Raw genomic sequence first — 115343 nt, forward strand, 5'->3', positions numbered from 1 at the left:
GAAATTCCAAGGTTCGGGGGAACAACGGTTGTTCACCCGCCCTCGATGAAGAAGGAGATCACATGAAGCTCACCAAGAAGATCGTGGCCCTGGTGGCCGGCGTCGCCATGATGGCGGGTCTGGCGGCCTGCGGCGGCGGAAGCCGTACCGGACAGGCAGCCGGCGGCGACTCGAAGATCGAGAAGGGCGCCACCATCGGCATCTCGATGCCGACCAAGTCCGAGGAACGCTGGAACAAGGACGGCAACAACCTCAAGGCCAAGCTGGAGAAGGCCGGATACAAGGTCATCCTCTCCTTCGCCGATGACAAGCCGGCCCAGCAGAACGCCGACATCGAGAACATGGTCAACAACGACGCGAAGATCGTCGTCGTCGCCTCCAAGGACGGCACCGCCGTCGGCCCCGCGGTCGAGAAGGCCCGCGACGCCGGCGCCAAGGTCATCGCCTACGACCGCCTCATCATGAACACCGACGCCGTCGACTACTACGCCACCTTCCAGCTGGAGCAGGTCGGCGTGCTCGAGGCCACCTGGCTGATCGACAAGCTCGGCCTCGAGAAGGGCGCCACCGGCCCGTTCAACATCGAGCTGTTCACCGGATCCCCGGACGACAACAACGCCAAGTACTTCTTCAAGGGCGCCTGGGACCTCCTCCAGCCGTACTTCGAGAAGGGCGTCCTCGTCTCCCCGTCCCAGCACGGCCAGGGCGGCGTGACCAAGGACTTCACCGTCGAGGACTGGCAGAAGATCTCCGTCATGAGCTGGAAGACCGAGCAGGCGCAGAAGGACATGGAGTCCATCCTCGACTCCACCTACGCGCACGGTGAGAAGCTCGACGCGGTCCTCACCCCGTACGACGGCATCGCCCAGGGCGTCATCAACGCCATCGAGTCCAAGCGTCCGGACATGAAGCCCGGCACCGACACCTGGCCCTACATCACCGGCCAGGACGCCATGGAGATCGCCGTGGCCAACATCGCCAAGGACAAGCAGGGCGAGACCGTCTTCAAGGACGTCAACAAGCTCGCCGACGCCGTCTACGACATGATCGTCGAGATCGCGGAGAACAAGGAGGTCTCGGGCATCAACGGCAAGTTCAACAACAACAACATCGACGTGCCGTCCAAGCTCCTCGACCCGCAGAACATCACCAAGGACAACCTCGACGACCTCGTCAAGGCCAACTACATCACTCAGGATCGTTTCGACGAGCTGACCAAGTAGCGTCCCGAAAAGATTCCCACGAATCCCAACGACATGCGGCGCATGGGCCGACTATGCGCCGCATGTCCATGAAACCAGCACTGTGAACGAGGAGTGATGACATGTCAGACAATGACACCATTTTGACGATGGAGAACATCACGAAGACGTTCGGACCGGTCAAGGCGCTCACCAACGTGAACCTCGAAGTGGGGCGTGGCGAGATCCACGCCATCTGCGGCGAGAACGGCGCGGGCAAATCGACCCTGATGAACGTGCTTTCGGGTGTCTACCCCTACGGCAGCTATTCCGGCAGGATCACCTTTGACGGCAAGGAATGCAAGTACCACACGATCAACGACTCCGAGGCCGACGGCATCGTGATCATCCACCAGGAGCTCGCCCTGAGCCCGTTCCTGTCGATCGCCGAGAACATCTTCATCGGCAACGAACGTGCCAAGGGCGGCGTGATCGACTGGGACGAGACCCGCGCCGAGGCCAAGAAGCTGCTCGACCGCGTCGGCCTTCCCGAGGACCCGGACACCAAGGTCATGGACATCGGCGTCGGCAAGCAGCAGCTCGTCGAGATCGCCAAGGCCCTGTCCAAGGACGTGAAGCTGCTCATCCTCGACGAGCCCACCGCGGCCCTGAACGACGAGGACTCCGCCCACCTGCTCGACCTGGTGCGCCAGCTGCGCGACAAGCAGGGCGTGACGAGCATCATCATCACGCATAAGCTCAACGAGGTCGCCGCCATCGCGGACACCGTCACCATCATCCGAGACGGCTCCACCGTGGGCGTCATGTACGTCACGCCGGAGACGCCCCTCGATCAGGAGGAGCTCATCCGCAAGATGGTCGGCCGCCCGCTGCACAACCTGTACCCGGACCACCCCTCCAACAAGCCCGGCGCCGAGTTCCTGCGCGTCGAGAACTGGACCGTCCACCATCCGCTCGACTCCGAGCGCGTCATCGTCGACCACGCGAACATCAACGTGCATGCCGGCGAGATCGTCGGACTCGCGGGCCTGATGGGCGCGGGCCGCACCGAGATGGCGATGTCGATCTTCGGGCACTCCTACGGCTCCAACATCTCCGGCAAGGTGTTCGTCAAGGGCAAGGAGGTCCATCTGCCCAACGTGCAGTCCGCCATCGACGCAGGTCTCGCCTACGCCACCGAGGACCGCAAGGGCAACGGCCTGAACCTGCTGCAGAACATCCGCGAGAACGCCTCGCTGGCGAGCCTGACGAAGATGAGCAAGTACGGCGTGATGGACGACAACATCGAGCGCAAGGAAGTCGAGCAGTACCGCAAGGACTTCAACATCAAGTGCCACGACATCGACGTGAACGTCTCCACCCTCTCCGGCGGCAACCAGCAGAAGGTGCTGCTCGCCAAGTGGGTCATCTCGCAGCCGGACATCCTCATCCTCGATGAGCCGACCCGAGGCATCGACGTCGGCGCGAAGTACGAGATCTACGAGATCATCGACAAGCTGGCGGACGCCGGCAAGGCCGTCATCGTGATCTCCTCCGAGCTGCCCGAGCTCATTGGCATCTGCGACCGCATCTACACGGTCTCCTACGGTGTCGTCACCGACAATGTTGAGAAGAATGGATTCACCCAGGAATACCTGATGAAGGGTATGACCAAGGAAAGGGAGGTGGCAGCCTGATGAGCGCCGCAACCGCAACACCTGCTAAGAAAGAAGAGAAGGTCGGCCTGCTGGCCACCGTCGCCAACAACGCCCGCCAGTACGGCATCGTCGGCGCGCTGCTGGTCATCGTCGTCGCGTTCCAGATCCTGACCGGAGGCGTCCTGCTCAAGCCGAATTCCTTCGTGTCGCTGATCCAGCAGAACGCGTACGTGATCATCCTAGCCATCGGTATGGTGATGGTCATCATCGCCACGCACATCGACCTTTCCGTCGGCTCGCTGGTCGCCTTCATCGGCGGCGTGTGCGCTCTGCTCATGGAACGTCAGGGCGTCAACTGGATGGTCGCCATCCTCGTGGCACTGATCGTCGGCCTCATCGTCGGCGTCTGGCAGGGCTTCTGGGTCGCCGTCGTCGGCATCCCGGGCTTCATCACCACGCTGGCCGGCATGCTGATCTTCCGTGGTCTCGCCACCGTCATCGTCGGCGAGTCCGTCCCGATCACCTCCCTCGAGTTCCGCGGCATCGCCCGTAACTACCTGCCGAACGTCCTCGGCTGGTGGGGTCCGTTCGACGGCCTGACGATCGTCCTCGGCATCCTGTGCATCGCCGCCTTCGCCTGGAGCCAGCTGCGCAAGCGCGCCCGCGTCGCCAAGGTCGGCCTCGTGCCCGAGCCGATGAGCCTGACGATCCTCAAGATCGTGATCGCCACCATCGTCATCATCTTCGTGACCTACCTGCTCGCCTCCTCCGGCAACGCCGATCAGGGCGGCACCCCGATCATGCTGGTCATCGTCGGCGTGCTCGTGTTCATCTACAACTTCATCCTGACCAAGACCGTGTTCGGACGCCACGTGTACGCCGTCGGCGGCAACCGCAAGGCCGCCATCCTCTCCGGCATCAACACCCGCCGCGTGGACTTCCTCCTGTTCGTCCACATGGGCTTCCTGTCCGCCGTCGCCGCGGTGTGCATGCTCTCCCGCCTCGCCTCCGCGACCGCCCAGGCCGGTATGGAGTTCGAGATGGACGCCATCGCCGCCTGCTTCATCGGTGGAACGGCCGTCACCGGTGGTATCGGCACCATCCCGGGCGCCGTGGTCGGCGCCTTCGTGATGGGCGTCATCAACCAGGGCCTGTCCATCATGGGCGTCGACACCGCGGTCGTCAAGACCATCAAGGGCCTCGTGCTCCTGCTGGCCGTCGCCGTGGACATCATGTCCAAGAAGAAGAAGAGCTGAACCGCCTGACTTCATCCCTCTTCCTCCTCCTAGAATGGGGTCCGCGCTTACAGGGGCTTTCGGTCCCGGGGCGCGGACCCCATTCGCCGTACCACGAAGGGAACCACACATCATGAAACTCAACAAGCAATCGACCGCGCGCCTCTACGCGCTCACCTGCGTGGCCTGCGTGGTCTGGCTCGTCCAGTCGCTCATGGAGGCCAACGCAGACGGCTCCCTGACCAACTGGGCCACCATCGTCTTCTCGCTGTGTCTGCTCGTCGTCATCGGATGGACCGGATACAACGCCATCAGCGGATGGAATGCCAAAGAGGATGACGAGGACGACGGTGCGAATGACGATGGCAAGAACGGCGGCGACGGCCGCCGGAGGTGACACAACGCCGGAGTGCCGCGTTTTTTACGTGTACATTAGCTAAGTATGAACGCAAGTGACGCCTTCCAGCCATCCGCGATGGACCTGATCCGAGCGGGATTGCAGAACCTCGACGAAGCCCGCGGCATGTTCGACCGTCTCAGAGCCGATGGCGTGCCGTCCGACCGTCTGCGATTCGTCCTGAAGGCGCTCGCCGAGGCGTGCGACCCCGACGGCGCGCTCGCCAATCTCGTCAGCATCACCAACGCCGTGCAGAGTCAGGGGCGCGACTTCGACCGCATGGTGCCCGACGCCGCGGCCTTCGAACGGCTCATCACCGTGCTCGGCGTCTCCGATGAGCTCGGCAAGCTCATGCGCTTCCGTCCCGAACTGGTCGAGGCGGCCTCCACCGACGCCTGCAACAGCCACCTGTACACCCGCGAGCAGCGCCGCGCCCACGTTCTGAAGGCCGTCGGCGCCGACCCGGACGATCTGACCGCACCCGTCGCCACCAAGGAGCTCGCCGACGCCGCCACCGCACTGCGCGGCACCTACCGCCGCCAGCTCGCCGCCATCATGGCGCAGGACGCCACCGCCGCCGACCCGTGCGCGATCCAGCCCACGATCAGCCGCAGCCTGTCCGATCTGGCCGACGCGGCGCTCGAAGGCGCGCTCGCGATTGCCCGCCATGAGGTCAAGGGCAGCGAGCACGTGCGCTTCGTCATCATCGGCATGGGCAAGCTCGGCGCACAGGAGCTCAACTACGTCTCCGACGTGGACCTCATCTACGCCGTCGAGCCGGCCGACAAGGAGATCGGGCGGCAGGAGCTGCTGCGCACCGGCACGAAGATGGCCACCACGATGCAGCGCGTCTGCCAGTCCATCATCATGGGCGTCGCCGAACCCACCCTGTGGCAGATCGACGGGGGGCTCCGCCCCGAAGGCAAGGACGGTCCGCTCGTGCGCACCATCGAATCGCACGAGGGCTACTACCAGCAGTGGGCCGAGAACTGGGAGTTCCAGGCGCTGCTCAAGGCACGTCCCGTCGCCGGCGATCCCGAACTGGGCCGCCGATACATGGATATGACCCGCCCGTTCGTGTGGACCGCCTCCAAGCGCGACAACTTCGTCTACGACTGCCAGCAGATGCGCAAACGTGTCGAGGATCTGATCCCCGCCCCGCTCAAGGACCGCGAGATCAAGCTCGGGCGCGGCGGCCTGCGCGACGTCGAATTCACCGTGCAGATGCTCCAGCTCGTCCACGGACGCTCCGATGAGACCCTGCGCACCCGTTCCACACTCGAATCGCTGGCGAGGCTCGCCGAAGGAGGCTACGTCTCGCGCAAACAGGCCGCGAAGCTCTCCGCCGACTACCGCTTCGAACGCGTGCTCGAACACCGCCAGCAGATGTGGGGGCTCAAGCGCACCCACCTGTTCCCCGACCTCGGCGCCACGGCGAACCTCGGTGGACTCGAACGCAAGCGCGACGTCGACGTCGACGAGCTGAACCAGAACCAGGAGCTGCGCCGCGTGGCCCGCGCCTTCCGCATGCACCCCGAGGAACTCGTCGAACGCTACGACGAAACCCGACGCGAGGTACGCCACCTGCATCTCGACATCTACTACCGCCCGATGCTGCCCGTCTCCGCGCAGCTCGAGGACGACCAGATCGACCTGAGCAAGACCGCCGCGCAGGAGCGGTTCAGCTCCATCGGCTTCGGCGACCCGGACGCCGCCATGCGCCACGTCGCGGCCCTCACCGCCGGCATCGGACGAGCCGCCAAGATCAACCGCATCATCCTTCCCGCCGTACTCGAATGGCTCGGACAAGGGCAGAACCCGGACATGGGTCTGCTCAACTGGCGCAAGCTCGAGGAGCACTTCGGCACCGAAAGCGAGTACCTCGGCTTCCTGCGCGACTCCAACTCCGCGGCGCAGCGCCTGTGCCACGTGCTGTCCAACTCGCGCTTCCTCGGCGACGCACTCAACAAATCGGTCGAATCGGTCACCTGGCTGGGCGACGACGATCGACTCAAGGCCCGCACGCGCGAGAGCCTCGACGTGCAATGCCGCTCCTCGCTGGAACGCAACGCCGAGAACATCAACGACTTCGCCACCTCGATGCGCGCGATGCGCCGCCACGAGATCGAACGCATCGGACTGGCGTGGATGAGCGGCGTGATGGATGACGCCGCAAGCCTCAAGGGCATGACCGACGTGTACGACGCGATCATCGAGGCGTCGCTCGAATGGGCGGTCCGCCGTCGCGTGCGAGAAGGGGCGCTGACGTCGGCGCCGGCCGCGCTCGCCGTCATCGGCATGGGACGTTACGGCGGACGAGAGGTCAACTTCAGCTCCGACGCCGACGCGATCCTCATCTACCGTCCGATTCCGATCGGTTCCGGCGACGTCGACGAGGGTGCGGCGAACCTGTTCGCGCGCAAGGTGATCGAGGACCTGCGCGCCATCCTGCAGGGGCCCACCACGCTGGAGCCGCAGATCGAACTCGATCTGGATCTGCGTCCCGAAGGCAAGAACGGCCCGCTTGTGCGCTCCTACGCCTCCTGCGAGGAGTACTACCGTTCGTGGGCGAGCACGTGGGAGCACCAGGCGCTGCTGCGCGCCAGGTACGCGGCCGGCGACGTCGATCTCGCGCGCGACTTCCTGACCAACATCGCCGACCCGCTGCGCTACCCGCACGTGGACCTGACCGACACGGAGATCGGCGACATCCGCAAGCTCAAGGCCCGCATGGAGGCCGAACGACTGCCACGCGGCGTGCGCCGCGACCGCCACCTGAAGCTCGGCAAGGGCGGCCTGTCCGATGTCGAATGGACCGTGCAGCTCATGCAGCTCGAACACGCCGGCGACATCGCGGACCTGCGTGTCAACGGCACGCTGCCGGCGCTCGACGTGCTCGAGGCGCGCAAGATCATCTCCAAGGCAGACGCGTTCACCCTGCGTCGCGCGTGGACGATGTGCACCGCGGCGCGCAACGGCAACTACCTGTGGAGTGGACGTGCGCGTCAGGCGGACATCCTGCCCGACGACATGTACTCGCTCGGCGGTATCGCCGTGTATCTGGGCTATGACGCGAATCGCGGACAGCATTTCGAGAACGATCTGCTCGCCGTGATGCGCAAGGCCCGTGAGGTGACCGAACGGCTGTTCTACGGCCGCTGACCTTTCCTCGGTGCCCTTATCGGGGAGCCGATGGGTTTTTCCGTCGTGGGAAGGAGAACAAGTGGTGTCCAGCAAACTGGTGTTCATCGACATCGATGGCACGCTGGCCGATGAACGACACATCGTGCCCGATTCGGCGGTTCAGGCATGCCGTGAGGCGCAGAGGAACGGTCATAGGCTGTTCATCTGCACCGGACGTTCCATCCCGAAGATCGAGAAGAGCATCCTCGACCTCGGATTCGACGGCGTGGTGTCGGTCGCAGGCGCGCAGGCGAACATGGGAGACGAGATACTGTTCCAGCATTTCGTCTCCCCGGAGGCGATCGACGCGGCCGACAGGTATTTCCGCGAGCATCACATCGAGGCCTACCAGTGGCAGGGCCCCGATGGCATGTACATCTCGGAAGGCTATCGCCGTCATCTCGAGGAGAAGGGATCGGCATGGAACCGCGGCGAGTTCGCTCGATTCTGGCATCGCCTCGACCGGATCGAGATTCCTGAGGGCTCCACGCTCGGCCATGTGATCCATGTGTGCAAGGGATCGTACTTCATCCTCGGCGATCATCCCGAGGTGAGTTTCGAGGAGACGAAGCGGGACCTCTCTCCTTGGTTCGAAACCGTTCACGGCTCGTACGACAGGATCTCGGCGAACAACGGCGAACTGCTCATCAACGGCGTAGACAAGGGCACCGCCGTACGTGACGTGGCCGCCCGACTCGGCTACGACATTGCCGATACGATCGCCATCGGCGACAGCGACAACGACACCGCGATGCTCAAGGCCGCCGGCACGTCCGTGGCGATGGGCAACGCAATCCACGGCATCAAGGACTTCTGCGACCTCGTCACCACCGACATCCACGACGACGGCCTGGCCAACGCGTTCCGCACGCTGGGGCTGATCGGTGACGGGGGTGCCCGGAGCGATGATGCCGAAATCGATGGAAAGGACGGTCGATGATGCCTGTTGCTGTTGCCCACTGCGGATCCGTATCCGCGCTGACGCTGGGGTTGCCCACGTCGATGGCGATGCCCGAAGCGAAGGGTGCGCTGCCCAAGGCGATGTTCCTCAAACTGCCGATCTCCGCCAAACTGAAGCAGCGGCTGAACACGGAGGTCGAGTCGATCACGATGCTCGCGCTGATGCGCCCGGCCAACACCGGGTTTGAGGCGGTCGCCGGCAGGATCCCGGAGGTGCTCGTCATCGGACTGAAGCTCACCGGCAAGACCGATGTGGTACCGGCCGAAATCGTCGAGCTCATCTCGTCGATCCGCAGCAAGTCAGGCATCGTGTTCGTGTGCGTGCGGGACGTGCCGTTCGAGGGCACGACACGCGAGGAGTGCGCGTTCGCCGTACGCCGTGCCGTGCCGGTCAAGCCCGGACGTCCGGCCGTCGCGAAGGTGTATGCGGGGCAATGGATGTCTGCGGGCGAGGCGCAGCTGGAGGTCGGGACCGGGGCCGCTGGCACGGAAGCCGTGCCCCGGACGATGGACGCGCTGTGGCACTCGCTGTGCGCGCAGGCCGTGCTGGGGGACGCGGATGGCGCGGACCTTGACGCGCGCATCGCGCGCCGGGATCTGCTCGGCCGGTTGAAGGCCGACGAGGCCAAGCTCTCACGCGACCACCAGCGCGCGAAGAACCCCGCGCAACGTAACGAGATCTACGCGAAGCTGCACAAAGTGCGCGCGCAGATCGCGCAGATGGAGGAGTGAGCCGAGATGGTCCGGGTCCGGGGTCTCCGGGTGGGCCGGCCTTGCCGGGTCCTGCGTCCTCGGCCTGTCTCGGCGGTTTTGGAGGACCGGGGCTTTGGGGCGCTTCACTTCACGTACGTGAGGAATGTGCGGATGTCGCGAATCTCTTCGTCACAGATCGCGTGTCCCATTCCCACATACTCGCGGTAGGTGAGGTGTCCGGCGGACTGGAGGACGCGACGGGCGTTGCGCTGATCGTCGAGTGGAATCGTGTGGTCCTCGGAGCCGTAGGTGAGCAGGAACCGGGTGGGGGAGTCGAGCCGGGCGGTTTCCTCGCCCTTGAATGACGGGCTCATGAGGATGGCCGCGTCGAACACGTCCGGATGCTCGAGGACGAGCCGATAGGAGAGATAGCCGCCTTGCGAGAAGCCGACGAGGACCTTGCTACGGTCGGCGAACAGCGGGTTGTCGAGCAGCGGAACCAGCGCCTCGCCGACGGCCGTGCACGCACGGCGGCGCTCCTCGACCCCGCAGCCGTCCGGATACCAGTAGGCGCCGCCCATATACGGTCGGTCGTAGGTGCCTCGGAACGAGAGATAGCTTGGGGTGGCGGTTATGGTTGAGGCCGCGGTGGACGGGTGCGGTCCGGTGACGTCGGGGGAGTCGTCGCCGTTGCCACCATCGTTGCCGAGACTGCCATCGGCGTAGACCGCGTCGATGATGCGGATCATCTCGCGCTCGTCGTTGCCGTACCCGTGGAACATGACGAACAGCCGGTCGTCGAACGGCGATCCTGCCTGTGGAACATTGATCTGACTGGTCATTCGTAGCTGCATCGCTGATCCTCCTCCGCCCATAGACGTCGTTTCCGGTCCGTCTCCAGTGTAGGCAATGTAGACGTCAGGTTTCTCGAGACACATCGATATGTACGTTCGTACACGCCGGTGCTCTAGTTGTTCGAATAACTTCGGATCGTGCGGTATCATATGAACGACAGGATGTTCGACCGGGACGATGAGAGTCGCGGCGATACGGGCTTGGATCTCAAGGAGTGATTATGGCTCAGAACCACCGGAGACTCGCGGAGCAATTGCGCGCCCGCATAGCGACTGGCGAGTTCGCGGACAAGGGCAAGCTGCCCACCGAAGATCAGCTCATCGAAGAGTATGGGGCCACGAGATACGCTGTGCGAAACGCCATTGCGCTGCTCGCCGAAGCCGGGGATGTGTTCCCGGTTCAAGGTAGCGGGGTGTTTGTTCGTGAGGATCGGGGCGATGGAGACTATCTGTCCATCGGCACGACACGAGGCATCTCCGGCGAATATCCGGGCAGGAAAGTGTCCTCTGTCGTCTATGAGCTGTCTCTGCTGCGTGCGGATGAGACTCTGTCCGGGCGCATGCATTGTCAGGAGGGCGATCAGGTGTGGAAGGTTGTGCGTCTCCGTCTTGTCGATGACAAGCCGTTGGCCTATGAGACCGCCTGGTATCTCAAGGAGTTCGTGCCGTTCATCAACGAGCAGATCGCCGAGGGGTCGTTGTTCGGCTACGCTCGACATGATCTGGGGCTGAATTTCGGATATGTCGACAAGGTGATTCGGGCCGGAGAGTTGAGCGCTGTCGAGGCGAAGGCCCTCGGACTCAAAGAGGGGCAGCCTGCGCTGTACCTCGATGACGACTCGTTCCTGACGAACGGACGGCTGTTCAACTCCTCCCATATTGCCTATCACTACCAAAATGCTCGTTTCTTCACGATGACCTCCATGAAATGAGCCGGATCCGTGTGGGGTGTTCCACTTCAATGGGTTCCATGGAATGGTCCGTCGCATATGCGGCACCAATGAAACGGCACAATGTAGGGAGTAGCGAAGATGCGCAGAATCATCCTGCTTGACGTTGACGGAACGCTGGTCGACTACGAGAACAACCCGGTGGTGGTCTCCGGACTGCCGAAGAGACGTTGACGGAACGCTGGTCGACTACGAGAACAACCTGCCCGGCTCGGCGGTCGAGGCTGTCCGCAAGGCGCGGGCGAACGGTCACAAGGTGTACATCTGCACCGGACGCAGCAAGGCCGAGGTGTATCCACCGCTGTGGGAGATCGGCCTCGACGGCATGATCGGCGGCAACGGCAGCTATGTCGAGAGCGGCGGCGAGGTCGTCATGCATCGCACGCTCACCCTCGAGCAGTGCACACGGGCGGTCGATTGGCTCAATTCGCGCGGCCTTGCGTTCTATCTCGAAAGCAACAGTGGGCTCTACGCCAGCGAGGGGTTCGAGGAGGGGGCGCTCGCCGCCGTGCGCGAGTACTCCGCGCGCAAGGGCAGGGAGGGCGCCTGCGCGATGACCGTGCGTGACGGCTATCCGGAGATGATCTACGACGGCGAGCTGTACCGCGACGACGTCAACAAAATCAGCTACGTGCTCGGTTCCTATCAGGACTTCCTTGATACCAGGGAACGGTTCGAAGACCTGCAGAACGGCACATGGGGAGGCAGGGGCGCCACGGCGCTGTGGGGCGACCTCGGCGTCAAGGGCATCACCAAGGCGCACGCCATCGATGTACTGCTGGCGCACCTCGGGGCCGACAGGGCCGGCACCGTAGCGTTCGGCGATGCGACCATCGATGTGCCGATGCTCGAATACTGCGCGTTCGGCGTCGCGATGGGCAACGGCTCGGACGACGTCAAGGCGGCGGCCGATCTCGTCACCGACGACGTCGAGAATGATGGTCTCGCATACGCCTTCGAGCGGCTGGGACTGGTGTGATCGGCAAGGCTTCCTGTTGGCGGATCTGATCGTATGCCGATCTGATCGGGGCGCTGGTGAGGGCGGTTCCGTTTCGGCGGACCGCCCTCACCTCATATCCGAAGTCTGTTGAGGAGGACGGCTCGGTGGCTCGGTGGTGAGTCTTCGACTGTGCCTCCTCATTCTGTTTATTGTTCGAACAAATCAAGTCATCTGATATTGCAGGAACACTGCCGTGGTGGTGACCTGGTGCCTCAAGTTCAAAATCATTCGAATAAATTTTGCCGTTCGGCGTGTCGGATTATATGTAGGTGAGCGCTAACAACATAGTGAATGCAACGCTTCCATGACTTATATCCTCAGGAAACGGCTTATTTGACACCATCTCCAGAAAACGTATACTGGAGACACAAGTTATTCGAATAACAAAGAAAACAACGAATAACTTCGGCTCACAAGGCTGATGGAAAAGGAAAAGGTGCGGGCTATGAAAGCTCGCAAGTCCAAGGAAGGGCCCCCTGATGAAGGAATGGTTCACCAATGCGGCGCAGAAGGCGCTTGATATGTTCGTGAAATTCGCGAGCACCAAGGCCATCACCGCGCTCAAGGACGGCTTCGTCCTGTCCATGCCGGCGACGCTCGTCGGCTCGATCTTCCTGCTGCTCGCCAACCTGCCGATCAGCGGCTACACCGACTTCATGGCGAAGACGTTCGGCGCGGGCTGGAACATCGGTCTCAACCAGATCAACAACGCCACGTTCAACATTTTGGCGATCATCATCGCCGTGGGCATCGGCTACTCCTACGCTCGTAACGAGAAGCTCGACGGCATCTCCTGCGGTATCCTCACGCTCATCTCCTTCCTGATCGTCTCGCCGTCCTCCCTGCAGATCACGGGTGACACGGTCAAGGCGCTGGGGGACAAGACCGCCGAAGTCTCCGGCGTGCTGCCGACTACATGGATGGGCGGCAACGGCATCATCTCCGCCATCATCATGGGTCTGATCGGTTCGTGGGTCTACTGCACCTGCATTCAGAAGAACCTTCGCATCAAGATGCCCGATGCGGTCCCTGAAGGCGTTGCCAACGCATTCTCCGCCATGATCCCGGGCTTCTTCATCATGTGCTACTCCGCCGTGATCTACCAGGTGTGCCAGATGCTCGGTGGTGTGTCTCTGACCGAGCTCATCTTCAAGGTCATCCAGACCCCGATGCAGTCCCTCACCGACAACTGGGCTGGCGCCATCATCATCGTCCTGCTCATGTCCCTGCTGTTCTGGTGCGGCATCCATGGACCGAACGTGGTCTCCGGCATCATCTATCCGGTTCTGACCGCCAATTCCCTGGTCAACCAGGACCTGATGAACAAGGGCATCGAAGTCACCCAGGCCAACGGCGGACACTACCTTGTCCCGCAGCTCATCGACTGCTTCTGCAAGTTCGGAGGCGTCGGTCTGACTCTCGGCTTCATCGTCTCCGGTCTGTTGGTCGCCAAGTCCGCCCAGATCCGCGAGATGTCCAAGTTCGCGCTTGTCCCCGGCCTCTTCAACGTCAACGAGCCAATCATCTTCGGCCTGCCGATCGTCTACAACCCGATCATGCTCATCCCGTTCGTGCTCGGTCCGCTGGTCGCCGTGATCCTCACCTACGGTGCAATGGTCGTCGGCTTCCTGCCTGCCTTCGGCGCCATGCAGGTGCCTTGGACCACTCCGCCGATCGTCTCCGGCTTCCTGCTTGGCGGCTGGCGGGGTGTGGTCATCCAGCTGGTGATCTTCATCGCCTCCGTTGCGATCTGGTTCCCGTTCGTCAAGATGCAGGACAAGATCTACGTTGAGCAGGAGCAGACCAACGCCGAGGCGGAAGCCTGATCTGATCCACGTCCGGTTCCGCTCTGCGCGTCTTGCGGGGCGAGGGCCGGACGCTTCTCACCAATATGTAACCAACAACAACGATTTGCGGTTCGAAGAAGAAAGGGCCGCACAACTGAAAGGAACAATGATCATGACCCACATCGTGCTGTGCTGCAACCAGGGCATGTCCACCTCCATCCTCGTCAAGAAGATGCGCGAGGCCGCTGCGAAGGAGGGCATTGAGGATGTGCAGATCGACGCCTACCCGATCTCCGAGATCGAGGAGAAGGCCCCGGACGCCGCGGTGATCCTGCTTGGACCTCAGGTTCGTTTTGAGCTGGGACGTGTGCAGAAGCTCTTCCCGAACACCCCGGCGGAAGCCATCAACCCGCAGGACTACGGTCTGGCCCGCGGTGGCAACGTGCTGAAGCACGCGCTCGAACTGGCTGGTAAGTGATCCCTCCGCCGGCGTCGTCGATTCCAGTCGGCGCCGGCATCTCCCCATACCGAGCGACTGCGCTCCCTCAAAATACAACAAAGACACTTAATTAAGGACACTTAATTAAGGAACCCGTCACGGCGAAAACGAGCTGTGGCGGTTCCATGAAAGGAAACCAACGATGGCTGACGAACCCATGGACATGGAAGTCCTGTGCATGCAGATGATCGTGGCGGCCGGTTCCGCCAAGTCGGACTACATGGAGGCTCTGCAGGCCGCCAAGTCCGGCGATTACGAGACCGCCGAGGCGAAGATGAAGTCCGGCGATGAGAACTACGCCGTCGGACATGAGCACCATGCCCGCATGGTGCAGCAGGAGGCCGCCGGTGACCCCGTGACCATGACCCTGCTGCTCACCCACGTCGAGGACCAGATGATGAGTACCGAAACCATCAAGACCATGGTCACCGAACTCATCGATCTGTACAAGAAAGTCAACGCCTGATCGGGAATGCTCCCGGCATCATACGGCAGAATCCACAGATAAGGACAAAGACAATGGGTTTCCCCGATAACTTCCTGTGGGGCGGCGCGGTGGCCGCCCACCAGCTCGAAGGCGCATGGAACGAGGACGGACGCGGCCCCAGCATCTGCGATGTGCTCACCGGAGGCGCTGCCGGAGTCGCCCGCAAGATCACGGATGGCGTGATCGACGGCCTCAACTACCCGAATCATCATGGCATCGACTACTACCACACGTTCCGTGAGGACGACGCACTGTTCCAGGAGATGGGCTTCAAGTGCTTCCGCACGTCGATCTCCTGGTCGCGCATCTTCCCGAACGGCGATGACGAGGAGCCGAACGAAGCCGGACTCCAGTTCTACGAGAGACTGTTCTCCGACTACCGCGCCAAGGGCATGGAGCCGGTCGTCACGCTCTCCCACTTCGAGATGCCGCTGCACCTTGCCAAGATGGGAGGTTTCACCAACCGCAAGGTCGTTGATTGCTTCGTGCGTTTCGCGACCACGGTCATGGAGCGTTACAAGGATCTGGTGACGTACTGGCTGACCTTCAACGAGGTCGACAACCAGATGAACATGCACACGCCGATCTTCCCGTACACGAACTCCGGCATCATCCCCAATCCGGACGACGACCCGCACACCGTTGAGCAGAAGGTATGGCAGGCGATCCACAACGAGTTCGTCGCCGCCGCGATCGCCGTGAAGAAGGGACGTGAGATCAATCCCGACTTCCAGATCGGCTGCATGCTCTCCTTCGTGCCGATCTACCCGGAGACCTGCCGCCCCGACGACGTCATGCTCGCCCAGACCGAGATGCGCAACCGCTATCTGTTCGGTGACGTATACGTGCACGGCGAGTATCCGCGCTACCTGTGGAAGCGCTGGGAACGCGAAGGCATCGATATCGCGATGGAACCGGGTGACCTCGACGTCATCAAGGAGGGCGTCGTCGATTTCATCTCGCTGAGCTACTACATGTCCGTGGCCGTCAGCTCGAAGGGTTCCAAGCTGGACGCCATGGAGCATGGTCTTGATGGTCTCGTACCCAACCCGTACATCAAGGCCACCGACTGGGGATGGCAGATCGATCCGGTCGGTCTGCGCTACTCCCTGTGCGAGATGTACGAGCGCTGGAACAAGCCGCTGTTCATCGTCGAGAACGGTGTCGGCATGTATGAGACCCCCGATGCCGACGGCTATATCGCCGATGATTCGCGCATCGAGTATCTCAAGAGCCACATCGCGGAAGTCAAGAAGGCCATCGACCTCGACGGTGTTCCCGTCATGGGGTACACCGTGTGGGGATGCATCGACGTGGTGAGCTTCACCACCGGCGAGATGAAGAAGCGGTACGGCATGATCTATGTCGACGCCGACGACGAGGGCCACGGCACCTTCGAGCGTCGTCGCAAGAAGTCCTTCTACTGGTACAAGAAGGTCATCGAGAGCAACGGCGAGGAGCTGTGAGCCCGATGACCGGCCATGTCGCGCTCCACGGGGCGTGACGACGAACGAAATCCTCCCTTCGCATCATGCGGCGGGAGGATTTCGTCATATATATCGTCGTTCATCGACGCCGACCGGTTCCGCCCGGAGGCCGAGACACCGTGCTCATCCCCGGATTCGGCAGCCGCCGGAACGGTGAACGCGCGGTGACGCGCGGGTGACGCGGAGCCGCGTTGCGAGTCGGCGAAATGGTCTATAGTCGGATAGGTCACGTTAGTGGCCACCTTATCCGCTTCACGCACGAAAGGTGAGCCGTGTCAACTCCACAAGAGCCGGCGGAGACGCCGATGATCGGTAAAAGTGTCATTTCGCTGGATGATCTGTCCATCGCCCAGATCAGGGATCTGCTGCACAAGGCGCAATACATCGATTCCCACCGTAGGGAAGTGGCGCACACCTGCGACGGCAGGGTGCTGGCCACGCTGTTCTACGAGCCCTCGACCCGCACGCGTCTGAGCTTCGAGACCGCGATGCTGCGTCTCGGCGGCAAGGTGATCGGCTTCGCCGGCGCGCAGCTCGCCTCCGTCACCAAGGGCGAGTCCATCGCCGACACCTTGAAGACCGTCTCCAACTACGTCGACGTGGTCGCGATCCGCCACCCGAAGGAGGGCGCCGCTCTGGTCGCCTCCCGCGCCGCGTCCGTGCCGGTCATCAACGCCGGCGACGGCGGCCACATGCACCCCACGCAGACGCTCGCCGACCTCGCCACCCTCCAGTCGCGCTTCGGCCGCGTCACGAACCTGACCGTCGGCCTGTGCGGCGACCTCATGTTCGGCCGCACCGTGCACTCCCTGATCGAGACGCTGTGTCGCTTCGGCAACGTGAACTTCGTGCTCATCAGCCCCGACGAGCTCAAGACGCCGCAGTACGTGCTCGACCGCATCGACGCGACCCCGTCCTGCTCCTACACCGAGGTCAAGGACCTCGTCTCCGTGATCGGCGACCTCGACGTGCTGTACATGACGCGCGTGCAGAAGGAGCGCTTCTTCAACGAGGACGACTACCTGCGTCTGCGCGACACCTACATCCTCGACGAGGACAAGCTCTCCCACGCGAAGAAGAACATGGCCGTGCTGCACCCGTTGCCGCGCGTCAACGAGATCGCCGTCGAGGTCGACGACGACCCGCGCGCCGCATACTTCGAGCAGGTCAAGAACGGCATGCTCATGCGCATGGCGCTCGAAAGCTCCGTGGTGGGCGACGAGCTGCCCGGATACGAACCGCTCGAATCCAAGGAGGTCCAGGCCTGATGGAGGTCACCAGCATCCAAAACGGCATCATCATCGATCATGTGCCGGCCGGCACCGCGCTCAAGGTGCTCGAATACCTGAAGATCGATCCGGCGAAGACCAAGCTCGCCCTGATCATGAACACCGACAGCCACCTGTACGGTTCGAAGGACATCATCAAGATCGAGGACCGCGAAGGCGAGGACAACCCGGCCATCGACCTCGATGTGCTCGGCCTCGTGGCCCGCACCGCGACCGTCGGCATCGTGCGCGGCGGCACCATCGTCGAGAAGAAGACCCCGACGCTGCCCGAGCACGTGGTCAACATCCTCACCTGCCGCAACCCCCGTTGCGTGACCACCACCGAACGCGGCATCGACCAGATGTTCCACCTGACGCACTCCGGTCGTCAGGAGTACCGCTGCGACTACTGCGACGAGGAAGCCAAGCTGTAGCCGATCCGCATAACGAGCACAAGGAGGACGCCATGCTCACGCTGCGCAACATCAAGGTGTGGGACACCGACGAGATCATCGATCTCAAGGTGCCAACGGACGGGACGCTGTTCGAGGACGGCGCGGAAGGCGGGAACGGCGACGTCGAGATCGACGCCACGGGACTCACGCTCGCGCCCGGCTTCGCCGATCCGCACGTCCACTTCCGCGATCCCGGCCAGACCTACAAGGAGTCGATGGTCTCCGGTTGCGCGGCGGCGGCCTCCGGCGGCTACACCGACGTGCTCATCATGCCGAACACCGTGCCCGCCATGGACGGCGAGACGATCGACGACCCGGAGGCCCCCGGCGCGAAAGAGGTGCTCGATTCCGGCTACGACACCGTCATCGACTACCTCCAGCATTACGAGGCCATCCACGGCGTCAGCCTGCCGGTGCGCTATGACCTGTGCGTGTGCGCGTCCAAGGGCCGCGCGGGGCGCGAGGCCACCGAGCTCGAGCATTGGCGCCGCTACATGCCGGGCGTCGACGACGACTCCAAGGACGACGCCCAGCTGGCGCATCCCGTCACCGCGATCAGCGACGACGGTTCGGCCGTCACCCCCGAGATCCTCGACGATGTGCTGAAGCTGGCGCGCGAGAGCGGACTGTGCTTGATCGAGCACTGCGAGCACCACGACACCGGCGCCGTCAACGAGGGACCGGTGTCACGCGAACTCGGCGTGCCCGGAATCCCCGAGGACACCGAGCTCAAGGTCGTCGCGCGAGACATCGCCAAGGCGCGCGAGACCGGCGTGCACGTCCACTTCCAGCACGTGAGCACCGCGATCTCGTTCGACGCGATCCGCGCGGCCAAGGCCGAGGGCCTGCCGATCACCTGCGAAACCGCGCCGCACTATCTCGCGCTGAGCGACGAGGCGCTCCTCAAGTACGGCACGCTCGCCAAGATGAACCCGCCGCTGCGCTCCGAAGCCGATCGCAAGGCCACCATCGCGGCCATCGCCGACGGCACGGTCGACCTGCTCGCCACGGACCACGCCCCGCACACGATGGAGGAGAAGGACCTCGGATTCCTCGAGGCGCCCAACGGCATCATCGGACTGGAATGCGCATACGGCGTGTGCCACGCGAAGCTCGTCGACGGCGGTTTCATCTCGGACAAGCGGCTCATCGAACTGATGAGCGTCGAACCGATGCGACTCATGGGCCACGAACCCACCGACGTCACCGCGCTGCTCGACCTCGAGACCGACGCCTCCCGCGAGCCGGACGCCAAGCGCGTGCTCGACCTGACGCGGCACGGCGAGGCGGACGGCATCGGGCTGGTCGTGCTCGACACGGCCGCCGAATGGACCGTCGACCCCGAGGCGTTCCACTCGAAGGCCCGCAACACCCCGTTCGGCGGATGGCGGGTCACCGGACGACCGATGGCCACGATCATCGGACGGAACCTGGCGTTCAGCCGACTGTAGAAGAACCGCGCACGCGGAAGAAACGTAGAGAAAGGGATCATCATGGACCGTCTGATCGAAGCGATCGAGACGACGCAGAACCCGAGCGTCGTCGGACTCGACCCCACCGAGGCGCTGGTGCCGCCGCAGGTCGTCGCCAGCTTCGCCGAGGAGGTGCGCGACTCCGTCGACACCCCCGAGGAGGTGCCCGCCGCACAGCTCGCCGTCGCCTACTACGAGTTCAACCGTACGATCATCGACGCGATCAGGGGCGTAGTGCCCGTGGTCAAGCCGCAGATCGCCATGTACGAGGCACTCGGCCCGGCCGGCATCGACGTGTACACGATGACCTGCGAATACGCGGCCGCGCAGGGGCTCTACGTGCTCGCCGACGTCAAGCGCGGCGACATCGGCTCGACGGCCTCCGCCTATGCGCACATGCTCTCCGGCATCGAGGGCCACGACCCGTGGCACGTGGACGCCGTGACCGTCAACCCGTACCTCGGCACCGACGGCATCACCCCGTTCGTCGACGCCGCGAAGACCGCCGACAAGGACCTGTTCGTGTTGGTGCGCACGTCCAACCCCTCGTCCAGCGAACTGCAGATGCTCGACCTCGCCGACGGCTCCAAGGTGTACGAGCACGTCGCCGACCTCGTCGAAGGCTGGGGCGCCGACATGATCGGCTCCCACGGCTACTCGCGCGTCGGCGCGGTCGTCGGCGCCACCCACCCCGAGGAGGGCAGGGCGCTGCGCGCGCGCATGCCGCACACCTTCTTCCTCGTGCCCGGCTACGGTGCTCAGGGCGGCACCGCCGCCGACGTGCGCGGCATGTTCGATAAGGACGGCTCCGGTGCCATCGTCAACTCCTCGCGCGGCATCATCGGCGCGTGGAAGAAGAACGGCGGCTACTCCAAGTCGATGTCCGCCGACGACGCGCTCGCATTGGTCTTCGACACCGCACGCGAGGCCGCCGAGGCCATGCGCGACGACCTGCAGGCCGTACTGTAACGCTGCAATCCGCATGTACAAGCCCACAAGCCAAGTTCTACTTCGTAATTTCGTATAAGGAGCATGATGACCTCCACCTTCACCCCCACATACGACGTGGTGGACGAAGCCGTCGCGGCCGGGTACTTCCCGCCGCGTCACCCCGTCGAGATCACCGGCGTCGAGACCCTCGCCGACCGTGTGATCCGACTGACCTTCCGTGACCCGTACATCGCGAAGCACGCCCGGCCGGCGCAGTTCGTGAACCTGTTCACCAACGATCCGCTGATGCCCATGCCACGCCCGTTCGGAGTGAGCGAGGTCAGGGGCGACGAAGTGAGCGTGATCTTCGCGGTCGTCGGCAAGGGCACCGCCGAATTCGCCGAGCTGCGCGCCGGCGACACGCTGCAGGTGCTCGGCCCGCTCGGGCGTCCGTTCAAGACCAAGCAGGCCGCCCACTACGTGCTCGTGGCCGGCGGTCTCGGCGTGCCGCCGCTCATCTACACCGCGCAGTGCCTCGCCGCCGACCCGGCCGTGCGCACCACCGCCGTGTTCGGCTACCGCAACGAGCGGTTCGCCGACCGCTTCGTCGAACCGTACGCGGACGCCACGGTGAGCATCGACGAATCCGAAGGCAACGTCATCACGCTGCTTGACCGGCTTGAGGCGACCGGAGAACTCCATGCCGACGGGCTCGAGACCGTGGTCCTCTCCTGCGGACCGCTGCCGATGATGAAGGCCGTGGCCGCATGGACCGCCAAGCGCGGGCTCGCATGCCAGCTGAGCATGGAACAGCGCATGGGCTGCGGCTACGGCACCTGCGTGCTGTGCACCGTCGACACCGTGGACGGGCGCCTCAAGGTGTGCGCCGACGGACCGGTGTTCACCCGCGAACAGCTCGGATGGGGGGAGTGAACATGACGGAGCGGATCAAGGAACACATCAACCACATCAACCTGTACGAGGCCCACGAGTGGAAGCACCCCACCAAGGTCGCGGGCGTGACGTGGAAGAACCCCGTCGGCACCGCATCCGGCACCTTCCAGTACGCGGCCGTCCGCTGGTTCTACGACGTCAGCCAGCTCGGCGCCGTGTGCACCAAGGGCTGCTCGCCCGTACCGTGGGAAGGCAACCCGTCGCCGCGCACCGCCGAAGGGCCCGCCTCCAACATCAACGCCGTCGGCCTGCAGAACCCCGGCGTCGACCACTATCTCGTCGACGACCTGCCCAAGCTCAAGGAGGCCGGGGCCATGGTCATCGCCAACGTCGCCGGCCACAGCGACGACGACTACGCGGCGGTCGTCGAAAAACTCGCCGACTCCGCCGCCGACATGCTCGAGATCAACGTGAGCTGTCCGAACGTGACCCACGGCGGCATGAGCGTCGGCACCGATCCTGTGGCCCTCGCCAAGCTCATGGACCGTCTGCGTCCGATGACCGACAAGCCGATCATCGTCAAACTCACCCCGAATGTCACCGACATCACCGTGCCGGCGCGCGCCGCCGTCGAACACGGCGCCGACGCGCTGAGCATGATCAACACGCTGCTCGGCATGCGCATCGACATCCGCACCGGCGAACCGATCATCGCGCACGTCACCGGCGGCGTGTCCGGACCGGCCGTGCTGCCCGTCGGGCTCGTGGCCGTCTACCGCACGCGCACCGTGCTGCCCGACATCCCGATCATCGGCATCGGCGGCGTCGACTCCGGCGAGAAGGCGCTCGAATACCTGTACGCCGGCGCGAACGCCGTCGAAGTGGGCGCCGCCGCGCTCTTCGACCCCGTGGCGCCGTTGCGCGTCGCCCGCGAGCTTGACGACCTGCTCGACGATCGCCCCGAACTCGCGGCCAAGCTCGCCGCCGGCGAGACCTGGCGCTGATCTGGCGCTGACCCGCGCTGCACGACTACACGGCACATCCACAGAACCACAGAAGGAGATACAGGACCATCATGGCCGACACCGCATCGCTCGACATTCGCTTCACCCAGTTCCTGCTCGAGGCTCAGGCCCTGAAGTTCGGCGAGTTCACGCTCAAGTCCGGGCGCAAGTCGCCGTACTTCATCAACGCCGGTGCGTTCAACGACGGCACCAAGATCGCCACGCTCGGTGCGTTCTACGCCGAGAAGATCGCCGCCGAGATCGAGGCGGGACGCCTGCCCAAGGACATCGACACCGTGTTCGGTCCCGCGTACAAGGGCATCCCGCTGGCAGTCTCCACCGCGATCGCGCTGGTCAGCGCGCACGGCATGGAGATCGGCTACACGTTCGACCGCAAGGAGAAGAAGGACCACGGCGACGGCGGCATGATGGTCGGCACCCAGCTGAAGGACGGCATGAAGGTCCTGCTCGTCGACGACGTGATGACCGCCGGCACCGCCGTGCGCGAGGTCATCCCCAAGCTCAAGGCCGAGGCGGACGTCGAGGTCGTCGGTCTCGTGCTCTCCGTCGACCGCATGGAGAAGACCCGCGATTCCGACACCTCCGCGGTCAAGGCCGTCGAGGCCGAATTCGGCTTCCCGGTGTTCGCCATCGCCAACGTTCGTGAGATCTTCGAGGCCGGACAGCACATCGCCACCGCCTCCGGCGAGCCGTATGTGACGCCCGAGATCAAGGCCGCCGCCGACGCCTACCTCGCCCAGTACGGCGCCTGACAGACCCCGCGCCAGCGCGGCGGAGATTTGGGCTAGGCGCGTCATCGCGAGACAAATCGCTGAAAGCCGTGATCCTTCTGAGGTATTCGGGAGGGATCACGGCTTTTGTTGTCTCTTGCATGTCCTTGGAGCCATCACATCGATTCCGACGTCGACGATGAATTCTTGATGACATCGCTGTTCGAGACTGTCCGGATCGAACCCGGATCACTACAGTTGATGATATGAGAGACAGGAATGAGGCGCAGGCGCCGATCGAAGGGGTCAAAAACACGCAGGTCAATCCGGTCATCGTCGTGGTGGTGACGGCGGTCGTCGCGATGCTGATGTTCGCCGGCGCGTACGCCGCCGGGCGTTCCGCCACCAAACCGACGGACAGCCCCGAATACCGTGCTCTGGTGTCGGACATCGCCGACGTGAAGAAGCGTACGGCGGCCAACAAGGCCAGGGCGAAGGAGCTCACCGACGAGGTGGAACAGCTGGAGGAGAAGCAGCAGGCCGCGGACAAGCGGCTTGAGGAGACCAAGCAGACGTATCAACGGTATGTGCCCGCAGGCAGCGTCACCGATCGGCCGTTGACCGTCGAATCGCTCGACGTGGCGTTCGACAACTCCGACGGCACGGGGATGCACGTGCATCCCAGGTTCGTTGTGCGCAACACGTCTGGGCACATCATCACCAAGATCGAGATCGTCGGCGACATCGTGCGTCCCGACGGCAGTGTGGTCTCCGGCGATCAGTTCGTCTCCGCCGACGACATCCGCCTTATGCCCGGCAGGACCGCCGTCATCGAGAAGGTCCTCTTTTCGAAGGTCGGCGGCAGGGGAGATCTGTTCAAGCCGAAGCACTACTACTATCAGACCGCCGCGGACAGCCAATCCAAGGATGTGCAGTTCGGCGGCGACGTGACGGCGAAGGTGATCTCATGAACGATCTCATGAACGGCAGGAGGGTGAAGACCGCGATCGTCGCCGCCATCTGCCTGATCGCCGTAATCGCGGCCGGAATCATGGGCTGGAACATGGGAGGCCGCTCCATAGACGTACGCGCCAGCGCGGAATACCAAGCCAAGACGAAGGATCTCAGGCGCACCGAAACGGCGTTGACCGAATCGCAGCAGGACATCGACAACCGCAACACGCAGCTCAACGAGACGGACGACGCCATCGGGAAGGCCGAGCAGGAGATGAAACGGTATCAGGATTTCGCCAAGGAGTTCGGACCATCCGCCGGCGACGCCAACCCGCAGATCACCGTGAAGAGCATCGGTGCGGTGGATGCGGCGTACGGATACTATAAGATCCCGATCACCGTGCACAACAACACCTCGATCACACTCACCTACTACGAGGTGCGGTACCAGCTCACCGACGACGCCGGGAACATCACCAACACTCATTTCGCAAACAGCGTCAACGGTTGCGCCGGCAATGCCGATTGCACTTTCATGGGCTACGGTCGATTCAACCCGGCGGGCATGACGCTCACGCCGATCTCGTGGACCACCGGTTCGGCGGAGAACAGCTATGGGCACTACGGCACCGATGTGGTAACGCGGAAATTCTAGACGGACCGTCGATTGCGCGTCTGCGAGACCGTGCATCCATGGCATTTCCACGAATGTAGATGCGGTGTGGCCCCGCGGTATGACCAATGTGCCGGGATATGCCGTTTCTGAACGGCCCAGCAACGGCTTAGAAACACCTGTGCGCATTTCTTAGGCACTTTTTGCGTTTCTTAGGCAGGTCTCGTTTGAAAGCTGCCGGTTGGGCTTTTCCTGAGCCTTGATTTATCAAGGTTCTTGAGGAGGTGCGGATATATGTTCGGCAGACCATCTGCCTAAGAATTGAGAAAAGTGCCTAAGAAATGAGGGACAGAGTTCCAAGCCGGCTCCAAGCTGGCTCCTAAGCCGCCAAACCGCCCAAAACCAAAGCTTGGCATGTCGGATGCGGTCTATGTCGGGTTCGGTCTATCCAGATATGGCACGTCTGGCCGTTGTCATTGCGAACAGTGCGGCTGCTGAGGTCAGCCTCCGTTTTTGCGTCTGCCGATCTCTTGGGCGATCATGGCCAGGAAGGCGTTTAGATTGTGTGAGTTGGCCATGGTTACTTTTGTCGCAACGAAAGTCGTCTTTCCCAAAGCGGAGAGGCGATTCCGCTTCGCCAGATCCGCTTCCCACCGCTCCATCGTGTAATGGTGCCTGCCGTCGTATTCGATCACGATGTCGTATTCCGGCAGAGCCATATCCACGATGTATGCCTTACCGAACTCGTAGTCCATGATAGGCATATTCACCGTCAGCTTCGGAATCCCATATTTCTCCGCGGACAGCCTCAGCAGTGATTCCTGAGGGGAATCGGTTCCTTCGCGGCTGTAGGAGAGGGCTTGCCGGCACAGTCGTACGCCGGGGAACCGTCCAAGCCCCTGCACATGCTCCGCCAATTCGGCATGGGACATCATTTTCATATCCGGATTACGGCAGGTGAGCCAGTCCATCGCAATGACCAGACTGGTCAGATCGGTGTATGACGCCATCTGGCAGATGGCGTCCGCGGCCGGCATGCAGTTCACCAACTCGTCGAGTATGACCGGCGATGGGTCCTTCGACCACAGGTGAAACCGGACGTCTCGCAGGTGGGAGAGCCTTCCCGCCTGATCGACGCTGACATGCAGCTTGTTCTCGTCGAATCCGGGGCGGAGATCCATTGAAGCGGCCATGCCGTGGAGTTTGAGAGCCGTGATATGGCTGAAGCATAGGGGTTGCGTGGTACGCATGGCGATATTGCGGCATGCGGCGTGGGTCCGCCTTGCCAACGAAGCGGCCTGTTCCAACGTGAAGAAGGTGTTCTGAGGCATATCCATGTGTCCACGGTATTGGCGATTCGCAATGAATCGCAAGATGGCTAGGCACCGTTGTGGATAACACCTCTGAAATGGTGATGAGATTGTGTCGACGACAGACCGGATGAGATGCATCCCCGAGGATGCATAGTGCAAGAACAGTAGGATGAGAAAAAGGTATGACCTTGTTAATTGGGAGGCATCCATGGGCAATATCACCGATGACATCCGCACACGGTTCGCGACATTCGGCGAATCCTCGTTCAACGAAGCCGATTCCCTGGCGCTCTCGCAGCTGGCGTACGCGCGCATGCCCGATAACGTGCCCAGATGGAACGATGATGAGCGAGGAAACGGAACCATTGCCATGGTCCCCGTCCGAGACCTGTTGCGCGCCGAATGCTATGACGCGATGTTCGGCAAGGTGTGGTCGCCCGACATGAACGTCGACCTGCTGCGCGCGATGGCCGAAAGCCCCCGGTGGCGCGACCTGCGTATCGGCGCGTATGTGGACGAGTTCGATCCCGAGACCACGAAGCAGTTCTCCGCATGCGCGTTCGATCTCGGCGACGGCACGCTCTACGTCGCCTTCCGCGGCACCGACAGTTCGATCGTCGGGTGGAAGGAGGACTTCATGATGGCCTTCCGCCGCCCGGTTTCCTCGCAGGAGGCCGCTGCGCGCTTTCTGGCCGACGTCGCCTCGAGGTGGGATGGGCCGATTATGGTCGGAGGTCATTCCAAAGGAGGCAACCTCGCGGTGTACGCCTCCGTATGCGCGAGCGAGGATATCCAACGGCGTATCACGACCGTGTACTCGCATGACGGCCCCGGTTTCGACGAGGCGTTCTTTGCCACCGACGGCTATGCTCGGATCTCCACAAGGATCCACAAGTCGGTACCGGGCTCATCGATCATCGGCATGCTGTTCGAGACGCGTGAGAACGCGGCGGACGGCTATACGGTCGTCGACAGCGACGGGGTGGGCATCATGCAGCATTTCGCGCTCCACTGGCAGGTCAAGGACGGCGCCTTCGTCCGGGCGGACGGTCTCACCGCCGTCGCCCGATACGCCGCACGTACGCTGAACGACTGGATGGCGCGGTACGACGACGAGCATCGACGGCTGTTCATTGAGAACCTGTTCTCCATTCTCGAGGCGGGCGCGGCCTGCGGCGGGTATGAGACCTTCGGCGAACTCACCGCGCACTGGACGCAGTCGTTGCCCGCCATGCTCGTCGCGATGCGCGACGTCGACCCCGCCGACCGGGCCGTCATGATCGAGGTCGTCAAGGGGTTCGCCGCCACCGCGGCCGGCGCCGCAACCACCGTGATCCCCTCGATCGCGCGATAGCTAGTCGATGAGCTTGTAGCCGTGGTCGGAGACGACGGACTTGAGCTTCTCGAGGTAGTTCTCGGCCGCCGAGGAGAGCTTGGCGCGCTCGTTGGTGATCCAGCCGACGAGCATCGTCTCGTCCGAGTCGAGTGGAACCGTGCAGATCTTCTCGTTGTTGAGGTCGCCGTTGTCGATGCCGGTGCACACCGTGTAGCCGTTGAGGCCGATGATGAAGTTGAGGATCGTGGCGCGGTCGGTCACGTTGATCTGCTTGGGGGAGTAGTCCGGCCAGACCGCCTCCTCGGCGAAGTAGAAGGAACCGTCCTCGCCCTGCTCGTACTGGATGAACGGGAAGGGCTTCAGATCCTTCATCGTGACCATCTTCTTCGTGGCGAGCGGGTTGGTGCGCGCCAGGAACACATGCAGCGGGGCGCGGAAGAGCGCATGGAACTCCAGATGCTTCTCGCGCAGCAGCTTGCCGATCACGTCCTTGTTGAAGTCGGACAGGTAGATGATGCCGACATCCGAACGCATGTTGGCGACCGAGTCGATGATGTCGCGCGTGCGGGTCTCGCGGATCGTGAACTCGTACTCGTCGGACTTGATCGAGTTGATCATCTCGACGAACGCCTCGACGGCGAACATGTAGTGCTGCGTGGAGACGGTGCACAGCTGCTTGCGGGGCTTCGCGTTCTTGTAGCGCTCCTCGAGGAGCGCCGCCTGATCGAGCACCTGACGCGCGTAGGTGAGGAACTCGGCGCCGTCCACGGTCAGGGCGATGCCCTGCGAGGATCGGGTGAAGATCTCGATGCCGAGCTCCTTCTCCAGTTCCTTGACGGAGGAACTCAGGGCGGGCTGCGAGACGTAGAGCTCGTGGGAGGCCTCGTTCATCGAACCGCATTCGACGATCTTGACGATGTATTTGAGTTGCAGAAGCGTCATAAACCACAGTTATAGCAGTCAGGATGGTCGAAGAGAGAGGTTATAGCCGATTACTTCCACGACGGCGGACGCCATGTGAGACGGAGTCGGGGCACACCACGGCTGACGGAGGGACTGGCATGACATGCATCGTTTCGATGGAATATATGCCACCGGTTCCACGATTCGGCTGCTAACCTGTTGGCGTCGAAATCCTTCGACCTTCAGACTGTACAAGGAAGGTGAACTGGGTGGGAACCGTCAGAGTACTGATGCGGCACATCGGGGAGTTCAGACGGGACGCCGTCATCACCCCGCTGGTGATGATCGGCGAGGTCGTGTGCGAGATGATCGTGCCGCTGCTCATGGCCACGCTCATCGACGACGGCGTCGAGAAGGGGGATATGGGCGTCATCGTGCGCACCTCCCTGATCATGCTCGTTGTCGTGCTGTGCGGACTCGCGGTCGGATGCCTCGGGTCGGTGTTCGGCTCGAAGGCCGCCGCCGGCTTCGCGAGGAACCTGAGGCAGGACCAGTACGACAACATCCAGACCTTCTCCTTCACCAACATCGACCGCTTCTCCACGCCGAGTCTCGTCACGCGACTGACCACGGACGTGATGAACATCCAGAACGCATTCATGATGATCCTGAGGATGGTGCCGCGCGCGGCCAGCTCGCTGATCGTCGCGATGTGCATGGCGTTCGTCGTCTCCGGGCGCATGGCCCTGATCTACCTTGCGGCCGTGATCTTCCTCGGCATCGTCCTCGGCGTGCTCATGAACGTCGCGGCCCGCTTCTTCCGCCGCGCGTTCCCCGAATACGACGTGCTCAACGAGAACACCGAGGAGAACATCACCGCCATACGCGTGGTCAAGGCGTTCGATCGCGGCGACATGCAGAACGAGCTGTTCCGCACGGTCTCCAAACGCATCTACGACATCTTCCTCAAGGCCGAGCTGACGCTCGCCTCCGTCAACCCGGTCATCCAGTTCACCATCTGGGCTTCGATGCTGCTCATCAGCTGGTTCGGCGCGAACCTCATCGTCGCCGGAGACCTCACCACCGGAGACCTCACATCCCTGCTCATGTACTGCATGAACATCCTCATGAGCCTCGTCATGCTCTCGATGACCATCGTCATGATCACGATGTCGTCGGCCTCGGCCCGCCGCGTGACCGAAGTGCTCACCGAACGGGCCGACATGCCCGTGGCCGAGCATCCCGTCATGGCCGTCAAGGACGGGTCCATCGACTTCAACGACGTCGACTTCAGCTACCCGGAGGTGACGATCTCCGACAACGACCCGACCGCCAAGCGGCGCGCCGCCATGGCCGCGAAACTCACCGGCGCTCGGCGCCGCGAGCGCGTGCTCGACGACATCGACCTGCACATCCCCTCCGGATCGGTCGTCGGCGTGATCGGCGGTACCGGCTCGGCCAAGACCACGCTCGTCAACCTCATCCCGCGCCTGTACGACGTGACCGGCGGCTCGGTCATGGTCGGCGGCGTCGACGTGCGCGACTACGATCTCGACACCCTGCGCGACAACGTAGCCGTCGTCCTGCAGAAGAACGTGCTGTTCTCCGGCACCATCGCCTCGAACCTGAAATGGGGAGACCCGAACGCCACGATCGAGGACATGCGACGGGCATGCCGCATCGCCTGCGCCGACGAGTTCATCGACCGCATGCCCGACGGCTACGACACCGTCGTCGAACAGGGCGGACAGAACCTCTCCGGCGGCCAGCGCCAGCGTCTGTGCATCGCACGCGCCCTGCTCAAACATCCCAAGGTGCTCATTCTCGACGACTCCACCTCCGCGGTCGACACCGCCACCGACGCGCGCATCCGCCGCGCCTTCGCCAACGAAATGCCCAAGGTCACCAAGATCATCATCGCCCAACGCATCTCCAGCGTGCAGGACGCCGACATGATCGTCGTCATGGACGACGGCCGCATCCACGGCGTCGGCACGCACGCCGAACTCGTCGGCAGCGACGAGATCTACGCGAGCATCGTCGAACTGCAGACCAAGGGAGGCGGCGACTTCGACGAGAACGCGATGACGGATGTGATGACGGATACGGCGGCCAAAGTCGCAGCACACGAAACGGAGGTGAAGTGATGCCGGGACCAAGGGGCAATGCGGCGAAGAACGCCGCAGGGGCGAAAGACTACCTGAAGATGGGCCATCCGTGGCGCACGTTCACGCGTCTCATGGGCGACCTGTTCGCCAGATACGGCGTGCAGTACGCCGTCATCATGGCGTGCATCCTCGTCACCGTGCTCGCCAACGTGCGCGGCAACCTGTTCATCCAGCGACTCATCGACGACTACATCACGCCGCTCGTCCATGCGACGCCGGCGGAACGCGACTTCGGCCCGCTGCTCGGCGCCATCCTCGCGCTCGCCGGCCTCTACGCGGTCGGCGTCGTGGCCGCGGCCGTCCAGGCCGTCCTCATGGCGTTCGTCACCCAGGGGTTCATGCGCCGGCTGCGCAACCGCATGTTCGGGCACATGCAGAAGCTGCCGCTCGGATACTTCGACACCAATTCGCGCGGCGACGTGATGAGCCTGTACACCAACGACATCGACACGCTGCGCCAGATGGTCTCCCAGTCCATCCCGCAGATCCTCACCTCGGTGCTCCAGATCGTCATGGTCCTGGTCTCGATGATCTACCTGAGCGTGCCGCTGACCGGTGTGATGCTCGTCATCGCCGCGGTCATGGTGATTCTTACCAAGGTGCTGACCGGCCGCTCCGGCGCGCACTTCTCGCAGCAGCAGCGGTCCGTCGGCAAGCTCAACGGCTTCGTCGAGGAGATGATGACCGGGCAGAAGGTCGTCAAGGTGTTCACGCACGAGGAGGCCGCCAAACACGACTTCCGTGAGGTCAACGACCGACTGTACGACGCCTCCAACAAGGCCAACAAGTTCGCCGGCTATCTGGGCCCCATCAACAACCAGCTCGGCTACATCGGCTACGTGATCTGCGCGCTGGTCGGCGGCGCGCTCGCGATGACCGGCGCCACCGGTCTCACGCTGGGCGCGCTCGTGAGCTTCCTGACGTTCGTCAAGAGCTTCACGATGCCGATCTCGCAGGTCTCGCAGCAGCTCAACGCCATCGTGATGGCGTTGGCGGGCGGCGAACGTGTCTTCGATCTGCTCGACGAGCGCATCGAGGAGGATGACGGCCGGGTCGCGCTCGTCAACGTCACGCACGACGCGGATGGACGATTGGTCGAGTCGCGGGAGCGCACCGACGACTGGGGTTGGAGGGATCCATCCGACGGTCGTATCACGCCGATGCGCGGCGACATCCGTCTCGATCACGTGAACTTCAGCTATGTGAAGGGCAAGGAAGTGCTTCACGACATGACGATGTTCGCCAAGCCCGGTCAGAAGATCGCGCTCGTCGGATCCACCGGCGCCGGCAAGACGACGATCACCAACCTCATCACCCGCTTCTACGACATCGATTCCGGTTCGATCACCTATGACGGCATCGATATCCGCGATATGCGCAAGGGCGATCTGCGCAGGTCGCTGGGCATGGTGCTGCAGGACACGCACCTGTTCTCCGGTTCGATCATGGACAACATCCGCTTCGGGCGTCTCGACGCCACTGACAAGGAGGTGAGGGCCGCGGCGCGCCTTGCCAATGCGGATGCCTTCATCGAGAAGCTGCCCGACGGCTACGACACGCAGCTGACGGCCGACGGCGCCGCCCTGAGTCAGGGCCAACGGCAGCTGCTCGCCATTGCGCGTGCCGCCGTCGCCGATCCGCCGGCGTTGATCCTCGACGAGGCGACCTCGTCGATCGACACCCGTACCGAGTCGCTCGTCCAGCATGGCATGGACCGGCTCATGAAGGGGCGCACCACGTTCGTCATCGCGCATCGTCTGTCGACGATCCGCAACGCGGATTGCATCATGGTCATCGAGGCCGGCCGCATCATCGAACGCGGCACCCATGACGAGCTCATCGCGATGAAGGGGCGGTACTACACGCTCTACACCGGACTCAAGGGCGACGCTGACTGACCGGGACTGACCGGGACTGGCCATACTGGCCAGTCAGTATGGCCGATTGGAAGCGTATTAAGCGTATTAGAGGCGCACGCCCAGCGCGGCGAGCGCCTCGCGGGCTCCGAGCGCGTTCTCGAACAGTCGGCCGTGGATGCCGACCTCGTTCGCGCCGACCACGTTCTTCGCGGTGTCGTCGAAGAACACGCAGCGTTGCGCCTCAAGGCCGAAGCGGGAGAGTGCCAGTTCGTAGATATCGGCGTTCGGCTTGTGCATCTTCTCGATGCCGGAGACGACGGTGCCGTCCAGCAGATCGTTGAGGACCGGGTACTTGTCGAAGGCGATGTGGATCGTCTCGTGCGACCAGTTCGTCAGACCCCATACGCCGTAGCCGTGGGCCTTGAGATCGCGCAGCAGCTGCTCCATGCCGGGCAGCATGCGCGGCAGCGCGTCGCCGTAGTGCTCGATGTAGTACCTGAAGATCCGGGCGATGTCCTCGCCCTGCTCGCGCACCACGTCCGGGTAGATGTCGGCGAAGTCCTCGCCGGCGTCCATGCGGTCCTCGTAGCGGAAGAAGCCGTGCGGGTCGTCGTCGGCGCAGATCGCATCCACCACGTCATCGGGGAAGTGCCCGGTAAGGCAGGCGCGCGTGTTCCAGTCGAACAGGACGCCGCAGAAGTCGAAGATCACGTCGGTGACGGGGGAGTCGGTGTGGGGGGAGGTCATGCAAAGCTCCTTGGACGAGTCGGCGGACATGGGGGCTGTCCGGCCGCCAGCCAGACGTCCCCGCTGATCACATACCTATATATACGCGATGCATCGGCCAACACGAGGGTGGCCTAAGGTAAACGGACACGGGGGACTACGTTGACCAATGGTGTTAGCAAAGCGTTAGCGAATCGCCATGCGTCATTGTTGCGGGCGTATGTAACCCGTAAAAACCGTTTCATCTCCTTCACATTCCCAATAGCATGAAGAGCTGTAATGGCCCGACGGTGATGTCTGACCGCCCCGCACGGCACGCGTGACAACGTGCCGCGCGCCGGGGCGGGAAGGTTCAGCACCGTCGGGTTTGTTCAATGATAAGGAGAAAGACATGCCCTGGTGGGTAGATGTTGCCTATGTCGTGGGCACGATCGTCATCTTCGTCCTCTTCGATCTGTTCGGAAAGTGGGTTGACAAGCTATGATGACGTTCTTCACCGTGCTGGGTGTCGTGCTGGGAATCGTGGGAATCGCCTACATGATCTATTCCCTGTGCCGTCCCGAGAAATTCTGACAAGCCCTTAAGAGAAAACAGTCTAGGGAACAAAGGTTCATCACATGGTATATCTTTTTGCGATCATGGCATTCGCGCTGATTGCCATCATCCTGGCGGCGATCTACAAGCCGCTGGGCGACTACATGTACAACGTGTTCACGTCCGACAAGGACCTCTTCTTCGAGAAGTGGATCTACAAGATCATCGGCGTGGATTCCAAGAAGGGGCAGACCTGGAAGGCGTATCTGCGCGGTCTGCTCGGCTTCTCCCTCATGAGCGTCCTGGTGCTCTACCTGCTCCAGCGCGTGCAGCAGTGGCTGCCGTTCTCGCTGGGCTTCCCGAACGTCGAAGGCCCGCTCGCGTTCAACACCGCGGCCTCGTTCGTCACCAACACCAACTGGCAGTCCTATTCGCCTGATGTGACGCTCGGCTACACCGTCCAGTTCGCCGGCCTCGCCGTGCAGAACTTCGTCTCCGCCGCCGTCGGCATTGCCGTGTCGATCGCCCTTGTCCGCGGCTTCGCCTGGCGCAAGTCCGAGACCATCGGCAACTTCTGGGTCGATCTGACCCGCGGCACGCTGCGCCTGCTCATGCCGATCTCCATCGTCATGGGCATCATCCTCATCGCCCTCGGCGTCGCCCAGAACTTCGCCGGCTTCGTCGACGTGAACACCATCGCCGGCGGCACACAGAAGATCATGCAGGGCCCGGTCGCCTCCCAGGAGGTCATCAAGGAGCTCGGTACGAACGGTGGTGGCTTCTTCAACGCCAACTCCTCGCACCCGTACGAGAACCCGAACATGTGGACCAACCTCATCGAGATCCTCCTCATGCTGTGCATCCCGGTCGCGCTCACCCGCACCTTCGGCCGCATGGTCGGCGACGTGCGCCAGGGCTACGCGATCCTCGGCGCGATGGTCATCCTCTTCGGCGTGAGCTTCCTGTGCGTCGTCACCGCCGAGTCCTTCTCCAACGACGCGATCGTCAACCTGACCGGCGGTTCGATGGAAGGCAAGGAGACCCGCTTCGGCATCGTGTGGTCCGGCCTGTTCGGCACCACCTCGACCTCCACCTCCACCGGCGCCGTCAACTCGATGCATGATTCGTACACGGCACTGGGCGGCATGATGTACATGCTCAACATGATGCTCGGCGAGGTCTCGCCGGGTGGCGTGGGCGCCGGCCTCTACGGCATCCTCGTGATGGCCGTCGTCGCCGTGTTCATCGCAGGCCTCATGGTCGGCCGTACGCCTGAGTACATCGGCAAGAAGATCGGTCCGCGCGAGATGAAGATGGCCTCGCTGTACTTCCTCGTCATGCCGATCACCGTGGTCGTGGGCGTCTCGCTGAGCTTCGCCCTGCCGTTCGCACGTCAGTCCATCTTCGACACGTCGCTGAACAACTCCGGCAACCACGGCTTCTCCGAGGTCGTCTACGCGTTCACCTCCGCCGCGAACAACAACGGTTCCGCGTTCGCCGGCATCACCGCCGACACCCCGTGGCTCGACACCGCGCTGGGTCTGGCCGTGCTGCTCGGCCGCTTCCTGCCGATCGCCCTGGTGATCGCTCTGGCCGGTTCGCTGGCCAAGCAGGACAAGGTGCCGGTCACCGCCGGCACGATGAAGACCGACAACGGCCTGTTCGTCATCCTGCTCGTGTTTGTTATCGTCCTTATTTCCGCGCTGACGTTCTTCCCGACGCTTGCTCTGGGACCGTTGGCAGAAGGTTTGGTGGCGTGATATGACTTCCGCAACTGCGAACGACGTCACGAACGACGCGACTTCCCTCGCGAACGACGTCAAGAATTCCAACAACCAGTCCCTCGGCGTGATGCTCGGCAAGAGCCTGCCGAACGCGTTCCGCAAGTTCGACCCGCGCAACATGTGGCACAACCCCGTCATGTTCATCGTGTGGGTGGGCGCCGCGTTCCTTACACTGCTCGGCATCTGCCAGCTGTTCGACGCCTCGCTGACCAACGGCGAGCCGGTCTACTTCACGTGGATCGTCGCCATCGTCCTGTGGGCCACCGTGCTCTTCGCCAACCTCGCCGAGGCCGTGGCCGAGGGCCGCGGCAAGGCGCAGGCCGATGCACTGCGCAAGACCCGCACCACCACGCCGGCCCGCATCGTGCGCGGCTACGACGAGAAGAACGATCCGGACGTGCAGGGCCCCGAGAAGGGTGAGGGCCCGGCCTACATCGAGGAGATCCCGAGCTCCGATCTGAAGCTCGGCGACGTGGTCGTCGTCTCCGCCGGCGAGCTGATCCCGGGTGATGGCGACATCATCTCCGGCATCGCCTCCGTCGACGAATCCGCCATCACCGGCGAATCCGCCCCCGTCATCCGCGAGTCCGGCGGCGACCGCTCGTCCGTCACCGGCGGCACCCGCGTGCTCTCCGACCGCATCGTCGTGCGCATCACCCAGAAGCCCGGCGAGAGCTTCGTCGACAAGATGATCGCCCTGGTCGAAGGCGCCAACCGCCAGAAGACCCCGAACGAGATCGCCCTCGACGTGCTCCTGAGCTCCCTGACCATCATCTTCCTGGTCGTCGTGCTGTGCATCAACCCGCAGGCCTCCTCCGTCAACGCCTCCGTGAGCCTGACGGTCCTCATCTCCCTGCTGGTCTGCCTCATCCCGACCACCATCGGCGCCCTCCTGTCCGCCATCGGCATCGCCGGCATGGACCGTCTGGTCCAGCGCAACGTGCTCGCCACCTCCGGCCGCGCCATCGAGGCGGCAGGCGACGTGACCACGCTGCTGCTCGACAAGACCGGCACCATCACGTACGGCAACCGTCAGGCCTCCGAGTTCCACGCGCTGCCCGGCATCGACCACGACGAGATCGTCAAGGCCGCCGCCCTGAGCTCGCTCGCCGACTCCACCCCTGAAGGCCAGTCCATCGTGGCTCTCGCCAAGACCGAGGGCTTCGACCTCGACGAGGTCCCGGGCGCCGTCTCCGTGCCGTTCACCGCCGAGACCCGTATGTCCGGCCTCGACCTGCCCAACGGCGACCGCATCCGCAAGGGTGCCACCTCCGCCGTCGAGGCGTGGATCGACAAGGAGGGCGGCAACATGTCCTCCGAGGTACGCGATGCGCTGCACGACCGTGTGGCCGCCATCTCCGGTCAGGGCGGCACGCCGCTCGTCGTCGCCGAGCAGAACGCCGCCGGTGTGGCGCGCGTCCTCGGTGTCGTCCAGCTCAAGGACGTCGTCAAGGCCGGCCTCAAGGAGCGTTTCGCCGATCTGCGCAAGATGGGCATCCGCACCGTCATGGTCACCGGCGACAACCCGCTGACCGCCAAGGCCATCGCCGCCGAGGCCGGTGTCGACGACTTCATCGCCGAGGCCAAGCCCGAGGACAAGCTCGCCTACATCAAGAAGGAGCAGGCCAGCGGCCAGCTCGTCGCCATGACCGGTGACGGCACCAACGACGCCCCGGCCCTCGCCCAGTCCGATGTCGGCGTCGCGATGAACTCCGGCACGTCGGCCGCGAAGGAGGCCGGCAACATGGTCGACCTCGACTCCGACCCGACCAAGCTCATCGACATCGTCGCCATCGGCAAGCAGCTGCTCATCACCCGTGGCGCTCTGACCACCTTCTCCATCGCCAACGATGTCGCGAAGTACTTCGCCATCATCCCGGCCATGTTCATGGAGAAGTTCCCGGGCCTCGGCGTGCTCAACATCATGGGTCTGCACAGCTCGCTGTCCGCGGTGCTCTCCGCGATCATCTTCAACGCGATCATCATCGTGCTGCTGATCCCGCTGGCGCTCAAGGGCGTCAAGTACCGCGCCGAATCCGGTGAGAAGATCCTCGGCCGCAACCTCAAGATCTACGGTCTGGGCGGCATCATCGCACCGTTCATCGGCATTTGGATCATCGACCTGTTCATCCGCCTGATCCCGGGCTTCTGATCGGTCCCGAGACACTAGGCAATTGAAGGAGCGAATGAAATGAATTCCTCGATGTCACTGAACCTGCGCAGCTACTGGGCCGGATTCAAGGCAGTGATCGTCTTCACCGTCATCGTCATCGTCTACACGTTCGTGCTGACCGGCATCGGCCAGCTCGGCATGCCCGACAAGGCCAACGGCTCGATGGTCACCAACTCCCAGGGTGAGGTCGTCGGCTCGTCGCTGATCGGCCAGTCCTTCACCGACGAGAACGGCGACGCACTGCCGCAGTACTTCCAGTCCCGTCCGTCCGCGGCCTCCGACCCGAACAAGGAAGAGGACAACCAGGGCTACTATGCGGCCGCGTCGTCCGGCACCAACAAGGGCCACGCCGACGAGGACCTCATCAAGAACACGACTGAACTGCGCAAGGCCATCGCCAAGCGCGAGGGCGTGAGCGTCAAGGACGTGCCCGCCGACGCGGTGTCCGCCTCGTCCTCGGGTCTTGATCCTGAGATCAGCCCCGAATACGCGGCCATTCAGGTCAAGCGCGTCGCCAAGGAGCGCGGTCTGAGCCAGGAGAAGGTCGAGTCGCTGGTCAAGAAGTACACCACCGGCCGCGGTCTCGGCTTTATCGGCGAGTCCACCGTCAACGTGGTCAAGCTGAACCTCGCACTCGATGAGCTCAAGTAGCCATTACGAGTGATCGACATCCCTCAGGGGTGATGGCGTGAGTGTCCGACGCCGTCACCCCTGAAGGTGTTTTATAACGTATAGTCGAAGGCAACGGGACAAGGGGAAGGCGGGAAACGCATATGGCAGAGGCGCGAGGAACGTTCACGGTGCTGCTCGGCGCCGCGCCGGGCGTCGGCAAGACGTTCGCGATGCTCAAGGAGGGGCATCGTCTCAAGGACGAGGGCAAGGACGTCGTCATCGCACTGCTGGAGACGCACGGCCGCAAGAACACCGCCGAGGCGGCCTACGGACTCGAGATGGTGCCACGCAGGCATGTGCGCTATCGCGGCATGTGGCTCGACGAGATGGACCTGTTCAAGATCATCGAACGTCACCCGCAGGTCGCGCTCGTCGACGAGCTCGCCCACACCAACGTCCCCGGATCCGTCCACGAGAAGCGCTGGCAGGACGTCGAGGACCTGCTCGACGCCGGCATCGACGTCATCACCACGATCAACGTCCAGCACATCGAATCGCTCAACGACGTCGTCCGTGAGATCACCGGCAGCACGCAGAAGGAGACCGTACCCGACAAGGTGCTGCGCTCCGCCTCGCAGGTCAAGCTCGTCGACCTGCCGCCCGAGGGCCTGCGCGAGCGTCTCTCCGCGGGTCTCGTCTACAAGCCGGACCGCGTCGACGCCGCGCTGAGCAACTACTTCCGTGTGGGCAACCTCACCGCGTTGCGCGAGCTCGCGTTGCTGTGGCTCGCCGGCCGCGTCGACGAGACGCTCAATACGTATCGCACTGAGCACCACATCCGCGCCAAGTGGGAGACCCGAGAACGCGTCATCGTCGCCCTGTCCGGCGGTCCCGAGGGCGAGCAGCTGCTGCGCCGTGGCGCGCGAGTCGCCCGTGCATCCGGCGGCGGCGACCTGATCGCCGTGCACGTCACTCCCGAGGACGGTCTCGCCGGATCCAACCCCGCTCTGCTGATCAAGCAGCGCGAGCTCGTCGAGAAGCTCGGCGGCACCTATCATCAGATCGTTGGCGAGGACATCGCCGACGCCCTGCTCGATTACGCGCGCGCCAACAACGCCACGCAGGTGATCGTCGGCGTCTCCCGGCGCGGCTTCCTCGCACGGTGGTTCGGCCGTCCCTCGACCCCCAACGGGATCATCGCGAAATCCGGCGACATCGACGTCCACATCGTCACGCACACATTCGCGAACCGAGGCCTGGCGGGTCTGCGCATGCCCTCGAGGCACCAGTCGCCGATCGCCCTCGGGCGGACGGTCGCAGGTCTCGCGTTCTCCGTACTATCCGTGCCGATCGCCGCATGGGTGCTCGCGAACTTCAGCTCGGTCGACTTCGCGCAGCGTGACGCGCTCATCCTGCAGCTGCTCGTCGTGATCTCGGCGGTCATCGGCGGATTCATCCCCGCGACCGTCTCGGCCGTGCTCAGTGGACTGGTGCTCGACTTCCTCTATACGGAGCCCATAGGCACACTCCATGTGATGCGCGCCTCGGACGTGGTCACCATCATCCTGTACGTCGTGGTAGGCCTCATCGTCTCTGCTGTGGTCGACCGCGCCGACTCCCATACGCGTCAGGCGCAGCGCGCCAGCGCCGAATCGGAGATCCTGGCTTCCGTGGCGGGCTCCGTGCTGCGCAGCGACAATCCGCTCGAGGCCATCGTGCATCGTACGCGTGAGGCGTTCGGCTTCAGCTGCGTGCGCGTCGTTCAGGACGGACACGTCATCATCTCCGACGGCGAGCCGGGCACGCTGTCCGACAAGGACGGCAAGGAGAGCGTGGGCTCCCGCGACTCCATCGCCGTCGAGGAGCCGGAGACCATCGCCCATGACGACCACGGTCCGGCCCTCAAGCTCTACGGCAGGTCGGTGGAGGCCTCCGACCAGCGCATACTCATGGCCATCCTCTCCCAGATCGAGACCGTCATCGAACACAACGATCTCGAACGCAAGGCGCAGGAGATCGGCCCGCTCGCACAGGCCGAGAAGATCCGCACGGGTCTGCTCAACGCCGTCAGCCACGACCTGCGCAGGCCGCTGGCCTCCGCCACGGCCGCCGTCTCCGGCCTGCAGCGCATGGGCGACACGATGGACGAACGCGATCGCGCCGAACTGCTCTCCGTCGCCTCCAATGGTCTGAACCAGCTGACCAAGCTCGTCACCGACCTGCTGGACGTCTCGCGCATCCGCGAGGGTGCGCTGCCGTTGTCGCTCGTCGCCACCGACGTGGGGGAGGAGATCATCCCCCTGTTCGACGAGCTGGGCATCGGTCCGTGGACCGTGGACCTCGACATCGCCCCCGATCTGCCGTTGGTGGTCGCCGATCCGCCGCTGCTGCGGCGCGCACTGTCGAACGTGGTGGTCAACGCGCTGCGCTTCACCCCGAAGAACAAGCGGGTGCGCATCGCCGCCTCCGCGTTCAACGGCGTGGTCGAGATCCGCGTCGCCGATCAGGGGCCGGGCGTACCGGACGACCGCAAGAACGACATCTTCCTGCCGTTCCACCGTCTCGGGGACACGGACAACAGCACGGGCCTCGGCCTCGGCATGGCGCTGTCCAAGGGCTTCGTCGAATCGATGGGCGGCTCCATCACTCCGGAGGACACTCCGGGAGGCGGACTGACCATCGTCATCACCCTGCGCGCCGCCGACCGCGTGCTTCGCGTCGGCCAGCTGATCCCGAAGAACGAGCGTCCGGACCCGTCGGACATCCTCGAGCAGGATACGCTCAAGGTGTCCGGAGCGGTCTCGGACGTGATCCTGCCGCTGCCTGGCAAGGGCAATTCGGACGAGCGCGGGCTCGACCGGTTCATCACCTACGGCATCATGCGAGGCGGGGAGAAGGAACGCGATGACGACAAACGGGCCTCGAGCTCCGAGGCCACAGAAAAGGACGCGAATGACGCGAAGAACGGCGCCCGGCGAGCCGACCGCGGCGAGGAGACCATGAATAACACGACCGATCAGACCGATCACGGGAAAGGGAGCGACGCATGATGAAGATTCTGGTTGCCGATGACGACCCCCAATTCCTCAAGGCGCTGAAGATCACCCTGCATTCGCAGGGATACGACATCGTCACCGCACGTGACGGCGTCGAATGCATCACGGTTGCGGTCAAGGAGCATCCGGACCTGTTCGTCCTCGACCTCGGCATGCCGAGGATGGACGGTATGGGAGTGATCCAGGGCGTGCGCGGATGGACCGAGGCGCCGATCCTCGTCGTCTCCGGCCGCACCGATGCGCGCGAGAAGGTCGCCGCGCTCGATGCGGGCGCCGACGACTACGTGACCAAGCCGGTGTCGATCGACGAGCTGCTGGCCCGTATCCGAGCGCTGCTGCGCCGCGTCGCCCTCGAGGGGGCATCCGAAAGCGCGGCGCCCCTGACCCGTTTCGGTGACGTGACCGTTGACCTCAACGCCAAGGCCGTCTTCCGCGGCGGCTCGGGCAGGCAGACCCGCATCAGGCTCACGCCCACCGAATGGAAGGTGCTGGAGGTGCTGGTGCGCAACGCGGGCAAGCTGGTCACGCGTCAGGATCTGCTCACCGAGATCTGGGGAGCCCAGCACGTCAAGGACACCGGCTATCTGCGCCTGTACATCTCGCAGCTGCGCAAGAAGATCGAGCCGAACCCCGCCCATCCCCGGTATCTGAAGACCGAACCGGGGATGGGCTACCGTCTCGACATCGGCGGCACCGATGGTGTCTCCGATGCTCCCGAGACCTCCGAGGCCACTGAGCAGAGCGCCAAGGCCTAGGCGCCCTTGGCTTAAGGGGCAGGGGGCGGGATCCGGCCGGGGCTAGCCGATGAGATCGGCGATCGAATCGGGAATGGCGTCGATCACGTCCGAGGCGACGATCGGATGGCCGATCGTGTTGAACCGGGCGGTGCGCGTCATGCCGAACAGCTCCGGCGTCTGCCAGCCGTACTGTTCCGACTCGCTGGCCAGCCCCGCTGCCATGCCGTGCAGGTAGGCCGCGGCCGCGGCGGTATCGGCGACGAGCGCGGCGTCATAGGAGAGCGGAGTATCCGAGGCACCATCCAGATCATCATCCATCTGCGCGAGCAACGCGCCGGTGATGCCGGCGAGCACATCGCCGGCGCCGGCCGTCCCCAGCCATGCGGGGGCGCTGCCCGAAACCATCGGATGGCCGTCCTCGCCCACGACGATGGTCGCAGCTCCCTTGAGCAGCACCGTCGCACCGGTGCGCTCATGCGCCTCGACGGCGTATCTGAGCGGCTCGTGCTCCACCTGCTCGCGGCTCACGCCCAGCACTCGCGCCAGTTCGCCGGCATGGGGCGTGATCACCACCTGCGGCGAGACGCGGTCGGGCATGAGATCGAGCGCGCCCGCATCGACGACGATCGGCGGCATCACCCGGCAGTCCGCGGCATCGACGGCGTAGTAGGCGAGCAGCGCCGCGATCGTCTGACGCTGGATGTCCTTCAACTCGGGGTCGCCGTCATTGTCCGGCACGCCGGAGCCCACCACCCACGACTGCACGTGGCCCTTGCCGATCACGGCCTCCGGCAGGGCGTTGAGCACCATGTCCTGCGCGCGTTCCGGGCCGAGATAGCGCACCATGCCGATGTTCGTGCGCGCCGCGGCCCTCGCCGTCAGCACCGCGGCACCCGGATAGCGCGACGATCCGGTGACGAGACCCACCACGCCGCGCGAGTACTTCGCGTCCGTGACCCGCGGCAGACGGATCGCCTCGGCGGCCAGATCGCGCGACATCGCCTCTACCGACGGTTCGACGCCGTCGAGATCGAAACCGAAGTCGACCAGCGTGATACGCCCGCAGGCGAACGTCGCCGGCGGCAGTATCGCGCATGGCTTCATCGCGCCGAACATCACCGTCTCATCGGCCGGAATGTACGCGCCCGACAGCGCCCCATCGTCCACGCCGACGCCGGAGGGGGTGTCCACCGCCAGCACCAGTGGGAAATCGACATCGACGTCACGGTTCGGCAGCGCCGGACGATCCGGCAGCGGGGAGCCGTCCTCATCCTCGGCGGCATCGTCCCGGGACTGCGGGTCGTCCGCCGTCTCGTTCCTCCATGGCTTCATGCCCAGTGAGGCTGCGAGCGCCGCGGGGATGCCGCGAAGATCGCCGGCGACGCCGATGCCGGTCATCGCGTCGATGATCAGATGGGAGCGGCGCGCCAGCCGTATGGCCGCCTGCAGTCGTTCGCCGGCCTCGCCCGCGGTGAATCCGGAGGAGCATCCGGGAATCTCGGCCTCGGGGTCCAGCACCAGCACCTTGCCGCCGGCCTGCACGAATGCGGTGAAACCGGCGTCATGCAGTGCGCGTCCGGTAGCCACCGCGGTCACCTGGGCGCCCTCGTCGGCCAGTGCGGCCGCCGCGAACAGGCCGTCGCCGCCGTTGTCGCCGGAGCCCGCCAGCAGCGTGACCGCCGCGTCCTCGATGTCGACGTCCGCGTCGTCGAGCATGCGCGCGGCCACATGTGCGGCGGCGTTGGCGGCCATGCGCATCAGCGGCACGCCGTCGTCGAGCAGAGGTCGTTCCATGTCGCGCACGTCGGCGGTGGCATACGCGTTGTGCAGCAGGGTGTCGCGGCGTTCCGAATCGTTGCGGGTGTCCATGTGTGGCCTCCTTGACCATTCGATCCTTCGGGTCCAGTCTAGTCCGCATGGGGGCGGCGGGGTTCTCGCGTGTAGGGTGATGTGGGGTGTTGTTCTCGCCTTGCCGTTATAGTGGTTAGTCGGCAAAACGCCGGATGCGGCGGTATGCGCGAGACGGCAATGGGCGCGATGGTGATTCGCGATGGTGATTCCAAGGAAAGCGGCAGGTGGGGTATGGCGATCGATGCACAGGGTCTGGAGATTCAGATCGGCGCGCGCACGTTGTTGCATCCCACCGACTTCCATGTCGCCAAGGGCGACAAGATCGGTCTGGTCGGCCGCAACGGCGCCGGCAAGACGACGCTGACGCGTGTGATCACCGGTGACATGCTGCCGACGTCGGGCAAGGTGCGCGTCTCCGGCAAGCTCGGCTACCTGCCGCAGGACACGCATGCGGCCGATCCGGAGCAGACCGCGCTCGACCGCATGATGAGCGCCCGCGACATCGCGACGATCATCGACCGACTGCGCAAGGCGGAGAAGGAGATGACCGATCCGGATCCGGATGTCATGTCCAAGGCTATGAACCGCTATGACAAGGCCATGCAGGACTTCGAGAAGGCCGGCGGCTACGCGGCCCAGTCGGAGGCGGTCACCATGGCCGCGTCGCTGGGGCTTCCCCAGGGCGTCATGGAGCAGAAGCTTGGTACCCTCTCCGGTGGTCAGCGCCGTCGTATCGAGCTGGCGCGCATCCTCTACTCGGATGCCGATACGCTGATCCTCGACGAGCCCACCAACCACCTGGACGCCGATTCGATCGAATGGCTTCGCGGATACCTCAAAAAGTACGAGGGCGGATTCCTTGTCATCTCCCACTCGACCGAGCTGCTCGACGAGGTCGTCAACAAGGTGTGGCATCTCGACGCGCAGACCGGCAGCATCGACATGTATTCGCTCGGCTGGAAGGCGTATCTGCATCAGCGTGTCGTCGACGAGGAGCGTCGCCGCCGTGAGCGCGAGGTCGCCGAGAAGAAGGCCGAACGCCTCATGAAGCAGGGCATCCGCCTGCACGCCAAGGCCACGAAGGCCGTCGCCGCGCAGAACATGATGCGCCGGGCCGAGAAGCTGCTCGAGAACACCTCCGAGGCGCAGAAGGCCGAGAAGGTCGCCGACATTCGTTTCCCCGAACCCGCCCCCTGCGGCAGGACGCCGATCATGGCCAAGGACATCTCCAAGGCGTACGGGTCGAACATCGTGTTCGCCGGCGTCAATCTCGCCATCGACAAGGGTTCGCGCGTCGTCATCCTCGGCTACAACGGCGCCGGCAAGACCACCACGCTGCGCCTTCTGGCACACATCGAACAGCCGGACACCGGCTCGGTGGAGTACGGCCACGGCTGCAAGATCGGCTATTTCGCGCAGGAGCACGACACGCTCGACCTGAACGCCACGGTGCTGGAGAACCTCACGCACGTGGCCCCCGATCTCAACGACACGCAGGCCCGCTCCATTCTCGGCTCGTTCCTGTTCTCCGGCGACGATGCGTTGAAGCCCGCGCGCGTGCTCTCCGGCGGCGAGAAGACCAGGCTCGCCCTGGCCACGCTCGTCACCTCCCGCGCCAACGTGCTGCTGCTCGACGAGCCGACCAACAACCTCGACCCGGCCTCGCGCGACGAGATCCTCAAGGCGATCGCCAAGTACGAGGGCGCGATCGTGCTGGTCACCCACGATGAGGGCGCCGTCGAGGCGCTGAACCCCGAACGCGTGCTGCTCATGCCCGACGGCGACGAGGATCTGTGGAACGACTCCTACCTCGAACTGGTGGCCGAGGAGTAACGAGTAACGACCGGGCGGCCGCCGGGGGAGCAACGGCCGTCGATTCAGTCGAAGAAGCCGCTCGGACGATTCCCGTTCCGATGCGGGGTGCGATGCGTGTACGCGAACACCTCCGATTCGCTCGGTTCGGGTTGGCGCATCCAGGTGAGATCGCCGGCGACCAGCGGATCCTGCTCGTCGATGCAGGCCCGCATCGCGTCGATGTCGCGCAGCATACCCTCCTGCTCCGCGGCGTCGTCGTAGGTGCGCTGTGCGAGCGAGCATTCGACCTTGTCGAGGTAGGAGCGCTGCCGTTGCAGACGATCATGCCTCGACACGTCCTCGCATAGGGCCGCATACATCCGTTCCCGTCGGAAATCGTGTTTGGCGGCGGCCGAGCGTCTGCGCTCCTCGACCGTTCTGCGCCTGACCTCGCGGCATCTGACCATCTCCCCGGTAAGCGCGTCGAACAGGTTCGGCACACGCGTCTCCACGGGCGTGTTGACGGTGTCCTTGCTGGTCTTGAGCCGATAGTGCGCCATGTCGCTGTCCACGCGGATCGTCATCACGCCTGTGGGTGCGAACCGGGTGGAGCGCTGCGCCTTCCAGATCGGCGCGTCATCGGCCATGCGCCGATCCTCCAGCGTGCGCGTCTTGGCCTCGGTGCCCTGACGTGAACGCTCCGAAAGATGAAACGAGAGCATGTGTCCGTCCTCGGTGCCCACGACGATGTGCGGCCATGACCACCTGGCCTGTTTCGCCTTGGCGAACAGTCGTGCGCATGGTTCCCGGACGGTGAACCCCCGGTCCAGCGCATGTCCGCCGATCGTCTCGATCAACGCCGTCGATCGTCCGATCAGGTCGGCGGACACATACTGATGGTCGACGTCGCGGCCGAACAGTTCGGACCATCGGCGGATATTCTCGGCGCTCGCAGTCATGATGATTCCCTTTCCGTTCGAGGGTCTTGCGACCGGCATGCCCGCCCCCATTGGCGGGACATGCCAACCACCATCCCACGCCGGCGCCGATGACGGCAAATCCTCCTCGCCCGTATGTGCACAATCACGTCGACGATGTGCATAACGTGATGCGCGTCATCATCGCGGGTCGGACAGCATGACGATGCGGTCGCACCATCCGGCCGCCAGCTCCTCGTCATGGGTGACGACCAGCAGCGTGCGCCCGCTGTCCGCCAGACGGCGCAGCAGCCTGCCGACCTGCTCCATATGCAGCCGGTCCAGACCGCTGGTCGGCTCGTCGAGAACGATGAGATCCTTGCCGCACATGAGCGCCGAACCGATTGCCACGCGCTGCTTCTGACCGCCGGACAGGCTCATCGGGTGACGGTCGGCAAACGCCGTCAGATCCAGCTCGTCGAGGATCCCGTCGCATCGAGCCCGGGCGTCCGCGTCATCCTCGTCGAAGCCGAGCATGAGCTCCTCGCGCACCGATGCGGAGAACAGCTGATAGTTGACGTCCTGCATGACCATGAATCCCGCCCGGGTCAGCGCATGCGCGTTGGCCGCGCGCCCGTCGAGCTCGATCTGTCCACTCAATGGGCGCATCAGCCCCGTCAGCGTGCGCACCAGCGTCGTCTTGCCGGCCCCGTTGCGCCCCATCAGCCCGACGATCTGCCCGCGGTACAACGTCAGATCGTCGACGGCGCATCTGAACGGCATGCTCCGGTCCTGAACGCCACGATGATCGCGTCCGTTAGCGCGTCCTGCGCCGGCAAGACCGAAACGCAGCCCCGTGCGGCGACGGTCATGGCCGATGACCAGACCGCGCGTGCGCAGCAGCGGGGCGCCGGACGCGCCGTCGGCGCCCCGACCTGATGCCGCCTCGGATGCGACAAGCCCGCGAACCCGCTGCCGGTACGGTTCCAGATCCAATGCGCGCAACCCCATGCCGGCCACCGTATCGGGGGAGAGCGCCAGAAACTCATCCGCCGCAAACGAGCGGACGATGCGTCCGGACTTGAACACCACATACCGGTCGGCCACGCCGTTGAGCCACGCAAGACGATGCTCGGCGACCAGCACCGCCACGCCATCGGCCTTCATCCTCGCGACCAGAAGCCGCATGTCGTCGATCGCCGACGCGTCAAGATTGCTCGTAGGCTCGTCGAGCACCACCAGACGCGGCTCGAGCATGTTTGCCGCGGCCATCGCGATGCGCTGACGCTGTCCGCCGGACAGGCGCAGCACGTCACGCTCCAGCAGGTCGGTCACGCCGAAGCGCTCGGCCACGTCCGTCACGCGCCGGTTGATCTCGGCCGTCTCCATGCCCATGTTCTCGCATGGAAATGCCAGCTCGTCGGTCGAATTCGCGTTGAAGTACTGCGTCTTCGGATTCTGGAACACGCTGCCCGTCAACGGCGTCAGACGGTCGATCGGCACCTGCGTCGTATCGAGACCGCACGTCAGACACGATCCCGTGAACACGCCATGGAAGAACGAGGGGATCAACCCATTGGCCACACGGGTCAGTGTCGTCTTGCCGCAGCCGCTCCCGCCACACAGCACCACGCACTCGCCCGGGGCAAGACGCAGCGATGCATCATCCAATGCCGGCGACGATACGGTCTGTCGTACATCGGCGGACGCATCCGCCGGCACCTCTGCGGCATCGGCGGCGTCACCGACATCGTAGCGAAACGACACCTCGCGCACGTCGAGCGCCGTTCTCGAAACGACATCGGCCATTTCAGATCACCCCCGCGATATCCAGAGCAAGCGGCAGCGTCGCCGCCGACATCATCATCCAATCGGCCGCGCGCATGCGGATTGCCGTACGCGACGTATGCGCGCCCTCACGTCCAAGCCCCTTCGTCAGCGCCGCCACCGACAGATCCTGCGCCACCGTCGTGGCGTTCATCAGCAACGGCACCACCACGTACTCCAGCGACTGCGCAGGATGGCGGATCCACGCGAACGCGCCCGAGGCGATGCCCCGCAACGCCATCGCCTCGCGGATGCGCCGATAATCCGGCAGGATCGTCGGAAAGAAGCGGATGATCACCACGCACGGGATCACCACCGTCTCCGGCACGCGCATACGACGCATCGCACACACGAACGCGCTCGCCGACGTGGTCGTGAACGCGTACGCGCCCGTCATGAAGCACGGCAGCATCATCGAGACGCCAACAGCCAGCGCCGCGACGACATGCAGCTGCGGGACGCCCATCGCATCCGGGTCGAGCATGCCGAGTGCGGTGAGAGCCGCATACAGCACGGCGAATCGTGCGGCCATGCGCAGACGTCCCGCGGCCGCCAGCGGCGTCAGGAACAGGACGACCATGACGATCTGCGTGGCGAGCCCCACGTGGAAGAACAGCATGAGGTTCGCGAGCAGCAGCAAGTAGAGTTTCGCGCGCGGGTCGAGCCCCATCAGGCGATGCCGGCCTTGACGAAGTGCTTTCTCATCAGACGCTGTCCGAACCATCCGCCGATCAGCGCGCACACGAGGATCGCGACCATCGCCAGCACGAACGTGCCCATGTTGATGTTCGCGAACACGCCGTCGATGTACGCCGCGTCCTTGCCGCGCGCCTCGAGGCTCGCCACGTACGCGTCCCTCATGAACCACAGCGGCAGGATCGGGCCGGTCAGACCGTACGAGAACACGACGTAGGAGACCAGAAGCAGCACCTTGTTGCGGTATGCGCCGGCCCGTGCGATGAGGTCGGCGGCCAGCGGGAAGACGATGCTCGCGACGAACGAGAGCGCGAAATGGCCGGAGACGAACAGGAACAGGCCGATCACCAGACCCATCACCGTGATGCCGCCGAACTTGCGCAGGCGAGCGTCGAGCAGCATGAACACGGGGCCGGAGATCAGGGCCGCGATGGCGGGCAGGAAGATCGAACCGAAGCCTCCGGTGAACAGCGTGCTGACCAGCGTGGCGACGCACACCATCACGAAATACAGTGCGGAGAACACGCCGATCGTGATGAGATCGGCGGTGGCGAGCCTCCTCTTTGCTTGGGTGTCGGGAGCTTCGGCTTCGGAGGACGGGGTCGTGGGGGTGGTGACGGGGGCATTCGGTGCTGTCAAGACTGTTCTTCCGTTTCCTGTGATTCCTGTACTTCGCATCGTCCGCGGCGGTTGCGGCGGACGTGCCATACTCGCCAATGTAACGGGGAAGCGGAGCAAAGGCAATACCCAATTTTCCACGATTTCCCCGACACGCCATCGAACAACTGTTCGAATTGTGTCGGGGAATCGGGTATCCTTGGGGCAGGTTTGACGTATTGGCACACATAGGAACAGGGACGAGGAAGGCGGGGCGCTGTGGCGGCGACGCGGACTGATACTCATGCACGGGAGGACGTCGGGGAAGACGGGAAGGTCGGCGGTCACGCCGTCGGAGGCGTCATGGGCGCGGCGATCGCCGGAGAGGAGTCGTTCCTCTCGCGCGAGATCGCGAAGGCGCCGCTCGTCGAGCGTGACGGTTCGTTGATCGCGGACATCTCGCACATTCCGAACGATCTCAAGATCACGATCCAGGGCGCCCGCGAGCACAATCTGAAGAACGTGGATCTCGCGATCCCTCGCAACCGCATGGTCGTGTTCACCGGCCTGTCCGGCTCGGGCAAGTCGTCGCTCGCGTTCGACACCCTCTTCGCCGAGGGGCAGCGCCGATACGTCGAGTCGCTCTCCGCCTACGCCCGCCAGTTCCTCGGGCAGATGGACAAGCCCGACGTCGACTTCATCGAAGGTCTGAGCCCGGCCGTCTCCATCGACCAGAAGACCACCAACAGGAACCCCCGCTCCACCGTCGGCACCATCACCGAGATCTATGACTACCTAAGGCTCCTGTTCGCGCGCACCGGCGTGCCTCACTGCCCCGAATGCGGCGAGCCCGTCGCCTCGCAGACCCCGCAGCAGATCGTCGACGCGCTGATGGCCTACCCCGAGCGCACGCGCTTCCAGATCCTCGCCCCCGTCGTCAGGGGGCGCAAGGGTGAGTTCGTCGACATGCTCGAGCTGCTGCGCTCCGACGGCTACGCCCGAGCGCTCATCGACGGCGAGATGAGGCAGCTGTCCGACGACATCACGCTCGCCAAGCAGAGGAAGCACACCATCGAGGTGGTCGTCGACCGTCTCGTCGTCAAGGACGGCATGCGTCAGCGCCTCACCGATTCGGTTGAGACCGCGTTGAGGCTCGCCAACGGATCCATCGTCATCGACTTCGTCGACGAGGAGGAGGGGTCGCCGGCGCGCCGACGCCCGTTCTCCGAGCATCGCAGCTGCCCCAACGGGCACACGCTCGAACTCGACGAGATCGAGCCGCGCACCTTCTCCTTCAACGCGCCCTACGGCGCATGCCCGGCCTGCACGGGTCTGGGATTCAAGCTGGAGATCGACCCGGAGCTCGTCATCTCCGACCCTGACAAGTCGCTCGCCGAAGGCGTCATCGAGCCGTGGAGCGGCACCAAGATGGCCTCCCAGTACTACGGGCACGTCCTCGAGGGGCTCGCCAGAGAGATGGGATTCTCGATGCGCACCCCGTGGAAGGACCTTCCCGAGGACGTGCGTCACGACATCCTCTACGGCCACGACTTCAAGGTCGACGTCTCCTACCGCAACCGCTGGGGGCGCCTGCGGGAGTACTCCACCGGCTTCGAAGGGGTCGTGCGCACGCTGATGCGCCGCCATGAGGAGACCGACTCGCAGTCGATGAAGGAGTACTACGAGTCGTACATGCGCGAGGTGCCCTGCCAGGTGTGCAAGGGCAGAAGGCTCAAGCCCGAGGTGCTCGCGGTCACCGTGGACGGCAAGTCCATCTTCGACGTGTGCGACATGCCCGTCGTGCGCGAGCTCGCATGGATCAACGGTCTGCACCTCGAGGGCTCCGCGCTGAAGATCGCCGGCGAGGTGCTCAAGGAGATCAGGGCGCGTCTCGGCTTCCTCAACGACGTCGGCCTCGACTACCTCACCCTCTCACGCGCCGCGGCCACGCTCTCCGGCGGCGAGGCGCAGCGCATCCGCCTCGCCACGCAGATCGGCTCCGGCCTCGTCGGCGTCATGTACGTGCTCGACGAGCCGTCCATCGGCCTGCATCAGCGCGACAACGCCCGGCTCATCGAGACCCTGCACCACCTGCGCGACCTCGGCAATACGCTCATCGTCGTAGAACACGACGAGGACACGATCCGCGGCGCCGACTGGCTCGTCGACATCGGCCCCGGGGCGGGCGAGCACGGCGGCGAGGTCGTCTACTCCGGCCCCGCCTCGCACCTGATCGAGGCGAAACGCTCCATCACCGGCGACTACATCGCCCGCCGCCGAGAGATCGCCGTGCCCGCGCATCGCCGCAAGATCACGCGCACCGCGAAGCTCAGGGTCGTTGGCGCGCGCGAGAACAACCTGAAGAACATCGACGTGGACTTCCCGCTCGGCGTCTTCACCGTCGTCACCGGCGTCTCCGGCTCCGGCAAGTCGTCGCTCGTCAACTCGATCCTCTACCCGGTCCTCGCCGACAGGCTCAACGGCGCACGCATCGTGCCCGGCAAGCATCGCCGCGTCGAGGGACTCGACCAGGTGCGCAAGGTCATCCACGTCGACCAGAACCCGATCGGGCGCACCCCGCGATCCAACCCCGCCACCTACACCGGCGTGTGGGACAAGATCCGCACCCTCTTCGCCAAGACCCCCGAGGCGCAGGTGCGCGGCTACGGGCCGGGGCGCTTCTCGTTCAACGTCAAGGGCGGCCGATGCGAGGCCTGCCACGGTGACGGCACGCTCAAGATCGAGATGAACTTCCTGCCCGACGTGTACGTCGAATGCGAGACCTGCCACGGCAAACGCTACAACCGCGAGACCCTCGAGGTGAAGTACAACGGCAAGACAGTCTCCGACATCCTCGACATGCCCATCGAGGAGGCCGCCGACTTCTTCAAGGCGTACACCGGCATCTCCCGGTACCTGAAGACCCTAGTCGACGTCGGCCTCGGCTACATCCGTCTCGGACAGCCCGCGCCCACGCTCTCCGGAGGCGAATCGCAGCGTGTCAAGCTCGCCACCGAACTCCAGCGCCGCTCCGATGGCAGGACCGTGTACATCCTCGACGAGCCGACCACGGGCCTGCACTTCGAGGACGTCAACAAACTGCTCAAGGTGCTGCAGGGTCTCGTCGACAAGGGCAACACGGTGATCGTCATCGAACACAACCTCGACGTCGTCAAGTCGGCCGACTGGATCATCGATCTGGGGCCCGAAGGCGGCGACGGCGGCGGCACGATCGTCACGCAGGGCACGCCGGAACAGGTGGCGCAGTGCGAGGAGTCGTGGACGGGGAAGTTCCTCAAGGGCATGCTGTGACGAACGACATTGAACGGCATTCGCCGGAGGTGTGGCGCAGGACCGCCGACGCCCTGCTCGGCGAGCATGGGGCGAACGCGGACGACGTCGGTGAGGGCACGGCGCGCGTGAACCGCAACGGGGCTCCGCTGCTGGGGGACTCGCGCGACCTGTTCCGTCCCAGAACCTCGGACATCCCCGCGAAGCCGGGGGTGTACAAGTGGCGCGACGGCGAGGGACGCGTCATCTACGTGGGCAAGGCGAAGAACCTGCGCAACAGGCTGACCAACTACTTCCAGCCGCTCTACCTCCTGCACCCGCGCACGCAGACGATGGTGCTCACCGCCCGCAGTCTCGAATGGACGGTGGTGGGCACCGAACTGGAGTCGCTCACGCTCGAATACACGTGGATCAAGGAGTTCGACCCGCGGTTCAACGTGCAGTTCCGCGACGACAAGACCTACCCGTATCTGGCGATCTCGGCGGGGGAGCCCGTTCCCCGCGTGTGGGTGACGCGCAGTCGCAAACGGCGCGACACCCGGTATTTCGGCCCCTATGCGAAGGTGTGGGATCTGCGGCACGGGCTCGACAGGCTGCTGCGCACCTTCCCGGTGCGCACCTGCACGACGAACGTCTACCACAAGGCCGAGCTGACCGGGCGGCCCTGTCTGCTCGCCTCCATCGGCAAATGCTCGGCGCCCTGCGTCGGGCGCATCGCCCCGGACGAGCATCGGCGCATGTGCGAGCAGCTCATCGGCGTGATGACCGGACGCCTCGGCAGGTCGTACATCACCCAGCTGACGCGTGACATGAAGGCCGCGGCAGCCGACCTCGAATTCGAGAGGGCCGCGCGGCTGCGAGACGAGATCGCCATGCTCTCCACCGTCGTCGAACAGAACGCCGTCGTCTTCGACCAGGACGTGGACGCCGACGTGTTCGGCTTCGCCACCGACGAGCTCGAGGCGTCCGTGCACGCGTTCCACGTACGCGCCGGGTCGATCCGCGGAGAACGCAACTGGAGCGTCGAACGCGTCGAGGACATCGACGACGCCGATCTGATGGCCGACCTCATCGTGCAGGTCTACTCCGAACTGACCGGGGACCAGACACGGGCCGCGGATGGGGACGCGGTCGGCGAGCCCGATGGACTCGTGCGGGAACGACGAGAAGCGGTCGGCTCCACGCAGAGCGTCACGGCGGTGGACGCGCAGGCGCGTGCGAAGGCCACCCGTGAGCGCAACGCGAGACAGGAGGTCACCGGACGCGCCGACCTGCTCGCGCCGATCGCACCCGTGCCGCGCGAGGTGATCGTGCCGGTCGAACCGTCGCGCCGCGAGGAGCTCGAGCACTGGCTGACGACCCTGCGCGGGGGAGCGGTGTCGATCCGCGTCGCCTCGCGCGGCGACAAGCGCCAGCTCATGGACCGTGCGAACGAGAACGCCTCCCAGGCGCTTGAGCGCAGCAAGCTCAGCCGCATCTCCGACATGGGCGCGCGCACGCGGGCCATGAACGACGTGGCCGATGCGCTGGGACTCGACGAGGCGCCGCTGCGCATCGAATGCTACGACATCTCGAACACCGTCGGCGGGGCGTTCCAGGTCGCCTCGATGGTCGTGTTCGAGGACGCCGTCGCGAAGAAGTCGGAATACCGCCGCTTCGCCATCCGCGGCAGGGACGGCCGGGGTGCGCTCGACGATCTGTCCGCCCTCTACGAGACACTCACCCGCCGGTTCCGTCATGGCAACATCGCCGGCGACTCCGGCGAGAGCATCGACGCGGAACGGCGCATGACCGAGGCCGGCATTCCGGTCGGATCGGATCCGGCGCGCAGTGACGGCGACGCGCTCGTCCAGCAGAACACGGACCGGCACCACTTCGCCTACAAGCCGAATCTCGTCGTGGTCGACGGCGGACAGCCGCAGGTCATGGCCGCCGCCAGAGCGCTGCGTGACTGCGGCGTCGACGACGTGGCCGTCTGCGGGCTCGCCAAGCGGCTCGAGGAGGTATGGGTGCCGGACGACGACTATCCGATCATCCTCAAACGCCAGTCCGAAGGCATGTACCTGCTGCAGCGCGTGCGTGACGAATCCCATCGGTTCGCCATCACCTACCATCGCCAGACCCGGCGCAGAGGGGCGCTGTGCAGCGCGCTCGACGACATCCCCGGAATCGGCGAAACCTATCAGAAACGTCTGCTCGCGCACTTCGGGTCCGTGCGCGCGATGCGCACGGCGAGCGTCGAGGAGCTGGAGGCCGTCAAGGGCATCGGGCACGCCAAGGCGCAGGCCATCTATGACGCTCTGGCGAAGGAAAGCGGAAAAGTGAGGGACGCGGGAACGCAAAGCGCGGGGCGGTAGCATCCGTTCCGCATAGTCCGAGTAGGATGGGGTCCAGCGAACTCCAAGGAGGCATGGATGACGATCGACAACCGATGCGCGGTGCTGGGCAAGCCCATCGCGCACTCGCTGTCCCCGGTGCTGCACAATGCGGCGTACCGTGCGCTGGGACTGAAGGACTGGGCCTATGACAGGCACGAGGTGGGCGAGGACGATCTGGACGCCTTCCTCAAGGGTCTCGACCCCACCTGGCGCGGTCTGAGCCTGACGATGCCGCTCAAGAGGACCATCCAGCCCTACGGGGTGCCCAGCAACGTGTGGGCGCGCGAGCTCAAGGTGGCCAACACCGCGATCCTCGACTGGTCTGCGGCGGACCATGACGACCCCGCCTGGCCCAACGGCAGACCGGGCATCAAGCTCTACAACACCGACGTGGTCGGCATCCAGCTCGCCTTCGACCATGCCAACCGCGAGCTCGGCGTCCATCACGCCGACGGCGAATCGGGCCGCGCGCTCATCATCGGCAACGGCAACACGGCTACGTCGGCCGCCGCCGCATGTCTGATGATGAGCGAGATCGGACGCATCACCGTAGCCTCGCGGCACCCCGGCAGGAGCCTCGGGCTCGACTCCGCCTCCCGGATCTTCAACGGCGACGGCCGTCGTCCGTACGACGAGATCGACCTGAACGACGAGGAAGCCATGATTCGGGCGGCGTGCGAGGCGACCTACGTCATCAGCACCATCCCCGGGCGTGCGGCGGACGGACTCGCCGCCGTGCTCGATACATCGTCGGCGTCGTTCGACGGTCTGCTGCTCGACGTGGTCTACGATCCACGGCCCACGAAACTCATGCAGGCATGGCGCGACCGCGGTGGACATGCGATCGGCGGCGAGGAGATGCTGCTCTACCAGGCCGTCATCCAGGTGCTGCTCATGACCGGAATATGGGACGGCGACCCGCCCTCGGACGCCGACAGGCGTCTGCAGGACGTCACCACCGACGACGACCAGTTGGAAATGGCGATGCGACGGGCCCTCGAGGAGGCGTTGTGATGAGAAACCGGCGACTGATGACGATGATCAACCAGGCCGAACCGGGCGAGGAGAACAAGCCCGCGCCCGCCGACGCGTTCGAGGTGCTGCTCATCACCGGCATGTCCGGCGCGGGGCGCTCGCACGCCGCCGACTGCCTGGAGGACATGGGCTGGTACGTGGTTGACAACCTGCCGCCCAAGCTGCTCGTGCCGCTCGTCGACATGATGACCAATGCGCGCGGCGGCGACGGCGTGCACAAGCTCGCCGCCGTCATCGACGTGCGCTCGCGCTCCTACTTCGACGATCTCAACGAGGTGCTGAGTCATCTGGACGATCTCGGCGTCAAGACCCGCATCCTGTTCCTTGACGCGCGTGACGACGTGCTCGTCAAGCGCTACGAGTCGGTGCGCAGGCCGCATCCGCTCCAGCGCGGCAACCGTCTGATCGATGGCATCAACGAGGAGCGCGTGCTGCTGTCCGATCTCAAGGAGCGTGCGGACATGGTGATCGACACCTCCGCGCTCTCCATCCACCAGCTGTCCACCAAGCTCTACGAGGCGATGATCGGCAAGGGGCCGTCCACGGTCTCCGTGCACGTCTTCAGCTTCGGGTTCAAATACGGCACGCCCACCGACGCCGACTTCGTGGCCGACGTGCGCTTCCTGCCCAACCCGTTCTGGGTGCCGAGCCTGAGGGAGCTCACCGGACGGGACAAGCCCGTCGCCGACTACGTGCTCGGCTCCAAAGGGGCCACGGAGTTCCTCGACGCCTACGAGAAGGCGCTGGTGACGGCCATCGAGGGGTACGCGAAGGAGGACAAGCACTTCGTGACCATCGCCGTCGGCTGCACCGGAGGACAGCACCGGTCCGTGGCGATGAGCGAGGAGCTGGCCCGCCGTTTGCGTTCACATGGGCTTGATGTCACCGTTTCGGCGCGCGAGCTGCAACGTAGGCGATGATCGCGGGCTGACCATATCCCGAGACGGCACCGTCGAAAAGGTGAAAAAGGTAAGAATGTTGTCCAAGATGGTCGGTATCACAGAAGTTCGGCGGACGGCAGGAGTATCCATCCTTCAGGGCCGGGCCTGAGACCATTGAGAGGGACGAGACTTAGGAGGTTGGCTCTTGGCTCTTCTGGATGATGTGAAAAGCGAGCTGGCGGCGTTGGAGGATGAGAAGGCGGATGCGCGCAAGGCGCAGGTGACCGCCATGATCCGCTTCGCCGGCGGCTTCACGAACAATGCCCAGAAGCAGATCGTCATGCTCGCCACATTCGATTCGCTGATCGCCGCGCAATGGCTGCAAAGAAACATCGAGGACCTGTACAACCTCGAGGCACGACTCATCACGTCGAGCCGCACCACGCCCAAGGGGACGCACCAGTACCATGTCGTCAAGGTCGAGCGCGGCGCCGTGAACCTTGCGGTGGCCACGGGCCTGATCGACCGCAACAAGGCGGTGCGCGGCCTTCCGGTCAAGATCGTGCAGGGCAAGATCGCCCAGGTCCGTGCCGCATGGCGAGGCGCGTTCATGGCGAAGGGCATCCTGTCCGATCTGGGCAAGAACCCGTACATGGAGATCATCTGCCCGGGCAACGAGGCCGCCATGGCGCTGGCCGGACTCGCTCGCAGGCTCGGCATCACCGCCAAGCCGCGTCAGCTGAGCAAGTCATATCGCGTCACGCTCACCGACCCCGATTCGATCGAGCGCATGCTCAACTCGCTGGGCGCGCTGCGCTCCGCACGCGAGTGGACCGGCAAGCGCACCGACGGGGAGACCCGTTCCAAGGCCAACCGACTGGCCAACTTCGACGATGCCAACATGCGCCGATCCGCCAAGGCCGCGGCCGAGGCGTGCGAGAAGGTGCGCAAGGCGTTTGAACTGTTCGAGGAGGCCGGTGTCGAGGTGCCCGACAATCTTCTGGCCGCCGGTAAGCTGCGTCTGGAGCACGGCGACGCGAGTCTCGAGGAGCTCGGACGCCTCGCCGAGCCGCCGATCTCGAAGGACGCCATCGCCGGTCGCATCCGCAGGCTGCTCCAGCTTGCGGAGAAGACCGCCAAGTCGCGTTCCTGATCGCGAGCGCGCGGGGAACAGCGGAAACGTTTGTCAAAAAACATGTGTCAGGCCTGCCGTCCGCGGCAGGCCTGTTGTATTATGCGAAGTGGCAAGAACTCGCCACTTTCCCGCGCGAGCGGTTCAGAAAGGATACACATGAAGACACTCAAGGATCTTGGAGATCTCAAGGGCAAGCGCGTTCTGGTGCGCGCCGATTTCAACGTCCCGCTGGACGGCACCACGATCACCGACGACGGTCGTATCAAGGCCGCCCTGCCGACGATCAAGACCCTGCGCGAGGAAGGCGCCAAGGTCATCCTGATGGCCCACCTCGGTCGTCCGAAGGGCAAGGTCGTCCCGGAGCTGTCCCTGGCCCCGGTTGCCAAGCGTCTGGGCGAGCTGCTCGGCGTCGAGGTCCCGCTGGCCGCCGACACCTACGGTGAGGACGCCCAGGCCAAGGTCGCCGCGATGAACGACGGCGATGTCGTCCTGCTCGAGAACGTGCGCTTCAACCCGGAGGAGACCAGCAAGGACCCGGAGGTTCGCGCCCCGTACGCCAAGAAGATCGCCGCCCTCGGCGATGTCTTCGTCTCCGACGGCTTCGGTGTCGTGCACCGCGCCCAGGGCTCCAACTACGACGTGGCCGCCGATCTGCCGGCCGCCGCCGGCCTGCTGGTCGAGAAGGAAGTCAAGGCCCTGTCCAAGGCCACCGAGAACCCGGAGCGTCCGTTCACCGTCGTGCTCGGCGGCTCCAAGGTCTCCGACAAGCTCGGCGTCATCGAGAACCTGCTCGACAAGGCCAACCGTCTCGTCATCGGCGGCGGCATGGTCTTCACCTTCCTCAAGGCCAAGGGCTACGAGGTCGGCACCTCCCTGCTCGAGGAGGACCAGCTCGACAAGGTCAAGGGCTACATCGAGACCGCCGAGAAGAACGGCGTCGAGCTCGTGCTGCCGACCGACATCGTCGTGAACCCCGGCTTCCCGGCCGGTGACACCCCGGTCGACCCGGAGGTCGTCCCCGCCGACGCCATCCCGGCCGACAAGATGGGCCTCGACATCGGCCCCGACTCCCAGAAGCTGTTCCACGACAAGATCGTCGACTCCAAGACCGTCGTGTGGAACGGCCCGATGGGCGTGTTCGAGATCGCCGCGTTCGCTGACGGCACCAAGGCCGTGGCCCAGGGTCTGGTCGACGCGACCGCCGCTGGTGCCTTCACCATCGTCGGCGGCGGCGACTCCGCCTCCGCGGTGCGCAACCTCGGCTTCCCGGAGGACGGCTTCTCGCACATCTCCACCGGTGGCGGCGCCTCCCTCGAGTTCCTCGAGGGCAAGGAGCTCCCGGGCCTGAAGGTGCTCGAGTAGTCATCACGGTTTCGTGAGGAAGGGGCGGCGTCAGGCCGCCCCTTTCGCTTGACGGCGCCCCTCGCCGTCCGTCACACTCTCACCGCTCTCCAACCACTCCGCCTGCAAGTGCAGTGCGCTGCATCATCGCAACCCCACGCAACGGAAGGAATCCCATGGCGTCCAAACGCATCCCGCTGGTGGCCGGCAACTGGAAGATGAACTTCGATCATCTCGAGGCCACCTATTTCGTGCAGAAGCTCGCATGGCTGCTGCGAGACGCCCATTTCGACTTCCGATCCGTCGAAGTGGCGCTGTTCCCCTCCTTCACGTCGCTGCGCAGCGTCCAGGTGCTCGTCGAGGCCGACAAGCTCAGGATCCGCTACGGCGCGCAATCCGTGTCCGTCACCAACCAGGGCGCGTTCACCGGCGACATCTCCGCGGACATGATCGCCCACCTCGGTTGCTCGTACGTCATCATCGGCCACTCCGAACGCCGCAAATACCATCCCGAGGACGATGCCAACATCGTCGATCAGGTGCGTGCCGTGCTCGCCGCCGGCATGCAGCCCATCCTGTGTGTCGGCGAAAGCTTCGAGGAGCGTCGTCAGGGCATCGAGCTCGACTTCGCCGTCGGACAGGTCCACGATGTGACCCGAGACCTCAACGAGGACGAGGCGGCCAAGCTCATCATCGCCTATGAGCCGGTCTGGGCGATCGGCACCGGCATGGTCGCCACCCCCGAATCGGCGCAGGACGCCGCCCAGGCCATCCGTGCCGACATGAGGTCGACGTTCGGCGCCGACGTGGCCGACACCGTGCGCATCCTCTACGGCGGCTCCGTCAGCTCGAAGAACGCGGTCGAGCTCATCGGCGAGCCGGACGTGGACGGCTTCCTCATCGGCGGCGCAGCGCTCGACGCGGACGAGCTGGCGCGCATCTGCCGTCTTACCGAGCGGACCGTGCGCTGATCGTCTGATCGTCCACATGTTTTTCAACACGTTGCGCTATGCTTAGGCGCAGCATTAGTAGAACCCGGAGGTATACACACCTTGACCGCTGTCAAAATCGCCCTCGAAATCGTCGTCGTCATCCTGAGCTGCCTGCTCACCCTGCTCATCCTCATGCACAAGGGCAAGGGCGGCGGCCTGTCCGACATGTTCGGCGGTGGCCTGACCCAGAACGCGGGCACCTCCGGCGTCGCCGAGAAGAACCTGAACCGCTGGACCGTCATCATCGCCCTCATCTGGGTGGCGATCATCATCGCCTTGGGTCTGATGACCAAGTTCAACCTCATCTGAGTTCGTCAGGCCCTGGCCTGAACTCCCCGAGTATCGCATAGGGACATACACACGGCGTACAGGGGCATATTCGCAATCGACCCATGACCCAACGGCCATGGGTCGCATTCGTATACGCTCGTATGTGCTTGAAACGGTCGCATCCGCAACAGGAAAAAGGAACAATCCATGGTCACCATGAACCGCAACAAGGTCGTCATCGTCGGCACGGGACAGGTCGGCTCCACCGCCGCGTTCGCCATCGTCACGCACGGCCTGTGCAACGAGCTCGTGCTCATCGACCACAATCCGGACAAGGCGTCGGGGGAGAGCCACGACCTCGACGACGGCAGCGAGTTCTGGGACCGCCACATCCGGGTCCACGCCGGCGACTACTCCGACTGCCGCGACGCCGACATCGTCGTCATCACCGTCGGCCGCAAGCCTCCGGCAAACTCCACGCGTCTGGCCGAACTCGGCTTCACCGTGGGCCTCGTCGGCGACGTCGTCGACCATGTCATGGCATCCGGTTTCGACGGCGTGATCGTCATGGTCTCCAACCCGGTCGACGTCATGGCATGGTATGCGTGGAGGCGCTCCGGACTGCCCCGCACGCAGGTGCTCGGTACCGGCACCGCGCTCGACACCTCCCGTCTCAAGACCATCATCGGCGAGGAGACCGGCCTCGACCCGCGCAACGTCGGCGGCTTCGTCATGGGCGAGCACGGCGACTCACAGTTCACCGCATGGTCCACCGTCGCCCTCGGCGGCAAGCCGTTCGCCCGGTTCCTCGCCGACAACCAGAGCCGCTTCTCCTCCGTCTCCACCGAGGAGATCGAACGAAAGACCCGCATGCGCGGCAACGAGATCGTCGCCGTCAAGCACGGCACCAACTTCGGCATCGCCTCCACCGTTGCCGGCATCGTGCAGACGATCCTGTGGGACGAACGCCGCATCGTACCAGTCTCCACGCTGCTCGACGGCGAATACGGCGAACATGACGTCTTCCTCGGCGTGCCCACCGAGCTGCGCGCCAACGGCGCCAACGAGATCGTCGAACTCGACCTGACCGACGAGGAGCACGCCAAGCTCCACCGCTCCGCCGAGATCGTGCGCTCCTACTGCGAGGGACTGCTGTGAGCGATACGACCACCGCCGCGACCATCGATATGACCGTCACCGCGAGCTTCCGGCCGAAGCTTATCGTTGCCGACCTCGACGGCACGCTTCTGCACGGCGCTCCCACGTTCGAGGAACGATACATCACCAGCCGTTCCGTCGAGGCGGTGGAGCGCCTGCACGACGCCGGATACCGCTTCGCCATCGCCACGGCACGCCCCGTGAGCACCGGCTACGAGTACGCCGAAAAGCTTCCGGTGGACGCCTGCATCTACCTCAACGGCGCGCTGATCGACTTCGATCCCGCGAAATCCGACTACGACATGCTCACCTCTGGCATGATGCCGGCCGACGGGCATCTCATGAAGATCGGCTTCCCCTCGTCGCGCGCCTGCGAGGTGTGCCGCTTCCTGCTGGACGAGATGCCGGGACTGAAGCTCGGCATCGTCATGGACGACGTGCGCTACACGAACTTCGACGTGAGCGTCTACTGGAAGACGCAGACGTGGCGTCCCACCGACTTCACCGATGTGCCCGACGGCGTGGCCGACAAGCTCATCATCTTCCCCGAGCCCGAACAGTGGACGCGCCTGAAGACCCTCGTGCCGCCGGATTTCGATGTGGCGATCTCCGAAGGCTCGATGTGGATGCTCATGAACCCGCTCGCCAACAAGCGCCATGCGCTCGGGACCCTGTGCGAGCGCATGGACGTGCCGCTCGAGTCGAGCGTGAGCTTCGGCGACGACCTCATCGACATCGACATGATGACCGCCTCCGGCATCGGCGTCGCCGTCGCCAACGCCAACCCCGAGGTTCTGAAGATCGCCGACCAGATCTGTCCGCCCAACGACGAGGACGGCGTAGCCCAATGGATCGACGCCCACCTGCTCGGCTAGTGTGCATTGATACATAGGGTGCCTGTAGCCGGCCTGTAGGGACTCAGCGCGAAAAATCGCCGAAATCACATTGAGTCCCACGAATTCATGGATTTGCGGGACTCAAGAGTGGAATCGGCCATGGCCGCACTGAGTCCCGCCAAACAAATCTGAGTTTTCGTTTTCTGTTGTTTTCGTGGGTTGGTCGGCTGTTGGGGTTGTCGACGTGGCGGAAGGCTGTAGGCCATGCGGATGGTGACTTTGATCCGGTTGTCGGACGCCTCGAGCTTCGCGTTCGAGTGGCCCGGCTTGATCGTCTCGAGGATGTCGGGGGCGGCGTCGTCTGATCTTCTTGGCCAGCTCTGCTTGTCTCGGGGGATTCAGCGCGAAAAATGTGGGGAATCGCGTTGAGTCCTTCGGGTTCGCGGGTGTATTGTCTCGGGGCATGGTTGACGTATGTCTCGGGGCATGGTTGACGTATGTCTCGGGGCATGGTTGACGTATGTCTCGGGGCATGGTTTACGCATGTTCTGGGGCATGGTTGACGTTCGGCAGAGGTCGGCGGCGCTGGTATTCCCGGGTGGTGTCGAGCGTCTGGTCGACGAGGATCTCGCCGGTGTCCGGGTCGATGGCGGTGATCACGCCGTGGACCACCTCCAGTTCCACGATCCTGCCCGCGTTCCCCGTGCCGATGTTGACGGTGCGGCGGCGGCCGGCGGCGCTCAGCGAGACGCAGCCGCGCCCGTCGGCCCTGCGGCGAACGGGCGGGACGGTCACATCGACGGCCGTCGGAGGTTCGCGCTTCGCCCGGAGCCGTTCCTCCTCCTCGTCGCGTCTGGCCTGTTCGCGGGCGGCGATCTCGGGGTCGGGGCCGGCCTTGCCCTTGGCCTCGTACGCCTCTCTGGGCGTATGCCGGTCGAGGGCGCGGTGGGGGCGTTCCTCGTTGTACTCGCGGCGGAACTCGTCCACCAGCTGGCGGTTGAGTTCGTCGAGGTCCCGGGCCAGGGGCCTGGCCGCGAGCCATTGCTTGAGGGTGCGGTGCCAGCGTTCGATCTTGCCCTGGGTCTGGGGATGGTAGGGGCTGCCGTTCTTCTGGCGCACGCCCATCAGCGCGAGCGTGCGCTCGAACGGGCCGGGCTCGGCCGAGTGCAGGCGGGTCGTGTACACGGTGCCGTTGTCGGTGAGCGTGGACGCGGGGATCCCGTACCGGGAGCACGTCTGGCGGAACGACTCCTCGATGGTCTTCATGGTGACCGTCGCGTACGCGCGCGAGTACAGGAGGAACCTCGAGTGGTCGTCGAGCCAGGAGACGACGAGCGCGTCCAGGCCGCCGGCGATCGGCCAGTGGGTGAAGTCCGACTGCCACGTCTCGTTGGGCAGGTCGGCCTCGAACCTCGCGTACGAGGATCTGGGCCGTTTCCTCGGCTCGGGACGCACCAGGCCCGCCTCCCTGAGGATCCGGTGGATCGTGGAGTTCGCCGGGGGCCTGACGCCCTCCCGCTCGAGTCTGGCGGCGATGGACTCCGGCCCCGCGTCCAATCCCCCGGCCGTCAGTTCGCGCCGGAGCGCCACGATCCGCTCCCTGGTCTCCTTCCCGGTCCTGTTCGCGATCCGGCGCGCGCGACGGGAACGCGGCAGGAGACCTTTCTCGCCCTCCCGCTCGTGCCTGCGTCTCAGCTCGCTCGCCCACTGCCTGGTGACGCCGTGACGGCGGGCGGCCTCCGTCACCGGCATGCCGGCGAGGATCGCGTTGACGATGGCCTTGTTGCGCAGGAACTCGCTACGCGCCGCGGGACCATCATCACTGGAATGTACTGGTGTCTGCTGTTGTGATTGTGCATCCATACACCAATCAACCGGCACCAACCCGTCAACCATGCCCCAGGACATGCGTCAACCATGCCCCAGGACACCCCGTCAACCATCCCCCGAGACATACGTCAACCATCCGCTCGAACTAGACACTTCGGGTTCGCGGGACTCAACGCGGGTATGGGCGGTTTTGTCGCTGAGTCCCGCGGCTTGAACATCTGCCCCGCGGCCACCTGTAGGACATGGCATAGAACCATTGGAATTCCGTCGTTTTACGGCGGTATTGAGGGTCCGTTTCCGGTCCGGTGTTGGTGTGGTCGGGTGTTACCGGGGGACTCGGCGTGACAATCGCGAGGAATCGTGTTGAGTCCCCCGGATTTGCGGGATTCAGGGTCGGAATCGGCTTTGGTCGCGCTGAGTTCCCCGCGGGTTGTCGAGACGGACCATGGGAGAGCGCGTAAAACGGCGGAACAATCAGGCTGATCGAAATCAAGTATTGGAATGCCGCCGTTTTAGCAAAAAGGCCCTTTCCCTGAGGTTCATGGTAATGGCTCAATGGCAAACAACCACCCACGAAGACAGCAATAGCGCCACAAATCTGTCCTCATGTCGGGGACAAGACCTTGTCCGGAACTCCTGTCTTGTGGTGCAATACAAGAGCATTGTTCAACACTACGAAGGAGTTGATCATGAATACAATGCGTAAGACGGTTATCGGAATTATCGCTGCTGGTGCCATTTCTTCCGCTGCGATAATTCCTGCTGCCATGGCTTCGACTGTGGAACTTGAAGGTGCAAGCAATACGTGCAGGTTCATTGCCACAAAACCGAAAATTGATTATGGCAATGCGAAAAGGCTCACTGCCACGGTTGGTCGTACTGGATGCGTGAATGAAGTTATCTGGTTCCATGGATCTTTGCGACGTGATATGCCTGGCGCCGATGATCAGATTCTCGCACGAACGGATCCCGGACGCGTCAATGAGTATTCGAAGAATTTGTCTTCGTGGGCCACGGAAGGACACACCTATTTTTCATTTGTCTCCAGTTCCACGGGCGGGAGCAGGATCTCAGCAAAAACCACTTGTGATTGATCCATCTGTAGATGAAAATCGTATTCCAATGATGTGAAGGTGCAAGCCTATGCGACGATTCGATTCGGTGAGGTTCGAGGATGTGAGCTACCGTTACGGGCGCCGTCACACCGCCTTGGATCATGTGTCGTTCCGGCTCGGCACCGGGATGACGGTGCTGCTTGGTCCGAACGGAGCAGGAAAATCGACGCTGATCGGCATCCTGTCGACGTTACTGACGCCCGGTTCGGGAACCGTGTCATACGGCCGGATCGTCAATCCCAAGGCGCGTGCGATGGAGACCGTTCGATCGTCGATCGGCTACCTGCCGCAGAATTTCGAAGCCATTGAATGGTCCTCCGTGCGCCGCAATGTGGAGTATGCTGCATGGGCGCACGGAGTGCCCGGACGATCCTGTGCGCAGGCCGCCGAAACGGCCATGCGTGACATGGGGCTCACCTCGCAGGCGGATACCCGGGCGAGGGAACTGTCCGGCGGCATGCGACAACGGCTTGGCCTCGCCTGCGCGATCGCCCACAGACCATCCCTGCTGATTCTGGACGAGCCGACGGTGGGCATAGATCCCATGCAGCGCGTGCAAGTCCGGGAGATGATACGTCGGTATGCCCGGCGCTCGATGGTGATCATGAGTACACACATGGTCGAGGAGCTGCATGGATCCGCATCCCATGTGCTGGTCCTCAACGAGGGCGGACTGGTCTTTGATGGTGATCTGGCGTCGTTCGCGGCAATAGGGAATACCGGTGCGACGATAGATCGGATCGATAGGGAAGAAGGGTTGCGCGAGTCTGAACTGGAGTTCTCCTACATCGCGCTCATGCGCTCAGCGGCACAGAAGCGGGAGTCGCAACGATGAACAACATCGCGAACCATCGTAATCGTGTGCCCTGGTTCCCATTGTCCACAGGGCCACTGGTCATGATGATGCTCGTGACGACGTGTTCGGCTGCCGTCATGTCGGAGTTCCTCACCGCATGGCCGCCGCCGACATGGGTCGGATGGCAGGCGCATTTCCGCGACGGACAGATCGGAGCCGCGGCCGCAGGATCCTTCACGGGGGCTGTGATCGCGAAATCATTCGACGTACGGTCGGTGATCGCCCCACCCTGCGCATCCCGACCGAAAGCGGAAGCCGTCATTCAGCTGATCGGATGGCCATGTCTGGCCAACGCGTTCGCCTATTGTCTCGGCATGGCGCCGTTGACCGTCATCACCGCAATGCACGCGTCCTACGGAACTCCCGACCTGCTGGCCGTTTCGGGGACTCTGGTCAATGTGGCGGCATGGCCCGCGTTCGGTGCCATGGTCGCGATGATGGTCGTTCACCCGCTCAGTGCGTTGTTCGCGCTCGCGGCCAGTGAGATCGCCATCATGACGCCGATTGTTCTGAGCAATACGATTCCGGGCTTCTCGGCTCTGTCGGTCGCCCCGATCTGGCAGTTAGACTTTCCATTTGTAGGGGAACGGGCCAATCCGTGGGTTGCGATATCGCGCCTTACGCTGTTCCTGGTCGTGTTCTGCTGTCTGATCGTCGTAGTCGTCGTACGTGCGTCGGACGGGCACCGTGAGGGAATGTATCTTCGAGCGTATTCATGGATTGTTTTCCCGGCAGCGTTGTCCGTCATCATCGTGGCGTTCCAGCCGAATATCATCGCGATCGACCATCGGCTATCCGCTGTATGTGCGGCGGAAGGTCGCATCACCGTGTGCGTCGCGGAAAGCTACAGGGATACGCTGCCGATCCACCTCGAGACGGCTCATGATGTGTATGATGCGTTCGGTCCTCCCGGTCCGATCACCATCATCGGTATGGGTTTGGCAGGACGGGATCTGAAGTCGATGCCGGGAATCGAACCGCGGATACTGGATGCCGGCGAGGTGATCCAACCCACCAATGCGATCGTCGAAACCAAACATGCGTTCGAGAGGGATCTGCGCGGCAGCCTTATTGATTACGTTTCCGGTGGCCCCGCCTGCGATGAGGACGGCAGCATGTTCTCCAGACTGTCGGCCTTCGCCTTGGGAGAGCATATCGACGACTATCTTCGCTTGGGGAAGCAACGTTATATGCAGTCTCAAACGCAGGAATCGCGACGATCACGAAATACCGGCTCCGACAGAACGGATCCGTTCGATGCCGATGCCGATACCTTTGATCTTGCGGCATGGTATGACGCCCATCGTTCCGATGTGCTGTCATGCGCATTGAATGAGAAGGATTTCTCATGAGCATGTGGATGGAAGGCAGACATGCGATGGCCGTCTATGCGACGGCGGCATTGGGACTGACGACGGTCTGTCCGTGGATGAATATTGTACTGGTATTGGGACCCTCCAAAGGGGCTGGAAACCATCTCATGATCTCGCTCGCAGACATGATGCTTCTGGTATGTACGCACGTCATGACATGGGCGTTCGTCCCCTGCATGACCCATGTGGATGCGCTTGGCAGAAAATCGATCGCGCTGGATTCCACCATGGCGTCTGTCGCGGTGCTGATCTACGCGATCGCTGTCCCGTGGCTGAGGTTCGTGTACTCGCCTACGGTGGATGTCGCATACACGTCGGTGTTCGGTTCGTTGCTGGTTGGTACGGCGACTGCCATGACGATGCTGATGGTCGCATGCATTGGTGGGAGCGGCGCATTGGTGGGGGTGGTCGTGGTCGTACTGCTGATAGGTGGCGAGAGTTGGCAGATGCGCCTCTTCGGGTTCAGCGTGTTGCCCGGGGACATCAATCAGATGACGAAGCTGCGTACTGTGCTGCTGATCATGCTGGTTGCGGCGGTATGCTGGTCATGGTGGTCATCCCACGCCGGTGCGCGGCCGTTGCTGGGAAGGACCGTATGGGAGCGGCGATGATGAGTGTATTCGACGTCATCCGCATCGGCGTCGTCGACAATGACGAGCTTGCCTTAGGCGCGTTGCGGATGGTGATCGCTTCCTCCGACGCGCGGTTCAGGGTTATCTGGACGTGCTCTCTCGGATCGATTGCCGCACGCCGGTGCCTGTCTGTCGCGACGCGCCCGCAGGTGCTGGTCGTCGATATGGCGATGGAGGAGATGAGCGGCGTGGAACTGTGCGCCAAGATCCGACGTCTCAATGCAGGCATCGGTATCGTCGGCGTCACGTCGTACGCGTTGGGGCCGTATAGGCGTGATCTGGCCGCTGCAGGAGCGCAGGCGCTGGTGTCGAAGACAGATTTCCGCGGGCTTGACGAGGCGATATGTTCGGCTGCCGAAGGTCGGGGAGTCGGTTTCCGATCCTCTTTGAATACCGTGGCGTTCCCCGATGTCGGAGATGCGGAACGTGCGATGAACGAGCACGACGGTTCGATTCACGCATCTCGTGAGGATGGATTGTTCTTCTCCGCAAAACTGTCGGCGAGCGAACTGCGTACTCTGCGTCTCTACGCGTCGGGAGCCTCCACGGCCGACATCGCGGCGTTGATGCGGGTCAAGGAGTCGACGGTGCGCACGTTCGAGAAGCGTGGCATCGCCAAGCTTGGTGCGCGGTCGCGTGCGCATGCGATTGCGCTGTGCCTGACCCGACACCTGTGGTAGGTAGTCGTGTGGTGAGCGAGATATGAGCTGGGAATGGTTCGAAGGACATTGGCGACGATACTCGGTCGTGGCGGTCGGTGTCGTCGTCATGATCTCGTGTATATGTGAACTGATGTGGGATGATGCCGTGTACCCGGCGTCCGCGCCGTTCACCGCAGGTGTGTACGTGGCGTGCGTACTGCTGATGGCCGTGCTGCCGACCGTCGGGGCGTGGGCGACGCTGGTGTTGTCGATCGCCGGCATGCTGTCATCGGGGTTCGTGGATACCATCAACAACGGTCTGACCCTGATTGGCGTGCATACCGTCTCGGTGCCGTGGATGCCGTCGGTGATGCCTCTTGCGGCTGCGTTGGCTCTGCTTATGCTGGGATATGAGGGCGGTCTGCACATGTCTTCGGCAGCAATTGTGGTGTTGATCGCCGCGGGATGGGGCTGGCTCCACGGGATTCGGCCATTTTCGGCATCGATTGTGTCCGTCGTGGTGGCGACGACGATGGTGCTGCTGTTGATCGGGGCCGCGATACGCTGGCGTGGACAGCGCGTTCGTGCGATCACGGAGGAGCGTCGTATCGCCCGCGAGATGACGGCGCGTGATGAACGGCATAGAATGGCGGCCCGTCTGCATGATGACGTGACCAACAAACTGGCGTTTCTCATCACGGATCTTGAACGCATGCGCTCCGATCCCCGTGGGATCACGGACGAGCGGCTTGAACTGTCGCAACGGATGGCGCGCGAGGCGTTGGATCGGGTTCACGAGGTGATCGCGATGATGGAGGGAAACGCCGATGACGGGTCGGAGACGATTCCGGCGGCAGCGCATTCCGTTGCCCGGGACGATGCCCGAGACGCCGTTCTGGACGACATGGGCGGGCGCATCGTGGAACACGAGATCGTGGCTCTGCTCGCCGAACTTGACGATCGACTGCGGATGCTGGGCTTCGAGGGCACCTCCTCGGTAGAATGCCGCTTTGCATGCGCCCTGCACTCCGATGCCGCCGACGTTCTCATGGCGTTGATCCGCGAACTCTACGCGAATATGGCCCGTCATGCGAGACCCGATGGCGGATACGACGTGAACATCGTATTCGACGAGCATCGCGTCATCGTCACGGCCTGCGACGTGGCGAACGCGGAGGACACCCGTGGTGCCGGCACCGGGCTGGAACGGCTGCGACGGGAGCTCGCCCCATGGGGTGGGACCATCGACGTTGTAGCGGACAGTGACGGCGATGCGGATGACCGCAGAGGCGGTGAAGATGACGGGTCGATCCCCGGCGAATGGTCCGTCATCGCGGTGATTCCATACGATTCCCGAAAGTTCAATTCACGATGTGAGATGACGCGGGAATCAAATTGAACTTGTCTTGAACCGGGGCTAGCTTTTGAACCAATGTTCAATATAAATTGAACTTTATGGTTTGGAGGAAGCCATGACCACTACGGTGTTCGCCGACCGTCTGCGCAACGCGATGATCGACAGGGGAATGAAGCAGATCGATCTCGTCCACGCCGCCGAACGCAGCGGCGTCAAGATGGGCAAGAGCCACATCAGCCAGTACGTGGCCGGCAAGACCATGCCCCGCGAGGACGTGCTTGACTTCCTTGCCGGCGAGCTCAAGGTGGATGCGAACTGGCTCAAGGGGGATCTGGGCGGTTCGGCCAATGCCGGCGCGGATCTCGGCCCGGGAATCGCGACGTCGTCCTCGGTGGATGACGGGGACGCCATCGATCCCGAATCCACCGCCGACACCGATCCGATCGTCGAACCGTTCCCCGAACCGACCCATGCCGTGCGTCCGATCGATGATGTCTCCACAGCATCCATATCCACTGAGACGGGATCGACCGGATCCTCCGCGTCTTCGGCCGCATCGCCGTCCTCGCCGAGCTCCTCGACTCCGCGCCGCCGCACGTTCGGCAAGTCGCACAAGCTCGACCACGTGCTCTACGACGTGCGCGGCCCGGTCGTCGACGAGGCGGCCCGCATGGAGGCCGACGGCACCCACATCCTCAAGCTCAACATCGGCAACCCCGCGCCGTTCGGCTTCCGCACCCCGGACGAGGTCGTCTACGACATGGCCCACCAGCTGACCGAGACCGAAGGCTACTCGCCGTCCAAGGGCCTGTTCTCCGCGCGCAAGGCCATCATGCAGTACGCGCAGCTCAAGAATCTGCCGAACGTCACCATCGACGACATCTACACCGGCAACGGCGTGAGCGAGCTCATCAACCTGTGCATGTCCGCGCTGCTCGACGACGGCGACGAGGTGCTCATCCCGAGCCCCGACTACCCGCTGTGGACCGCCTGCGTGAACCTCGCCGGCGGCACCGCCGTCCACTACGTGTGCGACGAATCCTCCGAATGGTATCCCGACATCGATGACATGCGCGCGAAGATCACCGACCGCACCGTCGCCATCGTGCTCATCAATCCGAACAACCCGACCGGCGCGCTCTACCCGAAGGAGGTGCTCGAGCAGATCGTCGAACTCGCGCGCGAGCACCATCTCATGATCTTCTCCGACGAGATCTACGACCGTCTGGTCATGGATGGCTTGAAGCACACGTCCATCGCCTCGCTCGCGCCCGACCTGTTCTGCGTCACGTTCTCCGGCCTGTCCAAGTCGCACATGATCGCCGGCTACCGCGTCGGCTGGATGGTGCTCTCCGGCAACAAGCGCATCGCCCGCGACTACATCGAGGGTATCAACATGCTCGCGAACATGCGCATCTGCTCGAACGTGCCCGCACAGTCGATCGTGCAGACCGCGCTCGGCGGCCACCAGAGCGTCAACGACTACATCGTGCCCGGCGGCCGTCTCTACGAGCAGCGCGAGTACATCTACAACGCGATCAACGCGATTCCCGGCCTGACCGCCGTCAAGCCGAAGGCCGCGTTCTACATCTTCCCGAAAATCGACGTGAAGCGGTTCCACATCCACGACGACGAGCAGTTCGCGCTCGACCTGCTGCATGACCAGCGCATCCTCATCACGCGCGGCGGCGGCTTCAACTGGGGCGAGCCGGACCACTTCCGCATCGTCTACCTGCCGCGCATCGAGGTACTGAAGGATGCAACCGCCAAGATCGCCGACTTCTTCAGCTACTACTGGCAGAGCTGATCCCACGCGACCCGCGCAGCTCCGGCAGCATCACTACGAACAGCACCACCGCCAGGATCGCCGTCACGAGATCGGCCAACGCCTGCGCGGCGATCACGCCGTTATAGCCCGCCACACGAGAGCCGATGAACAGCGTCACGGCAAGGATCACGCCCTGACGTCCGATCGACAGCAGGAACGCACCCAATGCCTTGCCGGTCGACTGGAACGTGCACGTCGTGACCATGACGATCGCCACGCACACGAGGCTCAGCAGCTGCACGCGCAGGATGCCCGCACCAAGCGTGATGATCGTCTCGTCGGCGATGAAGAATCGCATGAGCTGACGGTCGAAGAGGCTTAAGACCACCGTCATCACCAGCGCGAACGAGCATAGGAACGCGTATGCGAACCGCATGATGCCGGCGAGCCTGACCATGTTCCGTGCTCCGTAGTTGTAACCGATGAGCGGCTGTGCGCCGAATGCGAAGCCGACGAACACGAGCACCGCGATCATCACGACCTTGAGCGCGATGCCCATCGCCGCCACCGCGTCGGTGCCATAGGGCAGCAGGAACAGGTTCATCATCACGATGCCGACGCTCTGCGTGAGGTTCGTGATGGCCGAGGGAATGCCGATGACGAGGATGTCGCGGATCTCGGCGCCGGTGATGTCGAGGCGGCCGCGCGTCGGCCTCGTATGCGCCGTTGATGCATCCGCTGTCATGGCATCCGCTGTCATGGCCTCCGTCGTCGTGCGCGGCGCATCTCCCTTGCGGAACATAAGCCGCGGATCGATCGACAGGTTCGGGCTGCGCTTCAACAGGAACCACACGAAGTACGCGTCGGTGAGGATGTTCGCGATCACCGTGGCCCCCGCGGAGCCGGCCGCACCCCAGCCGAAGACGTGGATGAACAGGGGATTGAGCACCACGTTGATCGCGGTGCCGGCGATCGAGCCGATCATCGACTGCACCGCATGGCCTTCGGTGCGCAGCATGTTCGTCGGCGTCATCGACACGATGATGAACGGCGAGCCGATGATGATCAGCGTGTAGAACTCGCTTGCCGGCACCCACGTGTCGCTGGTCGCGCCGAGGACGGTCAGCATCTGATCGCGGAAGACGAGGCCCAGCACCACGATGAGGATGCCGGTCATGATCGCCGCGTAGAAGCAGAACACGCTCAGCCGCTTGCCGTCGGCGAAGCGATGCTGGCCGAACAGACGGGAGATGACCGAACTGCCGCCGAGGCCGAAGATGTCGCCCAACGCGATCATCACCGTGAACACCGGGGCGGTCAGCGAGACGCCCGCAACCATGTTCGTGTCACCGGTGTGCGCGATGAAGTAAGTGTCAACCATGTTATACACGAGCGTGACCAGCATGCTCAGCACCACCGGCATCGCCAGACTGAAATACGCCTTCGGAATCGGCGCCCTCTCGAACAGTTCGCTGTCCATGACCACTTGGCTCCTTCCCATGTCCGTTCGTTCTCTTCCGCACGCCCGTCGCGAGTGGCGCGGGCCGTGGGCATTGTATCCGCAACAGTGCGGACAACGACACGCTGGACTACCGTTGACCTCCAGCGCTTGAAGTCCATAGGGTGGGAATCATTCGTCCACGCATGTCAAGGGAAAGGAACCATCGATGTTCGGAACCAGGAAAGGCGGTCTGTTCGCCGACAACAAGCCCACGCTCGGCCAATGCGACCCGGAGTTCATCGACCTGTTCACCCGATTCGCCTACGACGAGGTCATCCACGAGCCGGGTGCCAACCACCCCGATCTCGATGACGCCACCCGCTCGATGGCGATCCTCGCCACGCTCATCGGCTGTCAGGGCGCGGATGCATTCGCCACGATGCTGCCGGTCGCGCTCGACGGGGGAGTGACACCGGTCCAGGTCAAGGAGATCGTCTATCAGGCCGTCGCCTACCTCGGATTCGGCCGTGTCCTGCCGTTCCTCAACATCGTCAATGAAGTGTTGACCGACCGCGGCGTCACCCTGCCGCTCGAAGGACAGTCCACCACGACGCCCGAGACGCGCGCCGAGGCGGGCGAGCGCTCTCAGATCGAGATCTTCGGCGAGGGGATGCGCGGCTTCGCCACGTCCGGACCGGAGGAGACCCGACACATCAACAAATGGCTGGCGGACAACTGCTTCGGCGACTACTACACGCGCGACGGCCTCGACACGAGCCACCGCGAGATGATCACGCTGTGCTTCCTCGCCGCGCAGGGTGGCTGCGAACCGCAGCTCGTCGCCCATGCGAAGGCCAATCTGCGCGTCGGCAACGAGAAGGCGTTCCTCATCGCCGTCGTCTCCCAGACGATGCCCTACATCGGCTATCCGCGCACCCTGAACGCGATCCGCTGCATCAACGAGGCCGCCGCCTCAGCCTCCGCTGATTGATCATTGATTGCTGTCCCGGCTCCCCCTGGATCGGCTCGGACATTACCGGACACTAATGGCGTTGTTTCCGCGCCAGCGAGTCAACGACGCCGCAAACGATGCCCAGCACGGCCGGCAGCACCCATCCGAGCTGGGCATCATGCAACGGCAGCAGCGCCAGCGTCGCATCCAGCCAGGGGAGCGAGCCGCCGAACACCGCGACCAGCGAGGAGACGCATCCGGCGAACGCGACGAGACCGACCAGCAGCACTGTCCAGAAGTACACGCGAGGCAGTCGCGCGCCCAGCACACGATGGGTGAGCGACAGCAGCACCAGCACGATCGAGATCGGGTACAGCGCGGAGAGCACCGGCACGGACACCTTGATGATGAGGCTCAACCCCGCGTTCGACACGACGAAGCTGAACACGGTGAACAGCAGCTGCCATGCGCGGTAGCTCACCGTGCGTCCGCCGACGGTGGGGAATTTCGTGCGGAAGTACGTCGCGCACGTGCAGATAAGTCCGGTGCACACGTTGAGGCAGGCGATGACGAACACGACGCCCAGGAACGCGGTGCCGGCGGTGCCGAACACCGAGGACGTGAGATTGGTGAGCACCGTGGCGCCCGTGTCGGTCGACGGGTCGATCGCGGCGATCGCTCCGGAGACCACGCCCACGTAGCTCAACGCGCCGTAGATGAGGATGAGCAGCACGCCGGTGCCGACGCCCGCGTACGCGGTCTCGACCTGCACCTGCCGTTCGTCGTCGACCCGCTGGGCGCGGATGTTGGCCGAGATCACGATGCCGAAGTACAGCGCGGCCAGCAGATCCATCGTCTGATAGCCGTCGAGGAATCCACGCGCCATCTGCCCGGACGCATAGTCGCCGATCGGCGCCACGTTCCGGTCGATGCCATGCACGAGACAGGCGACGAACAGCACGGCGATGAGCGTCAACAGCAGTGGTCCCATGAACCGTCCCAGCACCTTGGAGAGCTTCTCCGGGTGCTGCGCGAAGATGAACGACAATGCGAAGAACACCAGCGAATAGACGAGCTGTGCGATCCATCGCGAGTCGGATGCGACATACGGCGCGACCATCATCTCGAACGACGTGGTCGCCGTGCGCGGGATCGCGAAGCACGGTCCGATCGTCAGGATGATCGCGATTCCCAGGAGCAGCGCGAATCTGGGGGAGACCCGTCCGGCCAGCGCGTCGAATCCGCCCGCGAACGTGACGGCCAGCACTCCGAGAATCGGCAGGCCGACGGCCGAGACGATGAATCCGATGGCCGCGGGCAGGGCGGCGGATCCCGCCTGCGCACCCACGAACGGCGGGAAGATGAGGTTGCCCGCTCCGAAGAACATCGAGAAGAACGTGAAGGTCATCACCAGCCGTTGGCGTGCGTCCAGACGGCTACTCAGCTGATGTTCGTTCGATTGCATGGTGGGTATCCTCTTCTCGCGTGTTTGTGATTCGTGCGCACTCCACCATACGCATTGAGGCTCCCGACCGTAAAGATCGGGAGCCTCAATGGTTCAGCTATTCAGCCGGTATGTGGACGCGCGATACGCGACTGAGAGGATCTCAGGCGTTGACGCGGTCGATGCCGGACTGGACGTCGGCCAGGACGGAGTCCCAGGACTTGATGAAGGCGGCGACACCGTCGGCCTCCAGCTTGTCGGTGACGTCCTTGAGGTTGATGCCCAGCTCAGCCAGCTTGTTGATGATGGCGTGGGACTCCTCGAAGGTGCCCTCGATGGACGGAGCGCCGTTGCCGTGGTCGGCCAGAGCGTTCAGGGTCTTCTCCGGCATCGTGTTGACGATGTGCGGGGCGACCAGCTCGTCGACGTACTTGCAGTCGGAGTAGGCGGCGTTCTTGGTGCCGGTGGAGGCCCACAGCGGACGCTGGACCTTGGCGCCCTTGGCGGCCAGCTCGGCCCAGCGCGGATCCTCGGCGAACTTCTTCTCGAACAGCTCGTAGGCGAGGCGAGCGTTGGCGACGGCGGCCTTGCCCTCGAGGGCCTTGGCCTCGTCGGAGCCGTTGGCTTCGAGCAGCTTGTCGACCGCGGTGTCCACGCGGGAGACGAAGAAGGAGGCGACGGAGCCGATGTGCTTGAGGTCGTGGCCGTTGGCGTCAGCCTGTGCGATGCCCTCGATGAAGGCGTCGATGACCTGCTCGTAGCGCTCGAGCGAGAAGATCAGGGTGACGTTGACGGAGATGCCCTTGGCCAGGGTGGCGGTGATGGCCGGCAGGCCCTCGAGGGTCGCCGGGATCTTGATCATCGCGTTCGGACGGTTGACCTTCTCCCACAGCTCAACGGCCTGCTTGGCGGTGTTCTCGGTGTCGTGGGCCAGACGCGGGTCGACCTCGATGGAGACACGGCCGTCGACGAAGTCGGTCTTCTCGGCGATCTCGCGGAAGATGTCGGTGGCGTTGCGCACATCGGTGGTGGTGAGCTCACGCACGGCGGTCTCGACGTCGACCTTGCCCAGCTCCTTGAGCTGCGCGTCGTACGGACCGACCTGGCTCAGGGCCTTCTGGAAGATGGACGGGTTGGTGGTGACGCCGACCACGTTCTTGTTGGCGATGAGGTCCTGCAGGGAGCCGGACTCGATGCGGGAGCGGGACAGATCGTCCAGCCAGATGGAAACGCCGTTGTCGGACGTGCGCTGAGTTGCTTCAGTCATTTATTTTCTCCTTGATACCTTATTGGATCAAACTTCGAAATCTATTGTTGGTGGGCGGATCGGTGGCCTTCGGCACGGCCGCTATGGCGTGCCGAAGGCCACCGATCGATGGATCACTTGGCGGCTTCGACTTCCGCGATGGAGGCCTTGGCGGCCTCGACCACGTGCTCGGCGGTGATGCCGAGGTCGATCATGTTCTGCGCGCCGTTGCCCTGCAGGCCGAACTGCTCGATGGAGACGGGCTTGCCGTAGGAGCCGAGGTACTTGTACCACGGCATCGCCACGCCGGCCTCGACGGAGACACGGGCCTTGACGGCGGCCGGAAGCACGGCCTCCTTGTACTCGGCGTCCTGCTCCTCGAACCACTCCATGGACGGCACGGAGACGACGCGGGCCTTGATGCCCTCGTCGGCCAGGGTCTTGGCGGCGGCCACGGCCCACTGGACCTCGGAACCGGAAGCCAGAAGGATGACGTCCGGGGTGCCCTCGGTGTCGACCAGGACGTAGGCGCCCTTGCGGACACCGTCCTTGGCCTTGGCGGCGGTCTCGGCGAGCACCGGCACGCCCTGACGGGTCAGCACCATGGCGCCCGGCAGCGTGTTCTTCTTCTCGAAGAAGTAGCGGTAGGCCTCGGCGGTCTCGAAGGCGTCCGCCGGGCGGATGACCTCGAGCTGCGGGATGGCGCGGAAGGAGGCCAGGTGCTCGATCGGCTGGTGGGTCGGGCCATCCTCGCCGACGGCGACGGAGTCGTGGGACCAGATGTACAGGTTCGGGATCTCCATGAGGGCGGCCAGACGGACGGCGGAGCGCTCGTAGTCGGAGAACATGAAGAAGGTGCCGCCGAACGGACGGGTGTGGGAGCCCAGCAGGATGCCGTTGGTGATGCAGCCCATGGTGAACTCGCGCACGCCGAAGTGCAGCTGGCGACCGAACTCGTTGCAGTTCGGCCACTGAGCGGTGGCGCACTCGGCCGGGGCGAAGGTGGCGGCGCCCTTGAGGTCGGTCTTGTTGGAGCCGCCGAGGTCGGCGGAGCCACCCCACAGTTCCGGCATGACGGCCGCGATGGCGTTGAGAACGGAGCCGGAGGCGCCACGGGTGGCGACGCCCTTGCCGACCTCGAAGGTGGCCTCGAGATCATCGATGGCCTTGTCGAAGCCCTCCGGCAGTTCGCCGGCCTTCAGACGGTCGTACAGGGCGGCCTTGTCCGGGTTGGCCTTGCGCCAGGCGTCGAACTTCTCGTCCCATTCCTTGTGGGCTTCGAGGCCGCGCTCGGCGACCTTGCGGGCGTGGGCGAGGGCCTCCTCGTCGACGTGGAAGGACTCCTCCGGATCGTAGCCGAGGAGCTTCTTGAGGCCGGCGACGGCCTCGGCGCCCAGCTTGGAGCCGTGGGAGGACGGATCGTTGGTCTTGCCCGGGGTCGGCCAGGCGATCAGGGAGTGGACCTTGATGAGCTTCGGCTGGTCCGGAGCGGCGGCCTCGGCCTTGGCGATGACGTCGGCCAGACCCTCGATGTCCTCCTTGTAGGAGCCATCGGGCTGGATGAAGCTGAACTCGTCGGTGTACCAGCCGTAGGCCTGGAAGCGCTTGAGCACGTCCTCGGCCAGCACCAGGTTGGTGTCGCCCTCGATCTGGATGCGGTTGGCATCGAAGATCACGGTCAGGTTGCCGAGCTTCTGGTTGGCGGCCAGCGAGGCGGCCTCGCCGGAGATGCCCTCCTCGATGTCGCCCTCACCGCAGATTGCCCAGATCTTGTGGTAGAAGGGGGACTCTTCCTTCGGGGTGTTCGGGTCGAGCAGGCCGCGCTGGAAGCGCTCGCCGTAGGCGAAGCCGATGGCGGAGGCGAAGCCCTGGCCCAGCGGGCCGGTGGTCATCTCGATGCCCGGGGTCAGGCCGTACTCCGGGTGGCCCGGGGTGCGGGTGTCGGCACCGCCGCGGAAGTGCTTGAGGTCGTCCAGGGTCACGCCGTAGCCGGAGAAGTACAGCTGAACGTACTGAGTGAGGGATGCGTGACCGCCCGAAAGGATGAAGCGATCGCGGCCTTCCCAGTTGGGATCGTTCGGATCATGCTTGATGAAGTGCTGGTACAGAGTGTAGGCGACGGGCGCCAGGGAGATGGGGGAACCGGGGTGGCCGGAACCGGCCTTCTCAACCGCGTCGGCCGACAGGACCTTCGCCATCTTGATGGCGCGTTCGTCCAGTTCGGTCTCCTTGAATTCGGTCATGGATTACTTTCCTTCCAATTGGTCGGGCCGCGTATCCGGCTTGTGCCGAGCGCAAGACGCCCTCACATTGCGATGCCTATGTTACCGTCATTTCACGACGTAGTGGTGTGATTTTGGCGTGTTTTGGTAGCTTCTGTTCCGTTAGCGTTCACAGAATGTGCCACTTCGCTGCCGACGAACGCGTTAGCACTCGACATATGGGAGTGCTAATACAATGAATATGTGCAAATAGGCCATTTTCGGCGGCGTGTCGACGCCGAAGGCCGCATTGCATGAAGCGAGATGAATTGTTGATGAACGTTTGTCCGGCGGGCGCGGACCGCTGCCCATCGGGCCGTATCTGAAGGAGGTGCGCATGCCTCAATCGAGGCGCATGCTGGTCCTGCGCGCCGTCGTCGAGGACTACATCCGTTCGCAGGAGCCGGTCGGATCGGGGGCGCTGACCAAACAGCACGATCTCGGGGTGAGCTCGGCCACCGTGCGCAACGACATGGCCGCGCTCGAGGACGAGGGCTATCTGATCCAGCCACACACCTCGGCCGGCCGCGTCCCCACGGAGAAGGGATACCGATACTTCGTGGACCGACTCGCCACCGTCGTGCCCCTGTCGAAGGCGCAGCGGCGGGGCATCGACAGCTTCCTGTCCGGATCGGCAAGCCTGCAGGACACCCTGCAGCGGGCCGCACGACTGCTCTCCCAGATCACCGGGCAGGTGGCCGTCGTCGCATCGCCGTCGCTCGCCCGCGCCACGCTGCGCCACGTCGAGCTGGTGCCCGTGGCCATGAGCACGCTCCTCGCCGTAGTCATCACCGACACCGGACGCGTCGCCCAGCACACGCTTGCCGTCACGACCATGCCCCCGACCGGCGCCCTCAACGACCTCACCGACGCGATCAACGCCGGATGCTCCGGTGCGTCGCTGCTCGCCGCCGCCCAGATGGTGCGCGCTCTCGCTAGGGACGCGCGCTTCCGCGACCTCGCCCCGCTGGCCGAGGAACTGGCCGAAGCGTTCACTTCGATGTCCGACGATGAACGCGCCAGCGAACTGTACATGTCCGGCGCATCCAGACTCGCGCACCAGCGCACGATGGCCGATCTCGCACCGCTCTTCGACGCATTGGAGGAACAGGTCGTCCTCATGAAGCTCATGAGCGCGCTGAGCGAGCAGAGCGCGCGCGCCGACGGAGCCGACGGCGTCGGCGTCGCCATCGGATCCGAGACCCACACCCCGGGACTGCTGCACGCCGCGGTCGTCTCCGGCGGATACGGCCACGCCGAATCGGAGTCGTCCGCACTCGAGCCGGTACGCAACGAATCCGGCGAACCGGTCGCGTTCGTCGGCTCGATCGGTCCAACCCACATGGACTACGCCGCCACCATCGCCGCCGTGCGTGCGGTGGCCCGATACCTCACCGCCTTCCTCGGCGGTGACGAGCCCGCCGACGGATCCACAGACAACCCATCCCGATCCGCACCATCCGCATCATCCGGACGGTCGGACAGAGCAGACGGCGAACCGGCCGCCTGACCGAGCCTTGTGACACAATAACCCGCTAGCAACCAACCAGAATAAAGGACCAAACGAACCGTGGCAGATTACTACGAGGTGCTGGGAGTCGAACGCACCGCGAGCGAAGAGGAAATCAAGAAGGCCTATCGCAAGATGAGCCGCAAATACCATCCAGACATCGCCGGACCCGAGTTCGAGGACAAGTTCAAGGAGGTCAACAACGCCTACGAAGTGCTGCGCGACCCCGACAAGCGGCGCATGTACGATTCCGGCGTCGACCCGAACGATCCCAACGCCGCGGCATCCGGCTTCGGACAGGCCGGCTTCGGAGACATGGGCGACGTGTTCAGCACGTTCTTCGGCGGCGCGTTCGCAGGCGGCGCACAGGGGCCGACGCCGCGCACCCAACCCGGACGCGACGCGCTCGCCAGCATGTCCATCGATCTGAAGACCGCGGTGTTCGGCGGCACCGAACAGGTGCGCATCACCACGTTCGGTCTGTGCCCCGACTGTTCCGGCACCGGATCGGCCGACGGCTCCAAGCCCACGACGTGCCCCGACTGCCACGGCAGCGGCTTCAGGCAGAAGGTCGTGCGCACGATGCTTGGCCAGATGATGACCTCCGCGCCGTGCGAGCGCTGCGAAGGCCACGGGGACATCATCTCCAAGCCGTGCCCCTCGTGCATGGGCCACGGTCGTGTGCGCGTCACGCGCAACGTAGGCGTCAAGGTGCCCGCCGGCATCCGCGACGAATCCCGCATCCGTCTGGCCAATCAGGGCGAGGTCGGCGAGGGCGGCGGCGCGGCCGGCGACCTCTACGTCGACATCCGCATCAAGGCGAACAAGGAGTTCACCCGCGACGGCGACGACCTGCACTGCTGGGTGCGCGTGCCGATGAGCTGGGCCGTGCTCGGCCATGATCTCGAGATCGAGACCTTCGACGGGCCACAGACCGTCTCCGTGCCCGCCGGATGCCAGCCCGAGGACACCGTCACCCTGAAGGGGCTGGGCGTGGCCCGCATGCGCGAGCAGGGCGAGCGTGGCGATCTCGTCGCCCATATCGCCGTGGAGATCCCCACCAAGCTTTCCGACGAGGAACGCGACCTGATCGAACGCTTCGCCTCCTCACACGACAACGGTGCCACCCATGTGGCGCAGAGCTCGCGTCCCGCCACAGGCGGCGCCTCCGGCAAGAAGGGCTTCTTCTCGAAATTGAAGGACGCACTGAGCTGAAGCGATTCGGATGATTCCGGACGATAACGAGTGAGGGCCGCATCCCCGCGCGCATTGCGCAACGGGATGCGGCCCTCACTATAGGCTCATCGGGAGCTGGTTCACGCCGGTCATGTCCGGCGTGAACGTCGTCATCCGGCAACGGACGGATCGATCGCCGGCAGCACGCCGGTCAGCAGCAGAATCGCCACCACGACGGCCAGACCGATGCGGTAGATCGCGAACGCCCTGTAGGAGAACGTCGAGACGAACTTCAGGAAGCCGATGATCACGATGTAGCCGACGAAGAACGCCACGATCGTCGCGGCGATCGTCGGACCCCAGCCCGGCCAGGCCGCGCCACCGATCGCCGCGCACGCGTCGGCGGCCTTGGTTGCGGCGCACTCGTTCACGTCCTTGATCGCGGAGACGGACTCGAGGATGCCCGCGCCGAACACGGCCGGAATGGCCATCAGGAAGCTCACACGCACGGCCGCCTCGCGGGTGTAGCCCATCGCACGGCCGAAGGTGATGGTGCCGCCGGAGCGGGAGACGCCGGGGATCAGGGCGAGCATCTGGCCCACGCCGAAGATGATGGCGTCCTTGACGGTCATCTGGCTCATCGACTTGACCTGCTTGGCGCGCGAATCGAAGATCCACAGCAGCACGCCGAACACGGCGAGCACGGTCACCGTGATCCACAGGTTGCGCAGCGTGGTCTCGATGACGTCCTTGAACAGCAGGCCCGCGATCAGGATCGGCATGGTGCCGATGATGATGAACCAGCCCATCTGCGTATCCGGGTTCTTGGCGCCCAGACGCGATTTGAGATCCGTGCCCTCCTTGCCGAACAGCGAACCGAACCATGCGCCGAGAATGCGGATGATGTCACGGCGGTAGTACAGAATCACGGCCAGCTCGGTGCCGATCTGGATGATGGCGGTGAATGCGGCGCCCGGATCGGAGCCGATCATCAGATCTCCGATGATGCGGATGTGCGCGCTGGAGGAGACCGGCAGATATTCGGTCAACGCCTGGACGAGACCGAGGAAAATCGCCTGAAAGAAATTCATATCCCTTTACTTACCTTCTATGATCTTCGGGCAAATCGTCAATTGCGTTGTCCACTGTACTCATTGGGGGCTAAGACCACGCTCACGACGGGGGTATATGTGGATATCTTGCACAAAGCACACATTGGAGCCGACTATCGTGGAATGCGGAACGCGGCATGGTCGTCGTCACGCACTGCGCGGCCATGGAGAAGCGTAACAGCAGCATTGAAAGGAGCCGTCATGGACACGTATCGCAAAAGCAGGGCCTTCAGTCCGAAGGGATTCTTCGAATGCGAGGGCAGGGGACTGCAGTGGCTCGGCGAGGCGATGGAGCAGGGCGGCCCCCGGGTCGTCAAGGTGATCGGCTGGGGTGACGACCATCTCGACATCGAACGCGTGCATTCGGCGATGCCGACCGTCAAGGCCGCGCACGACTTCGGCGCGGCGCTGGCTCGGATGCATGACGCCGGCGCACCACACTTCGGTTCGGCTCCGGCCGGATACGAAGGCACCTGCTATTTCGGACCGCTGCAGGACCCGGTGCCGATGGACACCGGCACGTGGGACGACCCCGCCACCTACTTCGCCGAGGGGCGGCTTCTGCCGATGGTCGAGCTCGGCATGCGCCGTGGCGAACTCGACAGGCATGACATGGAACTGACCGAACGCGTCATCGATGCGCTGCCCGATCTGCTGGGGCGCGCCGCGAACGACAAGCCGGCGCGTGTGCACGGCGACCTGTGGAGCGGCAACGTGATGTGGGCCGCGGATCGTGGATACAGCGAGGCGGTGCTCATCGACCCGGCGGCACACGGCGGGCACCGCGAGGAGGATCTCGCCATGCTGGGTCTGTTCGGCATGACCTATCTGCGTGACATCCTCGACGGCTACCAGTCCGTGCATCCGCTCAAGGCCGGATGGGAGGAGCGCATGACGCTGTGGCGTCTGTATCCGATCGCCGGGCACTGCGTGTTCTTCGGCGGAGGATACGTGAGCGAATATCGCTCGATGTGCCGTTCGCTGCTCGGATGATCAGAACCTCTGATCAGAGGTTCTGATCAGAGGTTCTTGAGGAAGTCCTCGGCTTCCTTGACCAGTTGTTCGGCCTGGGCGGGGTTGGCGGCGGCGGTCCGGCGGGCCTCCTCGGCGGCGTCCCAGTCCCGCTCGAGGTGATGCACGTACTCGGCGAGCTGGTCGCTGCAGTGCAGCAGCATCGACGCCTTGGCCTCCCAGACGCGGGTCTCGGCCTCCAGATCGCCGGGATCGAACGTAAGGCCCAACTCGTCGCCCAGGCGATCGAGCAGCGCCAGCGTGGCCTTCGGGCAATCGTCGTTGCCGGTGTACTGGGGGATGGACGCCCACAGGGACGTGGTGTCGAACGACTGCTCGCGGGCCATGTCGTCGAGCACCGTGGGGATGCCGACCGGACCCGTATAGCCCTCCGAGGGGTTCTCGACCTCGAGATCGTGGGAGACGTCCACCGGCACCGGACGCGTATGCGGGCAGTTGGCGAACATCGAGCCGAGCGTCACGATATGGTCTACGTCGAGCTCGTCGGCGATATGCAGGCTCTGACGGCAGTATTCGCGCCACCGGTAGTTGGGCTCGGGCGCGATCTGCGCGAAGATGCGGCGCGTGGGGGAGAGGGTGATCTCGTAGAACGTGGTCTGCGGCCATATGATGCGCGGTGAGCCGAGTGCCCGGCAGAGCATCGGGCGCGACACCTGATAGTCGTAGTAGCCGTCGCAGCTGATGTGCCTGATCTCGCGGGCGTCGTACCGGTCCACCAGATGACGGACCGCGTTCGTGGCGGCCTGGCATGCGTCATTCCAACCTTCGAATGCCGCGATCAGCACATTCGGATGTTCGTCTCGTTCTTCGCTCATATCTCCTACAGTAACCGGCGAATATGTCGGAAAGGGTGGTTTCATGCGGTTTTCGCCGTGGGCGTTCCCGCATGCTCCCGACCTGTTCTCCTGCCGATCAGGAGCGCGACACGCCGTGCTTGCAAAACAGAAGGATGTCGTTATAGTAGTTACTCGTGCTTCGGCGGGAACAACCGCTGGAAATCACGCGGACATAGCTTAGTTGGTAAAGCGCAACCTTGCCAAGGTTGAGACCGCGGGTTCGAGTCCCGTTGTCCGCTCTAAGGTCCGAAGAGTTGACGAACCTTACGGTGGGTTAGCCAAGCGGTTAGGCAGCGGCCTGCAAAGCCGTATAGACGAGTTCGACTCTCGTACCCACCTCTCGGACGGCTGATGCGCATCAGCCGAATGACATGCAGGCCCGGGCGGTTGGCGCAGTGGTAGCGCACTTCCCTGACACGGAAGGGGTCACAAGTTCGAATCTTGTATCGCCCACGAAATCGGAGCAATCCGGTGGATATAACTGAATACCGAATTTTTTCGGGCGATTGGCGCAGCGGCTAGCGCACTTCGTTCACACCGAAGGGGTCGTAGGTTCGATTCCTACATCGCCCACTGGAATCCCGCTTCTCACGGCGGGAATCCTATGCGGACATAGCTTAGTTGGTAAAGCGCAACCTTGCCAAGGTTGAGACCGCGGGTTCGAGTCCCGTTGTCCGCTCCATCATTACCCCGCTTTGAGCGGGTTTTTCTGTTTGCGCAGAGTTCTGTTTGTGAAGATTTTCGCAGGTTTCATCCACATTCTCCGTTCGACTGGATTCCTCCCGGTCTTCGTGTGCATCGTGGACGGGACCATCCATCGATGGGGACCATCCATCACGTGGCAAAGGAGCCCGATTATGAACACCATGAACCCACTGCGTCGTATATACGACGCATGCAAGGCATATATGACGCAAGCAGGTCGCGATCGTCGCGATCGTCGAGGTCGATCGGATGAGAGGAACGACGAACGTCGACGCCGCGGAGAACGTCGGTATCACGGATCCGGTCCGAATCACGGTCCCGGTGAAGGAGGCAATGGAGGAGGCATGGGCCCCAGACGACGTCTCATGGCGGCGATGCTGACGGCAACGGGGATGATGACGCTGATGATGACGACGATCCCGGCCGGCGAGATCGCACTGGCGAATGCGGCATCATCCGGCATGTCATCCGGCAACGGCGATGACAACGGCGATGACGTCGGCGGCTCCATGGGTGCGTGCCGCGTTGGTATGGCCTGGCCGTTGGAAGCGCCCGTAGCCGTCGCCCCGTTCGACGCTCCCGACAGCCCATGGCTCGCCGGACATCGCGGCATCGATCTTGAGGCTCAGGAGGGGGATCGGCTGATCGCCCCGGCGCGGGGCGTCATCGCGTTCGCCGGCCAGGTCGCCGGCAAGCAGGTGGTCAGCATCCGCACCGACGACGGCCTCATCCTCACCTTCGAACCGGCGTCCACCGATCTGCCGGTCGGCACGGCGGTGACCCGCGGTGAGCCGTTCGGTCAGGTGGCGGTGGCGTCGGACCATTGCCATGACGGCTGTCTGCACTGGGGTGTTCGTCGAGGCAGACGCGACTATCTCGATCCGCAGCCGTTGACGGGCAGGCGACGCATCGGTCTCAAACCGGCCGTCCTTCCGTCGGGCTGGCTACAATCGGGGACGAAGCATTAGGTACAACTCGTAGGGGAGCATATGATCAAGGAATACCTGCGGCCGTTGGAACAGCCGATCGACACCGACGGCAATCTGTTCTCGATCCTCGATGACCGTGCCGCGCGTACGCCGGACAAGTCGCTCGTCGAATACAAGGATCCGAAGACCGGTGAATGGAAGTCGTTCACCGCCGTCGAATTCCGCGACAAGGTCATCGCCCTGGCCAAGGGACTGATCGCGCGCGGCGTCATGCCCGGCGACTGCGTGTCCGTGATCTCCAAGACCCGTTGGGAGTGGACCGCGCTCGACATGGCCATCATGTCCATCGGCGCGCTCACCGTGCCGGTGTACGAGACCAACTCGTCCGTGCAGGTGAGCACGATCTTCAACGATTCCAATGTGAAGATGGCCTTCGCCGAGAACGACATGCAGCGCGACAAGATCGAATCCGTGCGCGATCGTTGCCCGGATCTGGGCGACGTGTACGTCATCGATTTCGGTGCGCTCGACACCATCGAGGAGTACGGCAGGACCGTCACCGACGCGGAGTTCCGCGAACGCGAGCAGGCGGTGCGCGGCACCGATCTGGCGACCATCGTGTACACGTCAGGATCCACCGGAACGCCGAAGGGCATCGAGCTGAGCCATGGCAACTTCCTGTTCATCACCTACTCCGGCGTGCGTTCGATGCCGGACATCGCGATGCCGGAATACGCGCGTCTGTGGCTGTTCCTGCCGCTTGCGCACGTCTTCGCCCGGTACATGCAGTTCTTCTGCTTCGCCGGCAACGTCACGCTGGGCCTGTCCGGCAACCTGAAGACGATCCTGGCCGACTTCGCCGCATTCAAGCCGACGTTCATCCTCGCCGTGCCGCGCATCTTCGAGAAGATCTACAACGCCGCCTCGCAGAAGGCAGGCGCGGGTCTCAAGGGCCGCGTCTTCGCGGGCGCCACCGGCGTCGCGCGCGAGTGGAGCGTCGCCCAGCAGTCCGGGGACCCGATCCCGTTCTGGCTGGGCGTCAGGCATGCGGCGTACTCCAAGCTCGTCTACAAGTCGATCATGCAGGTGTTCGGCGGCCACGTCGAATACGCGGTGTGCGGCGGCGCCCCGCTCGACAAGTCGATCGCGCACTTCTTCAACGGCATCGGCCTGCCGCTGCTCGAGGGCTATGGCATGACCGAGACCTGCGCGCCGGCCTCCGTCAATCCGACCTCCGGCTATAGGATCGGCACGATCGGCCTGCCGATGCAGGGCACCGCGGTCGGCATCGCCGAGGACGGCGAACTGTGCATCAAGAGTCCCGCCGTGTGCGTCGGCTACCATAACCATCCGGAGATCACCGCACAGCAGATCGTCGACGGATGGCTGCACACCGGTGACCTGGGCTCGCTCGACGATGACGGCTTCGTCACCGTGACCGGCCGCAAGAAGGACCTCATCATCACGGCCGGCGGCAAGAACGTCAGCCCCGGTGAGCTCGAGGCGTCGGTGATGACCTCGCCGGTCGTCAACCAATGCGTGGTCGTCGGCGACCGCAAGCCGTTCATCGCCGCGATCATCGCACTCGATCTGGCCGAGACGAACGCATGGCTGGAATCGCAGGGAGCCGCACCGTGCAGGGATCTGGCCGAGGCCTCGAGGAACCCGATCGTGCACGCGGAGGTCGAACGTGCCGTCAACCAGGCGGACGAGCTGGTCTCCCGCGCGGAATCGATCCGCAAGTTCGAGATCGTGCCCGACGACTTCACCGAGGACAACGGTCTGGTCACCGCGTCGATGAAGGCCCGCCGTGAGGCGATCACCGAACGCTACCGCGACCTCATCGACAACGTGATCTACGCCGGCAAGCGCTGAATCGCAACAATAAAGCCCCCTCGTCACGAGGGGGCTTTGCCGTATGGAAGACCGTCAGCCGTCACTGACGCGGGGCGGTCTTCTTCGTGTACATCTGCGTGGCGAGCAGCGTGGCGTAGCGCTTGATCACCTTCGGACGGATGACCTTCAGAGACGCGGTCATCAGCCCGTTCTCCTGCGTGAACTCCTCGGGCAGGATGATGAACTTGCGCACGGACTCGGCGCGGGAGACTCCCTCGTTGGCCTGATCGACCCACTTCTGCACTTCGGCGCGCACGGCCGCGTTGTTGGCCGCGTCCTCCATCGACATGTTGCGGTCCAGTCCCTTGGCCTCGAGCCACGGGCGCAGCGTCTCCTCGTCAAGCGTGATCAGCGCGGAGATGAACGGACGCTTGTCGCCCAGCACCAGCGCCTGCGAGACGATCTCGCAACGCTGGATGACCTCCTCGATCGGACCGGGCGCCACGTTCTTGCCGCCGGCGGTGATGATGAGATCCTTCTTGCGTCCGGTGATGTACAGGAAGCCGTCGTTGTCGAGTCGGCCCAGATCGCCGGTCATATGCCAGCCGTCCGGCGTGAACGCGTTCTCGGTGGCCTCGTCGTTCTTGTGGTAGCGATGGAACACCACCGGGCCGGCCACCTGAATCTCGCCGTCCTCGGCGATGCGAAGCCTGAAGCTCGGGAACGGAATGCCGACCGAACCCTCGTGGAACGGCACGCCCAGCGGGTTGAACGCGCACGGGGCGGTCGTCTCGGTCAGACCGTAGCCCTCGTACACCGGCACGTTCGCGCCGCGGAAGAAGGCGAGCAGCTCGGGGTCGAGCGGCGCGCCGCCGGTGACGATCCAGCGCATGCGTCCGCCGAGCACCTCGCGCAGCGACTTGTAGACGATCGGGTCGAAGGAGGAGCGGCGCATCGCGGTGAGCGCACCGGCCTTGCCGTTCTCGCTGACCTCCTTCATGTACTTCTGCGCGGAGGTCACGGCGGCGGCGAACAGCATGCCCTTGGCACCGTGTCCGGCCTTCTGCGAGGCCGCGTTGTACACCTTCTCCAGCACGCGCGGCACGACGATCATCACGGTGGGCCTGGCGACCTGAAGATCGGTGAGCAGCGTCTTGATGCCGGTGGCGATGTAGATGCGCAGGTCGCTGGCCACGCAGATGTAGTTGATCGCACGGGCGAACGTGTGCGCCTGCGGCAGGAAGAGCAGGATGGATCCGTGCTTGTCGTTCTTGAGCAGGTCGGGCATGTAGTCGCGCAGATTGAACGCATCGGTGCAGTAGTTCTCGTGGGTCATTTCGACGCCCTTCGGGGCGGAGGTGGATCCGGAGGTGTAGATGATCGAGCACAGGTCGGTCTTGCGCAGGGAGTCGATGCGCTCGTCGAGCTCCTCGTCGCTCACCGAATCGCCGTATGCGGCGATCTCGTCGAGGCCGCCGGTCTCGATGCATACGATCTGCTCGAGCGAGGGGCACTCCTCGATCGCCCCGTCCGCCTTGTCGCGCATCGCCGTGTCCTGGACGATGAGCAGACGGGCGTCGGAGTTGTTGACGATGTTGCGGATCTGCTCGGCCGAATCGGTGTCGTAGATGGAGGCGAGCACGCCGCCGCACGCCATGATCGCCGCGTCGGCCAGATCCCACTCGTAGGAGGTGCGGCACATGAACGCGACCGCATCGCCCTTCTTCAATCCGTAGTGCAGCAGGCCCTTGGCCACCTTGCGCACTTCGACGAGGAACTCGTTGGCGGTCTTCGAGACCCACTCGCCGTTTTCCTTGTACGTGTACAGCGGCTCGTCGCCCATGCGGCGCGCACGGTCCTCGTAGATGCTGTAGATCGTCGTGTGATCGTCGAGCGGCGGATTGCCGGCGGTCTCGGAGGTGAGCAGACCGGTCTTCTCGTCGATGAAGGTGGTGGTCGGGTATCCCGGGCCCCACTCGTCGGTGTGCGGCAGGGTGATGTTCTCCTCGCGGGAGATGCCCTCCTGGGCCTCGTCCTCGGAGACGTAGTCGGGCTCCATACCCGAATCGTCACCCACCGGGTGCACGAAATCGGTGCCGAGACGCAACGCCTTCCGCGTGATGTTCGTGGTCTGCTGTTTCAACGTGGAGAAAACCGACACGTGACGCTCCTTGCCAATGCTGCTATGTCCTGTCTCAACCAAGCCAGTGTAGCCGTCACGTCGCGACACGTCACCTTACGGTAGCGTAGGGAAAACGCCGGTGGGAAGCCCGTTTGACGGATGATATCCGGGCGCGGCGCGCTTTTTCGATTACACTGGTCGGCGTATGGCCAGTTATGGTGCTGGCCTGAAGCCAATGTCAGAAAGGGCTCTCATGGCTGGAAGCAAGGAAGCCACGGTGGCTTTCGGTGTGCTCAGCGAGACGTCGGATGTCGAATCCCGCGTCGCGCTGACCCCGGATATCGTCACCAGACTAGGGCGGAGCGGGGTCTCCTGCCTGATCGAAGGCGGCGCGGGCGCCGCCGCGCACTATACGGATGATGACTACACGAAGGCGGGCGCGACCGTCGCGACGCGGGACGAGGTGATCGCCGGGGCCGATGTGCTTGGATTCGTCGACAGGCCCGACGCCGATACGCTCGCCAAACTTCGTGAGGGACAGTGGGTGATCGGCATGCTCGGCTCGTTCACCGACGCCGAATACGTCGCCGCGCTCGAGGGCGCGGGCCTCGTCGGCGTCGCCATGGAGAGGCTGCCCCGCCAGCTCTCAAGCGCGCAGTCGATGGACGAGATGACCTCCCAGAACTCGGTGATGGGCTACAAGGCCGCGATCCTCGCCGCCGACGCCTACGGCTCGTTCCTGCCGATGATGACCACCGCCGCGGGAACGATCCGCCCGGCCAAGGCGCTCGTGCTCGGCGCCGGCATCGCCGGTCTGCAGGCCATCGGCACGTTGCGCCGTCTCGGCGCGGTCGTCACCGCCTACGACGTGCGCCCCGCCTCCAAGGGCGAGGTCGAGTCGCTGGGCGCGAAGTTCCTCGATCTGGGACTCGACTTCTCCAAGGGTCAGGGCGAGGGCGGATACGCGCGCGCCCTGACCCCCGAGGAGCAGGCGCAGCAGCAGGCCGCCGTCGATGAGAAGGCCGCCGGCTTCGACATCGTCATCACCACTGCGAAGGTTCCGGGCAGGAAGCCCCCGGTGCTGCTCACCAAGGCCGGCGTCGACGGGCTCAAGCGTGGCGCCGTCATCGTCGACTGCGCGGCATCCGATCTCGGCGGCAATGTCGAGGGATCCGCGGTCGGCACGCACGTGACCGACGGGGGAGTCACCATCATCGGAGCCCCCTATCTGGCTTCGGGAGTGGCGACCACCGCCTCCAACCTGCTCTCTCGTAACGTGGCCGACGTGCTCGCCCACTTCGTGCGCGACGGCAGGCTTGCGCAGGACCTTAATGAGGAGCTGGATTCCGCGCTGATCGTGGCGGGACGCGTCGAGGCGCCGACGCCCTCGGCGTCCGGAGCGTCCGCGGCGGAAGAGAAGAAGTAAAGGAAGGGGATAAGGATGCCTACGCTCGTCGTTTCCATCACACTGTTCGTACTCGCCCTGCTCATCGGCATCGAGGTGATCGGCAAGGTGCCCGCCACCCTGCATACGCCGCTCATGTCCGGAGCGAACTCCATCCACGGCATCGTCATCGTCGGCGTAGTGATCGTCGCCGCCGAGGCCAACTCGCCGCTCGCCTACGCGTTCATCTTCCTCGCCGCTGTACTCGGCACGATGAACGTCGTCGGCGGCTACGTGGTCACCGATCGCATGCTCGAGATGTTCAAGTCCAACAAGAAGAAGGGGGAGGAGAAGTAAATGGCCTCCGCAACCGTGGGAACCATCGACATCGTCGCATGGTTCGTCTATCTGTTCTCCGCCGTCATGTTCGTGGTGGGTCTGCACTTCATGAACTCGCCCAAGACCGCGCGCAAGGGCAACCAGATCTCCGCGTTCGGCATGGTCGTCGCCGTGCTCATGGCGTTCATCGTGCTGTTCGCCAAGGGCTTTATCAACACGATCGCCGTCGTCGTGCTCGTCGTCGGCATCGCCATCGGCGCGATCGCCGGCGTCGTGTCCGCCAAGAAGGTCAAGATGACCGACATGCCGCAGCTCGTCTCCGTGTTCAACACGGTCGGCGGCGGCGCGGCCGCCCTCGTGGCCCTGAACGACATCCTCACCAAGGAGGGGCTGCCGGACATCGTGGTGCTCATCACCGCGGGCCTGGGCATCCTCATCGGCTCCGTGACGTTCACCGGCTCGCTCATCGCCGCCGGCAAGCTGCAGGGCATCAGGTGGGTCAAGAAGCTCGCCCTGCCCGGCAAGGGCGTATGGAACGTGCTGTTCGCCGTGCTGTCCATCGCCGCTCTCGTCATGCTGTGCGTCCAGCCCGAGCAGCGACTCCTGTGGTCGATTCTGACCACCGTGTTCGCCCTCGCCTACGGTCTGGTGTTCGTCATCCCGATCGGCGGCGCCGACATGCCCGTCGTCATCTCCGTGCTCAACGCCTGCACCGGTACGGCCGTGGCCATGTCCGGCCTCGCCATCGACAACGTGGCTCTGATCGTCGCCGGTGCGCTCGTCGGCTCGGCCGGCGTGACCCTGTCCATCCTCATGGCCCAGGCCATGAACCGTCCGCTGATCTCCGTCCTCGCCGGCGGCTTCGGCGGTGGCTCGGGTGCCGCGGCCGCGGGCGAGGGCCCCGAGGGCACGATGAAGGAGACCTCGCCGGACGACCTCGCCGTCCAGCTCGTCTACGCCGAGAAGGTCATCTTCGTGCCGGGCTTCGGCCTCGCCCAGGCGCAGGCCCAGCGCGAGCTCGCCGACCTCGGCGAGCTGCTCAAGGCCCACGGCGTCGAGGTCTCCTACGCGATCCACCCGGTGGCCGGCCGTATGCCGGGCCACATGAACGTGCTGCTCGCTGAGGCCAACGTGCCCTACGAGGAGCTGGTGGACCTCGAGGAGATCAACCCGCAGTTCCCGCAGGCCAATGTGGCCCTGGTCGTCGGCGCGAACGATGTGACCAACCCGGCCGCACGCCGCCCCGGCACCCCGGTCTCCGGTATGCCGATCCTCGACGTGGACAAGGCGCAGAACGTGGTCGTCATGAAGCGCGGCCGCGGCATGGGCTACGCCGGCATCCAGAACGAGCTCTACTTCGAGGACAACACGCAGATGCTGTTCGGCGACGCGAAGAAGAGCCTGCAGGCCGTCATCGCCGCCGTCAAGGAACTGCTGGCGTAGGGGAGGCTGGGCGGATAATCGGCAACTTGACAATCGACTCGTGAGCAAAGGAGACTGGGTGGTCGGTCGGCAGGGAAATACGGGTCTCGTGGTGCGGGACGCGCAGGGACGATTCGTATGGGGCAATGGCGTGATATCGCTGGCGTTCGTGGCAACCTCGGATGCGCCGGTGCGGCTGGTCGGCGCGTCGGGGCGCGGCATGCCGGCGCTCGCCGAAGAGACCACCGTGGATCAGCGTGATCCGCGGTCGATCGTGGAGGTGCGTGCTGCCGATACGGGTTCGAACGACAACCGGCTTGCGCTGATCGCCACGGTCGCCGGGTCGAAGCTGCGGTTCGTCGAGGCGCGGACGGAAGTGACCGATGACGGCGGTGCCGAACCGTACCGGCTGGAGATCATGCAGTATGCGCCGTACGACCAGCTGATGCCGGGCGGCCGGCCGACTGGAGCCGACAATCCCGCGGTGGACGATCAGTCCGAGGCGGGTGTAGGTGCCCGCACGGGCTCCGCCGTCGTTTCCTCGACGGTTCTCGACGACGGTCTGGTCGTCACCTCTGTGTTCGAGGCATATCCGGGGCTGTCCGCGGTACGTACGTACACGGTGGTGCACTCGGCGAAGCCGTTCCCCGTCGAGGCGGTCTCGTCGCTGAATCTCACGCTGCCGATGGATCCTGCCGGAGCCACGGTCGACGCATCCCGTCTGTACTGGGGTGACAGCGCATGGGCCGTGGAGAACGACTGGCACTGCGCGCCGTTGCGCGACACCGCGGTGCGTGACCGCAACCAGATCATCAACCCGGGCGAGTCCAGTTCACGGTTCGCGCTGAGTTCGGCCTCGACCTGGTCCACCGGCGTACACCAGCCGGTGGGCATCGTCGAGGCGCTGTCCGCGAAGGACGATGATCCGGCCTTCTGTGTGATGTGGCAGATCGAACATAACGGCGCATGGGAATGGGAGGTCGGCGAGAACGATCCCGGTCTGCACATCACCGCATTCGGCCCCGAATATCGGGATCATCATTGGTGCACCATGCTGGGGGAGAACAACGACTTCACCAGCGTGCCGGTCTCGTTCGCACTTGCCGCGGGGGATTGGCAGCGGGCCGTCGCCGAAATGACGCTGCAGCGTCGCGCCCTGCGCCGCGCGAAGGCGGCCGAGCTGGGACGCGAAACGGAGTTCGAGCATACGCAGGGACTGGTGATCTACAACGACTACATGAACACGCTGTTCGGCGACCCGCGTCTCGACAAGGAGCTGCCGCTGATCGAAGGAGCCGCCAAGGCCGGTGCGGACGTGTTCTGCATCGACGCCGGCTGGTACGACAGCACCGACGGTGGCTGGTGGGACATGGTCGGCGAATGGGAGCCGTCCGCGAACCGTTTCGGCACTGCCGGTCTGGAGGGGATCGCGCGCACCATCCGCGAGCACGGCATGGGTCTGGGCCTGTGGCTCGAGCCGGAGGTGATCGGCGTCAAATCGCCGTTGGCACAATCGCTTCCGGATGAGGCGTTCTTCACCCGTCACGGTGTGCGTGTGTGCGATTCCGGTCGGTATCTGCTCGATTTCCGTTCCGCGGCTGCCCGAGAGCACGTCACGCGCACCGTTGATCGGCTGATCGACGAATTCGGTGCGGTGTTCTTCAAATTCGACTACAACACGGTGCCGGGCACCGGTACCGATCGCGATGCCGAATCGGTCGGCGGCGGACTGCTCGCCCATTGTCGTGCGTATCTCGACTGGCTGGACGATCTGCGCCGTCGCCATCCGGACGTGATGATCGAGAACTGCGGTTCGGGTGCGATGCGCGCCGACTATGCGCAGCTGTCCAGGCTCGATCTGCAATCGACCTCCGACCAGTGTGATCCGCTGATCTACGCCGCCATTGCGGCGGGGGCCGGATTGACGATCCTGCCCGAACAGCAGGGCAATTGGGGCTACGCGCAGCAGGAGATGGACGACGAGACCGCCGTGCTCACTCTGGCGACCGGCGTGCTCGGCAGACTGTACCTATCCGGATTCATCAACCGCATGGACGATACGAGGCTCGCACTGGTGCGTGACGCGATCACACTGCATCGACGCGTACTCGCCGAACAGGAACGACTGGTACCGTGGTGGCCCGCCGGCTTGCCCGATTTCAACGATGACTGGCTGGTCTCCGGGCTGCGGCCCACGCCTGCCGCGGCGGGTGATGATGACGGTGACGTTTCATCCTATGTGACGGTGTGGCGTCGCGCAGGCGATTCCTTCGTTGACATCGAGGTGCAGGAATCCGCCGCGATACGTCAGATCTTCCCCGATCCCGCGCTGCAGGAACATGCACCGGACGCGGTGCCATGGACTGTCGAACGCCTCGACGCCGACACCGTGCGTGTCCATGCGGCCGACATCGACCGGCCTTCGGCCCGCATCTTCGTGGTTGCCCCGGCGAAGTAGCATCCGCGCCCAAGGAGCTGTATTCATCCCTACGGTATTCCTACAGCCCGAACACCCGTTCCACGAACGCCGTGACCCGGCTCCAATAGAGATCGGGATCAGTGCTCGCGCTCATCGCATGACCCGCGCCGGGCACGAGCAGGCGTTCGCGGTCGGGGCCGGCGCACGCCGCGATGTTGCGGTCGAGGAACCCCGGATCCACGAAGGTGTCCGCGGCGCCGTGGATGAACATCATCGGAATGATCGTGTGCCGCAGCGAGGCGACGCTCGACGCCTCCTTGAATCCGTATCCGGCCCTCCTCCGCGCGATCGCGGACATCGCGGAGACGACCGGCACGCCCATCCAGCGATACGGCAGATGGTACATGTGCTTCGCATTGAACAGGAACTGGTCCCACACCGACGTGTAGCCGCAGTCCTCGATCGCCGCGACCACGTTACGCGGCAGCTGCGGCTCGCCGGTGGTCATCATCACCGTCGCGGCCCCCATCGATACACCCTGCAGCAGGATGCGCGCCTCCGGATCGCTTGCGACGATGAGCGTGATCCATCCCATGAGATCGCGACGCTCCAGCCATCCCATGCCGATGTAGCGGCCCTCGCTCCTCTCGTGACACCGCTGCGCGGGCACGAGCACGGTGAATCCCATGCGCGCGAAGCGATGCGCATACTTCGCCATCTCCGCCGGCCCTCCGGTGTATCCATGCATGGTGATCGCATACAGATGCGGGGCGGGGGAGGCGCAGTCCGGGTCGAACAGCCATCCGTTGAGCTTCAGGCCATCCTCGCTGCGCAGGCAGACCGGCTGCTTCGCCGTCTCGAACCAACGGGCGGCCTCCGCCTCCTCGGCGGAATCGCGATGCGGCGTCTCGAGATACGGGGCCGCGGCCGGAGCCGACATCAGACGCTCCATCCAATGCGAGTATTTGACGTCCAACGACAGGCGGAACATCAGCTCGGCCGTCGACAGCAATCCCGCGCCAAGGACTCCGGCCGCGACGCCGGACCCGATAAGCGCGTCTCTGGTGATTCGCTTCATCGCAACTCGATTCCCTCGAAGCAACATCAATCCCCTCCAGTCTAGTCGCTACCGGTACCTTGTCCCGTCCCCGGATATACTTGATTGCTGTTGCTTTGGCGAGGGAGAAGCAGTCCCCAAGGGGCCGCTCCTCCGTTATCGACTCGGCGTGAATACCTTCCCTCCTTAGGGGATCGTTCTGCGGCGCGTCGTGGCGTCAAACAAGACAGAACGACAAGTGACACAACACTGTTAACCAACCTAAGGAGTCCAGCAATGGCCAACAAGATCACCCTCAACGGTGAAGTCCGTAACGAGTTCGGCAAGGGCGTTGCCCGCCGTATGCGCGTCGCCAAGCGCATCCCCGCCACCATCTACGCCGGTGGCGCCGAGCCGAAGTTCATCACCCTCCCGATGAAGGAGACCACCAACGCCCTGCGCCACACCAACGCCCTGTTCGAGCTGACCTTCGGCGAGGACAAGGCCATGGCCGTCGTCAAGGACGTCCAGCGCAACCCCGTCAAGCGCATCGTCGAGCACATCGACTTCTACGAGGTCAAGGCCGGCGAGAAGATCGACGTCGAGGTGCCGGTCTTCGTCGAGGGCACCCCGAAGGGCGCCGCCGTCGCGTTCGTCGACATCCAGGAGCTCAAGGTCCGCGCCGATGTCGCCAACCTGCCGGAGAAGATCGTCATCAACGTCGACGGCCTGGCCGACGGCGCCAAGGTGTTCGCCAAGGACGTCGTCCTGCCGGAGGGCGCCGAGCTGGACATCGAGGATCCGGAGGAGTCCGTCGTCTCCGTCGAGGTTCCGGAGGACGCCACCGAGTCCACCGCCGCCTCGGAGGCCGCTCCGGCTGCCGACGCCGCTGCCGCTCCGGCTGCGGACGCCGCTGCCGCCAAGTGATCGATGCCGGAGCGAATCCGGCCGACGACATGACGGGTCTCGCGCCCGTCGTGCCACATGAGATCGATATCGAATCGACCCGCGACCTTGAACCGTCGCGGGTCTTTTCATCTCTTTTCAGAATGTGAACCAGACCATATTCTGGATGACGGGATGTGACAAAGTATCCCTCAGCACCGTGTGCCACGAGCGCGCGACCGAATCTTCGCAACGAACACCGCCTCCGGCGGCCTGATACCAAAAGAAGTGAACATGACTGAAAACACGCATCACGATCCTGCGGAACTCGACAAGCTTGCCGAGCCCTTCACCGTACTGCCGAACGAGAACCCCGCATCCGACGCCAAGCGTCAGGAGCTGATCGACAAGCCGGCGTTCGGACAGGTCTTCTCCGATAACATGACCCACATGACCTGGACCAAGGGCGAGGGATGGTCCGATCGTCGCGTCGAGCCGTACGCACCGCTCAAGCTGGACCCGGGCGCCTCCGTGCTGCACTACGCGCAGGAGGTCTTCGAGGGCCTCAAGGCGTACCGCCACGCCGACGGCTCCACCTGGCTGTTCCGCCCGGACGCGAACGCCGAGCGTTTCCAGAACTCCGCCAAGCGCCTCTACCTGCCTGAGCTGTCCATCGACGACTTCCTCGGCTCCGTCGCCGCGCTCGTCAAGCGTGACGTCAACTGGGTGCCGTCCCGTCGCGAATACACGCTGTACATGCGTCCGTTCATGTTCGCCTCCGAGCCGTTCCTCGGCGTGCGCGCCCCGCAGGAGGTCGACTACTGCGTGATCGCCTCCCCGTCCGGTCCGTACTTCCCGGGCGGCGTCAAGCCCGTGAGCATCTGGGTCGAGGACAAGTGGTTCCGCACCGGCCCCGGCGGCACCGGCTTCGCCAAGTGCGGCGGCAACTACGCCGCCTCCCTGCTCGGCGAGTACACCGGCATCGACAACGGATGCCAGCAGGTGTGCTTCGTCGACGCCGCCACGAAGACCTACCTTGAGGAGCTCGGCGGCATGAACATGATGGTCGTGCACAAGGACGGCCACGTGGAGACCCCGTCCCTGACCGGCAACATCCTGCCGGGTGTGACCCGTCGCTCCCTGATCCAGCTCATGCAGGACCGCGGCATCGACGTCGTCGAGACCATGATTCCGCTCAAGCAGCTGCTCGAGGACATCAAGTCCGGCGAGGTCACCGAGGTGTTCGCCTGCGGCACCGCCGCCATCATCACCCCGATCGGCCGCTTCAAGTCCAAGGACTTCGACGTGACCGTCGCCGGCGGCGAATCCGGCAAGCTCACCGTCGACCTGCGCGACGAGCTGCTCGGCATCCAGCTGGGCGAGCGTGAGGATCCGCACAACTGGATGTGGAAAGTGTGCTGAGATAGCCTAGGTTGCTTGGCTTGGGGACCCCTTGGAATCGCAATGGTTCCAAGGGGTCTTCGTGTATCTGGACAAGGTACGGGGAAGCCCTTCCGGGTAAAAGGCGGCGTTGGCCCCCGTGGTGTTGGTCCCCGGCGTCGGCCCCTGTGACGTCAGCCTCTGTGACGTTGGCCTCTTTGACGTCGGCCTCTGTGACGTCGGCCCCTGGTCAGCGTCACATATTCCCGGGATTTCTCCAGTGTTCGGTAAAAGGTGACGCTGGCTCCGGTGCAGCGTCACTTATTCCCGGGAGATGGGCTTATTTCGGGAATAAGTGACGCTGAGAGACGGAAATGGGGACGCAGATGGGAGGTATTGGGTGGAAGGTGCTCAACCCGACATCAGACCAGCCGGACCTGCGCACGATTATCGCCGTCCATAACGCCCGAGCCAGTTCGTTTCGCTGACATGTGGCATGCGGTCGGCTTGCGGAACGCGCCGGGGCGCCGGCGGCCTGTGGTAGCTTGTTGTGCGGTTCCATGAGGTTCCGTGTCCATGTGTCCATGAGGGTTTCACCGGAGGGAGGAAGACACCATGCAGCTGGCGCTGGAGAGCAACATGTTCTTCATGCTGGTGGAATACCTTGCGGTGTTCTGCTGCGGACTGGTCGGCGGACTTGCGGCCGTGCACAAGAACTACGACCTGTTCGCCATCCTCGTGACCGCGTGGCTGACCGCGTTGGGAGGCGGTATCCTGCGTGACGTGCTCCTCGAGGTGCCGCCGGTGGGCATCACCGACCGGTGGTCCGTGCTCTCCGCGCTGGCTTCCGGAGTCGCCATCGCCGTGCTGCACCTCGAGGTCGATAAGCTCAAATGGTCGATGCTGACCCTGGACGCGTTGGCGCTCGGCCTGTTCGCCGTGATCGGCACGTCCAAGGCCATGTATCTCGGCGCCTCCGGCATGACCTCGGTGTTTCTCGGCATGGCGACCGCGCTCGGCGGCGGATTGGTGCGCGACATGCTGCTCAACGACGTGCCGATGATCATCCGCGACAAGCACTGGTATGCCGTGCCCTCGGCCGTCGGATGCATCATCGACGTGTTCGTGTGCAAGGGGCGCATGGCCGGTCTGCTCAACGCGGAGCAGGAGATCGCGCTCGATCTGGTCATCATCGCCTTGGTCGTCGGCATGCGTCTGTCGTCGGTGATCTTCAACATCAAACTTCCCGGTGCGATGGAGCGCCATACCGTCTACCTGCCCGGCGAGGCCCGATACCTCAGGCGTCCGGACATCACTCCCCACAAGACAGATAAGGCCGGTGAGGGCCGACGTACGGGACATGATGACAAGCCCCGTCGGGGCGGAGACTGACGCCCGCAACGGCAGGGTGCGAGTGTCGCGTCGTTTATCCTCGCTGCGTGCTATCATCTACGTCTCGTATGTCCTTATAGCAAACGTCGTTTGGAGTTACATTGGCAAACATCAAGTCGCAGAAGAAGCGCGTCCTCACCAACGAGAAGGCGCACAAGCGTAACGTGGCCGTCAAGTCCGCGCTGAAGACCGCGATCCGCAACACCCGCAAGGCCATCGAGTCCGGTGACAAGGCCGCCGCCGAGGCCGCCTTCAAGGTCGCCGCCCAGAAGCTCGACAAGGCCGCCGGCGCCGGCGTGATCCACAAGAACCAGGCCGCGAACCGCAAGTCCGGCCTCGCCGTCGCGATCAACGCTCTGTGAGTGAACACCCGGTGATCCTGTAAGGGTGTGAGTCGCCGTCAACGGCGACATTGCCGTAAAGACCCCGTGAACCCGTCCGGTTCGCGGGGTCTTTCGCGTCGAGTACACTGGTTTCGTTTGACTTGAGTAAGGCTTGACAAGCAAGGTAGGAGGCACGTTCAGTGGTCAGCCAGCACAACCAGCCCGGTTCCACCGATCAGTCGTTGATCCGTAATTTCTGCATCATCGCGCACATCGACCACGGCAAGTCCACCGTGGCCGACCGCATCCTGCAGTTGAGCGGCATCGTGCCCGAACGCGAGATGCGAGACCGCTTCCTCGATCGCATGGACATCGAGCAGGAGCGCGGCATCACCATCAAATCGCAGGCCGTGCGCGTGCCGTGGACCTTCGACGGCACCGAATACACGCTTGGCATGATCGACACCCCCGGTCACGTCGACTTCACCTACGAGGTCTCCCGAGCGCTCGCCGCGTGCGAGGGCGCGGTCCTCCTCGTCGACGCCACGCAGGGCATCGAGGCGCAGACGCTGTCCAACCTGTACATGGCCGTCGACCACGACCTGACCATCATTCCGGTGCTCAACAAGATCGACCTGCCCAGCGCCGAACCGGACAAGCACGCCGAGGAGATCGCCGGTCTCATCGGCTGTGAGCCTAGCGATGTGCTGCGTGTCTCCGGCAAGACCGGCGAAGGAGTGGCGGACCTGCTCGACCGCATCGTCATGGAGGTCCCCGCGCCTCACGGCGACCCCGAGGCTCCGGCGCGAGCCCTGATCTTCGACTCCGTGTACGACTCCTACCGCGGCATCGTCACCTACATCCGTATGGAGGACGGCGAACTGCACGATCGCGAGAAGGTGCACATGATGGGCATCGGCATGACCCACGATCCGATCGAGATCGGCGTGATCAGCCCCGACATGACCCGCACCAAGGCGCTTGGCGCCGGCGAGGTCGGCTACATCATCACCGGCGCGAAGGACGTGAGCCAGTCCAAGGTCGGCGACACCCTGACCTCCGCCGTGCGCCCGGCCACCGAGCCGCTGCCCGGCTACCGCGACCCCAAGCCGATGGTGTACGCCGGCCTGTTCCCGATCGACAACGCCCAGTTCCCCGAGCTGCGCGACGCGCTCGACAAGCTCAAGCTCAACGACGCCGCGCTCATCTACACGCCGGAGACGTCCGTGGCGCTGGGCTTCGGTTTCCGCTGTGGCTTCTTGGGCCTGTTGCACATGGAGATCGTCAACGAACGTCTTTCCCGTGAGTTCGGCTTGGACCTCATCCAGACCGCCCCGAACGTCACCTACGACGTGACCGCCGAGGACGGTTCCGAGCATCACGTGACCAACCCGAGCGAGTTCCCGGACGGCAAGATCAAGAAGATCGTCGAGCCGATGGTCGCCGCCGACATCATCACCCCCAAGGAGTTCATCGGCTCGGTCATGGATCTGTGCCAGGATCACCGCGGCCAGATGGGCACGATGGAGTACATCTCCACCGATCGCGTCGAGATGCATTACCGCATCCCGCTCGCCGAGATCGTCTTCGACTTCTTCGACCAGCTGAAGTCCCGTACGAAGGGCTACGCCTCGCTCGACTATCACGAGGACGGCGAGCAGTCGGCCGACCTCGTCAAGGTCGACATCCTCATCCAGGGCGAGAAGGTCGACGCGTTCAGCGCCATCGTCCACCGCGACAAGGCGTACAGCTACGGCGTGATGATGACCAAGAAGCTGCGCGAGCTCATTCCGCGCCAGCAGTTCGAGATCCCGATTCAGGCTGCGATCGGCTCGCGCATCATCGCGCGCGAGAACATCCGCGCCTTGCGCAAGGATGTGCTCGCCAAGTGCTACGGCGGCGACATCACCCGTAAGCGCAAGCTCCTCGAGAAGCAGAAGGCCGGTAAGAAGCGCATGAAGATGCTCGGCCATGTCGAGGTGCCGCAGGAGGCGTTCATCGCCGCACTGTCCACAGGCGAGGACTCCAACGACCGGGACACTAAGGACAAGATCCGCGCCGCCCAGAAGACCGAAGGCTGAGCCGGAACGGATTCGCAAAACTTAGGCACTTTTATCGTTTCCTAGGCAGGTGTTGGTCCGGAGACGGTTCAAAATCCCTGTCTTTCCAAGGGTGTTCGTATCGGTATCCGAGGGGCGGCTGCCTAAGGAATGCGAAATCTGCCTAGGAAATGAGGGGAGGGCAATCGGAATGTCGTTTGAGGTGTACATTCATGTGCCGTTCTGCCTTCGGCGTTGTGGCTACTGTGACTTCAACACATATACGGCGGTCGATTTAGGCGCCGGGGCCTCGCGCGGCAACTACGCGAACATGGTCATTCGCGAGATGGAATTTGTGCGTGAATGGCAGGAGGCCCACGGCGTCAACGAACCGCCGGCGGATACCGTGTTCTTCGGTGGCGGCACGCCCACCATCCTCTCCGCGGATGATCTGGTGTCCATGCTGGATGCGATCCGACGCATCTGGGGACTCGCGCCCGGCGCGGAGATCACCACCGAGGCCAATCCGGACACCGTCAACGAGTACTACATCAACCGTCTCGCCGAGGGTGGTTTCACGCGCGTCTCCTTCGGCATGCAATCCGCGGTGCCGCATGTGCTGAAGACCTTGGACCGCACGCACACGCCCGCGAACGTCGAGGCGGGCGTGCGCGCCGCGGACGCCGCAGGCCTTCGAACCAGCGTCGATCTCATCTACGGGGCGCCGGGGGAGAGTCTCGACGACTGGCGCGCCTCGGTCGAGACGGCCATCGGCCTCGGCGTCAACCACATCTCCGCCTACGCGCTGACCGTCGAACCGACCACGAAGATGGGGCGCCGGATCGCTGCGGGCACACTGCCCAAGCCTGATGACGACGACGAGGCCGCCAAGTACGAGATCGCCGACGATTTGTTTTCCGCCGCCGGTCTCGAATGGTACGAGATCTCGAACTGGGCGAAGCCCGGATACGAGAGCCGTCACAACCTCGGCTACTGGAGGAACGTCGACTGGGCAGGGCTCGGGCCCGGCGCCCACTCGCACTACAACGCGTGCGCCGATGCGGGTGCCCGGCCCCCTCTGACGAGGGGGCTGTCAGCGCAGCTGACTGGGGGAGAGACGGCGTTGGCCCAGCCGAGGGAACAGATCACGGGCATGAACGCCCTGCGCTCATGGGACATCGCGCACCCGCGCCTGTGGGGCGCGGCCATCAACGAAGGTCGTGTGCCGTGGGCGGGCAGCGAGGAGATCACCCCGGACGAGAATCTCGAAGAGCTCATCATGCTGGGCCTGCGCATCCGCGAAGGGCTCGATCTGGACCGCATCAACCGTGCCATCGCCTCAGCCGCTGGTAGCGGGGCGGCCGTCTCCTCGAGCCTCAAGCCCATCGACCCCGCGCAACTCATGCCGATGGTCGACGAGGGACTCATCACCTTGACCCAGGATTCCCGTGATGCCGGAGACTCCGGTGTCCGCGTCGTTCCCACCCGCAAGGGCCGTCTGCTCAACGACGCCGTCATCGAACGCCTCTTCGACCTCGCCGGCGTGTGAGTCCTCCGGATTCGGGGGCTCAGTGTGATTGCGTGAGTGCGATTGCGTGAGGATCCGTCGCTGAGTCCCGCGGCACGGCCCTTTCTGTTGATCTCAACCATTCCCACCTTCCTGTACTTCCCTCATGGAAAGCAAATATGGCATATTATATAGATGAGATACGCAAAGAAGTATGCCGAAACAATGTGACGGTGGAAAGGAATCGACGATGATGACGGCAACACGCGAACTCAATTGGGCAACTCTGGGATGTGGCGTCATCGCCAACCAGCTGGAGCAGGCGTTGGAATCCAACGGCCGCAGGCTGTACTCGGTGGCCAACCGCACGCACGCCAAGGGGGTCGCCTTCGCTGAGAAATACGGCATCGGCAAGGTCTACGAGCACATCGACGATGTGTTCGACGACCCGGACGTGGACGTGATCTACGTCTCCACCCCGCACAACACGCATATCGGGTTCCTGCGCAAGGCGCTCGCAGCCGGCAAGCACGTGCTGTGCGAGAAGTCCATCACGCTCAATGCCGACGAACTGGATGAGGCGGTCGCACTCGCCGAGGCCAACCATGTGGTGCTCGCCGAGGCCATGACCATCTACCATATGCCGCTCTACAGGAAGCTCAGCGAGATCATCGACTCCGGTGCGCTCGGCGAGCTGAAGCTCCTGCAGATGAACTTCGGCTCCTACAAGGAGTACGACATGGCCAACCGCTTCTTCAACCGCAACCTCGCGGGCGGCGCCATGCTCGACATCGGCGTGTATGCGCTTTCCTTCGTCCGCTGGTTCATGGATTCCAAGCCTGACCGGATTCTCTCGCAGGTCAAGACCGCCCCCACCGGCGTGGACGAGCAGGCCGGCATCCTCCTGGCCAATCCTCACGGCCAGATGGCCACGGTCACGCTGTCGTTGCATGCCAAGCAGCCCAAGCGCGGACTCGCCGTGTTCGACAGGGCCTATGTGGAGGTCGTCGACTATCCGCGCGGTGAGCGCGCCACCATCACATGGGTGGATGACGGCCGCACGGAGGTGGTGGAAGCGGGGCGTACCGCCGATGCGCTCTCCTATGAGGTGGTCGATATGGAGACGGCGATCGCCGGCGACCCGTCCGTCATGCATCTGGACTACACGCGCGATGTGATGGCCATGATGTCCGAGATCCGCGTCGGCCAGTGGAAGATGACCTACCCGGAGGAGGAGCGGTAGCTCAGTCTCCCAGCCGCTTGATGAGCGCATCCACGTGTCCCTTGGCGCGCACGTTGTAACGCGCCAAGGTGATGACGCCGTGCTCGTCGATGGCGAACGTGGAACGGATGACCCCGACATGCGTCTTGCCGTACAGCTTCTTCTCGCCCCAAGCGGCGTACGCCTTATGTACGCTGAGCTCCGGGTCGGAAAGCAGCGGGAACGACAGGTGATCGCGCTCGCGGAACCGCTGCAGCTTGGTCATCGGATCCTTCGAGACGCCCAGCACCGTGTACCCGAGCGTGCCCAGACGGGCCATGTTGTCGCGGAAATCGCACGCTTCGGTGGTGCAGCCGGGCGTCATCGCCGCCGGATAGAAGTAGAGGATCACCTTGCGGCCCTGCTTGGTCAGATCGGCAAGTGAGATCGTCGATTCCGTGCCGTCCGGTTCGACCGCCGGAAGCGTGAAGTCCGGTGCTGTCTGACCCGCCTCGAGCCTGATCGGCAGGTCTTCCGCGGGAGTCTGGTTTACGGTGTCTGTGGTGCTATCGGTCATATGCGTCATCGTAGTCCCGCCGTGGCCCTGCCGATTGTCGCTGTGATTGAGAATTGCCGTGCCGAAACATGGCTGCGCTACCATCGGCGCCATACTTGCGATACGCAATAACGCAATATCTGCCGTTATCAGTTCGGGGAGGACGCAGCAGCCATGCCGGAGATATCGAACCGCGCCCGCGAGGCGCTGTACCCGTCGGTGCGCGAGATGTTCGAATTCGCCTCGCATGTGACCGATGCGATCTCCTTCGCGATCGGCGAGCCGGGATTCGACACGCCCCGGCCGATGATCGACGCGGCATACCGGGCGGCGCTCGCCGGCGACACGCATTACACGCCGAACAGGGGAGCGGAGGCGCTGCGCCGTGCATGGTGCGATGCCCGCAAACGAGCCGACGGCACGCACTACGTCCCCGAATCGGAGATCATCATCACCGCCGGAGGCATGGAGGGTGTGTTCCTTGCGATGACCGCCACGATGGATCCGGGCGATGACATCCTCATCCCCGATCCCGGATACGCGAACTACTTCGGTCAGGCGCAGATGACGCAGACGCGCGTCGTACCGGTGCCGCTGCATGAGAACAACGGATGGCGCATGCGGGCCGAGGACGTGGAGGCCGAGGTGACTCCGCGGTCGCGCGCCTTGCTGCTCAACTCTCCGTCCAATCCGACCGGTGCGATCATCGAGCCCGGCGAGCTCGCGCGCATCGCCGATGTGGCGAAACGGCACGATCTGTGGGTGATCAGCGACGAGGTATACCGCGCATTCGTCTACGACGATGGCACTCCTTGCATGTCCATCGCGCAGATTCCCGGCATGAAGGAACGCACGCTCGTCGTGGACTCCTTCTCCAAGACATACGCGATGACCGGCTGGCGCATCGGCTGCGTCTTCGGCCCGAAGAAGGTCATCGACCGGATGATGGTGATGCAGGAGAACGTCGTCTCCTGCGTGCCCGGCGCGTTGCAGGCCGGTGCGGTCGCGGCTCTTGAAGGCTCGTCGGACATCCTCGCGACGATGAAGAACGCTTACCGTGCCAACCGCGACATGGTGGTCGATGCGATCGCCGATATGCCGCTGGTCCGCTGCGATGTTCCGGATGGTGCGTTCTACGTGCTCGTCAACGTCACGGCGACAGGCATGGATGACCATACGTTCGCGGTGCGTCTGCTCGGCGAAGGCAAGGTCGTGGTCACGCCGGCATCCGGCTTCGGCGCTCGCGGCGCCGGGTATGTGCGATTGTCCTACGTGGGTACGCGGGAGGACACCGCCGAAGGCCTGAACCGTATGCGTATATGGCTCGAAGGACTTGCCTCCGGGCGTTGATCCGTGATCGCGTTTGGCGAGGCGCTCCGGCGGGTGGCACTCGTGACGCTCGTGATGCTCACCACAGGATGTCCACCGGTGCGGTGGTCTTGTTGACCTCGATGATTCGGCAGATCTCCTCCGGGCTCTCCTTGCACCCGCGGCGGATCCACAGCCAGATGATCGAGGAGACCGCGGAGACGAGGATCTCCATCGCGTAGTCGGCGGGGATGCCGTTGTAATCGGTCTTCGGTTCGGCGCCGAACCGTGTCGCCTGCGCGACGATGAGACGCTTGAGCACCTCTTTCATGCGGTAGTAGAGCTGCATGTCGTTGCCGGAGCGGGAGACGACGCTGAAGAAGGCGTAGTCGTCGCGGATGTAGCGCAGGGCGTCGGCTATGGATGCCGACTGGAACGCGTCGCAGATGGCCTTGCCCCGGTGCGGTGCGGTGGCGTTCCCGCCAAGGGAGACGGCTTTCCGATCACGATCAGGGGAGGCGGCGTCGGTGACGAGGATGCGCGTCAGATCCTCGATGGCGTCGTCGACGAGCTGCTGGCGCAGGTCCATCTTGTCGAGATAGTGCATGTAGAAGGTGCCGCGGTTGATGCCTGCGGTGCGGGCGATGTCGCTGACGGTCATCGCGTCGAAGCCCTTGGACTGCATCAGCGTGGTGAAGGCCGCCTTGATTCGTGCTTCGGTCTTCGTGTTGCGCTTTGCCGGCGTGCTCGCGGATACCGGGGTGTGTGTGGTGGAAGGCATGTGGTGCTCCTTGGATTCGTGTGGTCGACTGTGGCCGCGCCGTGGGGTCTGCAGGGGTCTGCATTGCTGCTTGGGGATGCTGATACCGATGCATTATATCAACATGTTGTCTTTTTAATGGGTGATTCATGGTGATATGAACGGTTTGGGGGACAGTGTTCAATCTGAACGGATCGTCGGGAGTTGTTGATTGACCTGATATGCCGACGCTTCCTATCATCGACATCATTATATCAACATGTTGTTTATTTAGTGGTTGATAGTGGTTGAGGCAACCATAAGGAACACAAGGAGGCGAAGGGCCCGTGGCATATATCGAGATGGTGCACAGCTACAAGCGCTACCACATGGGAGACACCGTCATCGTCGCCAACAATGACGTGAGCTTCGGCATCGAGAAGGGTGAACTGGCAATCATCCTCGGTTCGTCCGGCGCAGGGAAATCGACCGTACTCAACATTTTGGGCGGCATGGACACCAACAGCGAGGGACAGGTGATCATCGACGGCAAGGACATCTCGAACTACACCGCACGTCAGTTGACCGACTACCGCCGCACCGACATCGGGTTCGTGTTCCAGTTCTACAACCTCGTGGCCAACCTCACCGCCCGGGAGAACGTGGAACTCGCCTCCGAGATCGTGCGTGACGCGCAGGACCCGGTCCAGGCGCTCGTGGACGTGGGACTGAAGGACCGTGTCGACAACTTCCCGGCGCAGCTTTCCGGCGGCGAGCAGCAGCGCGTCGCCATCGCCCGTGCCGTGGCCAAGAACCCCAAGATCCTCCTGTGCGACGAGCCGACCGGCGCGCTCGACTACAACACCGGCAAGCAGGTGCTGCGTATCCTGCAGGACCAGAGCCGAATCAAGGGCGCCACCGTGGTGATCGTCACCCACAACTCCGCCATCGCGCCCATCGCCGATCGTGTGATCCACATGCACGACGCGCGAGTTAAGGACATCGAGGTCAACGAGCACCCCATGGACATCGAGGACCTGGAATGGTGAACGCCATGACGCGCCGTAAGCCTCGCAGGCTCCGCAAGCGCATGCTGTGGCGTGACATCCGCACCACCCTCGCCAAGTCCAAGGGACGGTTCGCCTCCATCGTGAGCCTCATGATTCTGGGATCGTTCGCTCTCGTAGGTCTGTTCGCCACCGCGCCCGACATGCGTGCCACCGGCCGCGCGTTCTACGGCGAGCACAACCTCGCGGACGTCACCGTGATCAGCGACTACGGCCTGACCGCCGCCGACGAGGCGATCATCCGCGAAACCGTCGGCGTGAAGGACGCTGAATTCGGCTACTTCAAGGATGTGACGATCGCGGACAGCGACCACAGCCTGCGCGTCCACTCGCTGCCCGAGACCGTCTCCACCTACGAGGTCGTGGAAGGCCGACTGCCGCAAGCGGCCGGGGAGATCGCGCTTGACTCGGGGGAGCGTGACCGGTTCGCCGTGGGTAGCTCCATCCACGTGACCGAATTGCCGGACATCGCCGGCGATACCGTGCTCAAACGGACCGACTTCACCGTGGTCGGCTTCGTGGAGGCCAGCGACATCGTCTCCAACCTCAACATGGGACAGTCCACCGCCGGATCCGGCGAACTTGACGGATACGCCGTGGTCACTGCGGGCACGTTCGACTCGTCAGTGGCAATGATCGGCCGCGTCACCTTTGAGGATACAGCCGGACTGAACTACTAGGATGACGCCTACCGCGACCGCGTGCAGGACCACAAGACCATGCTCTCCCGGCGGCTCGCCAACCAGCCCGCCGCCCGCCGCGACTCCATCCGCTCCGAACGCCGCGAGCAGATCGCCAAGGCGCAGGAGCAGGTGGACGACGCCAAACAGCAGCTCGCGGACGCCCAAGCCCGGCTTGACGACGCCAAGGCGCAGATCGAATCCGGCAAGGACCAGATTACCCAAGGCCAGCTCGACGCCATCGACCAGGCATCCTCCGCGGCCGCCGAACTCGCCGGCGCAACCTCGCAGATCGCTTCCGCCAACTCCACGCTCTCCGCCGCCCAAACCCAGCTCGCTGCCGGCGCACAGCAACTCAATCAGGGCCAAGGCAGTCTCGAACTCGCCTGGCTGCAGCTCAATCAGGCCGGCAAGCAGCTCACCGTGGCCCGCGCGGCGCTCGACGCATCCAAGACAGCGCTCGACGCCACTGGCCGTCTCCTCGCTTCATGGGAGAAAACCGGAATAACCGGCAAGGCATACCAAAGCCTCAAGGGGCGGTACGATCAGGCGCTCGCCGACTGGAACACGGCCGCGGACACATACAACGCCATGCTGAACCAATACAACAGCGGCCTTGAACAGTTCAACGAAGGGGTCGCCAAGCTCGATCAGGGATCCGAGGAGTACCAAAAGAACGCGGCCGCGATCGCGGAAGCCCAAAAACTGCTTGCATCCAAGCAGACCGAACTCGGGCACGCCGTCTCCACGGCCGCATCCGGATCGGCGTCCGACGGTGCCTCACAGATGATCCAAGGCCAGCGCGACCTCGAGAAAGCCGAGGACGAATACGACCAGAAGCTCAAGGAATTCAATGACGCCAAGCCCGAGGCCGAGAAGCAGATCGCTGACGCGGAACGTCAGATCAAACTGGCGAGCGAAAAGGTGGACACCCTCGAAGTGCCCGCGTACTCGATCGACGGACGGCGTGAGGGACTCACCTCCGAGGGATATCGCGTGTACGAGATCATCGCGGACATCGTCATGAAGCTCGCGCGCATCTTCCCGATCTTCCTGTACTTCGTGGCCGCGCTGGTCACCTTCACCACCATGGGCCGCATGGTGGACGAGGAGCGCACCAATTCCGGGACCCTTAAGGCGTTGGGATATGGGAACGCGGACATCATGAAGAAATTCCTCGTCTACGGCTTCTCCGCCTCCACGGCCGGCACGATTCTGGGCGTGGAGGCCGGGCACACCATCCTGCCGCTCATCGTCTACCACGCCTATGATTCCGGATTCACCATGCCGCGCATCGAGCTGCACTTCCACCCGGGCGTGACCGCCGCCGCGTTCCTACTCGCATGGGCGAGCGCCGTGGCCCCCGCGTGGATCGCCGCGTCCCGCGAGCTTAAGGAGAAGCCCGCCGCGCTGCTCCTGCCCAAGCCTCCCGCCAAGGGCTCGAAGATCCTCCTCGAGCGGATCGCGCCCGTGTGGGAGCGCCTGAACTTCACCCGTAAGGTCACGGCCCGCAACCTGTTCCGTTACAAGTCGCGCGGACTCATGACCATCTTCGGCGTGGCCGGCGCAGTGTCGCTGCTCACCGCGGGACTGGGCGTACAGGCGTCGATCGGCCAGATCGGCGAGCACCAGTTCGGCGGCATCATACACTACGACCTGATCGTGGCGGAGAAATCAGACAACAACGCGGACCAGCGCGACGCCGTATCCAAGGCCGTCGCCCCGGCGGACGGGGATGACGGCAACAGGGCGATCGACCAATCCGCGCCAATCCGCTACGAGGAGCTCACCACCACCGCCGGCAAACAGGGAGACAAGCAGACGATCACGCTCATCGTCACCGACGACGCCTACAACTTCGGCGACTACATCACCCTGCGCGACCGTGTCTCGCACGACCCGCAGGTCATGACTGACCGCGGCGCGATCATCTCCGAACGTATGGCGGATATGCTCGGCGCCAAGGCCGGGGACACCATATCCGTGACGGATCCCGACGGCGCGAAGCGCCAGGTGCGTGTGGACGGTGTGACCGAAATGTACATCGGTCACTTCATGTTCATGTCCTCCGGAGGCTACGGCCGTGCGTTCGATGCCGACTACCAGTCCAACGCCTACATGGTCCGCCTCAAGGACTCATCCGTGGACAACGCCAACAGGCAGGGAGCGGACCTCATGGCCGTGGACGGAGTCAGGGGCGTGGTGCAGAACATCACCATGAAGAACCAAGTGGCCACGATCGTCGACTCGCTCGACCAGATCATGGAGGTGCTCATCCTAGTGGCCGCGCTGCTCGCGGTGGTGATCCTCTACAACCTCACCAACCTCAACGTGTCCGAACGCATCCGCGAACTGTCCACCATCAAGGTGCTCGGCTTCCATACCGGGGAGACGACCATGTACATCTATCGCGAAACGATCGTCCTGTCCGCGTTCGGAGTGCTGGCCGGATACGTGTTCGGCGCCGGCCTGCACCGATACATCATCACCGAGGTGCCGCCGGACGAGGTCATGTTCGACCCGGCCCTCGCCTGGCCCGCGTTCGCCGTGCCACTCGCCGTTGTGGTCGCGGTGCTCGCCATGCTCGGCTGGGTGGTGTACCGCCGTCTCAAGGACGTGGACATGCTCGGCGCGTTGAAGAGCGTGGAATGAGCCGGGAATGGAGAAAGAAAGGAAAACCATGAACCATCCGGTCGAATCGAATGATGCCGCCCCGCTGCGCTTCCGTGGCAAGATCGACTTCCAGTCGCACTACCTGCCTCCCGCGTACCTGGAATTCCTGCGCGCGCATTATACCTGCAGCCCAGACGGTTATCCCACGCCCGACTACTGGACTCCCGACTGGCAGCGTGACAAGATGGACCTGCTCGGTATCGCCTACGCACATCTGGAGCTCTCCTCGCCGAATGTCTTCCTGCCGCAGGCGGACGACTGTCTGCGGCTGGCACGGAAGATCAACGACCAGGGAGCGGCAATCGTCGCCGAGAACCCGACCCGGTTCGGCCTGATCGCCACACTGCCCCTGCCATGGGCCGAGGCGTCCGCAGAAGAGGCCCGGCGTGCGCTCGACGAGCTCAAGGCCGACGGCGTGGGACTGACGACCAACCACCATGGCGTGTATCTGGGTGACCCCCGACTCGATCCGGTGATGCGCGAACTGGACGACCGCGGCGCAATGGCGATCGTCCATCCCACCGCGCCGCCCGTGTCCGTGCCCGGCGCGTGCGAGGGCCTGTCCCTTCCTGCTTTCGAATACTTCGTGGAAACCACACGGGCCTTCACCAACATGGTGCTGGAGGACACGTTCGTCAAGTTCCCGAACATCCGCTGGGTGATGCCGCATGCCGGCGCGTTCGTCTCCGTCCTCGCCGACCGGTTCGAAAGCTTCGCGTTCATGCTGCGCTTCGCCGACCCGGACCGCCGTGTCGACTATATGGACGCCATGTCCCATGTGTACTACGACCTTGCCGGATTCAGTGAGCCCAAGCAGCTCGCCGACCTTTTACGCAACGTGCCGGACACCCACCTGCTGTACGGGTCGGACACCCCCTACACGCCCATCGAGGCGGTGCTCGGTCAGGCTCGGGCGCTGGAAGGGACCGACAAGCTCACCGAGGAGCAGAAGCGCATGGCGTTCACCGGCAATGCGCTCGCCGTCAACCCGAAGCTCGCGGGGATCCCGGCATTGGCCCGGGCGGCTTCCGAGCCCGCGGGGAATGTCGCGGTGAAGCGGGACGGACGGTGGCATGTGCGGCTCTTGCGTGACCTCTTCCCGCGTAGGCATGTGGCCGTGCGCGTGCCCGTCCCGCCGCACGAGGCCGCCCCAAAGATCGCCGGGGCCGTTCGTGATGCCGCCGCCGCGCGCCTTGCACCCGATCCCTGCGACGACCCGGCGCTCACCGCCCGCTATGACGTGCGGCTCAACTCGCCGGTGGGCGTAATCGCGATCCCTGTGATCGTCTCCTACGATGACATGACCCGAACCTCGTTCCATGGCAAGGCAAAGGTCATGGGAATCGTGGCATCCTACCGGGATGGCATGCGCGACGGGACGCGGCATTCGTTCGACATTCGCGTGCGTCTGCCGTTCGGCCCGCTCACCGTCCACCTCAATGCTGACGTGTCCGAACCCGACGGCTCGGTCGCGGGCACGGCCGTCGCGCCCCATCGCAGGCCCATGCCCTTCACCGGCCGGCGGCGCTGATCGATCTCGCATGCGTTTGTCTTCGAGCGCTTGAGGTGGGTATTACTGAAATCGAACGACAGACTGCCCGTATCGGGATGAAGGAAAGGAAGCATCATGTCCAAGCGCATGCTTGTCACGTATTTCTCTGCCACCGGCACCACGCGTGAGGTCGCCGAACGCCTCGCGCACGCGATCGGCGCCGACCTCAAGGAAATCGAACCCGCCGAGCCGTACACCGCCGCTGACCTCGACTGGCGCGACTCCGGCAGCCGCTCCAGCGTGGAGCATCGCGACCGCGCCATTCGTCCGGCGTTGAAGACGCCGATCGACGTGAACGACTACGACGTGGTGTTCGTCGGATACCCGCTGTGGTGGGAGACCGCGCCGCGCGCCGTCCGCACGTTCCTCGAAAGC

Annotated in this window: 91 protein-coding genes and 5 tRNA genes (1 of these 96 running past the window's edge); 76 read left to right on the forward strand and 20 right to left on the reverse strand. The window is 64.0% G+C overall.

Features of this window, described 5'->3' with window-relative positions; all coding sequences use genetic code 11:
* Positions 1-62 precede the first annotated feature (62 nt).
* From BW11_RS03355 to BW11_RS03385, 7 genes are all read left to right on the forward strand, one after another.
* Complete coding sequence (locus BW11_RS03355) at positions 63-1223, forward strand: sugar-binding protein (protein WP_140444667.1); 1161 nt, start codon at positions 63-65, stop codon at positions 1221-1223.
* Between the two features lie 101 nt (positions 1224-1324).
* Positions 1325-2878, forward strand: coding sequence for a sugar ABC transporter ATP-binding protein (locus tag BW11_RS03360; RefSeq protein WP_140444668.1), 1554 nt, complete (start codon positions 1325-1327; stop codon positions 2876-2878).
* On the forward strand, positions 2878-4095 hold the full coding sequence (mmsB, locus tag BW11_RS03365; protein WP_140444669.1) for a multiple monosaccharide ABC transporter permease: 1218 nt from the start codon (positions 2878-2880) through the stop codon (positions 4093-4095). The genes BW11_RS03360 and mmsB overlap by 1 nt, the downstream gene beginning before the upstream one ends.
* A 112-nt stretch (positions 4096-4207) precedes the next feature.
* Positions 4208-4471 carry a hypothetical protein gene (locus BW11_RS03370; protein ID WP_140444670.1) on the forward strand — a complete coding sequence of 88 codons (264 nt, stop codon included), beginning with the start codon at positions 4208-4210 and terminating at the stop codon, positions 4469-4471.
* Positions 4472-4516: 45 nt separating this feature from the next.
* Positions 4517-7633, forward strand: a complete 3117-nt coding sequence (locus tag BW11_RS03375) for a bifunctional [glutamine synthetase] adenylyltransferase/[glutamine synthetase]-adenylyl-L-tyrosine phosphorylase (protein ID WP_140444671.1) — start codon at positions 4517-4519, stop codon at positions 7631-7633.
* A gap of 64 nt (positions 7634-7697) precedes the next feature.
* On the forward strand, positions 7698-8594 hold the full coding sequence (locus BW11_RS03380) for an HAD family hydrolase (RefSeq protein ID WP_181162477.1): 897 nt from the start codon (positions 7698-7700) through the stop codon (positions 8592-8594).
* Positions 8591-9346 carry a DUF4391 domain-containing protein gene (locus BW11_RS03385; protein WP_140444673.1) on the forward strand — a complete coding sequence of 252 codons (756 nt, stop codon included), beginning with the start codon at positions 8591-8593 and terminating at the stop codon, positions 9344-9346. The genes BW11_RS03380 and BW11_RS03385 overlap by 4 nt, the downstream gene beginning before the upstream one ends.
* Positions 9347-9450: 104 nt before the next feature.
* On the opposite strand, the gene BW11_RS03390 is transcribed toward BW11_RS03385, so the two are convergent.
* On the reverse strand, positions 9451-10161 hold the full coding sequence (locus tag BW11_RS03390) for an alpha/beta hydrolase (protein WP_140444674.1): 711 nt from the start codon (positions 10159-10161) through the stop codon (positions 9451-9453).
* 221 nt (positions 10162-10382) lie between these two features.
* Here BW11_RS03390 and BW11_RS03395 point away from each other — a divergent pair, with 221 nt between their 5' ends.
* The 15 genes from BW11_RS03395 (at position 10383) to BW11_RS03465 (ending at position 24734) form a co-directional block, all read left to right on the forward strand.
* Positions 10383-11093 (forward strand): GntR family transcriptional regulator, encoded by a 711-nt coding sequence (locus BW11_RS03395; protein ID WP_140444675.1) that lies wholly within the window; start codon positions 10383-10385, stop codon positions 11091-11093.
* Between the two features lie 220 nt (positions 11094-11313).
* Positions 11314-12090, forward strand: a complete 777-nt coding sequence (locus BW11_RS03400; protein ID WP_258184524.1) for an HAD family hydrolase — start codon at positions 11314-11316, stop codon at positions 12088-12090.
* Positions 12091-12590: 500 nt separating this feature from the next.
* Positions 12591-13937 (forward strand): PTS sugar transporter subunit IIC, encoded by a 1347-nt coding sequence (locus BW11_RS03405; RefSeq protein WP_140444676.1) that lies wholly within the window; start codon positions 12591-12593, stop codon positions 13935-13937.
* Positions 13938-14070: 133 nt separating this feature from the next.
* A complete protein-coding gene (locus BW11_RS03410; protein ID WP_140444677.1) occupies positions 14071-14376 on the forward strand; it encodes a PTS sugar transporter subunit IIB in 306 nt (101 codons plus the stop codon).
* Positions 14377-14539: 163 nt separating this feature from the next.
* Positions 14540-14863 (forward strand): PTS lactose/cellobiose transporter subunit IIA, encoded by a 324-nt coding sequence (locus tag BW11_RS03415; protein ID WP_140444678.1) that lies wholly within the window; start codon positions 14540-14542, stop codon positions 14861-14863.
* 53 nt (positions 14864-14916) lie between these two features.
* Positions 14917-16350: a 6-phospho-beta-glucosidase gene (locus BW11_RS03420; protein WP_140444679.1), complete on the forward strand. Its 1434-nt coding sequence runs from the start codon at positions 14917-14919 to the stop codon at positions 16348-16350.
* A 326-nt stretch (positions 16351-16676) separates the two neighbouring features.
* Complete coding sequence (gene pyrB, locus BW11_RS03425; RefSeq protein WP_140444682.1) at positions 16677-17639, forward strand: aspartate carbamoyltransferase; 963 nt, start codon at positions 16677-16679, stop codon at positions 17637-17639.
* Positions 17639-18073: an aspartate carbamoyltransferase regulatory subunit gene (locus BW11_RS03430; RefSeq protein WP_107041652.1), complete on the forward strand. Its 435-nt coding sequence runs from the start codon at positions 17639-17641 to the stop codon at positions 18071-18073. The genes pyrB and BW11_RS03430 overlap by 1 nt, the downstream gene beginning before the upstream one ends.
* Before the next feature lie 32 nt (positions 18074-18105).
* Positions 18106-19545 (forward strand): dihydroorotase, encoded by a 1440-nt coding sequence (locus BW11_RS03435; protein ID WP_140476343.1) that lies wholly within the window; start codon positions 18106-18108, stop codon positions 19543-19545.
* Between the two features lie 42 nt (positions 19546-19587).
* A complete protein-coding gene (gene pyrF, locus BW11_RS03440; protein WP_140444684.1) occupies positions 19588-20535 on the forward strand; it encodes an orotidine-5'-phosphate decarboxylase in 948 nt (315 codons plus the stop codon).
* A gap of 63 nt (positions 20536-20598) precedes the next feature.
* Positions 20599-21429: a dihydroorotate dehydrogenase electron transfer subunit gene (locus BW11_RS03445; RefSeq protein ID WP_140444685.1), complete on the forward strand. Its 831-nt coding sequence runs from the start codon at positions 20599-20601 to the stop codon at positions 21427-21429.
* Positions 21417-22394, forward strand: coding sequence for a dihydroorotate dehydrogenase (locus tag BW11_RS03450; RefSeq protein ID WP_181162478.1), 978 nt, complete (start codon positions 21417-21419; stop codon positions 22392-22394). The genes BW11_RS03445 and BW11_RS03450 overlap by 13 nt, the downstream gene beginning before the upstream one ends.
* Positions 22395-22465: 71 nt before the next feature.
* Entirely contained in the window at positions 22466-23167 is a 702-nt protein-coding gene (pyrE, locus tag BW11_RS03455; protein WP_140444687.1) for an orotate phosphoribosyltransferase, read from the forward strand.
* A gap of 224 nt (positions 23168-23391) precedes the next feature.
* Positions 23392-24096: a hypothetical protein gene (locus BW11_RS03460; protein WP_140444688.1), complete on the forward strand. Its 705-nt coding sequence runs from the start codon at positions 23392-23394 to the stop codon at positions 24094-24096.
* Entirely contained in the window at positions 24093-24734 is a 642-nt protein-coding gene (locus BW11_RS03465) for a hypothetical protein (protein WP_140444689.1), read from the forward strand. The genes BW11_RS03460 and BW11_RS03465 overlap by 4 nt, the downstream gene beginning before the upstream one ends.
* Positions 24735-25192: 458 nt before the next feature.
* Here the strand turns inward: BW11_RS03465 and BW11_RS03470 are convergent, their stop codons facing one another.
* Positions 25193-26029 carry a hypothetical protein gene (locus BW11_RS03470; protein WP_140444690.1) on the reverse strand — a complete coding sequence of 279 codons (837 nt, stop codon included), beginning with the start codon at positions 26027-26029 and terminating at the stop codon, positions 25193-25195.
* Positions 26030-26213: 184 nt separating this feature from the next.
* On the opposite strand from BW11_RS03470, the gene BW11_RS03475 reads away from it, so the two are divergent.
* Positions 26214-27359 (forward strand): DUF2974 domain-containing protein, encoded by a 1146-nt coding sequence (locus tag BW11_RS03475; protein WP_140444691.1) that lies wholly within the window; start codon positions 26214-26216, stop codon positions 27357-27359.
* On the opposite strand, the gene BW11_RS03480 is transcribed toward BW11_RS03475, so the two are convergent.
* Positions 27360-28283, reverse strand: a complete 924-nt coding sequence (locus BW11_RS03480; protein WP_043163682.1) for a LysR family transcriptional regulator — start codon at positions 28281-28283, stop codon at positions 27360-27362.
* A 230-nt stretch (positions 28284-28513) separates the two neighbouring features.
* Here BW11_RS03480 and BW11_RS03485 point away from each other — a divergent pair, with 230 nt between their 5' ends.
* Together BW11_RS03485 and BW11_RS03490 are read left to right on the forward strand one after the other, a co-directional pair.
* Positions 28514-30391: an ABC transporter ATP-binding protein gene (locus tag BW11_RS03485; RefSeq protein WP_258184525.1), complete on the forward strand. Its 1878-nt coding sequence runs from the start codon at positions 28514-28516 to the stop codon at positions 30389-30391.
* Positions 30392-30450: 59 nt separating this feature from the next.
* Positions 30451-32310: an ABC transporter ATP-binding protein gene (locus BW11_RS03490; protein WP_375137628.1), complete on the forward strand. Its 1860-nt coding sequence runs from the start codon at positions 30451-30453 to the stop codon at positions 32308-32310.
* Positions 32311-32376: 66 nt separating this feature from the next.
* On the opposite strand, the gene BW11_RS03495 is transcribed toward BW11_RS03490, so the two are convergent.
* Positions 32377-33018: an HAD family phosphatase gene (locus tag BW11_RS03495; protein ID WP_140444693.1), complete on the reverse strand. Its 642-nt coding sequence runs from the start codon at positions 33016-33018 to the stop codon at positions 32377-32379.
* Between the two features lie 596 nt (positions 33019-33614).
* Here BW11_RS03495 and kdpA point away from each other — a divergent pair.
* The 5 genes from kdpA (at position 33615) to BW11_RS03520 (ending at position 41911) form a co-directional block, all read left to right on the forward strand.
* Positions 33615-35291, forward strand: a complete 1677-nt coding sequence (gene kdpA, locus BW11_RS03500; RefSeq protein ID WP_043163689.1) for a potassium-transporting ATPase subunit KdpA — start codon at positions 33615-33617, stop codon at positions 35289-35291.
* A 1-nt stretch (position 35292) separates the two neighbouring features.
* Entirely contained in the window at positions 35293-37467 is a 2175-nt protein-coding gene (kdpB, locus tag BW11_RS03505) for a potassium-transporting ATPase subunit KdpB (RefSeq protein WP_043163691.1), read from the forward strand.
* Between the two features lie 51 nt (positions 37468-37518).
* A complete protein-coding gene (gene kdpC / locus BW11_RS03510; RefSeq protein ID WP_258231283.1) occupies positions 37519-38139 on the forward strand; it encodes a K(+)-transporting ATPase subunit C in 621 nt (206 codons plus the stop codon).
* 122 nt (positions 38140-38261) lie between these two features.
* Complete coding sequence (locus tag BW11_RS03515; RefSeq protein ID WP_140444694.1) at positions 38262-41150, forward strand: ATP-binding protein; 2889 nt, start codon at positions 38262-38264, stop codon at positions 41148-41150.
* Positions 41147-41911, forward strand: a complete 765-nt coding sequence (locus tag BW11_RS03520; RefSeq protein WP_181162479.1) for a response regulator transcription factor — start codon at positions 41147-41149, stop codon at positions 41909-41911. The genes BW11_RS03515 and BW11_RS03520 overlap by 4 nt, the downstream gene beginning before the upstream one ends.
* 42 nt (positions 41912-41953) lie before the next feature.
* Here the strand turns inward: BW11_RS03520 and BW11_RS03525 are convergent, their stop codons facing one another.
* A complete protein-coding gene (locus BW11_RS03525; RefSeq protein WP_140444695.1) occupies positions 41954-43762 on the reverse strand; it encodes a bifunctional ADP-dependent NAD(P)H-hydrate dehydratase/NAD(P)H-hydrate epimerase in 1809 nt (602 codons plus the stop codon).
* 213 nt (positions 43763-43975) lie between these two features.
* Between BW11_RS03525 and BW11_RS03530 the strand changes: the two genes are divergently transcribed.
* The gene (locus BW11_RS03530) at positions 43976-45577 is read left to right on the forward strand and encodes an ABC-F family ATP-binding cassette domain-containing protein (RefSeq protein WP_107044684.1); all 1602 of its coding nucleotides are present in this window, start codon (positions 43976-43978) and stop codon (positions 45575-45577) included.
* Between the two features lie 44 nt (positions 45578-45621).
* Here BW11_RS03530 and BW11_RS03535 read toward each other — a convergent pair whose 3' ends face one another.
* The 4 genes from BW11_RS03535 to BW11_RS03550 form a co-directional block, all read right to left on the reverse strand.
* A complete protein-coding gene (locus BW11_RS03535) occupies positions 45622-46497 on the reverse strand; it encodes a hypothetical protein (RefSeq protein ID WP_107044685.1) in 876 nt (291 codons plus the stop codon).
* Positions 46498-46656: 159 nt separating this feature from the next.
* Positions 46657-48264 (reverse strand): ABC transporter ATP-binding protein, encoded by a 1608-nt coding sequence (locus BW11_RS03540; protein ID WP_140444696.1) that lies wholly within the window; start codon positions 48262-48264, stop codon positions 46657-46659.
* Between the two features lies 1 nt (position 48265).
* The gene (locus tag BW11_RS03545; protein WP_140444697.1) at positions 48266-48952 is read right to left on the reverse strand and encodes an energy-coupling factor transporter transmembrane component T; all 687 of its coding nucleotides are present in this window, start codon (positions 48950-48952) and stop codon (positions 48266-48268) included.
* Entirely contained in the window at positions 48952-49617 is a 666-nt protein-coding gene (locus tag BW11_RS03550) for an MptD family putative ECF transporter S component (protein ID WP_258184526.1), read from the reverse strand. Before BW11_RS03550 ends, BW11_RS03545 begins: the two co-directional genes overlap by 1 nt.
* 321 nt (positions 49618-49938) lie before the next feature.
* Here BW11_RS03550 and uvrA point away from each other — a divergent pair, with 321 nt between their 5' ends.
* The 10 genes from uvrA (at position 49939) to BW11_RS03600 (ending at position 62931) form a co-directional block, all read left to right on the forward strand.
* On the forward strand, positions 49939-52887 hold the full coding sequence (gene uvrA, locus BW11_RS03555) for an excinuclease ABC subunit UvrA (RefSeq protein WP_140444699.1): 2949 nt from the start codon (positions 49939-49941) through the stop codon (positions 52885-52887).
* On the forward strand, positions 52884-55223 hold the full coding sequence (gene uvrC, locus BW11_RS03560) for an excinuclease ABC subunit UvrC (protein ID WP_140444700.1): 2340 nt from the start codon (positions 52884-52886) through the stop codon (positions 55221-55223). The genes uvrA and uvrC overlap by 4 nt, the downstream gene beginning before the upstream one ends.
* A 57-nt stretch (positions 55224-55280) precedes the next feature.
* Positions 55281-56258, forward strand: coding sequence for a shikimate dehydrogenase (locus BW11_RS03565; protein WP_140444701.1), 978 nt, complete (start codon positions 55281-55283; stop codon positions 56256-56258).
* Positions 56259-56275: 17 nt separating this feature from the next.
* Positions 56276-57199 carry an RNase adapter RapZ gene (gene rapZ / locus BW11_RS03570; protein ID WP_043163709.1) on the forward strand — a complete coding sequence of 308 codons (924 nt, stop codon included), beginning with the start codon at positions 56276-56278 and terminating at the stop codon, positions 57197-57199.
* A gap of 166 nt (positions 57200-57365) precedes the next feature.
* A complete protein-coding gene (gene whiA, locus BW11_RS03575; protein ID WP_043163711.1) occupies positions 57366-58313 on the forward strand; it encodes a DNA-binding protein WhiA in 948 nt (315 codons plus the stop codon).
* 138 nt (positions 58314-58451) lie between these two features.
* Positions 58452-59657 (forward strand): phosphoglycerate kinase, encoded by a 1206-nt coding sequence (locus tag BW11_RS03580; protein ID WP_140444703.1) that lies wholly within the window; start codon positions 58452-58454, stop codon positions 59655-59657.
* Positions 59658-59812: 155 nt separating this feature from the next.
* Entirely contained in the window at positions 59813-60607 is a 795-nt protein-coding gene (gene tpiA / locus BW11_RS03585) for a triose-phosphate isomerase (protein ID WP_043163715.1), read from the forward strand.
* Between the two features lie 81 nt (positions 60608-60688).
* Positions 60689-60937, forward strand: a complete 249-nt coding sequence (gene secG / locus BW11_RS03590) for a preprotein translocase subunit SecG (protein WP_107044693.1) — start codon at positions 60689-60691, stop codon at positions 60935-60937.
* A 168-nt stretch (positions 60938-61105) separates the two neighbouring features.
* Positions 61106-62056, forward strand: a complete 951-nt coding sequence (locus BW11_RS03595; protein WP_140444704.1) for an L-lactate dehydrogenase — start codon at positions 61106-61108, stop codon at positions 62054-62056.
* Between the two features lie 29 nt (positions 62057-62085).
* Positions 62086-62931 (forward strand): HAD family hydrolase, encoded by an 846-nt coding sequence (locus BW11_RS03600; RefSeq protein ID WP_140444832.1) that lies wholly within the window; start codon positions 62086-62088, stop codon positions 62929-62931.
* A 498-nt stretch (positions 62932-63429) separates the two neighbouring features.
* On the opposite strand, the gene BW11_RS03610 is transcribed toward BW11_RS03600, so the two are convergent.
* Positions 63430-64755, reverse strand: a complete 1326-nt coding sequence (locus tag BW11_RS03610; protein ID WP_258184527.1) for an IS481 family transposase — start codon at positions 64753-64755, stop codon at positions 63430-63432.
* Positions 64756-65411: 656 nt separating this feature from the next.
* On the opposite strand from BW11_RS03610, the gene BW11_RS03615 reads away from it, so the two are divergent.
* The 7 genes from BW11_RS03615 to BW11_RS03645 all read left to right on the forward strand — a co-directional run bounded on the left by BW11_RS03615 (position 65412) and on the right by BW11_RS03645 (position 72503).
* A complete protein-coding gene (locus tag BW11_RS03615) occupies positions 65412-65816 on the forward strand; it encodes a hypothetical protein (protein ID WP_140444706.1) in 405 nt (134 codons plus the stop codon).
* A 49-nt stretch (positions 65817-65865) separates the two neighbouring features.
* Positions 65866-66672 carry an ABC transporter ATP-binding protein gene (locus BW11_RS03620; protein WP_140444707.1) on the forward strand — a complete coding sequence of 269 codons (807 nt, stop codon included), beginning with the start codon at positions 65866-65868 and terminating at the stop codon, positions 66670-66672.
* Entirely contained in the window at positions 66669-68045 is a 1377-nt protein-coding gene (locus BW11_RS03625) for a hypothetical protein (protein WP_140444708.1), read from the forward strand. The genes BW11_RS03620 and BW11_RS03625 overlap by 4 nt, the downstream gene beginning before the upstream one ends.
* On the forward strand, positions 68042-68677 hold the full coding sequence (locus BW11_RS03630) for a hypothetical protein (RefSeq protein WP_140444709.1): 636 nt from the start codon (positions 68042-68044) through the stop codon (positions 68675-68677). The genes BW11_RS03625 and BW11_RS03630 overlap by 4 nt, the downstream gene beginning before the upstream one ends.
* Entirely contained in the window at positions 68674-69378 is a 705-nt protein-coding gene (locus tag BW11_RS03635) for a DNA-binding response regulator (protein ID WP_258184528.1), read from the forward strand. Before BW11_RS03630 ends, BW11_RS03635 begins: the two co-directional genes overlap by 4 nt.
* Before the next feature lie 184 nt (positions 69379-69562).
* Positions 69563-70738 carry a sensor histidine kinase gene (locus BW11_RS03640; RefSeq protein WP_140444710.1) on the forward strand — a complete coding sequence of 392 codons (1176 nt, stop codon included), beginning with the start codon at positions 69563-69565 and terminating at the stop codon, positions 70736-70738.
* Positions 70739-70811: 73 nt separating this feature from the next.
* The gene (locus BW11_RS03645) at positions 70812-72503 is read left to right on the forward strand and encodes an aminotransferase class I/II-fold pyridoxal phosphate-dependent enzyme (protein ID WP_258184529.1); all 1692 of its coding nucleotides are present in this window, start codon (positions 70812-70814) and stop codon (positions 72501-72503) included.
* Here BW11_RS03645 and BW11_RS03650 read toward each other — a convergent pair.
* The gene (locus BW11_RS03650) at positions 72481-73944 is read right to left on the reverse strand and encodes an MATE family efflux transporter (RefSeq protein ID WP_140444711.1); all 1464 of its coding nucleotides are present in this window, start codon (positions 73942-73944) and stop codon (positions 72481-72483) included. The genes BW11_RS03645 and BW11_RS03650 overlap by 23 nt on opposite strands.
* Positions 73945-74131: 187 nt before the next feature.
* Between BW11_RS03650 and BW11_RS03655 the strand changes: the two genes are divergently transcribed.
* On the forward strand, positions 74132-74896 hold the full coding sequence (locus BW11_RS03655; protein WP_140444712.1) for a carboxymuconolactone decarboxylase family protein: 765 nt from the start codon (positions 74132-74134) through the stop codon (positions 74894-74896).
* Between the two features lie 52 nt (positions 74897-74948).
* Here the strand turns inward: BW11_RS03655 and brnQ are convergent, their stop codons facing one another.
* The 3 genes from brnQ to tkt form a co-directional block, all read right to left on the reverse strand.
* A complete protein-coding gene (gene brnQ, locus BW11_RS03660; protein WP_140444713.1) occupies positions 74949-76322 on the reverse strand; it encodes a branched-chain amino acid transport system II carrier protein in 1374 nt (457 codons plus the stop codon).
* 142 nt (positions 76323-76464) lie between these two features.
* Complete coding sequence (tal, locus tag BW11_RS03665; protein WP_140444714.1) at positions 76465-77568, reverse strand: transaldolase; 1104 nt, start codon at positions 77566-77568, stop codon at positions 76465-76467.
* 113 nt (positions 77569-77681) lie between these two features.
* Positions 77682-79790, reverse strand: coding sequence for a transketolase (tkt, locus tag BW11_RS03670; RefSeq protein WP_107044942.1), 2109 nt, complete (start codon positions 79788-79790; stop codon positions 77682-77684).
* Positions 79791-80145: 355 nt separating this feature from the next.
* Here tkt and hrcA point away from each other — a divergent pair, with 355 nt between their 5' ends.
* Positions 80146-81318 (forward strand): heat-inducible transcriptional repressor HrcA, encoded by a 1173-nt coding sequence (gene hrcA, locus BW11_RS03675; protein WP_140444715.1) that lies wholly within the window; start codon positions 80146-80148, stop codon positions 81316-81318.
* Between the two features lie 60 nt (positions 81319-81378).
* A complete protein-coding gene (gene dnaJ, locus BW11_RS03680) occupies positions 81379-82533 on the forward strand; it encodes a molecular chaperone DnaJ (RefSeq protein ID WP_140444716.1) in 1155 nt (384 codons plus the stop codon).
* Positions 82534-82664: 131 nt separating this feature from the next.
* On the opposite strand, the gene BW11_RS03685 is transcribed toward dnaJ, so the two are convergent.
* Positions 82665-83585, reverse strand: a complete 921-nt coding sequence (locus BW11_RS03685) for an undecaprenyl-diphosphate phosphatase (protein ID WP_043163741.1) — start codon at positions 83583-83585, stop codon at positions 82665-82667.
* Between the two features lie 222 nt (positions 83586-83807).
* Here BW11_RS03685 and BW11_RS03690 point away from each other — a divergent pair, with 222 nt between their 5' ends.
* A complete protein-coding gene (locus BW11_RS03690; protein ID WP_140444717.1) occupies positions 83808-84599 on the forward strand; it encodes a fructosamine kinase family protein in 792 nt (263 codons plus the stop codon).
* Positions 84600-84625: 26 nt separating this feature from the next.
* On the opposite strand, the gene BW11_RS03695 is transcribed toward BW11_RS03690, so the two are convergent.
* Positions 84626-85453, reverse strand: a complete 828-nt coding sequence (locus BW11_RS03695) for a PAC2 family protein (protein WP_043163743.1) — start codon at positions 85451-85453, stop codon at positions 84626-84628.
* 187 nt (positions 85454-85640) lie between these two features.
* Here BW11_RS03695 and BW11_RS03700 point away from each other — a divergent pair.
* The 7 genes from BW11_RS03700 to BW11_RS03730 all read left to right on the forward strand — a co-directional run bounded on the left by BW11_RS03700 (position 85641) and on the right by BW11_RS03730 (position 88983).
* A tRNA-Gly gene (locus BW11_RS03700) sits at positions 85641-85713 on the forward strand.
* Between the two features lie 29 nt (positions 85714-85742).
* Positions 85743-85813 (forward strand) — tRNA-Cys (locus BW11_RS03705).
* 42 nt (positions 85814-85855) lie between these two features.
* Positions 85856-85927 (forward strand) — tRNA-Val (locus tag BW11_RS03710).
* A 47-nt stretch (positions 85928-85974) separates the two neighbouring features.
* Positions 85975-86047 (forward strand) — tRNA-Val (locus BW11_RS03715).
* 33 nt (positions 86048-86080) lie between these two features.
* Positions 86081-86156, forward strand: a tRNA-Gly gene (locus BW11_RS03720).
* Positions 86157-86523: 367 nt separating this feature from the next.
* A complete protein-coding gene (locus BW11_RS03725) occupies positions 86524-87147 on the forward strand; it encodes a M23 family metallopeptidase (RefSeq protein WP_140444718.1) in 624 nt (207 codons plus the stop codon).
* 21 nt (positions 87148-87168) lie between these two features.
* Complete coding sequence (locus BW11_RS03730) at positions 87169-88983, forward strand: long-chain fatty acid--CoA ligase (protein WP_140444719.1); 1815 nt, start codon at positions 87169-87171, stop codon at positions 88981-88983.
* A 61-nt stretch (positions 88984-89044) separates the two neighbouring features.
* On the opposite strand, the gene BW11_RS03735 is transcribed toward BW11_RS03730, so the two are convergent.
* Positions 89045-91105: a long-chain fatty acid--CoA ligase gene (locus tag BW11_RS03735; protein ID WP_140444720.1), complete on the reverse strand. Its 2061-nt coding sequence runs from the start codon at positions 91103-91105 to the stop codon at positions 89045-89047.
* Between the two features lie 214 nt (positions 91106-91319).
* Between BW11_RS03735 and BW11_RS03740 the strand changes: the two genes are divergently transcribed.
* The 4 genes from BW11_RS03740 (at position 91320) to BW11_RS03755 (ending at position 96669) form a co-directional block, all read left to right on the forward strand.
* Positions 91320-92492: an NAD(P) transhydrogenase subunit alpha gene (locus BW11_RS03740; RefSeq protein WP_140444721.1), complete on the forward strand. Its 1173-nt coding sequence runs from the start codon at positions 91320-91322 to the stop codon at positions 92490-92492.
* A 15-nt stretch (positions 92493-92507) separates the two neighbouring features.
* A complete protein-coding gene (locus BW11_RS03745; protein WP_043163752.1) occupies positions 92508-92807 on the forward strand; it encodes an NAD(P) transhydrogenase subunit alpha in 300 nt (99 codons plus the stop codon).
* Complete coding sequence (locus tag BW11_RS03750) at positions 92808-94232, forward strand: NAD(P)(+) transhydrogenase (Re/Si-specific) subunit beta (protein ID WP_043163754.1); 1425 nt, start codon at positions 92808-92810, stop codon at positions 94230-94232.
* A gap of 199 nt (positions 94233-94431) precedes the next feature.
* Positions 94432-96669 (forward strand): glycoside hydrolase family 36 protein, encoded by a 2238-nt coding sequence (locus BW11_RS03755; protein WP_181162495.1) that lies wholly within the window; start codon positions 94432-94434, stop codon positions 96667-96669.
* A gap of 40 nt (positions 96670-96709) precedes the next feature.
* Here BW11_RS03755 and BW11_RS03760 read toward each other — a convergent pair whose 3' ends face one another.
* Positions 96710-97708, reverse strand: a complete 999-nt coding sequence (locus tag BW11_RS03760; RefSeq protein ID WP_140444722.1) for an alpha/beta hydrolase — start codon at positions 97706-97708, stop codon at positions 96710-96712.
* 255 nt (positions 97709-97963) lie between these two features.
* Here BW11_RS03760 and BW11_RS03765 point away from each other — a divergent pair, with 255 nt between their 5' ends.
* From BW11_RS03765 to BW11_RS03795, 7 genes are all read left to right on the forward strand, one after another.
* Entirely contained in the window at positions 97964-98593 is a 630-nt protein-coding gene (locus BW11_RS03765; protein WP_140444723.1) for a 50S ribosomal protein L25/general stress protein Ctc, read from the forward strand.
* Between the two features lie 252 nt (positions 98594-98845).
* Positions 98846-99973 carry a branched-chain amino acid aminotransferase gene (locus tag BW11_RS03770; protein WP_140444724.1) on the forward strand — a complete coding sequence of 376 codons (1128 nt, stop codon included), beginning with the start codon at positions 98846-98848 and terminating at the stop codon, positions 99971-99973.
* 573 nt (positions 99974-100546) lie between these two features.
* Positions 100547-101323, forward strand: coding sequence for a trimeric intracellular cation channel family protein (locus BW11_RS03775; protein WP_181162480.1), 777 nt, complete (start codon positions 100547-100549; stop codon positions 101321-101323).
* A gap of 101 nt (positions 101324-101424) precedes the next feature.
* The gene (gene rpsT / locus BW11_RS03780) at positions 101425-101685 is read left to right on the forward strand and encodes a 30S ribosomal protein S20 (RefSeq protein ID WP_140444725.1); all 261 of its coding nucleotides are present in this window, start codon (positions 101425-101427) and stop codon (positions 101683-101685) included.
* 161 nt (positions 101686-101846) lie between these two features.
* Entirely contained in the window at positions 101847-103727 is a 1881-nt protein-coding gene (lepA, locus tag BW11_RS03785) for a translation elongation factor 4 (RefSeq protein WP_140444726.1), read from the forward strand.
* Between the two features lie 169 nt (positions 103728-103896).
* The gene (gene hemW, locus BW11_RS03790) at positions 103897-105234 is read left to right on the forward strand and encodes a radical SAM family heme chaperone HemW (RefSeq protein ID WP_140444727.1); all 1338 of its coding nucleotides are present in this window, start codon (positions 103897-103899) and stop codon (positions 105232-105234) included.
* Positions 105235-105442: 208 nt separating this feature from the next.
* Positions 105443-106435 (forward strand): Gfo/Idh/MocA family protein, encoded by a 993-nt coding sequence (locus BW11_RS03795; protein ID WP_219846717.1) that lies wholly within the window; start codon positions 105443-105445, stop codon positions 106433-106435.
* 1 nt (position 106436) lies between these two features.
* Here BW11_RS03795 and bcp read toward each other — a convergent pair whose 3' ends face one another.
* The gene (gene bcp / locus BW11_RS03800; protein ID WP_375137627.1) at positions 106437-106979 is read right to left on the reverse strand and encodes a thioredoxin-dependent thiol peroxidase; all 543 of its coding nucleotides are present in this window, start codon (positions 106977-106979) and stop codon (positions 106437-106439) included.
* A 144-nt stretch (positions 106980-107123) separates the two neighbouring features.
* Between bcp and BW11_RS03805 the strand changes: the two genes are divergently transcribed.
* On the forward strand, positions 107124-108299 hold the full coding sequence (locus BW11_RS03805; RefSeq protein WP_140444729.1) for a pyridoxal phosphate-dependent aminotransferase: 1176 nt from the start codon (positions 107124-107126) through the stop codon (positions 108297-108299).
* A 58-nt stretch (positions 108300-108357) separates the two neighbouring features.
* Here BW11_RS03805 and BW11_RS03810 read toward each other — a convergent pair whose 3' ends face one another.
* Positions 108358-109038, reverse strand: coding sequence for a TetR/AcrR family transcriptional regulator (locus tag BW11_RS03810; protein WP_140444730.1), 681 nt, complete (start codon positions 109036-109038; stop codon positions 108358-108360).
* A gap of 305 nt (positions 109039-109343) precedes the next feature.
* Between BW11_RS03810 and BW11_RS03815 the strand changes: the two genes are divergently transcribed.
* The 5 genes from BW11_RS03815 to BW11_RS03830 form a co-directional block, all read left to right on the forward strand.
* Positions 109344-110045, forward strand: coding sequence for an ABC transporter ATP-binding protein (locus tag BW11_RS03815; protein WP_107043584.1), 702 nt, complete (start codon positions 109344-109346; stop codon positions 110043-110045).
* The gene (locus tag BW11_RS11775) at positions 110039-110743 is read left to right on the forward strand and encodes a hypothetical protein (protein ID WP_258184531.1); all 705 of its coding nucleotides are present in this window, start codon (positions 110039-110041) and stop codon (positions 110741-110743) included. Before BW11_RS03815 ends, BW11_RS11775 begins: the two co-directional genes overlap by 7 nt.
* A gap of 21 nt (positions 110744-110764) precedes the next feature.
* Positions 110765-113395 (forward strand): FtsX-like permease family protein, encoded by a 2631-nt coding sequence (locus BW11_RS03820; protein WP_258184532.1) that lies wholly within the window; start codon positions 110765-110767, stop codon positions 113393-113395.
* A gap of 7 nt (positions 113396-113402) precedes the next feature.
* Complete coding sequence (locus tag BW11_RS03825; protein ID WP_140444731.1) at positions 113403-114947, forward strand: amidohydrolase family protein; 1545 nt, start codon at positions 113403-113405, stop codon at positions 114945-114947.
* 96 nt (positions 114948-115043) lie between these two features.
* Positions 115044-115343, forward strand: the 5' portion of a protein-coding gene (locus BW11_RS03830) for a flavodoxin (RefSeq protein WP_107043582.1). 180 nt of this gene lie beyond the right edge of the window; the window shows 300 of its 480 coding nt (coding positions 1-300); it begins with the start codon at positions 115044-115046; its stop codon lies off the right edge, out of view.

Source organism: Bifidobacterium sp. UTCIF-38 (assembly GCF_006454495.1).
GTDB lineage: Bacteria > Actinomycetota > Actinomycetes > Actinomycetales > Bifidobacteriaceae > Bifidobacterium > Bifidobacterium callitrichos.

Coding starts and splice junctions, on each gene's coding strand:
- BW11_RS03540 (WP_140444696.1), bottom strand. CDS start 48,264: ATGGCCGATGTCGTTTCGAGAACGGCGCTCGACGTGCGCGAGGTGTCG.
- pyrE (WP_140444687.1), top strand. CDS start 22,466: ATGGCCGACACCGCATCGCTCGACATTCGCTTCACCCAGTTCCTGCTC.
- BW11_RS03770 (WP_140444724.1), top strand. CDS start 98,846: ATGACTGAAAACACGCATCACGATCCTGCGGAACTCGACAAGCTTGCC.
- BW11_RS03515 (WP_140444694.1), top strand. CDS start 38,262: ATGGCAGAGGCGCGAGGAACGTTCACGGTGCTGCTCGGCGCCGCGCCG.
- BW11_RS03545 (WP_140444697.1), bottom strand. CDS start 48,952: ATGGGGCTCGACCCGCGCGCGAAACTCTACTTGCTGCTGCTCGCGAAC.
- BW11_RS03730 (WP_140444719.1), top strand. CDS start 87,169: ATGATCAAGGAATACCTGCGGCCGTTGGAACAGCCGATCGACACCGAC.
- tkt (WP_107044942.1), bottom strand. CDS start 79,790: ATGACCGAATTCAAGGAGACCGAACTGGACGAACGCGCCATCAAGATG.
- bcp (WP_375137627.1), bottom strand. CDS start 106,979: ATGACGCATATGACCGATAGCACCACAGACACCGTAAACCAGACTCCC.
- BW11_RS03565 (WP_140444701.1), top strand. CDS start 55,281: ATGACGATCGACAACCGATGCGCGGTGCTGGGCAAGCCCATCGCGCAC.
- BW11_RS03415 (WP_140444678.1), top strand. CDS start 14,540: ATGGCTGACGAACCCATGGACATGGAAGTCCTGTGCATGCAGATGATC.
- BW11_RS03655 (WP_140444712.1), top strand. CDS start 74,132: ATGTTCGGAACCAGGAAAGGCGGTCTGTTCGCCGACAACAAGCCCACG.
- BW11_RS03580 (WP_140444703.1), top strand. CDS start 58,452: ATGAAGACACTCAAGGATCTTGGAGATCTCAAGGGCAAGCGCGTTCTG.
- BW11_RS03435 (WP_140476343.1), top strand. CDS start 18,106: ATGCTCACGCTGCGCAACATCAAGGTGTGGGACACCGACGAGATCATC.
- BW11_RS03445 (WP_140444685.1), top strand. CDS start 20,599: ATGATGACCTCCACCTTCACCCCCACATACGACGTGGTGGACGAAGCC.
- BW11_RS03825 (WP_140444731.1), top strand. CDS start 113,403: ATGGAGAAAGAAAGGAAAACCATGAACCATCCGGTCGAATCGAATGAT.
- BW11_RS03640 (WP_140444710.1), top strand. CDS start 69,563: ATGGCCGTGCTGCCGACCGTCGGGGCGTGGGCGACGCTGGTGTTGTCG.
- BW11_RS03690 (WP_140444717.1), top strand. CDS start 83,808: ATGGACACGTATCGCAAAAGCAGGGCCTTCAGTCCGAAGGGATTCTTC.
- mmsB (WP_140444669.1), top strand. CDS start 2,878: ATGAGCGCCGCAACCGCAACACCTGCTAAGAAAGAAGAGAAGGTCGGC.
- BW11_RS03450 (WP_181162478.1), top strand. CDS start 21,417: ATGGGGGGAGTGAACATGACGGAGCGGATCAAGGAACACATCAACCAC.
- BW11_RS03805 (WP_140444729.1), top strand. CDS start 107,124: ATGCCGGAGATATCGAACCGCGCCCGCGAGGCGCTGTACCCGTCGGTG.
- BW11_RS03650 (WP_140444711.1), bottom strand. CDS start 73,944: ATGGACAGCGAACTGTTCGAGAGGGCGCCGATTCCGAAGGCGTATTTC.
- BW11_RS03390 (WP_140444674.1), bottom strand. CDS start 10,161: ATGCAGCTACGAATGACCAGTCAGATCAATGTTCCACAGGCAGGATCG.
- BW11_RS03630 (WP_140444709.1), top strand. CDS start 68,042: ATGAGCATGTGGATGGAAGGCAGACATGCGATGGCCGTCTATGCGACG.
- BW11_RS03385 (WP_140444673.1), top strand. CDS start 8,591: ATGATGCCTGTTGCTGTTGCCCACTGCGGATCCGTATCCGCGCTGACG.
- BW11_RS03375 (WP_140444671.1), top strand. CDS start 4,517: ATGAACGCAAGTGACGCCTTCCAGCCATCCGCGATGGACCTGATCCGA.
- kdpC (WP_258231283.1), top strand. CDS start 37,519: ATGTCACTGAACCTGCGCAGCTACTGGGCCGGATTCAAGGCAGTGATC.
- tal (WP_140444714.1), bottom strand. CDS start 77,568: ATGACTGAAGCAACTCAGCGCACGTCCGACAACGGCGTTTCCATCTGG.
- BW11_RS03685 (WP_043163741.1), bottom strand. CDS start 83,585: ATGAATTTCTTTCAGGCGATTTTCCTCGGTCTCGTCCAGGCGTTGACC.
- BW11_RS03750 (WP_043163754.1), top strand. CDS start 92,808: ATGGCCTCCGCAACCGTGGGAACCATCGACATCGTCGCATGGTTCGTC.
- BW11_RS03595 (WP_140444704.1), top strand. CDS start 61,106: ATGGTCACCATGAACCGCAACAAGGTCGTCATCGTCGGCACGGGACAG.
- BW11_RS03395 (WP_140444675.1), top strand. CDS start 10,383: ATGGCTCAGAACCACCGGAGACTCGCGGAGCAATTGCGCGCCCGCATA.
- BW11_RS03765 (WP_140444723.1), top strand. CDS start 97,964: ATGGCCAACAAGATCACCCTCAACGGTGAAGTCCGTAACGAGTTCGGC.
- BW11_RS03470 (WP_140444690.1), bottom strand. CDS start 26,029: ATGGATATGCCTCAGAACACCTTCTTCACGTTGGAACAGGCCGCTTCG.
- BW11_RS03600 (WP_140444832.1), top strand. CDS start 62,086: ATGACCGTCACCGCGAGCTTCCGGCCGAAGCTTATCGTTGCCGACCTC.
- BW11_RS03535 (WP_107044685.1), bottom strand. CDS start 46,497: ATGACTGCGAGCGCCGAGAATATCCGCCGATGGTCCGAACTGTTCGGC.
- BW11_RS03610 (WP_258184527.1), bottom strand. CDS start 64,755: ATGGATGCACAATCACAACAGCAGACACCAGTACATTCCAGTGATGAT.
- kdpB (WP_043163691.1), top strand. CDS start 35,293: ATGACTTCCGCAACTGCGAACGACGTCACGAACGACGCGACTTCCCTC.
- BW11_RS03355 (WP_140444667.1), top strand. CDS start 63: ATGAAGCTCACCAAGAAGATCGTGGCCCTGGTGGCCGGCGTCGCCATG.
- BW11_RS03725 (WP_140444718.1), top strand. CDS start 86,524: ATGGGCCCCAGACGACGTCTCATGGCGGCGATGCTGACGGCAACGGGG.
- hemW (WP_140444727.1), top strand. CDS start 103,897: ATGTCGTTTGAGGTGTACATTCATGTGCCGTTCTGCCTTCGGCGTTGT.
- BW11_RS11775 (WP_258184531.1), top strand. CDS start 110,039: ATGGTGAACGCCATGACGCGCCGTAAGCCTCGCAGGCTCCGCAAGCGC.
- BW11_RS03495 (WP_140444693.1), bottom strand. CDS start 33,018: ATGACCTCCCCCCACACCGACTCCCCCGTCACCGACGTGATCTTCGAC.
- BW11_RS03695 (WP_043163743.1), bottom strand. CDS start 85,453: ATGAGCGAAGAACGAGACGAACATCCGAATGTGCTGATCGCGGCATTC.
- BW11_RS03635 (WP_258184528.1), top strand. CDS start 68,674: ATGATGAGTGTATTCGACGTCATCCGCATCGGCGTCGTCGACAATGAC.
- kdpA (WP_043163689.1), top strand. CDS start 33,615: ATGGTATATCTTTTTGCGATCATGGCATTCGCGCTGATTGCCATCATC.
- BW11_RS03405 (WP_140444676.1), top strand. CDS start 12,591: ATGAAGGAATGGTTCACCAATGCGGCGCAGAAGGCGCTTGATATGTTC.
- BW11_RS03465 (WP_140444689.1), top strand. CDS start 24,093: ATGAACGATCTCATGAACGGCAGGAGGGTGAAGACCGCGATCGTCGCC.
- uvrA (WP_140444699.1), top strand. CDS start 49,939: ATGGGCGCGGCGATCGCCGGAGAGGAGTCGTTCCTCTCGCGCGAGATC.
- BW11_RS03615 (WP_140444706.1), top strand. CDS start 65,412: ATGAATACAATGCGTAAGACGGTTATCGGAATTATCGCTGCTGGTGCC.
- BW11_RS03430 (WP_107041652.1), top strand. CDS start 17,639: ATGGAGGTCACCAGCATCCAAAACGGCATCATCATCGATCATGTGCCG.
- BW11_RS03625 (WP_140444708.1), top strand. CDS start 66,669: ATGAACAACATCGCGAACCATCGTAATCGTGTGCCCTGGTTCCCATTG.
- pyrB (WP_140444682.1), top strand. CDS start 16,677: ATGATCGGTAAAAGTGTCATTTCGCTGGATGATCTGTCCATCGCCCAG.
- BW11_RS03480 (WP_043163682.1), bottom strand. CDS start 28,283: ATGACGCTTCTGCAACTCAAATACATCGTCAAGATCGTCGAATGCGGT.
- BW11_RS03755 (WP_181162495.1), top strand. CDS start 94,432: ATGCCGGCGCTCGCCGAAGAGACCACCGTGGATCAGCGTGATCCGCGG.
- BW11_RS03775 (WP_181162480.1), top strand. CDS start 100,547: ATGCAGCTGGCGCTGGAGAGCAACATGTTCTTCATGCTGGTGGAATAC.
- BW11_RS03740 (WP_140444721.1), top strand. CDS start 91,320: ATGGCTGGAAGCAAGGAAGCCACGGTGGCTTTCGGTGTGCTCAGCGAG.
- BW11_RS03745 (WP_043163752.1), top strand. CDS start 92,508: ATGCCTACGCTCGTCGTTTCCATCACACTGTTCGTACTCGCCCTGCTC.
- BW11_RS03645 (WP_258184529.1), top strand. CDS start 70,812: ATGACCACTACGGTGTTCGCCGACCGTCTGCGCAACGCGATGATCGAC.
- BW11_RS03620 (WP_140444707.1), top strand. CDS start 65,866: ATGCGACGATTCGATTCGGTGAGGTTCGAGGATGTGAGCTACCGTTAC.
- BW11_RS03420 (WP_140444679.1), top strand. CDS start 14,917: ATGGGTTTCCCCGATAACTTCCTGTGGGGCGGCGCGGTGGCCGCCCAC.
- tpiA (WP_043163715.1), top strand. CDS start 59,813: ATGGCGTCCAAACGCATCCCGCTGGTGGCCGGCAACTGGAAGATGAAC.
- BW11_RS03760 (WP_140444722.1), bottom strand. CDS start 97,708: ATGAAGCGAATCACCAGAGACGCGCTTATCGGGTCCGGCGTCGCGGCC.
- rapZ (WP_043163709.1), top strand. CDS start 56,276: ATGACGATGATCAACCAGGCCGAACCGGGCGAGGAGAACAAGCCCGCG.
- BW11_RS03360 (WP_140444668.1), top strand. CDS start 1,325: ATGTCAGACAATGACACCATTTTGACGATGGAGAACATCACGAAGACG.
- hrcA (WP_140444715.1), top strand. CDS start 80,146: ATGCCTCAATCGAGGCGCATGCTGGTCCTGCGCGCCGTCGTCGAGGAC.
- BW11_RS03530 (WP_107044684.1), top strand. CDS start 43,976: ATGGCGATCGATGCACAGGGTCTGGAGATTCAGATCGGCGCGCGCACG.
- BW11_RS03795 (WP_219846717.1), top strand. CDS start 105,443: ATGATGACGGCAACACGCGAACTCAATTGGGCAACTCTGGGATGTGGC.
- BW11_RS03370 (WP_140444670.1), top strand. CDS start 4,208: ATGAAACTCAACAAGCAATCGACCGCGCGCCTCTACGCGCTCACCTGC.
- BW11_RS03810 (WP_140444730.1), bottom strand. CDS start 109,038: ATGCCTTCCACCACACACACCCCGGTATCCGCGAGCACGCCGGCAAAG.
- BW11_RS03490 (WP_375137628.1), top strand. CDS start 30,451: ATGGGCCATCCGTGGCGCACGTTCACGCGTCTCATGGGCGACCTGTTC.
- BW11_RS03520 (WP_181162479.1), top strand. CDS start 41,147: ATGATGAAGATTCTGGTTGCCGATGACGACCCCCAATTCCTCAAGGCG.
- brnQ (WP_140444713.1), bottom strand. CDS start 76,322: ATGCAATCGAACGAACATCAGCTGAGTAGCCGTCTGGACGCACGCCAA.
- BW11_RS03460 (WP_140444688.1), top strand. CDS start 23,392: ATGAGAGACAGGAATGAGGCGCAGGCGCCGATCGAAGGGGTCAAAAAC.
- BW11_RS03410 (WP_140444677.1), top strand. CDS start 14,071: ATGACCCACATCGTGCTGTGCTGCAACCAGGGCATGTCCACCTCCATC.
- BW11_RS03525 (WP_140444695.1), bottom strand. CDS start 43,762: ATGGACACCCGCAACGATTCGGAACGCCGCGACACCCTGCTGCACAAC.
- pyrF (WP_140444684.1), top strand. CDS start 19,588: ATGGACCGTCTGATCGAAGCGATCGAGACGACGCAGAACCCGAGCGTC.
- BW11_RS03475 (WP_140444691.1), top strand. CDS start 26,214: ATGGGCAATATCACCGATGACATCCGCACACGGTTCGCGACATTCGGC.